Origin of the sequence: Lelliottia sp. RWM.1 (assembly GCF_016859735.1) — a bacterium.
Lineage (GTDB): Bacteria > Pseudomonadota > Gammaproteobacteria > Enterobacterales > Enterobacteriaceae > Enterobacter.
In genome coordinates this window covers 173,014-266,085 of the sequence record NZ_WLVC01000004.1, presented here as the reverse complement: position 1 = coordinate 266,085, position 93,072 = coordinate 173,014, and the positions used below count along the sequence as shown (strand labels likewise).

The following is a 93,072-nucleotide window of genomic DNA, read 5'->3' as shown; positions in this document are numbered from 1 at the left end:
GCTCATGATGTCCCTCTGGGATGCGCTCCGGATGAATATGATGATCTCATATCAGGAACTTGTTCGCACCTTCCCTAGGTGTCAATTCTGATGTGGGGTTGCTGGATGCGGCAGATATACTGACGCATCTTCCGGCGGTAGATTTTCGTCGTGTAGCGTTAACTGTTCCAGCTTTCTCTTAACAATTTTGCCGCGCGCCAGACCTGTTTTGGCGTCGTGGCTAAATGCAGACATCCACCCATTTCGCTGATGTCAGTTCGGCCATTCTTTCCGGCGAAATACGCACTGCACTGTGTATCCCGCCACCGGCAGGTAACACTTCTGAATACTGTTTTAACGATATATCACAGTACACTGCCAGCGGATTTTCCAGTCCGAAAGGGCATACCCCTCCAACCGGATGTCCGGTCACGATGACCACTTCATCGCTACTGAGCATGCGCGCCTTCGCGCCAAACGTGTCTTTCAATTTTTTGTTATCCAGACGAGCGTCCCCTTTTGCGACAACCAGAATCACTTCATTTTTAACTTTTAGCGATAACGTCTTGGCTATTTGACCTGGTTCAACGCGGTGAGCGGCAGCGGCCAAAGCAACAGTGGCTGTGCTTTGATTGAGCTCTATCACCTCAATATCCGGAGCGTTGTCGGCAAAAAATTGCTGTACAGACTGCAAACTCATTGTTTCCTCCTGACAAATATCCTGCGTAATCTGTCATAAGAAATTATGCTCTGTAAATATCTCTTAAGTAACAAATATCCCATATGGCCGATTTCTGGATCGCCTTCACATTCACGGAAACCGGTTACAGTAACCGGTTGCAGAAGCGTGAAAGGGAGATTAATACTGATGCTGTAACTTCCCCTGTATCCAATAATAAGAGCAAATTATGAAACCATTCCGTTTGAGCTGTACCGCTGGTACAAGAGCCAGCAAGGTTGTGAAGCTGATTTATGGAACAACGTGTGGCGTGAATACGCCCGATACAAACGTCTGACAGGAGATCTGCTATGTCTGCCAACCATGCTGCGTTTAATCTGATATTCCGCTTCGTTGAGAATTACGTAAGCCCGATTGCCGGGCGGATCTCCTCACAACGTCATGTTATGGCCATTCGTGACGGATTTATTTCCGCAATGCCGTTTATGATTGTGGGTTCGTTCTTGTTAGTGTTTGCTTACCCTCCATTTTCTCCAGATACGACCTGGGGGTTTGCCCGTGCCTGGCTGGATATGGCGAAGCAATTTGAAGGCCAAATTCTGACGCCTTTTGATATGACAATGGGCGTCATGTCCATCTACATCTGTGCGGCGATAGCCTATAACCTTGGCAAACACTACGTTAAGTCGCACCAGCTAGACCCTTTTATGTGTGCAATGTTGTCGCTGATGGCGTTTCTGCTGGTGGCTGCACCAAAAACTAAAGGTACATTGCCGGTAGACAGCCTGGGCGGCACAGGGATCTTTACCGCGATTTTGGTGGCAATCTACTGTGTTGAGATGATGCGTTTCCTGAAAGCACATAACATCGGTATTCGCCTGCCTGAACAGGTTCCGCCGATGATCAAGAACTCCTTTGATTTGTTGATTCCTGTGCTTGTGGTTGTGCTGACGCTGTATCCTCTGAGCCTGCTGATCCAGTCTCAGTTTGATATGCTGATCCCACAGGCCATTATGTCTATCTTTAAACCGCTGGTCTCTGCCGCTGACTCTTTACCGGCGATTCTGCTGGCGGTGTTGATTGGTCACTTGCTTTGGTTTGCGGGGATCCATGGCGCGGCGATTGTTTCCGGGATGCTGCAGATGTTCTGGCTGACCAATCTTGGGATGAACCAGACAGCGCTGGCACAAAGCGCGCCGCTTCCACATATCTTTATGGAAGCGTTCTGGACATTCTTTATTGTGATTGGGGGATCGGGTGCAACGATGGGGTTGGTGTTCTGCTATTTGCGTAGCCGCTCCGCGCACTTACGTTCGATTGGGCGTCTGAGCGTTGTACCGAGCATCTTTAATATTAACGAACCGGTGATTTTTGGCACGCCGATCGTCATGAACCCCGTATTCTTTATCCCATTCCTGTTGGCTCCTATGGTCAACGCTGTGCTGGCGTGGGCTGCCATGAAGCTGGATCTGATTGGACGTGTGATCTCTGTTGTCCCCTGGACGGCTCCTGCACCTGTCGGTGCTGCATGGGCGCTTGGGTGGGATTTCCGCGCAGCCGTACTGGTGGTGCTGTTGGCGCTGGTCTCCGCTATCATCTACTACCCATTCTTTAAAGTGTATGAGAAGCAGCTGTTAGCGCAGGAAGCAGAAGAGGCGCAACGTGCAGAAGAAGAGAGCCAGCAAGTCGCATAGACAAACGCAAAACGGCAACTCCAGGTTGCCGTCTTTTGTGTTTTTACCCTCTCCTGACGGAGAGGGTATCTGGCCGCCTGTGATTACTTCAGTGTACAGTCGCCACACTGCTGTACATCAGGAAGGCGATAACGCTGGCAGCAGGTGCGGCGAACCAGAAGCCCATCACGCGGTACAACGGTGCGGAAAAGTGGATTATCACGGCCATCCGAAAGCTGCTTTGTAAAAAAGCAGAACTGACGCAATGCATCAACCTTCTCATCACCTAGCAAGGGTTTCATTTCCGTTAAATACCAGTGAATTAAATACCCGGTATTACTCCAGATGAGTTTCCCGTTGATCTCTCCCGTCTCTTCCAGCGCATCGATAACCGGGGTGAGTGTGCGGGTGACTAACTGCTCCATACGTTCCTGAGCGGACAACGAAGGGGCAAGCCGGTCCTCATTAACGTCGATCCAGAAACAGGCTGCTCGCCCGGTTTCATGAAACTCGACATGAAAATACTCAGGTGAGAGATCCAGCATGACATCCTGGGTTAACAGTGCAACCATGATTGGGGGAACCATCAGGCCGATATACCACTGTGCCCAAAGAGACAGCAACGGTTTGTTTTCCCGTGGCAGAGTCGGTTGATTGCGATAGATATGGTCAGAATACACGGCCAGCAAGGACTGCCGTTCCGCTGGTTGACGCCACTGCGTCAGCGTCATGGCCTGATGTGGGTGTGGCTCATCCAGCTTGATAAAATCCAGCAGATGGGCGCGAGTGCTGGCAATGGTGCTACGTATCGCGTCTGCAAGTGTATTTTCCCCGGTGGAGAGACGGGCTCGCCAGAGTATTGGGTCAACGGCTTGTGCGGTACGAGTGGCCATAGTAATTGGGTGGAAATCTAAATGATAATGATTGCCAATCCTAGCTATAGCGCATGGCGATCGCAAGTCTTTTGTCCTGGAGGGCAAAGTGCTTGCTAAATGGTTTCCAGCTCTTCGCTCAACAGAATATTGTTGCGCCCCATATGTTTAGCTTCGTAGAGGGCTTTATCGGCTTTTTCCAGAGCAATCTCCACATCTTCTCCTTCAAAAATAGCGATACCAATGCTGATAGTGACATTGGTGGCGACACTTTCGTTGAACATATGCGGGATTTTCAGATCGTACACTTTCTGACGAATGCGTTCGGCTGTTTGGCGTGCATTCTCGAGGGAAATGTTGGTCAGAAGTACCATAAACTCTTCCCCGCCAAAGCGGGCGACGATATCTCGTGAACGCACCGCATCACGGATCGCGGCAGAGACGCGTATCAGGGCTTGATCGCCCATCATATGACCGTAGTGGTCGTTGTAGGCTTTAAAGTGGTCGATATCCAGCAAGAGAACAAAATGTTCCCCGGTGTCCGGAGCCGGAAGATTCTTTAAACGGCTTTGCAAGCCACGTCGATTATACAGACCCGTAAGAGGATCCATCATGCTGAGATCGGTGAGTGTTTCCCGTTCTTCAAGCAGTTGATATAGCAACTGCTGAGCGAAATGATCGTTGCGACGCTGTAGGACATGATGAATGCCAATAGCCACCATTGGCAACGCGAGAGAGTATGTCATTCGCAGCCACTCTTCGTGGTTACTTAACCACAGGCAGGTAATAAACGTTGGCAATGAATGCAGGGTAAACGCTTTGATGTTACTTGCGAAAGCCAGCGATCCTATAAAAAGAACACTTAATAGTGCCAACATCAAATAGGTCGCATGATTGTGCGTAATAAGCGAAAATTTATAGGCGATTTGCCAGGCCCATAAAAAACCAAAGAGTGTTGAAACAACAGGAATATTGATTTTTTTAGATGCGTATTTCCAGTGCCAAAACAGTAAACCTGCGCTCAGTGTGAAAATCACAAACAGGGGCACAGAGAGCAAGCGCACCGAATAGAGCGGATTTGTTACCGAGAACATTGCCGAGGTAGCGTTCAGAAATAAAAACAAACGTAAAGATAACTGATATTTCTTGTTGAGCAAAGACCGCCAGGATTGTGATGTCATATTAGTGCGTTTTTATTAAAATTTAATTAAAACAAACAAATAGGTGCTACTGGAAAATAGTGAGTGCAAAAAAATCGTATTGTTATTATCTGCGAAACATTATAGGTAGTTAACAGGTGAGCAATTTATCACCTTAGGCATTTCCTGTCATTATAGGAAAGGTAAAGGTCGATGAATTCTGATTATGGATGCTGACAAATGATAATTGTTATCATATGATATTGGTTATTATTATCGTATCCAGAGGGTAAACCATGTTGAGCAGGGCGCTGGGAAGTGGTTGGGGTGTGTTGCTGCCTGGGATGATCATCGGAGGGCTGATGTATGCCGATCTTTCCATCACCATCTGGAAAGTGATTATTGTGTCTGGATTGCTGATTACGTCTGCAATGATTTGGCACAAGCAATTGAGGCATTTCGTACTATTGCCGTCATGCGTTGCACTAATCAGTGGCATGCTGGTGATAATGATGAGTTTGAAATGATAGAAAATATCTGGGTGAACATCAGAAGAGAAATAAGATAATTGGTGCGAGGGGGGGGAATTGAACCCCCACGTCCGTAAGAACACTAACACCTGAAGCTAGCGCGTCTACCAATTCCGCCACCTTCGCACAGTCATCTTATTTTTTGATATCGCCTCGTTGGTGCGAGGGGGGGGACTTGAACCCCCACGTCCGTAAGAACACTAACACCTGAAGCTAGCGCGTCTACCAATTCCGCCACCTTCGCCCAGTGCGAGCAATATCAACATGGTTTTTGGTGCGAGGGGGGGGACTTGAACCCCCACGTCCGTAAGGACACTAACACCTGAAGCTAGCGCGTCTACCAATTCCGCCACCATCGCATACCATCGATACTGTAAAAGTATCGTAACCACGGAGGCGCATTCTAGATGTTTTCAGCTTTTCGTCAACAGAAAATTGTGTAGGGTGTTTTGATTGATGCAAAAATGGACATTTAAGTTACCCGGCAAGCAGAGTTGCTGCCGGGCAAGGAGGATTATTTTTTCGCCTGACGCGTCATCACGGTGCGATAGACTTTAAAGCGGCCCGTCTGCGCAATCACTTCATGGAAGCCAAAAGTTTCGTCCAGGATCTTCGGATACGGGAGGAAGGCGTTGGCAACGATACGCAGCTCACCACCGCTATTCAGATGACGCACCGCGCCACGAATCAGTGTTTGTGCTGCTTCAAGGCTGGTTTCCATCCCATCATGGAACGGTGGATTAGAGATGATCATGTCAAATCGACCGGTAATGTCGGAGAAGACATTGCTGGCATAGACATCACCTTCAATGCCGTTTGCGGCCAGCGTTGCACGGCTGGCTTCAACGGCCGGTGCGCTTACATCGCACAGTGATAAACGTACTTTGGGCGAATGGCTGGCGAGGACAACGGAAAGTACCCCCGCACCACAACCAACGTCCAGCACTTTACCTTTGGTATGCGGAGTCAGTGTAGAGAGCAACAACTGACTCCCGACATCCAGACCATCACGGCTAAAGACGCCCGGGAGGGTTTTAATGGTTAGGCCATCAAGCTGGTACTCACCCCAATATTTTTCCGCATCAAATGTCGTCTGTTTTTCCAGACGGCCATGATACAGGCCACAGCGACGGGCACTGTCGATTTTGTTCAGTGTGCAGTATTCGGCCAGAATTTGTTCGGCACTGCGAACGCCGCTGCGATTTTCACCGACAACGAAGATATCGCAACCAACCGGCAGCAAAGAGAGCAGGTTCATCAACTGGAACTGAGCCTCAGGTTTGTTCTTAGGCCAGTAGTAGATCAGTGTGTCACAATCTGCCACATCGTGTTGTTCAGCGACCAGACTAAAGCGAACACGTTCGCCCATCTGGCGGCTTAAAAGCTGCCAGTGGTGTAACTGTTGAGTATGTGCGCGGCTCTCAGCGCATTCGAAACGGGCAGGCAGGTCGTCCTGCATATCTCCGGCAAAAAAAATACGGCTTTGTTCGAAATCATCACTGTGACGCAGCAAGACTTCACTTGCCGGGGTAAATGCAGACATGAATTGTTCCTCGATAAACACTGGCGGCGATTATAGTAGTTTGATGGCGCAGATACGACAGGTTTGGTATATTTGCGCGCCTGACAGACAGGAGTTTTCACTATGACATCCCGACGAGAGTGGCAGTTGCAGCAACTGGGGATCACTCAGTGGGCCCTGCGCCGCCCGACGGCACTGCAGGGTGAAATTGCCATTTCCCTTCCTGAACATGTTCGCCTGGTGATAGTGGCTGATGAACCGCCAGCACCCGGAGAAGTAGTGATCAGCGATGTATTACGCGCGCTGGCGCTTACCCCTGATCAGGTCGTGTTGTTGACTCCGGATCGCGTGGCGATGTTGCCACATGGGAGTCGCTGTAATAGCTGGCGGCTTGGCGGAACGGAAGCGATCGCGCTAGAAGGTGGCCGCCTGGTGTCCCCGGCGCTTGACGAACTAAAGGAAAACCCTGTAGCGCGACGCGCGCTGTGGCAACAAATCTGCGAATATGAACACAATTTCTTCCCTCAAACCGTCTGATTTAACGCAGGCATTCGCTATTGAAAAGCGCGCCCATTCCTTTCCATGGAGCGAAAAAACGTTTGCCAGTAATCAAGGCGAGCGTTATCTGAACTATCGGTTGGATGTCGATAACACAATGGCAGCTTTCGCCATTACTCAGGTCGTTCTCGATGAAGCGACGCTGTTTAATATCGCTGTCGATCCTGCGTTTCAGCGCCGTGGGCTGGGTCGGGAACTGCTGGAGTTTTTAATTCGTGAGCTGGAAACACGTGATGTGTTTACGCTGTGGCTGGAGGTTCGGGCATCTAACGTTGCTGCCATCGCACTCTATGAAAGCTTAGGCTTTAACGAGGCAACGATTCGCCGAAATTACTACCCTACAGCGGAAGGTCGCGAAGATGCCATTATCATGGCCTTACCGATTGGATAACGAAAAAGGTTGTAACGATGAACTGGGACTGGATTTTCTTTGACGCTGACGAAACGCTGTTTACGTTTGATTCGTTTGGCGGTCTACAGCGGATGTTTCTGGACTATAGCATTACCTTTACCGCTGAGGATTTTCAGGACTATCAGGCGGTGAATAAGCCACTGTGGGTCGATTACCAGAATGGGGCTATCACCGCGTTACAACTGCAACATCAGCGTTTTGAAAGCTGGGCTGAACGTCTGAACGTGACGCCGGGTGCGCTGAATGACGCATTTCTTAATGCGATGGCTGAGATTTGCGCCCCGTTACCGGGCGCCGTTTCCCTGCTGGCATCGTTAAAAGGTAAAGCGAAGCTTGGGATCATCACCAATGGGTTTACTGCATTACAACAGATCCGCCTTGAGCGAACAGGACTGCGTGACCACTTTGATGCACTGGTGATTTCTGAACAAGTGGGTGTACCAAAACCCGATCCGCGTATTTTTGATTATGCACTGGAACAAGCGGGTCATCCTGATCGTGAGCGTGTGCTGATGGTGGGGGATACAGCGGAGTCGGATATCCTTGGCGGGAATAATTCAGGGTTAGCGACAGTGTGGCTAAATGCACACAACCGCGTATTGCCAGATGGTATTAAACCAACCTGGACCGTCTCATCATTGAACGAACTGGAGCAACTCCTGTGTAAACAATGATTGCCTGCCCCCTATTGATGGGTAAAATAGCCGCAATTTCGTATTCCATGATGCGTGGCCTGCTGCCGCGCTTATATAAGAAGATTTAATTATGACGTTGTCTCCTTATCTGCAAGAGGTGGCGAAACGCCGTACTTTTGCCATTATTTCTCACCCGGATGCCGGTAAAACGACCATTACCGAAAAGGTATTGCTGTTCGGACAGGCGATTCAAACGGCGGGAACGGTTAAAGGCCGTGGCTCCAGCCAGCATGCGAAATCTGACTGGATGGAGATGGAAAAGCAGCGTGGTATTTCGATCACCACGTCCGTAATGCAATTCCCGTATCACGACTGCCTGGTAAACCTGCTGGATACCCCAGGCCATGAAGACTTCTCCGAAGATACCTACCGTACTCTTACGGCGGTGGACTGCTGTCTGATGGTGATCGATGCCGCGAAAGGTGTAGAAGATCGTACCCGTAAGCTGATGGAAGTTACCCGTCTGCGTGATACGCCGATTCTGACCTTTATGAACAAACTTGACCGTGACATCCGTGATCCGATGGAAGTGATGGATGAAGTTGAAAGTGAGCTGAAAATCGCCTGTGCGCCGATTACCTGGCCGATTGGCTGCGGTAAGCTGTTCAAGGGCGTTTATCACCTCTATAAAGACGAAACCTATCTGTATCAGACGGGTCAGGGCCACACCATTCAGGAAGTGCGCATTGTTAAAGGTCTGGATAACCCGGATCTGGACAAGGCGGTGGGTGAAGAGCTGGCCGCGCAACTGCGCGACGAGCTGGAACTGGTGAAAGGGGCATCCCACGAGTTTGACAAAGATCTGTTCCTGGCCGGCGAAATCACACCTGTGTTCTTTGGTACTGCGTTGGGTAACTTTGGTGTCGACCATATGCTTGACGGCTTGATTGAGTGGGCCCCGCGTCCGATGCCGCGTAAAACCGACGCGCGTGAAGTGGAAGCACAGGAAGAAAAGTTCACCGGTTTTGTCTTCAAAATCCAGGCGAACATGGACCCGAAACACCGTGACCGTGTGGCATTTATGCGTGTCGTATCCGGTAAGTATGAAAAAGGGATGAAGCTGCGTCAGGTACGCACCGGTAAAGATGTTGTGATTTCCGATGCGCTGACCTTTATGGCAGGCGACCGTTCGCATGTTGAGGAAGCTTATCCGGGCGATATCATTGGCCTGCACAACCACGGTACGATCCAGATCGGTGATACTTTCACCCAGGGCGAGATGATGAAGTTCACCGGTATTCCGAACTTTGCTCCAGAACTCTTCCGCCGCATTCGCCTGCGCGATCCGTTGAAGCAGAAACAGCTCCTGAAGGGCCTGGTTCAGCTTTCTGAAGAAGGTGCGGTGCAGGTGTTCCGCCCGATAGCGAACAATGATCTCATCGTCGGTGCTGTGGGGGTACTGCAGTTTGATGTGGTGGTTGCGCGTCTTAAGAGTGAATACAACGTTGAAGCGATTTACGAATCGGTGAACGTTGCCACTGCGCGTTGGGTTGAATGTTCGGACGTCAAGAAATTCGAAGAATTTAAGCGTAAGAACGAAATCCAGTTGGCACTGGATGGTGGTGATAACCTGACCTATATCGCTCCAACAATGGTAAACCTGAATTTGACTCAGGAACGTTATCCTGACGTCCAGTTCCGTAAAACCCGCGAACACTAATCCCCTTTCAGAGCACGGCAATCGCCGTGCTCTTTGTAATTTCCTGCCTTATTAATCCCTTGCGGAATGTTCTTAAATCGCCCGACTTTTCTGTTGTTTGCTTATTTTTTAACCCATTCTGAATGCGGTGCTGTGATTGTGATCTATATTTAACACAGCGCTTAGCATCTTACGTGGATGAAATGGCTGTTCAATAATGCATGATCAACCTTTAATTCTGACGCTGTAATTAGATACAAGATTAATAACTAGTCTGAAAGGATGTTTGACGCCCAAATCATGGGCAAACTACAGGAACAACATCGATGAATATGACAAGACTGAAGATTTCAAAAACTCTGCTGGCAGTGACTTTAGGGAGCGTTCTGGTGAGCGGTTCCGCTTTGGCGGAAAGCAGCACAATGGACAAGGCCCAGTCTACAGCCAATAGCGCAGGGGAAAAAATCGATAGCTCTATGAATAAAGTCGGTAATTTCATGGATGACAGCTCTATCACAGCAAAAGTGAAAGCGGCTCTGGTGGATGATCAAAACATCAAGAGCACCGATATTTCCGTTAAAACCGACAAGAAAGTTGTCACTCTGAGCGGTTTTGTTGAAAGCCAGGCTCAGGCCGAACAAGCGGTCAGCGTGGCGAAAGGCGTTGAGGGTGTCACTTCAGTAAGCGACAAGCTGCATGTGCGCGACGCAAAAGACGCGTCAGTGAAAGGCTATGCAGGCGACGCCGCAACCACCAGTGAAATCAAAGCTAAACTATTAGCAGATGACACCGTGCCATCACGGAAGGTGAAAGTAGAAACCACGGATGGTGTGGTCCAGCTTTCCGGTACGGTTGATTCTCAGGCGCAGATTGAGCGTGCTGAAGCTATCGCCAAAGCCGTTGATGGTGTGAAGAGCGTCAAAAACGATCTGAAAGCGAAATAAGAACGACATCTGGAATCACGCAAGTGAGCATCTGGGCGCTCACATTAAGCGGTCGACATTAACTATGGTAAGGAGAGGCTTATGTTTCGTTGGGGCATTATATTTCTGGTTATCGCGTTAATTGCCGCCGCTCTGGGCTTTGGTGGTCTGGCAGGTACAGCAGCGGGTGCGGCGAAAATTGTCTTCGTCGTCGGTATTATCCTGTTCCTGGTCAGCCTGTTTACCGGACGTCGCCGTCCTTAGCAAAGCGTTAGCTGACATCAACAAATCGACAACAAAGCCAGTCCTTGTGACTGGCTTTTTCTGGTTTGGGCTTTGCGTAAGGTGTACGTTACTGTCTATTCACAGAACAAATAAAACAGGAAGGCAGTGGTGGGACAACGAATTCCCGTTACGCTCGGCAATATTACGCCGCTGGCGTTAAAGCCTTTTCGTCCAGGCCAGCTTGCACTGGTGTGTGAGGGCGGCGGGCAGAGAGGTATCTTCACCGCCGGTGTGCTGGACGAGTTCATGCGCGCGGAGTTCAACCCGTTCGACCTGTTTTTTGGTACGTCGGCAGGGGCGCAAAATCTTTCTGCTTATGTCTGTAACCAGCCAGGCTATGCCCGCAAAGTGATCATGCGCTATACCACCTCGAAGGAGTTTTTCAATCCTGTCAGGTTTGTGCGTGGCGGGAACCTTATCGATCTGGACTGGTTGTTAGATTCAACTTCGAGCCAGATGCCGCTGGCGATGGACACGGCATCGCGTCTGTTTGATACCGGAAAAGCATTCTGGATGTGCGCCAGCCGGGGTGATGATTATACGCCAGGCTATTTTTCGCCGCAGAAAGAGAACTGGCTCGATATTATTCGCGCGTCCAGTGCGATCCCAGGGTTCTACCGCACAGGGGCACTTCTTGACGGAGTGAGCTACCTTGATGGCGGTATTAGCGACGCAGTTCCTGTGCAGGAAGCCGCTCGCCGGGGAGCAAAAACGATTGTGGTGATCCGCACCGTGCCATCGCAGATGTATTATACCCCGCAGTGGTTTAAACGTATGGAACGCTGGCTGGGTGACAGCAGTTTGCAACCGCTTGTTGATATCGCTAAGCGCCATGAATCCAGCTACGGTGAGATGCAGCGTTTCATTGAAAAACCACCAGGCAAGCTGCGCATTTTAGAGATCTATCCGCCAAAACCACTTCTCAGCATGGCGCTGGGGAGCCGTTTACCTGCGCTTCGCGATGACTATAAAACAGGACGGCTGTGCGGACGATATTTTCTGGCAACGGTAGGTAAACTACTGGCTGAACGTCCGCCAATTCGGCGACATCAACGCATTATTACCCCGCCAGCGGTTACGGCGAATGATGTACTGACGACGCCGTTGGTTGATATTCCACAGGCCAACGACACCCATTTTGATAACGAGGATCTGGCGTGACTTACCGCTTTGTCGACACCCATTGCCATTTTGACTTTCCGCCTTTCACAGGCAATGAAGAGCAAAGCATTGAGCGAGCTGCAAATGCGGGCGTGCAGGCGATTATCGTACCGTCTATCGAAGCCGCTCATTTTGAGCGCGTGAGAGATCTTGCCGGGCGGCATAGTGCGCTGTATGCCGCGCTTGGTCTGCATCCGATCGTTATAGAACGGCATCTCGACGAACACATCGACAGGCTGGAAACGTTTTTGCAAACGCCTGACAAGAAGTGTGTTGCGATTGGCGAGATCGGCCTGGATCTTTACCGCGACAATCCGCACATTGAACGTCAGGAAACGATCCTGAATGCGCAACTCAGGCTGGCAAAGCGTTATGATTTGCCCGTGATCCTCCACTCCCGACGTACCCACGATAGGCTGGCCATGCACCTGAAACGCCATAACCTGCCGCGCACAGGTGTCGTGCATGGTTTCTCGGGCAGTCTGCAGCAGGCGCAGCGCTTTATTGCAATGGGTTATAAAATTGGCGTAGGCGGAACGATTACCTATCCGCGTGCCAGCAAGACGCGAGACGTCATGGCGCAACTGCCGCTTGCATCGCTGCTGCTGGAGACAGATGCACCAGATATGCCGCTGAATGGTTATCAGGGGCAACCGAATCGCCCGGAGCAGGCGGCACGTGTGTTTGCCACATTATGTGAATTGCGTCATGAACCGGCTGATGTGATTGCTAATGCGTTGCTGTGTAATACCGGTGGTCTGTTTGGTATCAGGCTATAGATAGAGTGCAGGGCGGATCACCGTGATCTGCTGTTTTTCCAGCGCCAGTGCCAGTGGCTCAACATCATCTGGTGTGGCGCTTCGCCATAATGCCGCTTCGCCGTAAACCCCATGAGCATGAAACGCGTTGATCCGTACAGGAATATCTCCCAGAGAGAGGATAAACGTGGTCAGTGGCTTCAGGTGCTCCAGATAATCACACCGTTCAGGGATAACCAGTAACCGCAGTTCTGTCAGACGGTTATGGTGCGCCAGCCAGCGAATACTTTGCTTAATCAGCGGGTTCTCTCGTCCGGTCAGGAAACGGTGATGCTCGTTACCCCAGGCCTTTAGGTCCAGCATTGCACCGTCAAAAACGGGGAGCAACTTTTGCCAGCCGGTTTCCCCCAACAAGCCGTTGCTGTCCACCAGACAGGTCAAATGCTTCAGGGCTGGATCGGTTTTGATCGCCGTAAACAGGGCGATCAGGAACGGCAGTTGGGTTGTTGCTTCACCACCACTGACGGTAATCCCTTCGATAAAAGGCGCGGTTTTGCGGATCTGCGCAAGGATATCCTCCACATTAAAAGTGTGTGCCATCGGCGTTGCCTGCTGCTGACAAAGGTGAAGGCAGGTATCGCACTGGTGGCAATCACTCTCCTGCCACCAGACGCGGCCAGCCTGAATATTCAGCGCGCCATGCGGGCAATGGGGCACACAGTCGCCACAGTCGTTGCAGCGTCCGATGGTCCACGGATTGTGGCAAGTTTTACAGCGCAGGTTACAGCCCTGCAGGAACAGGGCCAGACGACTGCCCGGCCCGTCCACACAGGAGAAGGGAATAATCTGACTAACTAAAGCGCATCTGCTGTTCATGACTAATCACCCGTGGTTGACGCTCCAGAATGCACGTATTGCGTGCGGCTTCTTCTCCGAGCCAGGTGGTATTGATACGTGATCCTGCATCGCGGTATTTCTCCAGATCCGACAGCCGCACCATATAGCCTGTGACGCGTACCAGATCGTTGCCCGCGACGTTGGCGGTGAATTCGCGCATGCCAGCGTTAAACGCGCCAAGACAGAGTTGAACGACCGCCTGCGGATTCCGTTTTACGGTCTCTTCCAGCGTCAGGATATCGCTAATGCCCGAGTGATAATGCTGGTGATGTGGCGCGACGGCCAGCAGATGGCTAACAGGATCGGGCTCATCACCGTAAGGGAGTCGGGCGCCTGGCGTTGTGCCACTATCGGAGCTGATCCCGGATTGGGCATGCAGCATGGCACGTTGTTTCCAGCCGTATTTCACTGGGGTATTTTCGACAAAAGTGGCGAGCTGAGCACTGATACGGTAGCCGAGGGCATTAGCATGCTCGTTTTTACCGTAACGTCCCTCAAGTCCCTCTTTCTCACACAAGACGTTGACTGCCTCTGCCAGGCCATACATACCGAACATAGGTACAAAACGATCGGCATCAATCAGCTCCTCTTTCACGAGAAAGCTATTCTCAAAGAAACCTGATTGCGTATAGAGAACGTCACAGCGGGCATCAATGATCGCGATTTGTTGCTGACAGTAGTGCGGCAACTGATGAGTGAAGAAGTCATCGAGAGATTCACTGTGCTCAGCAATGGTTTTCAGGTTGAGGCGTACCAGCGTGCTACCTCCACCCGCCAGCGGTAGGGAGTTGTAACAACTCACCACACCATAACGGCCTTTTGTGAAAATTTTATCATTCATCGGGCCATTAGAAATATGAGGTTTGCTGCATTCACAAATGTTTTTGGCCACTTCAAGCAGCAAGTCATCCGGTGTTAAATCAGGATCATAAATGAACGTGAGATTAGGTGCGACCTGCTTTAACTCTGCGTCGGCGCGTAAAATAGCCCGTGTGACAGGCGTATCCTTTGGGCCGATGTTGGCGTGCATAAAGGCATCAGGCAGTGTTCTGTCGAGATAACGCCAGAAACGTTTTATTCGAATATCGATCTCTTCTTGTGTTAGAATTCTAACATATGGTTGCAGGAGAATATCGAGATGTCCCAGGAACACCGGCATCGAGGTAACGGAAGGAACATGATGGTACAGGATGGTTAATAGCGAGAGGGCATCATCAAGATCCTTTGCGCCCTCCAGCTCCAGCCATTCTGAACCGTTTGCCAGAAACCGGGCGTAATCCGGCAGAACATAACGTGGTTTGAACGGCGCATGGCCTTCAAACATGTCGCAGATAAAACCTTCATCCAGCGCGGCCCTGGCCGCCTGAGGCAAGGCGGGATAGGGGAGATTATTCTCTGCCTCCAGAGCCAAAAAATGACGTTTTTGCTCAGGCGTCAGTACCGGGCTTGTCACAATTTGCTGGCAACGTTGTTGCAGGGCATCGGGTCTGAAGGTGGACATGTTCGCTTCCTTTATTGTTCTGCGGATGATGCGGCGATTGTAGGAATTCATCCCGGTGTGGCTTTTGATCCGACGCGGGTGATCGCTGCTTTAGCCAGCGGTTTCAGAATTAAAATTTGAAGTTGATCTCATTACAGCAATGCAAATTTGTACGAAGTTTTCATTAACTGTGATGAATATCGAAGTGTGAATGCGGGTGAATGTTAGAATACTCACAGACCCGCAAGGTGAAATTTTATACGGCGATGCCGTTGGAGAATGTTATGACCGATTTAACAGCAAGCAGCCTGCGTGCGTTGAAACTGATGGATCTGACCACCCTGAACGATGACGACACCAATGAGAAAGTCATCGCATTGTGCCATCAGGCGAAAACGCCAGTAGGTAACACTGCAGCCATCTGTATCTACCCGCGCTTCATCCCAATTGCACGTAAGACTTTGAACGAGCAGGGCACGCCAGATGTGCGTATCGCGACTGTGACGAACTTCCCGCACGGTAACGACGATATCGAAATTGCGCTGGCGGAAACCCGTGCGGCAATTGCTTACGGTGCTGACGAAGTTGATGTCGTGTTCCCATACCGCGCGCTGATTGCGGGCAACGAGCAGATCGGTTTCGATCTGGTGAAAGCATGCAAAGAGGCGTGTGCTGCGGCAAACGTGCTGCTGAAAGTGATCATCGAAACCGGCGAGCTGAAAGAAGAAGCGTTGATTCGTAAAGCGTCTGAAATCTCCATCAACGCGGGCGCAGATTTCATCAAAACCTCAACTGGTAAAGTGCCGGTCAACGCGACCCCTGAAAGCGCGCGTATCATGATGGAAGTGATCCGCGATATGGGCGTGTCTAAAACCGTTGGTTTCAAACCGGCTGGTGGTGTACGTACAGCCGAAGACGCGCAGCAATTCCTGGCCATTGCTGACGAACTGTTTGGTGCTGACTGGGCGGATTCCCGTCACTATCGCTTTGGCGCATCCAGCCTGCTGGCTAGCCTGCTGAAAGCGCTGGGTCACGGCGACGGCAAGAGCGCAAGCAGCTACTGATTCTTTTCCTGCGGCGGGTTCATCCGCCGCATTTAACCTGATTCCCGGGGGTTACCGTGTTTCTCGCACAAGAAATTATTCGTAAAAAACGTGATGGTCATGCATTAAGCGACGAAGAGATCCGCTTCTTTATCAACGGTATTCGTGATAACACCATCTCTGAAGGGCAGATTGCTGCTCTGGCGATGACCATTTTCTTCCACGATATGTCGATGCCTGAACGTGTATCGCTGACCATGGCGATGCGGGATTCCGGAACCGTTCTGGACTGGAAAAGCCTCAATCTTAATGGCCCAATTGTCGACAAACACTCTACAGGCGGTGTGGGTGATGTGACGTCGCTGATGCTTGGCCCAATGGTGGCAGCCTGCGGCGGTTACATTCCAATGATCTCCGGGCGTGGTTTGGGCCATACGGGCGGTACGCTCGATAAGCTGGAAGCTATCCCGGGCTTCGATATCTTCCCGGATGACAATCGCTTCCGCGAAATTATTAAAGATGTTGGTGTGGCGATTATCGGCCAGACCAGCTCTCTTGCTCCGGCTGACAAGCGCTTCTACGCGACGCGAGATATTACCGCGACGGTGGACTCCATCCCGCTGATTACGGCCTCTATTCTGGCGAAGAAACTGGCAGAAGGCCTGGATGCGCTGGTGATGGATGTGAAGGTCGGTAGCGGTGCATTTATGCCGACTTACGAACTCTCTGCTGCACTGGCTGAAGCGATCGTTGGCGTTTCCAACGGCGCTGGCGTGCGCACTACCGCCCTGCTCACTGACATGAACCAGGTGCTGGCATCCAGTGCGGGTAACGCGGTTGAAGTTCGCGAAGCCGTACAGTTCCTGACGGGCGAATATCGTAACCCGCGTCTGTTCGACGTCACGATGGCTCTGTGCGTAGAGATGTTGATCTCTGGCAAGCTGGCTAAAGACGATACTGAAGCTCGCGCGAAACTGCAGGCGGTTCTGGACAACGGCAAAGCGGCTGAGATCTTTGGTCGTATGGTTGCCGCGCAGAAAGGCCCGGCTGATTTTGTTGAGAATTACGCGAAATACCTGCCTGTTGCGACGCTGAGCAAAGCGGTTTACGCCGATACCGAAGGCTTTATTTCTGCAATGGATACCCGTGCGCTAGGCATGGCGGTTGTCTCGATGGGGGGCGGTCGCCGTCAGGCCTCTGACACCATTGATTACAGCGTTGGCTTTACCGATATGGTGCGCCTTGGTGACAGCGTTGATGGGCAACGTCCGCTGGCTGTGATCCACGCAAAAGATGAAAACAGCTGGCAGGAAGCGGCGAAGGCAGTAAAAGCGGCCATTCAACTTGACGACAGCGCACCGGAAACCACACCAACCGTCTATCGTCGTATCACCGAATAGCTGTATACTGATCTGATCACTATTTTTTGAAGCACTACGTACGGAGAAAAATTATGAAACGTGCATTTATTATGGTGCTGGACTCATTCGGCATCGGCGCAACAGAAGATGCTGAGCGCTTTGGTGACGTCGGTTCCGACACCATGGGTCACATCGCTGAAGCCTGTGCTAAAGGCGAAGCGGACAACGGCCGTAAGGGCCCGCTGAATCTGCCAAACCTGACCCGCCTGGGGCTGGTGAAAGCGCATGAAGGTTCTACCGGTAAAATTGCCGCCGGTATGGAGGGCAATGCTGAAGTCGTGGGCGCATATGCCTGGGCGCATGAGCTCTCCTCCGGTAAAGACACTCCGTCAGGTCACTGGGAAATCGCCGGTGTTCCAGTTCTGTTCGACTGGGGTTACTTCTCTGATTATGACAACAGCTTCCCGCAGGAACTGCTGGATAAGCTGGTTAAGCGTGCTAATCTGCCGGGCTATCTCGGTAACTGTCACTCTTCCGGTACGGTAATTCTGGATCAGCTCGGTGAAGAACATATGAAAACCGGTAAGCCGATTTTCTATACCTCTGCTGACTCTGTGTTCCAGATTGCCTGCCACGAAGAGACCTACGGTCTGGATAAACTTTACGAGCTGTGCGAAATCGCACGTGAAGAGCTGACTGAAGGTGGCTACAACATTGGTCGTGTTATTGCGCGTCCATTTATTGGCGATAAAGCAGGTAACTTCCAGCGTACCGGCAACCGTCACGATCTGGCCGTTGAGCCGCCAGCCCCAACAGTGCTGCAAAAACTGGTTGATGAGAAAGACGGGCACGTGGTTTCTGTAGGTAAAATTGCGGATATCTATGCTAACTGCGGTATTACCAAAAAAGTGAAAGCCACGGGTCTGGATGCGCTGTTTGATGCCACCATCAAAGAGATGAAAGAAGCGGGTGATAAGACCATTGTCTTCACTAACTTCGTGGACTTCGACTCCTCCTGGGGTCACCGCCGTGATGTCGCAGGTTATGCTGCCGGTCTGGAGTTGTTCGACCGTCGTCTGCCTGAGCTGATGGAGTTGGTGGGTGAAGATGACATTCTGATCCTGACTGCTGACCATGGTTGTGACCCAACCTGGACCGGTACTGACCATACCCGTGAGCACATTCCGGTTCTGGTGTACGGCCCGAAAGTAAAACCAGGTTCACTTGGCCACCGTGAAACCTTCGCGGATATCGGTCAGACGCTGGCGACGTACTTCGGCACGTCTCCAATGGACTACGGCAAGAATATGCTGTGATGACTTGGGCGGGAGATTCCCGCCCTTCGTACATTTAAAACTGAAAGGATATAACGATGGCAACCCCACACATTAATGCAGAAATGGGCGATTTCGCTGACGTAGTTTTGATGCCGGGCGACCCGCTGCGTGCGAAGCACATTGCAGAAACTTTCCTTGAAGACGTGCGTGAAGTGAACAATGTTCGCGGCATGCTGGGCTTCACCGGGACCTATAAAGGCCGCAAAATCTCCGTAATGGGTCACGGTATGGGTATTCCATCCTGCTCCATCTACACCAAAGAGCTGATCACTGATTTCGGCGTGAAGAAAATCATTCGCGTAGGCTCTTGCGGTGCGGTTCGTATGGACGTGAAACTGCGTGATGTGGTTATCGGTATGGGTGCATGCACCGATTCCAAAGTGAACCGTATGCGTTTCAAAGACCACGACTTCGCCGCGATTGCAGATTTTGGCATGGTGCGTAACGCGGTTGACGCGGCAAAAGCACTGGGCGTTGATGCACGTGTGGGCAACATCTTCTCTGCCGATCTGTTCTATACGCCAGATCCGAGCATGTTTGATGTGATGGATAAATACGGCATCCTGGGTGTGGAAATGGAAGCCGCAGGTATCTACGGTGTTGCTGCGGAGTTTGGTGCAAAAGCGCTGACCATCTGCACCGTGTCTGACCATATCCGTACTCACGAGCAAACGACGGCTGCTGAACGTCAGACGACCTTCAACGATATGATCAAAATCGCCCTGGAATCCGTTCTGCTGGGTGATAAAGAGTAAGATCGGTTGTGCCGGGTGGCGGTTTCGCTTAACCCGGCCTACGGTTGTGTAGGCCCGCTAAGCATCGCGCCAGCGGGCTTTTTTGTTAGCGAACAGCCAGAGCAATCCACGCCGACAGTTCCCGTAGCTCTTTTTCCTGTTCCGGGAAATCGCCGATCAATGCGTCGCACTCCTGCTGCAGCATATCTGCCCGGTACAAGCATCCCTGCAAACGTGCCGCCAGCGCTTCTAATGGCGCCGGATTCAGGCTATCCGTAAAGACCTGTGTACGGGTAATATGACCCTTCTCAACGTCAAAATGCAGCTCAACGCCACCCCAGGTGAAACGCTCGTCCAGCAGATGTGAAAATGCAGGCGCCTGGCCAAAATTCCATTCCCAACTGCTTTGACGGGCAAAGGTCTCGGCAAAATTAGGCAGATCCGGGGTGTTATCAGGTGAAATCACTTCCGCTTCTACGTGCTCGCCGTAATATTCAAAGAAAGCGTCGCGAATGGCATCGCAGATTTGTTCGTGGGTAATGCCCGGCAGCAGTTCGACAAGGTTCGCGACGCGACCCCGCACGGAGGTTATTCCTTTGGCCTGTAGCTTTTTCTTGTCGGGGTTAAGGTAATTCGCCAGCCTGCTGAGATCGGCATTCAGCAATAATGTGCCGTGATGGAAACCCCGATCTTTGGTTTCTCGATAAGCAGAGCCGGAGACTTTACGGTCACCTTCTGCAGTTTTGACCACCAGATCGTTACGACCAGAGGCTTCAGCTGTGACGCCAAGAGCGTTGAGTGCGTTGAGCACAATAGCGGTAGAGATGGTTTTATCATACTCCGGTTTCCCTGCCATAAAGGTGAAGCAGGTATTACCCAGATCGTGGAAAACTGCACCGCCGCCGCTGCTCCGGCGGGCAAGACGGACATTGTCCTCTTCCATGCGCCGCGTATTGCACTCTTTCCACGGGTTTTGCGCGCGGCCAATGACCACAGTATCTGCATTACGCCACAGGAACAGCACGCGCTGCGTGGCTGGCATTTGGCGGAAGATGCACTCTTCCACCGCGAGATTAAACCAGGGATCGTAAGAGTCAGAGATAAGCAGGCGTAACGTTGTCGTCATGGCAGATTTCCTTTTCCGAATCGTCCGCCTACTTTATCACTGATCCTTCTTCTCGCCCTCTTCCTCTTCGGGAATGGACTTGCTGGCAGTCAGCAGGAAGGGAGATTGCTGCCAGCGTGTGCGTTTACCTTGCAACAATGTACGAGCCAGCACGACACCGATCGCCAGCGAGAGCAGCAGCATCAGGCGGAGAATGTTGGTGGTGTTATCCACCTGTTTTGCTTCTGTGGGAAGGGTATGGGTGTCGAGTGTCAGGCGCAGATACCCCAACGGACCATTTTTCCCCTGAATGGGTTCGACGATTTGCTGGTTAAAGTAGCCCCCGGCTTTTTTGCCATCCAGCGCCAGCCTGTCACGCACGTCGACGTGCTCACCCGCGCGGGCTATCAGGTCACCTTCTTCGTCATAAACTCCGGCATCCAGGATACGGCTATTCTCCGTTAACTGGCGTAATATCTGGCTTATCCGTTTATCATCTGGTGTTTCAGTCCGCATTGCCGGGGCGACATTCAAGGTCACCTGACGTGCCAGAGTCCGCGCCAGCTCTTCAAGCTGCGGATTACGTTGTCGTTGATGATTCTGGCTAAACCAGGATGCCCCTTGCATAAGCGCTACCAATAGCGCGAGGCAGATCAGGACAATCACGGCACGATGAAGCCGGAATTTCAGTTTTGCGCGAGCCATATTCCACCTGCTGAAAATTTACGGCTTAATGTTGCCAGAAGTGATGGTTACAGGGTAGCCTCATGCGTTATTTTCCCTCTGGAACCTTCCGGCGCGAACGAATTTACAGGAGCTTCAATGCCGAACATTACCTGGTGCGATCTGCCTACAGATGTCTCTTTATGGCCAGGATTGCCGCTCTCATTAAGTGGTGATGAGGTAATGCCTCTGGATTACCATGCGGGTCGTAGCGGCTGGCTGCTGTACGGACGCGGTCTGGACAAGCAACGCCTGACGCAATATCAAACCAAACTGGGTGCTGCCATGGTGATTGTGGCTGCCTGGTGTGTGGAAGATTACCAGGTGATCCGCCTGGCTGGCTCTTTGACGCAGCGCGCGACGCGCCTGGCGCATGATGCCGGGTTGGATGTGGCGCCTCTTGGTAAAATTCCGCACCTGAAAACGCCGGGTCTGTTAGTAATGGACATGGACTCAACCGCCATTCAGATCGAATGCATTGATGAAATTGCTAAGCTTGTGGGCAGCGGCGAGATGGTAGCGGAAGTGACCGAACGCGCCATGCGTGGAGAGCTGGATTTTGCCGCCAGTCTGAGGCAACGTGTGGCGACCCTGAAAGGGGCGGATGCCAATATTCTGCGCCAGGTACGCGATGAGTTGCCGTTGATGCCAGGGCTGACACAACTGGTGCTTAAGCTGGAGACGCTGGGCTGGAAGGTGGCAATTGCGTCCGGCGGGTTCACCTTCTTTGCGGATTACCTGCGCGATAAGCTGCGGTTGACCACTGTGGTGGCGAATGAGCTTGAGATCATGGATGGCAAACTGACCGGCCACGTGATCGGCGATATCGTTGATGCGCAGTATAAAGCCAACACGCTGACGCGTCTGGCCGAAAAATATGAGATCCCGGTGGCGCAGACAGTTGCCATTGGTGACGGCGCAAACGATCTGCCGATGATCAAAATTGCCGGTCTTGGTATCGCCTATCATGCCAAGCCAAAAGTAAACGAAAAGACGGAAGTGACAATCCGTCATGCCGATCTGATGGGGGTGTTCTGCATCCTGTCGGGCAGCGTGAATCAGAAATAACGAGGTAAAACGTGGCGAAAGCTCCAAAACGCGCATTTGTCTGTAATGAATGTGGGGCGGATTACCCGCGCTGGCAGGGGCAGTGCAGCGCCTGCCATGCCTGGAATACCATCACCGAAGTGCGTGGTGTGGCCGCTTCGCCAACCGTTGCCCGCAACGAGCGCCTGAGTGGTTATGCAGGCAATGCAGGAGTTTCGAAAGTCCAGAAACTGTCTGACATCAGCCTGGAAGAACTGCCGCGTTTCTCTACCGGATTCAAAGAATTTGACCGCGTACTGGGCGGCGGCGTTGTGCCGGGAAGTGCGATTCTGATCGGGGGGAACCCTGGTGCGGGGAAATCCACCTTACTGCTGCAAACGTTGTGCAAACTCGCTGAGCAGATGAAGACCCTGTACGTCACGGGTGAAGAGTCATTGCAGCAGGTGGCGATGCGTGCCCACCGTCTGGGTTTGCCGACCGGTAACCTGAACATGTTGTCGGAAACCAGCATCGAGCAGATCTGCATGATTGCGGAAGAAGAGCAGCCGAAACTGATGGTGATCGACTCCATTCAGGTGATGCACATGGCGGATATACAGTCTTCTCCCGGCAGCGTGGCTCAGGTGCGTGAAACCGCCGCCTATCTGACCCGCTTTGCGAAAACGCGTGGCGTGGCGATTGTCATGGTCGGCCACGTCACCAAAGACGGCTCTCTGGCAGGCCCGAAAGTGCTTGAGCACTGTATCGACTGTTCTGTGATGCTCGACGGTGACGCCGATTCCCGTTTCCGCACCTTGCGCAGCCATAAAAACCGCTTTGGGGCGGTGAATGAACTGGGTGTGTTTGCTATGACTGAGCAAGGATTACGAGAAGTCAGTAACCCCTCGGCCATCTTCCTGAGTCGCGGTGATGAAGTCACCTCCGGTAGCTCGGTGATGGTGTTGTGGGAAGGGACGCGCCCGTTGCTGGTGGAGATCCAGGCGCTGGTGGATGTCTCAATGATGGGCAACCCGCGTCGTGTCGCGGTGGGTCTGGAACAGAACCGCCTGGCGATTCTGCTGGCGGTTTTACATCGTCATGGCGGATTGCAGATGGCGGATCAGGATGTGTTCGTCAACGTGGTTGGCGGCGTCAAGGTTTCTGAAACCAGTGCGGATTTAGCGTTGCTGTTGGCGATGGTCTCCAGCCTTCGCGACAGGCCGCTGCCGCAAGATCTGGTGGTTTTTGGTGAAGTCGGGCTTGCCGGGGAAATCCGTCCTGTGCCAAGCGGTCAGGAACGTATATCTGAAGCAGCAAAACATGGCTTCCGTCGTGCGATTGTTCCCGCAGCCAACGTACCGAAAAAAATTCCGGAAGGCATGCAAGTTTTTGGGGTGAAGAAACTCGCGGATGCGTTAAACGTCTTTGACGACTTATAATTACGTATTCGATTTTGCAGGAGGCACTATAACGTATGTCGTCATTTGACTATCTTAAGACCGCAATTCGCCAGAAAGGCTGCACCTTGCAGCAGGTGGCAGAGGCGAGCGGCATGACCAAAGGCTATTTAAGCCAGCTGCTGAATGCAAAAATCAAAAGCCCCAGCGCGCAAAAACTCGAAGCATTGCACCGTTTTCTGGGGCTTGAATTCCCGCGTATGCAAAAGAACATCGGCGTGGTGTTCGGTAAGTTTTATCCGCTGCATACTGGCCATATCTATTTGATTCAGCGCGCCTGTAGCCAGGTTGATGAGCTGCATATCATCATGGGCTATGACGAAAAGCGCGACCGCGAACTGTTCGAAGATAGCGCCATGTCACAGCAGCCAACGGTGTCTGACCGCCTGCGATGGTTGCTCCAGACGTTTAAGTATCAGAAAAATATCCGTATTCATGCTTTTAACGAAGAGGGGATGGAACCCTATCCACACGGCTGGGATGTGTGGAGCAATGGCGTTAAAGCTTTTATGGAAGAGAAGGGCATCGCCCCTAACTGGATCTACACCTCTGAAGAGTCTGATGCGCCACAGTTTCGCGAACATTTAGGAACAGAGACTGTACTGATTGATCCTAAACGTACCTTTATGAACATCAGCGGGGGGCAAATCCGCGAAAACCCGTTCCGCTATTGGGATTATATCCCGACGGAAGTGAAACCGTTCTTTGTGCGTACGGTGGCGATTCTGGGCGGAGAGTCGAGCGGTAAATCAACCCTGGTCAACAAGCTGGCGAATATTTTTAACACCACCAGTGCGTGGGAGTATGGGCGTGATTATGTCTTCTCCCATTTGGGGGGAGATGAGATGGCGCTCCAGTATTCGGATTACGACAAAATCGCACTTGGGCACGCGCAGTACATCGACTTTGCGGTCAAGTACGCTAATAAAGTGGCGTTTATCGATACTGACTTCGTCACCACCCAGGCGTTCTGTAAAAAATACGAAGGTCGCGAGCATCCGTTTGTGCAGGCGTTGATTGATGAATACCGTTTTGACCTGGTGATCCTGCTGGAAAATAACACCCCGTGGGTGGCCGATGGCATGCGTAGCCTTGGTAGTTCGGTGGACCGCAAAGAGTTTCAAACCATGCTGGTAGAGATGCTTCGCGAGAACAACGTGCCGTTCGTGCATGTTGAAGAGTCAGACTACGATTCCCGTTTCCTGCGCTGCGTAGAGCTGGTGAAGGAGATGATGGGGGAACAGGGGTAAATCCCCTTCACCCCAGCCCTATCCCCAAAGGGACGAGGGTGGAAAGACAGCTTTGTGTGATCCTCTCTCCATAGGGGAGAGAGGATCAGGTTGAGGGGAACAAACCAGTCAGAATTCAACCACCACTTTCCCGCGCATATGCCCATCCAGCACTTTTCGGTGCGCTTCGCTGATGCTTTCGACGCTCAATCCGTGCAGCGTTTCACTGAGCGAGCTTTCCACCGCACCGTTATCTACCAGCTTCGCTACCGCATCTAAGATCTCGCCCTGACGAGCCATATCCGCTGTCTGATACATGCTGCGGGTGTACATAAATTCCCAGTGCAGTGTGGCTGATTTAGATTTCAGTTTATTTTGATCCAGAGGATGTTCGTTCTCGACGATGGTGCAGATGTGTCCCTGTGGCGCAATCAGTTCACTGACTGCGTTCCAGTGGCCATCGGTGTCGTTCAGGATAAAAATATAATCCACAAATGTGATCCCTTGTTTTGCCAGTTCACCTTTCAGATCGTGATAATTCACCACCTGATCGGCTCCACGATCGCGACACCACTGGGCGGAGTCTTCACGTGATGCCGTGGCGATCACGGTCACGTTGCTGTTGTGCTTCGCGAATGGGATCGCAAGCGATCCCACGCCACCAGCGCCGCCGATGATCAACAGTGTTTTATCCGATCCCGCATCCTGAATATTTAATCGCTCAAACAAACCTTCCCATGCTGTCAGCGCAGTTAACGGCAGAGCCGCAGCAGATGCCCAGTCGAGGGTGTTTGGCTTGTGCCCAACAATACGGGCATCAATCAGCTGATGGGTTGTGTTACTGCCGGGACGAGTAATATCTCCCGCATACCACACCTCGTCGCCAGGTTTGAACTCGGTCACACCAGCACCAACGGCTTTCACGATGCCACTGGCATCCCAGCCCAGAATGCGGGGTTCTTTGAGGCCATTTTTGACAATACCGGCATGAATCTTCGTATCAACAGGGTTGATGGAGACGGCTTTCACCTCGACCAGCAGATCGTTCTCACCCGGCTCTGGCATTGGCAGTGACAACTCAATAAACGCGGAGGGATTTTGTGGGTTGATGGCAATTGCTTTAACAGACATGGGGAACTCCTCAATAGGATGCGTTGTAGTGAGGTTAGTCTATTCAGTGACCAGTGGCGTGATAAGATGGACAATCGAGAACGAAGTGTTCGCATAAGGTGAACAATCATGTTTAAACAGCTTCAGGATATGGCACTGTTCGCGCTGGTCGCAGAAATGGGCAGTTTCACGGCGGCCGCTCAGAAAGCCGGATTGCCGAAATCCAGCGTCAGCCAGCGTATCAGCCAGCTTGAGCAGCAGGTGGGGATCCGCCTGATTAACCGTACCACGCGTAAACTCAATCTGACGTTTGCCGGAGAGCACTATCTGGTGCATTGCCGGGAAATGCTGGCTGCCAGCGAGCGCGCGGAATATGCCATTCAGCGTCTGCGGGATAACCCCAGTGGCCGGCTACGCATTACCTGCCCCGCCGGGATCGGCTCAACGCTGCTGGCACATATGAATGCGGAATTTCAGCGGCGCTACCCGGATGTTTCGCTGGATGTCAGCATCTCTGATGATGTGGTTGATCTGGTGGAAGCCGGGTTCGACGTCGCACTACGGACAGGCAAGCCGCAGGACTCATCCCTGATTGGCCGCATGATAGGTGATTGCCCGCGCTTTTTGCTGGCATCGCCCGGGTATCTGGCAAACTTTGCGGATCTTGTCCATCCCCGCCAACTGGTTGAGCATCGCTGTATTAGTCATAAAGCATGGTCTGAATGGCTCTTACAGCGTGGAAGTGAAGACTATCGCTATCTGCCGGATAATACGCATGTTACCGACAACCTGGTCTATGCGAGGGAGAGTGCCATAGCGGGGGCAGGGATCACGCTCTTACCCGCTTTTTTGCTGGAAGATAAGATTGGGAAGGGCGCGCTGGTAGAGGTATTACCGGAGTGGAATGTGGCGGGGAACGAGTTGTGGTTGGTCTACCCGAGCCGCAAACTTAACTCGCCTGCGCTGATGAGCTATATCGACTTTGCGATGCAGTTTGATGAGGTGAAGCAGTTTTACGTGGGAGGATAGCGGTACAGCCTGATGCCCTCACCGGATGCTCTCCCGACGAAAGAGAAGAAAACATAAAAAAAACGGCAACTTTCGTTGCCGTTTGCTTTTACTTGGAAATACGTTTGTACTTGATACGTTTTGGCTCCAGTGCGTCAGCCCCAAGCGTACGTTTCTTATACTCTTCGTATTCGGTGAAGTTACCTTCGAAGAACTCCACTTTACCTTCATCCTGGTAATCCAGAATGTGGGTGGCGATACGGTCAAGGAACCAACGGTCGTGCGAGATAACCATTGCGCAACCTGGGAATTCCAGCATGGCGTTTTCCAGTGCCCGCAGGGTTTCGATATCCAGGTCGTTTGTTGGTTCATCGAGCAGCAGGACGTTACCGCCAACCTGCAGCAGTTTTGCCAGATGCAGACGACCACGTTCACCACCGGACAGTTCGCCTACGCGTTTGCCCTGATCAACACCTTTAAAGTTAAAGCGGCCAACGTAGGCACGGCTTGGCATTTCGGTGTTGCCGATACGCATGATGTCCAGACCGCCAGACACTTCTTCCCATACGGTTTTGCTGTTGTCCATCGCATCACGGAACTGGTCAACGGAGGCCAGTTTCACAGTTTCGCCCAGGGTAATAGTGCCACTATCAGGCTGCTCCTGGCCAGACATCATGCGGAACAGGGTCGATTTACCTGCGCCGTTAGGGCCGATAATCCCGACGATAGCGCCTTTCGGTACGGAGAAGCTCAGGTCGTCAATCAGCACGCGATCGCCATAGGATTTACACAGATTGCTGACTTCAACGACTTTATCGCCCAGACGAGCTCCAGGTGGAATAAACAGTTCGTTGGTTTCGTTACGTTTCTGGTATTCGGTGTTGTTCAGCTCTTCGAAGCGTGCCAGACGGGCTTTGCCCTTAGACTGACGGCCTTTTGCGCCCTGACGAACCCACTCCAGCTCTTTCTCGATAGATTTACGACGAGCCGCTTCCTGAGAAGCTTCCTGCGCCAGACGCTGATCTTTCTGCTCAAGCCAGGACGAGTAGTTACCTTCCCACGGAATACCTTCACCACGGTCCAGCTCCAGGATCCAGCCAGCCACGTTATCGAGGAAGTAACGGTCGTGGGTAATTGCCACAACGGTCCCTTCGAAATCGTGCAGGAAACGTTCCAGCCATGCCACTGATTCTGCATCCAGGTGGTTGGTTGGTTCATCGAGCAGCAGCATGTCTGGTTTTTCCAGCAGCAGACGGCACAGCGCGACGCGGCGGCGTTCACCACCGGAGAGTTTCTCGATTTTGGCATCCCAGTCAGGCAGGCGCAGGGCATCAGCTGCACGCTCCAGTTGCACGTTCAGGTTGTGACCGTCGTGCGCCTGGATGATCTCTTCAAATTTGCCTTGTTGCGCCGCGAGCTTGTCGAAGTCAGCATCAGGCTCGGCGTACTTCGCGTACACTTCATCCAGACCTTTCAGTGCGTTAACCACTTCAGAAACGGCTTCTTCAACGGATTCACGCACGGTATGTTCCGGGTTCAGCCTGGGTTCCTGCGGCAGGTAACCGATCTTGATACCGGGCTGCGGACGTGCTTCACCTTCGATGTCTGTATCGATGCCGGCCATGATGCGCAGCAGGGTGGACTTACCGGCACCGTTGAGACCCAGAACACCGATTTTTGCGCCCGGGAAGAAGCTCAGCGAGATATTTTTGAGAATATGACGTTTCGGCGGAACCACTTTGCCGACACGATGCATGGTATAAACGAATTGAGCCACGTTGGACTTCGCCTCTTTTATCGTGATGAGAATAGATAACAGCTGCGAAGTGTAGCCTTTTTCAGCGCCTAATCCCAGCCAGGAACACCGGGAGTGTTAAAACGCGCAAGAAAGGTAAAAAAGTGTCCACAACGTGGCGCGTTGAAGGATGCCTGGTTAGCATAAGTTAAGTAGACTTTGATGCGGCAAGACGCTGCAATTGACGAAAAAAAACAATGAGGAAGAGCTTGTGGAAAGAGCCAAACAGGTGGTCTGGCGTCTGCTGGCTGCCAGCGTATGTGTGCTGACGATAAGCCATGCGGCGCACGCCGATTCACTGGATGAACAACGTAACCGCTACGCGCAAATTAAGCAGGCGTGGGACAATAAGCAGATGGATACCGTTCAGGCACTGATGCCGACGTTAAAAGATTATCCTCTGTATCCGTATCTGGAATACCGCCAGATCACAGATGATCTGATGAATCAAACGACGATCGCTGTTAATCAATTTATTCAGGCCAACCCGACACTGCCGCCTGCGCGAACGCTGCAATCGCGTTTTGTGAACGAGCTGGCGCGCCGCGAAGACTGGCGTGGACTGCTGGCCTTCAGCCCGGAAAAACCCAATACCACCGAAGCACAGTGTAACTTTTACTACGCCAAATGGGCCACAGGGCAGCAAGAAGAGGCGTGGAGTGGCGCTAAAGACCTGTGGTTAACCGGGAAAAATCAGCCTAATGCCTGTGATTCGCTGTTCGGTGCATGGCGTGCCTCCGGCAAGCAAGATCCGCTGGCCTACCTGGAACGCATTCGGCTGGCGATGAAGGCCGGAAATACCCGGCTGGTAACGGCGCTGGCGGGGCAGATGCCGTCAGATTACCAAACCATCTCCTCTGCCATTATCCAGCTGGCAAATGATCCTAACTCTGTGCTGACTTTTGCACGTTCGGTTGCCGCAACTGATTTTTCGCGTCAGATGGCCGCAGTGGCCTTCACCAGTGTTGCGCGTGATGATGTGGAAAATGCACGGCTGATGATCCCACAATTGGTACAGGTACAGCAGCTTAACGAGGATCAGACTCAGGAACTGCGCGATATAGTGGCGTGGCGGCTGATGGGCACGGACGTGACCGACGAGCAGGCACGCTGGCGTGATGATGCGGTGATGCGTTCCAGTTCCACTTCGCTGGTAGAGCGCCGCGTACGTATGGCGCTGGGCAGCGGCGATCGTCGCGGGCTTAATACCTGGCTTGCGCGTCTTCCTATGGAAGCTAAAGAAAAAGATGAATGGCGCTACTGGCAGGCCGACCTGCTGCTGGAGCGTGGCCGTGATGACGAAGCTAAAGAGATCCTCCATTCACTGATGCAGCAGCGCGGGTTCTACCCAATGGCTGCCGCGCAGCGTCTGGGTGAAGAGTATACTTTCCGGATTGATAAAGCACCGGCCAACGCCAGCCCCGCATTGACACAAGGCCCGGAGATGGCGCGCGTTCGCGAGCTGATGTACTGGAATATGGATAACACCGCGCGTAGCGAGTGGGCCAATCTGGTCACCAGCCGTACTACGGATGAAAAAGCCCAGTTGGCGCGTTATGCCTTTGATAACCACTGGTGGGATCTAAGCGTGCAGGCGACGATCGCCGGGAAGTTGTGGGATCATCTCGAAGAACGTTTCCCGCTAGCCTATAAAGACCTTTTCGATCGCTATACCAGTGGCAAAGATATTCCGCAAAGCTATGCCATGGCGATTGCCCGTCAGGAGAGCGCCTGGAACCCGAAAGTTCGCTCTCCGGTAGGGGCCAGCGGCCTGATGCAGATCATGCCTGGCACAGCGACGCATACAGTGAAGATGTTCAATATTCCAGGGTACAGCAGTCCATCACAGTTGCTTGACCCGGATACCAATATCAACATTGGTACGAGCTACTTGCAGTATGTTTATCAGCAGTTTGGTAATAACCGCATCTTCTCCTCTGCGGCATACAATGCGGGTCCTGGACGTGTTCGTACCTGGCTCGGCAACAGTGCTGGACGTATTGATGCAGTGGCGTTTGTGGAGAGTATTCCCTTCTCCGAAACGCGCGGATATGTGAAGAACGTACTGGCTTATGACGCGTACTATCGCTACTTCATGGGGCAAAAGGATACCCTGATGAGCGATGCTGAGTGGCAGAGACGTTACTGATCGGCGTGGGTTGTGTTATGCTGTACTCGCTAAAGAGTACAACAGGCGGCATAACATGACCCAGCATTCCCCTTATTCATCGGCGATGGCCGAGCAACGCAATCAGGAGTGGCTTCGTTTCGTGGAGTTGCTCCGTCAGTCTTACGATCAGGATTTGCATCTACCTCTGTTGCAACTGATGCTCACGCCCGACGAGCGTGAAGCGTTGGGGACACGCGTTAGGATCATCGAAGAGTTATTGCGCGGTGAAATGAGCCAGCGCGAGCTGAAAAATGAGCTTGGCGCGGGTATTGCGACGATTACCCGCGGTTCAAACAGCCTGAAATCCGCCCCTGTCGAGTTACGTCAGTGGCTGGAATCGGTGTTGTTGGATATTCAGCGGTAAATCGCGTTATGGAACGGGCTTAAGGCCAGGATCACTGCCTGATGGTAGACGCTTGAGCGTGTCAGCGTACCGGCAGTAAAGACACCAATCGCGCCTTCTTTACGGCCAATCTCATCGATGCCGGTGTATTGTGACATCACCGGCCCGAGAGCTTCACCTTCACGCACTTTTTCCAGGATAACCTTCGGTAACGGCAGTGTAGCCGAACGAGCTTCGCCGCGCTGTTCACGGCTTTCAATGACCACCCAGCTAAATGTTGCGCCGTCGTCGATACCTGCTTCAATCGCAACCCAAAAATCGGCCTGAGGGCAAGCGGTCTTTGCATTCGCAACACGATTTCGTGCGCCAGCACGCGTTTCCTCGCTTCCAAACGGCTGTTCAGGAACGCCACTCTCGACGGCTATAGCGTCAATATGGCAGGATCCTTCGCCGAAGATCTCATCAAATGCCCTTAGAATTGCCTGAATTTTGGCAGGATTAGTGGTAGCTGAGACAACATGGTGCATAATTAAGCTCGATTCAAAAAAAACTCATCGCAGTATAACGGAAAAAAAGCATGTTACAGGTATACCTTGTTCGCCACGGTGAAACCCAGTGGAACGCCGAGCGACGTATTCAAGGCCAATCAGACAGTCCTCTCACCGAAAAGGGTGAGCAACAAGCATGGCAAGTGGCAGAGCGTGCCAGAACATTGGGGATCACTCACGTGATTTCCAGTGATTTAGGTCGTACACAGCAGACTGCGCGCATTATCGCTGATGCCTGTGGTTGCGATGTAGTGCTTGACCCACGCCTTCGCGAACTGGATATGGGCGTGCTGGAAAAACGCCACATCGATTCTTTGACGGAAAAGGAAGAAGGCTGGCGTCGTACGCTGGTAAACGGTACGGAAGACGGTCGTATTCCTGAAGGTGAGTCAATGCAGGAGCTGAGCGTGCGCGTTCATGCTGCGCTGGAAGAGTGCCTGAAGCTTCCGGCAGGAAGCCGTCCGTTGTTAGTCAGCCACGGTATTGCGCTGGGTTGTCTGGTCAGCACCATCCTGGGCCTTCCTGCGTATGCGGAGCGCCGTCTGCGTCTGCGTAACTGCTCTCTTTCCCGTATCGACTATCAGGAAAGCCAGTGGCTGGCGTCAGGATGGGTTGTGGAAATGGCAGGGGACATTTCGCATCTCGATGCCCCTGCGCTGGACGAACTGCAGCGTTAGCGGCGGACAGGGATTAAGAATTCCATCCGCAGATTGATTGGGCGTTCTTCCGGTTTAACGTCGCTTGCCGGATAGTAACGCTCAATGTCCTGACCTTTACGGCGGTTCAGCTTCAGCATTGGCATGCAGGTTCCGTATACGGTCAGGATAAACTCCTGAACACCGGTTCCCAGCCCTTCGTAGGTGAACATGACGTAATCGCCACCTTCCAGCACGACCGGTTTTGCCCCCTGGATATAGCCGTTGGCCATTTCCGGCGTTAACGCCGTGGTGTAGAACACCTCTTGTTCGTCGTCTTTTTCCTGGCTTGGATGCGTTTCATTCAGACCGTACAGCAACGGTGGGATGGCGGGCGCATGGCTCAGGAAATCGCGCCAGAACTGAACACGCATTTGGTGACGGAACTCGGAAATCTGCTCCAGAGAACAGGCATAACTTTGCGTCGTGCCGATCAGGTGGGTTTCAGGCAGCGTGATAATTTCATGTTTTGGCATCGCAAATTCACCGAGTCGCAGCGGCGGGCGCATACCAAATGAGCTCCAGTCTGGCGCACGGCGGTAGAGCGCTGGCGTCAATGAAAACTGTTTTTTAAAGGCTCGGGTGAAGGTTTGCTGTGAATCAAAACGGTATTGCAGAGCAATATCCAGAATCGGACGCGCAGTAAGCCGCAACGCAACTGCGGATTTCGAAAGGCGACGTGCGCGAATATAAGCACCGATAGCATGTCCAGTGACATCCTTGAACATCCTTTGTAAATGCCACTTGGAATAGCCTGCTTTTGCCGCCACATTATCCAGTGACAAAGGCTGGTCAAGATGACCTTCCAGCCAGGTAAGCAGGTCGCGAATAATTCCAGCCTGATCCATATACTATCCTCATCCTTAAAACAGCAGATACCTGATATCAGGTTAGCGGATAATAGCATTTTTTGATGTTTTAGCATTCGGTGTTTTTTTTGTGCATTAATGCTTTTTGCAGCACATTATGGACCTTTATTTTCTAATCCTGTGATCTTGCTACATTTTTGTCTAACGTGTTGAATAATCGCTCACTGTAATTTTAAAGAATGGTAACAATATGAAATACAAGACATTGATCTTCACCGCTCTGTTGCTGATGGTTGGCCGTATGGCACAGGCGGAACAAATCGGTTCCGTTGATACCGTGTTCAAAATGTTCGGCCCTGACCACAAGATTGTGGTCGAAGCGTTCGACGATCCTGATGTGAAAAACGTCACCTGCTACATCAGCCGCGCAAAAACGGGCGGTATCAAAGGTGGATTGGGGCTGGCTGAGGACACCTCCGACGCGGCGATTTCCTGTCAGCAGGTGGGGCCGGTTGAATTGAGTGACAAAATCAAAAACGGCAAAGCGCAGGGGGACGTGGTATTCCAGAAACGGACCTCGTTAGTGTTCAAGAAACTGCAGGTCGTGCGCTTCTATGATGCGACACGCAACACGCTCGCCTATCTGGCGTATTCCGACAAAGTGGTGGATGGCTCACCCAAAAATGCGCTCAGCGCCGTACCGATTATGCCGTGGCGCTAACTCAGGGATGAACCATGCAGCAACCGTTGATTTGGCTGGTTGAAGACGAAATCAGTATTGCGGAGACGCTTATCTACATGCTTCAACAGGAAGGTTTTGCGGTGAAGGCGTTTGAACGCGGCTTACCCGTACTGGAGGATGCGCGTCGGCAGATGCCTGCGCTGGCCATTCTGGATGTAGGACTGCCTGATATCAGCGGGTTTGAGCTGTGCCGTCAGTTGCTGGCGCAACATCCCTCACTGCCGGTGCTGTTCCTGACGGCTCGCAGTGATGAAGTGGATAAGCTGCTTGGTCTGGAAATCGGGGCTGATGATTATGTGGCGAAGCCTTTTTCCCCGCGCGAAGTCTGTGCGCGAGTGAGGACGATTTTACGGCGGATGCAGAAGTCAGCCGCGCCTTCGGATATCGTTCGTATCGGGGAGTTTGAGTTGAACGAACCCGCCGCCCGCATTAGCTGGTATGGGGAAGCGTTATCCCTCACGCGCTACGAGTTCCTGTTGCTCAAAACATTGCTGCTTGCACCGGGGCGCGTATTTTCACGTCAGCAGTTAATGGACAAAGTGTGGGGAGACGAAGGCGACAGCTTTGATCGGACGGTTGATACCCATATTAAAACCCTGCGCGCGAAACTGCGTGCGGTGAATAACGAACTCTCTCCCATCAGTACGCATCGCGGGATGGGATATAGCCTGGGGCTGTACTAATGCGCATTGGGATGCGGTTGCTATTGGGCTATTTCCTGATCGTGGCGATCGCCGCCTGGTTTGTGCTGTCGATCTTTGTTCAGGAGGTTAAACCCGGCGTACGCAGGGCAACAGAAGGGACATTGATCGACACTGCGACGTTGCTGGCGGAGGTTGGACGCGATGATTTGCTCTCCGGCGATCCGCTACACGGGCGTGTGGCACAGGCTTTTTCGCAACTCCATCAGCGGCCTTTTCGCGCCAATATCAGCGGCATCCATAAAGTGCGCAATGAGTACCACGTTTACATGACCGATGCACAGGGGCGGGTTGTATTTGATTCTGCGGGGCTTGCGGTAGGCGATGACTACTCTCGCTGGAACGATGTCTGGCTGACGTTGCGTGGGGAATACGGTGCGCGCAGTACCCAGCGCCACCCTGATGATCCGGAAAGCACAGTGATGTATGTTGCTGCGCCAATTGTGGACCAGGGCAAAATTATTGGTGTGCTATCGGTAGGGAAACCCAATAGCGCCATGGCGCCGGTTATCCACCGTAGTGAACGTCGCATTTTGTGGGCGGGTGGAGCACTGCTGGGGATTGCGTTACTGATTGGGCTGGTGGTGGCAGGGTGGATTAATCGCTCGATCAGCACGTTGTCTCGTTACGCGGATTCGGTAACCCATGACGCGCCTTTGCCGCTGCCGGATCCTGGCAGCAGTGAACTGCGGAAGCTGGCGCAGGCTCTGGAGAATATGCGTATTCGCCTGGAAGGGAAGAACTACATCGAACACTATGTTCATTCGCTGACTCACGAGCTGAAAAGCCCGCTTGCAGCCATTCGCGGGGCGGCAGAAATTCTGGCGGAGCAGCCGCCTCCTCAGGTAGCTGCGCGGTTTATCGATAACATACTGGTGCAAAATGCGCGTATGCAGTCGTTAGTGGAAAAGCTGCTTGCTCAGGCGCGGCTTGAGAATAGAGTGGATATCGTTCCCGTCACGCTGGATGTGGCGATGCTTTTTACGCGGCTTACCGATGCGCGATCTGCGATCTTGTCCGCCAAAAACATCATGCTGACCTGCCAGTCCGCGCAGTGCCATGTTACGGGGGATGTTGATCTGCTGGAACAAGCGCTGGGGAATTTGCTCGATAATGCGATTGACTTTACACCGCAAGGTGGCGCGATAGCGCTTGCTGCTCACGAGGAGAAACAGCGGGTAAGGCTCAGTGTAACCGACACGGGCAGTGGGATCCCGGATTATGCCCTTGCGCGTATTTTTGAGCGTTTTTACTCGCTTCCGCGTGATAACGGCCTGAAGAGCAGTGGGCTTGGGTTGGCCTTTGTGCAGGAAGTTGCGCGTCTGCACCAGGGCGAGATTACGTTGCAAAACAGGGATGAAGGCGGTGTGATAGCCACGCTGACACTTCACCGTCCCTTCACATAACTTCAAACTGACCCCACACTGCGGCGTTACGATCTCCTTATTACAAAGGAGACGTAAAGATGAAATCCCCCCTGTTCTGGAAAGTCAGCACCCTTTTAGGGTGCATCCTGCTCTTATTAATCCCGCTGTTTATGGTCAGTAATTTGATTTCGGAGCGGGTGAGCTACCGCAACGATGTTGAAAATACGCTTCGCCAAAGCACCAGTGGCCCACAACAGCTCGTTGGCCCGTTGATTGCCATTCCGGTAACGGAGATTTACTACAAGATTGAGGAAAAGAAAAAGGTTGAGTACAAACGGAGTTACCTCCATTTTCTGTTACCAGACACGTTACTTATTGAAGGTAATCAGCGTGTTGAATCACGAAGTATCGGGATTTACGACGGACAGATCTGGAATAACGAGCTGAGTATAAAAGCGCAGTTTACTACCGAAAAACTGGCGCAACTCAAAGGCGAAACGATAACCCTGGGACAACCCTTTATTACGGTAGGCGTGGGGGATGCGCGAGGAATTGGCGCGGTTAATGTGTCGAAGATCGGCGATGAGACTTTAGTCGTGGAGCCTGGCTCGGGAGTGTCAGGGCAATTGCCCGGTGTGCATATTCCGCTGACCAGCAAAGTGATGGCCTCGAAAACATTCGCCCTGGATATGACGCTCAATCTGGCGGGAACCGGCAGTTTCTCTGTGGTTCCGGTGGGCCGTAGCAGCGAACTTACTCTCAATAGTAACTGGCCACATCCGGGCTTTATGGGAGACTACCTGCCTGTTAAACACCAAATCAGTGCATCGGGTTTTCAGGCTCACTGGCAGAGTAGCTGGTTTGCCAACAATCTGGAAAGCCAGTTCAGTGATGGGGAAATACCGGAATGGCATGCGATCCCGGCATTTAGCGTGACGGTCGCGACGCCTGCCGACCAGTACCAACTGACTGACCGCGCAATTAAGTACGCGATTTTACTTATCACCCTGACCTTTATGGCCTTCTTTGTCTTTGAAACCTTAACCGGGCTGCGCCTTCATCCGATGCAGTATCTTCTGGTGGGCTTGTCGCTGGTGCTGTTTTATCTGGTGTTGCTGGCGTTGTCAGAGCATGTCGGATTCACAAAGGCCTGGATTACGGCCAGTCTCGTCGGGGTGTTGATGAATGGAGTCTATCTGCAGGCGGTATTAAAGAGCGGGAAGCGAAGCGGTATGTTTGTTCTGGCGCTACTGGGGCTGGACGTGGTGATGTGGTTCCTGCTCCGTTCCGAGGATAGCGCGTTACTGCTGGGCTCTGCGGTTCTGGCACTGGCCTTGTTTACGGTGATGTACCTGACCCGCCATTTTGACTGGTATTCACTTTCTCAGGCTAAACGTGCGGTTCCACCGACGGACGTGGATAATGATGCTATGCGGATTTGGAAATAAAAAAAACGGCGCAAAAGCGCCGTTTTTTAATGCGTTGAGGGGGGGGGATTATTCCTGCAGATCGCCGCAGAAACGATAGCCTTCACCATGAATAGTGGCGATGATTTCCGGCGTATCCGGCGTAGATTCGAAATGTTTACGAATACGACGAATGGTGACGTCCACGGTACGGTCGTGTGGCTTCAGCTCGCGACCGGTCATTTTCTTCAGCAGCTCTGCGCGGGACTGAATTTTGCCCGGATTTTCGCAGAAGTGCAGCATGGCGCGGAATTCACTGCGGGGCAGTTTGTACTGCTCACCGTTCGGGCTAATCAGCGACCGGCTATTGATATCAAGTTCCCAGCCGTTGAATTTGTAGCTGTCTACGCTACGACGCTCTTCGCTGACCGTGCCCAAATTCATGGTGCGGGACAGCAGGTTACGTGCACGAATGGTTAATTCGCGAGGATTAAACGGTTTGGTGATATAGTCATCCGCGCCGATTTCCAGACCAAGAATTTTATCAACTTCGTTATCACGGCCTGTCAGGAACATTAATGCGACGTTCGCCTGTTCACGCAGTTCGCGCGCCAGAAGAAGGCCGTTTTTCCCAGGCAAGTTGATGTCCATAATGACCAGGTTAATATCATTTTCAGAAAGGATCTGATGCATTTCTGCGCCATCGGTCGCTTCAAAGACATCGTAGCCTTCTGCTTCGAAAATGCTCTTTAACGTGTTGCGTGTTACCAACTCGTCTTCAACGATAAGAATGTGCGGGGTCTGCATGTTTGCTACCTAAATTGCCAACTAAATCGAAACAGGAAGTACAAAAGTCCCTGACCTGCCTGATGCATGTCGCAAATTAACATGACCGGCCTAACGTGACTAAAGTACGTAATTGCGTTCTTGATGCACTTTCCATCAACGTCAACAACATCATTAGCTTGGTCGTGGGTACTTTCCCTCTGGACCCGACAGTGTCAAAAACGGCTGTCATCCTAACCATTTTAACAGCAACATAACAGGCTAAGTGACACCGGACACCCAATAAAACTACGCTTCGTTGACATATATCAAGTTCAATTGTAGCACGTTAACAGTTTGATGAAATCATCGTATCTGAATGCTAGCCTTTGTCACAAATTTTCAATAAACCAACTAGTTGCGGATATTGATTGATAAACATTACGAATCCAATCGGGACTTGGCATTCATACGGGTATTATCATTATTAAACATAGGGATAAGCCGTATCTATTAACATTCTAACCGATTGTTCAGTCTCAAAATAGTTTAGCGTTTTTAATTTGTTATGAAACGCTATTTCGGTGATTGGTGTTGCAAATTTGTAAATTCGTGCTGCGTAATATGTTGATGGGTATCACACTTTTACGCGCTAACTGATTAAAAAGAGAGCATAAATGCATCTGTCGATAGTGCTGGTTGCACCAGCAAGAGCAGAAAATATAGGCGCTGCGGCGCGTGCCATGAAGACCATGGGTTTTACCGATTTACGTATCGTTGACAGCGTTGCGCACCTTGAACCTGCCACGCGCTGGGTGGCTCATGGTTCCGGTGATATTCTCGATAATATAACCACTTACCGTACGCTGGCTGAGGCGTTGCATGACATATCCTTTAGCGTCGCCACCACTGCGCGGAGCCGCGCAAAGTTTCATTACTATGCGACACCTCAGGAACTGGTTCCTCTGTTGACGGAGAAAAGCCAGTGGCTGACGAAGGCGGCACTGGTTTTTGGCCGTGAAGATTCGGGGCTGACCAACGAAGAGCTGGAGCTGGCCGATGTGCTGACTGGCGTACCGATGGTGGCGGATTACCCCTCTCTGAATTTAGGGCAGGCGGTGATGGTTTATTGCTATCAATTATCATCGCTAATGCAAATTGCTTCCCCTCAGGCGATCGCCACGGATGAAAACCAATTGTCAGCTTTGCGCACGCGTGCCCAAAGTTTGTTGTCGCAACTGGGCGTTGCCGACGATCAGAAAATGGCCGACTGGTTGCATCAACGTTTGGGGCGTCTTGAGCAGCGGGATACGGCAATGTTGCACCGATTACTGCACGATATTGAAAAAAAATTGACCGAGTAAAATGTTGTCATAAGTTTTCGATATGGAGAAACCCTCTAATAACGGAGGGTGAGTCTGGAGTTTTCGGATGAAAATAAATGTGCAAGCAGCGGGTCGTGAGAGTATCCCGAATTGTGATCAAATTAAAAATTTATTGACTTAAGATGCCTAATCCTTTAACCCTAAAAGAATACAGCACAGACAGATAATAATTACAGAGTACACAACATCCATGAAACGCATCAGCATCACCACCATTACAACAACCATCATCATTACCACAGGTAACGATGCGGGCTGACGCGTACAGGAAAAACAGAAAAAAGCCCGCACCTAAACAGTGCGGGCTTTTTTTTCGGCTAAAGATCATGAGGTAATACCATGCGAGTGTTGAAGTTCGGCGGTACATCAGTGGCAAATGCAGAACGTTTTCTGCGTGTTGCCGATATCCTGGAGAGCAACGCCAGGCAGGGGCAGGTGGCAACCGTGCTTTCTGCCCCTGCGAAAATCACCAACCATCTGGTGGCGATGATTGAGAAGACCATCGGTGGACAGGATGCACTCCCGAACATCAGCGACGCCGAGCGTATTTTCGCTGAGCTTCTGCAAGGGCTGGCTGATCTTCAGCCTGGTTTCCCGCTTGCACAACTGAAAACCGTTGTTGAGCATGAATTTGCACAGATCAAACACGTCCTGCATGGGATCAGCCTGTTGGGACAGTGCCCGGATAGCATCAATGCGGCGCTGATCTGTCGCGGTGAGAAACTTTCTATCGCTATCATGGCGGGCCTGCTGGAAGCGCGTGGTCATAACGTCACGGTGATCGACCCTGTAGAAAAACTGCTGGCGGTAGGCCATTACCTCGAATCGACCGTTGATATAGCCGAATCGACCCGTCGCATTGCCGCGAGCAAAATTCCGTCTGACCACATGATCCTGATGGCTGGGTTTACTGCTGGAAACGAGAAGGGTGAACTGGTAGTGCTGGGCCGTAACGGCTCTGATTACTCTGCTGCAGTGCTGGCGGCCTGTTTACGTGCAGATTGTTGTGAGATCTGGACTGACGTCGACGGCGTTTATACCTGTGACCCGCGCCAGGTTCCGGACGCAAGGTTGTTGAAGTCGATGTCATATCAGGAAGCGATGGAGCTCTCCTACTTCGGCGCTAAAGTTCTTCACCCTCGTACGATTTCCCCAATTGCTCAGTTCCAAATTCCTTGCCTGATTAAAAACACCGGTAACCCACAAGCGCCGGGTACGCTGATTGGCGCGAGCACTGATGAGGATGGACTGCCGGTCAAAGGTATTTCCAACCTGAACAACATGGCGATGTTTAGCGTATCGGGACCCGGCATGAAAGGCATGGTTGGCATGGCTGCACGAGTCTTCGCCGCGATGTCACGCAATGGTATTTCTGTCGTGTTGATCACCCAGTCCTCTTCCGAGTACAGCATCAGTTTCTGTGTTCCCCAGCTTGACTGCCTGCGTGCTCGCCGCGCGCTTGAAGAAGAGTTCTATCTGGAGCTGAAAGAAGAGCTGCTGGAGCCGCTCTCTATCCAGGAACGTCTGGCGATCATCTCCGTGGTCGGCGATGGCATGCGCACGTTGCGCGGGATCTCTGCCAAGTTCTTTGCCGCGTTGGCGCGCGCCAATATCAACATTGTCGCCATTGCACAGGGCTCGTCAGAGCGCTCTATCTCCGTTGTTGTTGATAACGAAGATGCGATGACAGGGGTCCGTGTCGTGCATCAGATGCTGTTCAACACCGACCAGGTGATTGAACTGTTCCTGGTGGGCGTGGGGGGCGTCGGAGGTGCGTTACTCGAACAGGTAAAGCGCCAGCAGGCATGGCTAAAGAAGAAACATATTGACCTGCGCGTGTGTGGTATCGCGAATTCAAAAGCGTTGCTGACCAATGTGCACGGTCTGAATCTGGAGAACTGGCAGGCGGAGATGGCAGAGGCGAAAGAGCCTTTCAATCTGGGGCGTCTGATCCGCCTGGTCAAAGAGTATCACCTGCTAAATCCGGTGATTGTCGATTGTACTTCCAACCAGGCGGTGGCGGATCAGTATGCTGACTTCCTGCGTGAAGGATTCCATGTGGTCACGCCAAACAAAAAGGCGAACACCTCGTCAATGGATTACTACCACCAGCTGCGCCTGGCCGCCAGTAAGTCCCGTCGCAAGTTCCTGTATGACACCAACGTCGGGGCGGGATTGCCGGTTATCGAAAACCTGCAAAACCTGCTGAATGCGGGAGACGAGTTGCTGCGTTTCTCCGGTATTCTGTCTGGCTCGCTGTCATTCATCTTCGGGAAGCTTGATGAAGGCATGAGTCTTTCTCAGGCAACGAACATTGCCCGTGAAATGGGCTTTACCGAACCCGATCCTCGTGATGATCTTTCTGGAATGGATGTGGCGCGTAAGCTTCTGATCCTGGCACGTGAGACCGGACGCGAACTGGAACTGTCTGATATCGTTATCGAACCTGTGCTTCCCGCAGGGTTCGACGACAGCGGTGACGTTAGTGCATTTATGGTCAATCTATCACAACTCGATGACGCATTTGCTGCGCGAGTGGCGAAAGCCCGTGATGAAGGCAAGGTATTGCGCTATGTTGGCAATATCGAAGACGACGGCGTTTGCCGCGTGAAGATCGCTGAAGTGGACGGGAACGATCCACTGTTCAAAGTCAAAAACGGCGAAAACGCCCTTGCGTTTTACAGCCACTATTATCAGCCATTACCGTTGGTCCTTCGCGGCTATGGCGCAGGGAACGATGTGACGGCTGCGGGTGTGTTTGCCGATCTGCTACGGACCCTGTCATGGAAGTTAGGAGTTTAACATGGTGAAAGTTTATGCCCCGGCTTCCAGCGCCAATATGAGCGTCGGATTTGATGTGCTGGGTGCGGCGGTGACGCCGGTCAATGGTTCGCTGCTGGGTGATACCGTTACGGTAGAAGCGGCAGACAGCTTTAGTCTGAATAACATTGGCCGCTTTGCCAGCAAACTGCCGGCAGAACCGCGCGAGAATATTGTGTATCAGTGCTGGGAGCGATTCTGTCAGGAGATCGGCAAAAATGTGCCCGTCGCCATGACGCTGGAAAAAAGTATGCCGATCGGCTCCGGGCTTGGCTCCAGTGCCTGTTCTGTGGTTGCTGCGCTGGTTGCCATGAATGAGCATTGCGGTAAGCCGCTTAACAACAACCGCCTGCTGGGATTAATGGGCGAGCTGGAAGGGCGGATTTCCGGCAGCATCCACTACGATAATGTGGCTCCGTGTTTCCTCGGCGGCATGCAGTTGATGATTGAAGAAAACGGCATCATCAGCCAGCAAGTTCCGGGATTTGATGAGTGGTTATGGGTGCTGGCGTATCCGGGCATTAAAGTGTCTACCGCCGAAGCCCGTGCGATTTTGCCTGCTCAGTACCGTCGTCAGGATTGTATTGCGCATGGCCGCCATCTGGCGGGCTTTATCCATGCCTGTTACACCCGTCAGCCACAGCTTGCAGCGAAATTAATGAAAGACGTTATTGCTGAGCCGTATCGCACGAAGCTGCTGCCAGGGTTCAACGAAGCGCGGCAAGCGTCACTGGATATTGGTGCGCAGGCGTGCGGGATTTCGGGTTCCGGCCCAACGCTGTTTGCATTATGCGATAAGCCTGACACCGCGCAGCGCGTGGCTGAGTGGCTCTCTAAACACTACCTGCAAAATCAGGAAGGCTTTGTTCATATTTGCCGTCTGGACACGGCTGGCGCACGAGTACTGGGATAAATAATGAAACTCTACAACCTTAAAGATCATAACGAGCAGGTCAACTTCGCGCAGGCAGTCACGCAGGGATTAGGTAAAAACCAGGGGCTGTTCTTCCCGCACGATCTGCCGGAATTTCAGCTGACGGAAATTGATGAGATGCTCAAGCTGGATTTCGTCACCCGCAGTGCGAAAATTCTCTCGGCGTTTATTGGCGATGAAATTCCACAGGCGCAGTTGGAAGAACGCGTGCGCGCGGCATTTGCGTTCCCGGCGCCGGTCAATCCGGTCGAGCCAGATGTGGGCTGCCTGGAGTTGTTCCACGGTCCAACACTGGCCTTTAAAGATTTTGGCGGCCGTTTTATGGCGCAAATGTTGACCCATATCAGCGGTGACAAACCTGTCACCATCCTGACGGCAACATCCGGTGATACCGGCGCAGCAGTGGCACACGCATTCTATGGTCTGAAAAACGTTCGTGTCGTGATCCTCTATCCGCAGGGAAAAATCAGCCCATTGCAGGAAAAACTGTTCTGTACTCTCGGCGGCAATATTGAAACTGTGGCGATCGATGGTGATTTCGATGCCTGCCAGGCGCTGGTTAAACAGGCCTTTGATGACGAAGAACTGAAAACTGCGCTGGGTCTGAACTCGGCAAACTCGATCAACATCAGTCGTCTTCTGGCGCAGATTTGTTACTACTTTGAAGCGGTTGCACAACTGCCACAGGAAGCCCGTAATCAACTGGTGATCTCTGTGCCAAGCGGCAACTTTGGCGACCTGACGGCAGGTTTACTGGCGAAATCTCTGGGTCTGCCAGTAAAACGCTTTATTGCTGCCACCAATGCTAACGACACCGTGCCACGTTTCCTGCAAGACGGGAAATGGGCGCCACACGCGACTCAGGCAACACTCTCTAACGCCATGGACGTGAGCCAGCCAAACAACTGGCCACGTGTGGAAGAGCTGTTCCGCCGTAAGGTCTGGCGTCTGGGCGATCTGGGTTATGCAGCTGTGACGGATGAAACCACTAAAGCGACGATGCGTGAACTTAAAGCGGTGGGCTACACTTCTGAACCACACGCGGCGATTGCTTACCGCGCTCTGCGCGACCAACTGAATCCAGGTGAATATGGTCTGTTCCTCGGAACGGCGCATCCAGCGAAGTTTAAAGAAAGTGTGGATGAGATCCTGGGTGAATCGCTGCCGCTGCCAAAAGAGCTGGCAGACCGCGCTGATCTGCCGCTGCTGTCTCACAATCTGCCTGCGGATTTTTCGGCACTGCGTAAATTGATGATGACCAACGCGTAATTTTTTTCGCCCGGTGAGTGACGCGCCACCGGGTATCAAGCAGCATCAATAACAGGCCGGGTCAGGCATCTTTGCCACCCGGCCTTTTTATGGAGAAATTAAGGAGAGATTGAGCAGGAATAAAGTAGAAATTCCCAATAAATGCGGTCACTTAGAGATTAGGATTGCAGAGAATAACATCCCCGATTCCCCTCACGTAATCTCCTTACATCGGCCCACGTTGGGCAAGATTAATAAGGAGTAACCTATGTCTACATTGAAACCTGCTCTGCTGGCACTTTCGCTGATGCTGGTCGCTCCCATGGCGGTACAGGCTGCAGAAATCACACTTGTCCCTGCGGTAAAACTACAGATAGGCGATCAGGATAATCGTGGGCATTACTGGGATGGTGGCCACTGGCGCGACCATGACTGGTGGAAATCACATTATGAATGGCGCGACAACCGCTGGCATCCGCATGATGAACATCGTGGTCATGATGACCGCCATGACGACCATCGTGATGATCATCGTCCTGGCCCGGACTGGAAACACCATTAATCTTTTCCCCCGCCAGGCGGCGGGGGAAATGTATTACTGCTCGTGACGCTTAAACACCAGTTCACCTTTCCCTGACGTTTCCTCGTCAAAGAAATATCCTTCGCTGTTAAACCCGGTTAACTGTTCTGGCTTCGTCAGGCGGTTTTGAATGATGTAGCGGCTCATCAGCCCACGCGCTTTCTTGGCGTAGAAACTGATCACTTTAAACTTACCGTTTTTCTCGTCCAGGAATACCGGCTTGATGATCTCTGCATTCAGCTTTTTCGGTTTCACGGATTTGTAGTACTCGTCAGAGGCCAGATTGATCACGATGTTATCGCCCTGAGCCTGCAGCGCTGCATTCAGCTTATCGGTAATGGTCTCGCCCCAGAAATGGTAGAGGTCTTTGCCTTTTGCATTTTCCAGACGGATGCCCATTTCCAGGCGATAAGGTTGCATCAGATCCAGTGGGCGCAGGACGCCATACAGGCCGGATAGCATGCGCAGATGTTGCTGAGCAAAATCGAAGTCGGCTTCGCTAAACTCTTCCGCCTGAAGGCCGGTATAAACGTCGCCTTTAAAGGCCAGAAGTGCCTGACGAGCGTTCGACGGCGTGAAGTTGGGCTGCCAGTCGTGAAAACGGGTGGCGTTAAGATCCGCCAGTTTATCGCTGATGCTCATCAAAGAGGCGATTTGTGGCGCGGAGAGTTTACGTGCCTCGTGGATCAACTGTTGCGAATAGTCCAGCAGTTCTGGCTGGGTATAACGATCGGTTGCGAGCGGGCTCTGGTAATCGAGCGTTTTTGCAGGTGAAATCAGAATCAGCATATCCAGTCCTTGCAGGAAATTTAGAGCGACTTTAGCAAAAAAACGCATTGAATAGATCGATGGCTGTTATTGCCGTGGCAAATCATCCCAGGCACCAGGCGCAATTTGCGACTCAATTTCAGGGTAACGTGACGCATCAAAGACAGGTTGTACGCCAAGCTTACGCTGGCGAAGATAATCCCGGGCAATAAGCGTCACGACCGGAGAGAGCAATAAAATTGCCGTCAGATTAGTGATTGCCATCAGCGCCATAATGACATCTGCCAGTTGCCAGACGAGTGGCAAGCTGAGCAACGACCCTGCCATGACCATCAGGATCACCCCAAGACGCAATACCCATTGGGTTCTTCGTGAATCGAGACGCAGGAAGATGAGATTGTTTTCGGCGTAAATGTAGTTTGCCACTATTGAACTAAAGGCAAACAGGATAACGATAAGCGAGACGAAGCCTGCTCCCCACCCCCCGGCCAGATTGACCAACGCTTGCTGAACCAGCTGGATCCCGGCGGTTCCAGATGCGTGTGGAAGTGGGCCTGCAAGAAGCACAATCATGGCGCTGGCGGAGCAAATCACGATGGTATCTGTAAAGACACCAATCATCTGAACGATGCCTTGCGCGGCCGGGTGAGGGGGCCACGATGCGGCTGCAGCGGCTGCATTTGGCGTTGATCCCATTCCTGCCTCGTTAGAGAACATTCCGCGCTGAAAGCCGGCGGTCAACGCCTGACTGATGGTATAGCCTAGTGCGCCAGACGCAGCTTCTCGCCAGCCAAAGGCACTTTGAAAAATCGTCGCAATTACATCGGGCAACTGATCGATATGCATGACGGTGACAAACAGTCCGGCCGCTACCCACAGAAGCGCCATTGCCGGAACCATCCACTGCATCAAACGTGCTACACCTTTGATGCCTGTTGTCATGGTTAACAGCGTGAATGCCGCGAGTACAGCTCCGGTAAGCCACTCCGGGCAACTGAATGCATAGCGCAACGCATGAGCGACAGAATTCGCCTGTACGGTGTTGAAAATGAGGCCGTAAGCCAGGAGCAAAAAGAGCGAGAAGAGAATGCCCATCCAGCGCATTCCCAGGCCTCGGGACATGTACCACGCCGGTCCACCTCGAAACTGGCCGTTTTTATCCTGCTCTTTGTAGAGTTGAGCCAGTGAGCATTCGGCGAAGGAGGTAGCCATACCGATTATTGCCGTGACCCACATCCAGAAAACAGCGCCTGGGCCGCCAGCACTAATGGCTAATGCCACCCCCGCCAGGTTGCCGCTGCCGACGCGCGCAGCAAGGCTGGTGCAGAGTGCCTGGAATGAGGTGAGTCCGCCAGGCTGTGGACTGACGCTGTTTTTCAGACTTTTGCTAAACTGGCGAATATAACGAAACTGAATAAAACCGCTGCGAAGCGTGAACCATATACCTGCTCCCAGTAGCAGATATATCATGATCGAACCCCAGAGGATTTCGTTGATAAATGAGAGGAAATCAGGCATTAACGTCCCTCTTGTTGATGCCAAAGTGAATATGTAAGCGCTACCACTGATTGACCATGCTGTTACTTAGCAGGCTGTTAATATTCTGAGTTTATCATACTATGGCTAAGCGCACTGTCTGCGGTTGCGCTACCCCTCTGTCGTGTTATCATCAGAGCAGACCGGTTACATCCCCCTAACAAGTAAACCTGTCATTTTTCCGCTGCTGGCAAGCTGTCGGTCGCGTGAATTATCCAGGGCACGTTAAAAGAGAAACACTATCATGACGGATAAATTGACCTCCCTTCGTCAGTTCACCACTGTCGTAGCTGACACCGGAGATATCGCGGCAATGAAGTTGTATCAGCCGCAGGATGCCACAACTAACCCTTCTCTGATCCTTAACGCCGCGCAGATCCCTGAGTATCGTAAACTGATCGACGACGCAGTGACCTGGGCGAAAGCGCAGAGCAACGATCGCGCGCAGCAGGTTGTGGATGCAACTGACAAACTGGCTGTAAACATCGGTCTGGAAATCCTGAAACTGGTTCCGGGTCGTATTTCTACTGAAGTTGATGCGCGTCTGTCCTACGACACCGAAGCGTCAATCGCGAAAGCCAAACACCTGATCAAACTGTACAACGATGCTGGTATCAGCAACGATCGTATCCTGATCAAGCTGGCTTCAACCTGGCAGGGTATCCGCGCAGCAGAGCAGCTGGAAAAAGAAGGTATCAACTGTAACCTGACGCTGCTGTTCTCCTTCGCTCAGGCGCGTGCATGTGCAGAAGCAGGTGTTTACCTGATTTCTCCGTTCGTGGGCCGTATTCTGGACTGGTACAAAGCCAACACCGACAAGAAAGAGTACGCAGCATCTGAAGATCCAGGCGTTGTTTCTGTTACTGAGATCTACGAGTACTACAAACAGCACGGCTATGAAACTGTCGTGATGGGCGCAAGCTTCCGTAACGTTGGCGAAATCATCGAGCTGGCTGGCTGTGATCGTCTGACCATCGCACCTGCACTGCTGAAAGAGCTGGCAGAAAGCGAAGGTGCGCTGGAGCGTAAACTGTCCTATACCGGTGAAGTGAAAGCGCGCCCAGAGCGCATCACGGAATCCGAGTTCCTGTGGCAGCACAACCAGGATCCAATGGCGGTAGATAAACTGGCGGACGGTATCCGTAAGTTTGCTGTTGACCAGGAAAAACTGGAAAAAATGATCGGCGACCTGCTGTAATCATTGCGCGTGACCGGGGTCCCGGTCACGCTACTTCTTAAGTACCCTGTCTGATTTTCCCCTCTGCGTGTATCATTCCTCATCATCTGTATTGGTTGAATGGAATGGATATGAATACCTTACGCATCGGCTTAGTTTCGATTTCTGACCGCGCCTCCAGCGGTGTTTATCAGGATAAAGGCATCCCCGCACTTCAGGAGTGGCTGGGTAACGTGCTGACGACACCTTTTGAAATCCAGACCCGATTGATTCCTGATGAGCAGGCGATCATCGAGCAGACGCTGTGCGAGCTGGTGGATGAAATGAGTTGCCATCTTGTCCTCACTACCGGGGGAACAGGGCCTGCACGCCGCGATGTCACACCGGATGCCACGCTGGCGATTGCCGATCGTGAAATGCCTGGCTTTGGCGAGCAGATGCGCCAGATCAGTCTGCACTTTGTCCCGACCGCTATTTTGTCCCGTCAGGTTGGCGTGATCCGCAAACAGGCGTTGATCCTTAACCTGCCAGGCCAGCCTAAATCGATTAAAGAGACGCTGGAAGGGGTAAAAGCAGAAGATGGTCGCGTGGTTGTGCCAGGAATTTTTGCAAGTGTACCGTATTGTATACAGTTGCTGGAGGGCCCCTATGTGGAAACTGACCCACAGATCGTAGCAGCTTTTCGTCCTAAAAGCGCACGTCGCGAGACAATCTCCTGAAGTTAACAAATATGTGACATTAGCTACAGCCGCGGTAGCGTGTGGATTGATTTACGGTATAGTAATTTTTTCTTTACGATTTCTGTAAAAATAAATCCACAACGCTGATAACAATGGTTCGCTATGTCACATTACACCCGACCTCTGAATCGTCAGGACTATAAAACGCTCACGCTTGCGGCACTTGGCGGCGCGCTGGAGTTTTACGATTTCATCATCTTTGTTTTCTTCGCTGCCGTCGTGGGAGAGTTGTTCTTCCCGGCGGATATTCCAGAGTGGCTGCGTCAGGTACAGACATTCGGTATTTTTGCCGCTGGCTATCTTGCTCGCCCTCTGGGCGGGATTGTGATGGCTCACTTTGGCGATTTGGTTGGGCGTAAGAAAATGTTTACCCTCAGCATATTACTGATGGCCGTCCCCACGCTGGCGATTGGCCTGCTGCCAACCTATGCCACGATGGGCATCATTGCTCCCTTATTATTGCTGTTGATGCGTATCCTTCAGGGTGCGGCGATTGGCGGTGAAGTGCCTGGTGCCTGGGTGTTTGTCGCCGAGCATGTACCCGCGCGCCGCATCGGCATTGCCTGCGGAACATTAACGGCGGGCCTGACGGTCGGTATCCTGCTTGGATCTGTTGTTGCCACGATTATCAATACCAGCATGACGCCACAGGCTGTTCATGACGGGGGCTGGCGCATTCCCTTCCTGCTGGGGGGCGTGTTCGGTCTGGTTGCTATGTATCTGCGTCGTTGGTTGCAGGAAACGCCTATTTTCCTGGAGATGCAGCAGCGTAAAGCGCTGGCGCAGGAGCTACCGGTAAAATCAGTGGTGGTACATCATAAAAAAGCTGTGGTGGTATCGATGCTGCTTACCTGGTTGCTGTCGGCGGGTATCGTGGTGGTTATTTTGATGTCACCCGTCTGGTTGCAAAAACAGTATGGCTTCGCCCCGGCAGTAACGCTTCAGGCAAACAGTATTGCCACTATCATGCTCTGCGTTGGTTGTCTGACGGCCGGTGTTGCAGTGGATCGCATTGGCGCAAGCCTGACGTTTATCGTCGGTAGCGTGTTGCTGGCGGTATCAAGCTGGGCGTTCTACCATCTTGCAGGGAGCCATCCTGAACAGCTGTTCCTGCTCTATGGCGTGGTGGGATTGTGTGTCGGGGTCGTTGGCGCAGTGCCTTATGTGATGGTGCGGGCGTTTCCCCCAGAGGTGCGCTTTACCGGGATTTCGTTCTCTTACAACGTCTCCTATGCCATTTTCGGTGGCTTAACGCCGATTGCCGTTACCCTGTTAATGGGCGTTTCGCCTATGGCTCCCGCCTGGTATGTACTGGCACTGTCACTGATGGGACTGGCATTAGGCGTCTGGCTGCGTCAAAAACCGCTGGAAGCCCCTGTGTTTGCTCGTTAAGCCTGTTGCCGCCCCCTTGACGCCCGTTTACCGAGAACAAAGCAGACCATCGGCAGGGGAAGCGTCACGATAAGCAGCATCCACAGCAGGGTATACACGGCATCGACGCCATCATTTTGCAGATTGGTGTAGAGCTTTACGGGTATGCCCTGCGGAAAGTAAGCAAAGATCATGACGATGCCAAATTCGCCCACAGCGCGCACCCATGCCAGTGTAACGGCTGATGCAAGCCCAGGCATGGCCAGAGGAAGCGTCAGAAAACGGAAGCGGTTCCAGCCTGATGCCCCCAGCGTCTGACCAGCTTCGAGGATAGCCCTGGGGACGGTGGCAAAAGCCGAGCGGGCCACCACGATAAAGTAAGGTAATGCTCCATAGACCTGTGCCAGCACAAACGCCGCCGGGTTGTTGACGAGCGTTGTACCCAGCAATGAAAGCCACTGACCGACCAGACCATACGGACCAAAGGCCGACACCAGTAAAATACCCATTGCCAGTGGTGGCGTTAGCAGGGGGATCATCACCAGCAGTTCGCCTATTATCCGTTTTCGTCCGGTTGCCTGAGAGAGCCACCAGGCAGCCGGTACGCCGATCGTTATGATGATCCCAAGCGCCAGAAGACCGAGCCCCATCGAAACGACAATGGCGTGATCATCCCGCCAGGCAAGCTGCAGATGATGCCACGGCGTAACGCTCAACAGCGTAATGAACGGGATGCTCAGCAGCAGGATCGCGGGCAGTGACAACCACCCCGCGACCCAGCCCGGACGTCTTAGCGGGCGTATAAACTGTCTCCTTTCGGACCCGCGTAGCCGTACTCTTTAAACAGCTTCTGACCTTCAGCGCTTTGCATGAAGGAGACGAATTTTTTGCCTTGCGCCACACCGTTAGGTGCATTTTTCAGTACCGCGGCGTAGAACACCATCGGCTGGGTGTGAAGTACCTGGTCTTTACCCTGGCCGTCGTTTATGGTGAAGCTAACGGTGTCATACCACTGTTTCGCCATCGTCGGGTTGCTCAGGTTGATCTCATCCGGCAACGCGACATACGGCAGATGAGCCGAGCGCACTTCGCTCTCATACCCTGCCGCTGCATCCACCTGGCCACTTTCCAGGCGTGCCAGCAGGCCACCTTCCTGATGAGTCTGCGCCGGGTTTTGCAGTGAACCTAAAATCTTGTCGGCGATACCAGGCATCTTGTAGTACTTCTCAGCCAGAAGAAGGGTGAAGACGATATTCTGCCCCTTCGGATCAACATACGGATCAGTACGGCCGAAGGAGATATCTTTTTGTGCCAGCAGATTCAGCCATGAGCCGTCTTTCTTCTGGCTGGCTTCCTCAAACTGCGCGGCGTGTTTGCCTTTCGGGCTATACGCCACCACCATGCTGGTGCTGGCTACTGGTACGGCGTCATCAATCAGCCCCGCATCTTTGAGGATCTGCATAGGTCCCGGAGTGATAGAGACAAAAACGTCGGCCTCATGTTTATGGCTTGCCAGCAGGCGTGCCATCCCGTACGCGCCTTGCCCCTGACCCTGATAATCACCACTTTCCGTTTTTACGAATGCCGGGCCCAGACCTTGATCCATCACTTTACCCATCGATCCGGCATAGGTGACCCGAATGTCTTTCGCCAGCGCTACAGATGTACATTGCAGCAGCGCAACCGCTGCCAGGGCATACTTCATTTTTCCATTAGCCATGAAATTATCTCGTTATGTATTATTTTATACATCGAGTTTCCTGGAAAGACACAGAGATAACAAGGTATTCAGAAGGGCTGTTGACCTGAGGTTGAAAGAAAGCGCCATCCGGGGATGGCGTTTGACGATCAGTGGGAAGGGGTATAGCTCAGAATGATGTTGTCATCCGGAATGTGGGTAAAGTTTTTGATAATGGCGTGGTAATCCGCCAGAGGATCAACATCGTTAAACAACGTCGGGTAGAAGATTTTACTCAATGTTTCAATGGCGACGATGTTGTACGGGTTGTTGTAGAAGTGGTGATACAACGCCCCGGTGTGGCCTTCGGCAACGGCCGGGATGTTGGCAACACCCTGGCGTGCCACTAAGGCGTTGAACGCGGCAGTAACATCAGCCGCCGGAACGTTATAGCCAAACGGGATAATCGCCGTGCCTTTGCCCGGGCGTTTAGAGCCGGTCATTAGGTAGTAATCGGGGTTCAGGGAGATAATTTTTTCTACCGACACATTACCGGTTGCCCCTGGCAGCAACTGCGAGCCAATGTTTGTACCGCCAGCGGCTTCGACCAGCCCGCCCCAACCGTTGCGTGCGTGGGTAAAGCAGCAGCCATTATCCAGCCCACCGACACCGGCAATCGGTTCGATAAAGACCAGGGGTTTCTTCGTTGCTGACGCCAGACGCTGGTGGATTTTATCCAGTCGCTGTTGATAGAAATCGATATAGGCCTGAGCGCGATCGGTCTGGCCCATGACTTTACCCAGTAAGGCGATACTTGGCAGGGTGTTTTCGACCGGATGCAATTCGTAATCAACGAACACCACCGGAATATGCAGCGCGTCGAGTTTTGCCAGCACGCCGCTTTGCACCAGCGAAGGTTTAGCACGAAGCTGAGCGATCATCAGGTCTGGCTGGCGAGAGATCACCGTTTCGAGATCCACATTTCCCTGATCGGAAAACTTCATGTCGAGGATCTTCTCCGCTTCCGGCCACTGGCGCTTCAGAACGTTCCAGGTTTCGGTATCCTGCTTTTTCGGCAGGTTGTTCCACGCCACCACTTTCGCGAACGGATTATCTCGCTCAAGCAATGCCAGGGCGAAAATGTCCCGCCCGTCCTGCAAAATGATGCGTTGCGGTTCGTGTTGAATCGTCACTTCGCGGTTATCCCGGTCTTTTACCGTGACCGGCCAGTTTTGTGCCTGGGCGATAAAAGGTGAAAGGAGTAATGCCAGGCCACCCGCGGCCGCGATGATTTTTTTTAGCGTCATGTTTTCCCCGTCTTCTTTTTTCTTATGGTGTTAACCCGTCGACCACCACGTGTGGTAGCCCACGGGAACAGTATTCCACCCGGCCATCGACGCCATATACAGTCGCCAGATTCGCAGGGGTAACAACCTCTCCCGGAATGCCGCTGGCAATCAGTTCGCCGCTTTTTAGCATCAGGGCATATTGTGCATGGCGCAACGCAATGTTGATGTCGTGGATCACCACCACGGTGACGATGTTACGCAACCGCGTTTCACGGGCGACGATATCCATCACGTGAAACTGGTAGTTGAGGTCGAGCGCACTTAACGGTTCATCGAGCAACAGCAGGTCCGGCTGGCGGATGAGCGACTGAGCAAGGCCAATCAGCTGTTTTTGTCCGCCGGAAAGCTGGTCAAGGAAGCTCATCGCCAGATGGGCTACGCCCAGTTTGTCGAGGATGGCGTAGGCTTCCTGTTCGGCGTTATGGCCGGAATCATTACCGCTGGCACGTCGAGCGACAATCACTGACTCCAGCGCATGCAGATGCACGCCCTGGGGTAAGGATTGCGGCAGATAAACCACTTTTTGCGCCCGTTTCGCCGAGGGCAACGTCATCAGATCGTCGCCATTCAGCAGCAGTTGTCCCTGGGCGGGGTTTAAATCTGCAAGTGCGCGCAAAAGGGTTGATTTCCCGGAGCCGTTCGGCCCAAGCAGAGCCGTGATTTGTCCGCGAGGAAGCAATGGCGTATTTAGTCCGGCAATGATCTTTTTCTTGCGATAACCAGTGTGCAGGTCGTGTACGCGAAGGCCGTCGGTCATATGTTCCCCCGGTTACGAATAATGATACTGAGGAAGAACGGGACCCCCACCAGCGAAGTCACAATACCGACGGGAATAATGACGCCGGGCACGATATTTTTGGAAAATACGGATGCCAGGGAGAGCACCAGCGCGCCGATCAGCATACTGCCAGGCAGATAAAAACGATGGTCCTCGCCAAACATCATGCGTGAGATATGCGGCGCAACCAGGCCGATAAAGCCAACGGGGCCGACGAAGGCAACCGTTAGCGCGGAAATAATGCTGATGCGTAACAATGTGGTCAGGCGCAGTTTCTTCACGTTAATGCCAAAACTCACCGCACGATCTTCGCCCAGGCGTAGTGCCGTCAGCTTCCAGGCGTTTTTCAACGACAGTGGCACGATAATCACCAACGCGACGGCCAGGATCGCGAGTTTATCCCATGAGGCTCTAGCCAGGCTGCCCATGGTCCAGAAGACCAGCCCTTGCAGGGTATCTTCACTGGCGACAAACTGCAGAATGGAAATCAGGGCGTTAAAGGTAAATACCAGTGCGATGCCAAAGAGCACCACGCCAGAGGTTGCCACGCGCGTCCAGCGGCTGATGCCATCAAGAATAAAACAGGCCAGCAGTGCGAAAACAAAAGCGTTCGCGGGAATAAACCACTTATCAGCAATACCCGGAATGCCTAAGCCCAGCACAATGGCCAGTGCTGCACCGAAAGATGCCGCAGAAGACACACCAAGCGTAAAGGGGCTGGCAAGTGGGTTATTCAGGATGGTTTGCATTTCTGCCCCGGCCAGTCCTAGCGCCATACCGACGGCGACAGCCATCAACGCAAAGGGCAGGCGTAAATCCCAGACAATCACACGTGTTCCTGCATCTGCACCTGCAGCATTAACCAGGGTGTGCCAGAGCGTGGAAACGGAGATTCCGGACGGACCGAGTGTGAAATCCAGGATTAAGGAGCAGACAATACAGAGCAGAAGTATGCCTGCCAGTATGAAGCGTCTGATCAGGATCTTACGGTAATGCGATGCGATGGTGGTCTCGCCAGATTGTTCACTGGCGGCAAGGCTGGAATTCATCAGATAACCTTATGCAACACGAGAGAATCGTTTTATCCCTTTAACGTTCCTGTTCGGGTGCTGCCTGATATCCAATATCCGGGATGCGCCAGGCAACACTATTCTCAATGATAATGCTTATCAATTAAATGTCGTGATTATTCTAATTCCGTTTAGTAATCGTTTCTGTTTAGTACGAAAATTAATCTTTCTTCGTGTATTCCAGCTGTCTGCAGGTCATATAAGCCCCTGTTACACACAGCGTCACCGGGACCAGAAAACTGTGGTCCATCCGGGTAAACTCCATCATCAGCGTAATCGCCGTCACCGGCATTTGCATGGATGCTGACAAAAAGCCAGCCGCGCCAGTCAGGGCAAAGCCGGCCATGTCGCTGCCGGGGAAGAATCGACCAATAAGGATAAACAGCAGAGATCCCAACAGAGCGCCAAGCGTCAGTCCTGGTGTCAACAACCCCCCTTCGGCCCCCCCGCGGAGTACCGCCCAAATGACAAAGACCTTGATACATAAGATTGCCAGTGCGAGCTGCAAGGTGACATCTCCGTCGAGTGTCAATTGCGTTGGACCTTTACCATTTCCGGGTAACTGCGGAAACCATATTGAGAGTGCACCGAGAACCACGAAGGCTATCAGACTGAAAACTGGCATTTGCCAGTTGTTACGCACTTTACTGCGCGCACGCTGCGTGAGGCGACGGAAAAGAAATGCTGCCGTACCAAACAGAGGGCCAGACAGCGCGCCCCAGAAAACCAGTGAAGTGGCCGCGATTTCACTGGTGAAGCGATACTGGTGCTCGTTGCCCAGTCCCAGCGTCGCAACCCAGGCGGCCAGTGCAGAGGTGACCAGTGCCGCAATAGCGGTTTCCCAACTGAAGCTCACCAGCAATACCTCGAGGGTAAAGACCGCGCCTGCCAGCGGCACATTGTACACCGCAGCAAGACCTGCACCTGCCCCACAGGCGATCATCAACCGGAGGTCGGTTGTCGTAAGATGCAACTGACGGGCGACACCGCCTGCAAACAACGCACCGACTTCACGCGGGGCAACTTCCCGGCCAAGTGGGGAGCCCATCGCCACGGTGATGATTTGCAGTAGCGCATGAATCATTGTGGTGATGCCTGGCATTGGGGTATCCGGGTTTTTAACGGCAGCGCTAATGCTGACACGTTTTTTGCCATATCGGCCAAGTAGCCACCACCCACAACCGGCAACAATACCGGCGGCTACGATAGCAAGAAAGCGTCGTTGTGCGCTGGCATCAGTCACGCCCTCCAGAAAGGTTTGAGGACTAAGCACTGTGCTCTGGCTGTAGCCATAAACAAGATGCTGAATTTCATGAAGCAGGAGCGCAAGAAGCATGCCGCCAAGACCGGCTAATACACCGGTGAGAAGAAGGGCCGTCCAGCGCCGGAGCCAGTTAGTGCAGGTTAAAGAGGTCATCATGGTCAATGTGTTGTGATGGAAAGCGGTAGCACCATCATTTCACAAAGTGGGTTAACGGGATATCAATCGACAGGATTGGAGCAGGGAAGATTTCGTGCCCGTGAACCGGGCACGAAAGCGTTGATTAGTGAGATTCACCAATCGGCAGAATGGTGCGACCAAACTGCTCGTTCAGTACTTCACCCATTGCCAGGTAGATTGCGCTTGCGCCACAGACCAGACCAATCCAGCCAGCAACGTGAACGATGCCCTCGTTATCCACCAGATGACCAATCGCCAGCAGGGCGAAAAGAACGGTCAGGCTCAGGAAAACGAACTGCAGTGCACGGTTAGCTTTCAGGGTTCCGAAGAACATGAACAGGGTGAAGACGCCCCACAGGCCCAGGTAGACACCCAGGAAGTGCGCGTTAGCGGCATCAGCCAGACCCATTTTTGGCATCAGCAGGATCGCAACCAGGGTCAGCCAGAAAGAACCGTAAGAGGTAAAGGCGGTTAGGCCAAAGGTATTGCCTTTCTTATATTCCAGCAGGCCCGCGAAGATTTGCGCGATACCGCCGTAGAAAATGCCCATCGCCAGGATAATGCCATCCATCGGGAACATCCCGATATTGTGCAGGTTCAGCAGGATAGTGGTCATGCCAAAACCCATCAGGCCCAGCGGAGCCGGATTAGCCAACTTAGTGTTGCCCATAAGTCCTCAAAAAATCATCATTAATATGGTGAAATGGTTAATCCCACGCCAATTCTCCCAGGCGGGGCGCGGCATCATAATTGGAGCAAATGGCGGCGTCTATGATCTAATCAGGGTGAAATTAAAAAAATTTTTATCCTTCCCCCTTGATGGATGCCGTTACGACCCCATCTTGTAGTCAACCGCAGTGTGTGGACCTGAAAAAAATCAAATCTGGGCAGTTGAAAAAGCACGTTCTGCCCTTATTACAGGTACACAACCACATGTTGATCGAATTTTTAGTGGAGACGTTTAGATGGGTAAAATTATTGGTATCGACCTGGGTACTACCAACTCTTGTGTAGCGATTATGGACGGCACTACTGCACGTGTGCTGGAGAACGCCGAGGGCGATCGCACCACGCCTTCTATCATTGCTTATACCCAGGATGGTGAAACTCTGGTTGGTCAGCCGGCTAAACGTCAGGCAGTGACAAACCCGCAAAACACCCTGTTTGCGATTAAACGCCTGATTGGTCGCCGCTTCCAGGACGAAGAAGTGCAGCGTGATGAAGCCATCATGCCGTACAAAATCATCGGTGCTGACAACGGTGATGCATGGATTGATGTAAAAGGTCAGAAACTTGCACCACCGCAGATCTCAGCTGAAGTGCTGAAGAAAATGAAGAAAACGGCTGAAGATTACCTGGGCGAACCAGTAACTGAAGCCGTTATCACCGTACCGGCATACTTCAACGATGCGCAGCGTCAGGCAACCAAAGATGCCGGCCGTATTGCGGGTCTGGAAGTCAAACGTATCATCAACGAACCAACCGCTGCTGCACTGGCTTACGGTCTGGATAAAGAAGTTGGCAACCGTACTATCGCGGTTTACGACCTGGGTGGTGGTACTTTCGATATCTCTATTATCGAAATCGATGAAGTTGACGGCGAGAAAACCTTTGAAGTTCTGGCTACCAACGGTGATACCCACCTGGGTGGCGAAGACTTCGATAGCCGTATGATCAACTACCTCGTTGATGAGTTTAAGAAAGATCAGGGCATTGACCTGCGTAACGATCCGCTGGCTATGCAGCGCCTGAAAGAAGCCGCTGAGAAAGCGAAGATCGAGCTGTCTTCCGCTCAGCAGACCGACGTAAACCTGCCGTACATTACTGCAGATGCGAGCGGTCCAAAACACATGAACATCAAAGTGACGCGTGCGAAACTGGAAAGCCTGGTTGAAGACCTGGTAAACCGTTCCATCGAGCCACTGAAAGTTGCACTGCAGGATGCTGGCCTGTCCGTATCGGACATCCAGGACGTTATCCTGGTCGGTGGTCAGACACGTATGCCAATGGTTCAGAAGAAAGTTGCTGAATTCTTTGGTAAAGAGCCACGTAAAGACGTTAACCCAGATGAAGCTGTTGCGATTGGTGCAGCTGTTCAGGGGGGTGTATTGACGGGTGATGTTAAAGACGTACTGCTGCTGGACGTTACCCCGCTGTCTCTGGGTATCGAAACCATGGGCGGTGTGATGACTGCACTCATCAACAAAAACACCACTATCCCAACCAAGCACAGCCAGGTGTTCTCTACCGCTGAAGACAACCAGTCTGCGGTAACCATCCATGTGCTGCAGGGTGAACGTAAACGTGCTGCAGATAACAAAGATTTGGGTCAGTTCAACCTCGATGGTATCAGCCCAGCACCACGCGGCATGCCGCAAATCGAAGTGACCTTCGATATCGATGCTGACGGCATTCTGCACGTTTCCGCGAAAGACAAAAACAGCGGTAAAGAGCAGAAAATCACCATCAAGGCATCTTCTGGTCTGAACGAAGATGAAATCGAAAAAATGGTTCGCGAAGCGGAAGCAAACGCTGAGTCTGACCGTAAATTCGAAGAGCTGGTGCAGACCCGCAACCAGGGTGACCACTTGCTGCACAGCACCCGTAAGCAGGTTGAAGAAGCAGGCGATAAACTGCCAGCTGACGACAAAGCGGCGATCGAGACTGCACTGAGCGCGCTGGAATCTTCTCTGAAAGGCGAAGATAAAGCGGATATCGAAGCGAAGATGCAGGAACTGGCGCAGGCTTCTCAGAAGCTGATGGAAATTGCTCAGCAGCAGCACGCACAACAGCAGGCTGGCGCTGACGCTTCCGCGAACAATGCGAAAGACGACGATGTTGTCGACGCTGAGTTCGAAGAAGTGAAAGATAAAAAATAATCGCCCTGATGCAGGGTAATTAATCGGCACGGGCGTAGGAGATTTCTCCACGCCCGTGCTCGCATGTTAAGGGGCTTAAAAAAACCAATGGCGAAGCAAGACTATTACGAGATTTTAGGCGTTCCGAAAACTGCGGAAGAGCGTGAAATCAAAAAGGCGTATAAGCGCCTGGCCATGAAATTCCACCCGGACCGTAACCAGGGGGACAAAGAGGCCGAAGCCAAATTTAAAGAGATCAAAGAAGCTTACGAAATCCTGACTGACGCACAGAAACGTGCAGCCTACGACCAGTACGGTCACGCGGCCTTTGAACAAGGCGGCATGGGAGGCGGTGGATTTGGTGGCGGCGGTTTTGGCGGCGGCGCAGATTTTGGCGATATCTTTGGCGATGTGTTCGGCGATATCTTCGGCGGCGGTCGTGGACGTCAGCGAGCAGCTCGTGGTGCGGATCTGCGTTACAACATGGATCTGTCTCTTGAAGAAGCGGTACGGGGCGTGACCAAAGAGATCCGCATTCCGACGCTGGAAGAGTGTGATATCTGTCATGGCAGCGGCGCGAAAGCAGGAACGCAACCACAGACCTGTCCAACCTGTCACGGTTCAGGCCAGGTGCAGATGCGTCAGGGCTTCTTTGCAGTACAGCAGGCCTGTCCGCACTGTCATGGTCGCGGTACGCTGATTAAAGACCCATGCACTAAGTGTCATGGTCATGGTCGCGTTGAGAAAACCAAAACCTTGTCCGTTAAAATCCCGGCGGGTGTCGATACGGGCGACCGTATCCGTCTGACAGGCGAAGGCGAAGCGGGTGAGCATGGCGCACCAGCAGGCGATCTGTACGTTCAGGTTCAGGTGAAGCAGCATCCAATCTTCGAGCGCGAAGGCAATAACCTGTACTGTGAAGTGCCAATTAACTTTGCGATGGCAGCGCTTGGCGGTGAAATCGAAGTACCGACACTGGATGGACGCGTCAAACTGAAAGTACCGGGCGAAACGCAGACGGGAAAACTGTTCCGCATGCGCGGCAAAGGTGTGAAATCAGTCCGCGGTGGAGCGCAAGGCGACTTGCTGTGCCGCGTTGTGGTTGAAACGCCTGTGGGCCTGAATGAGAAACAAAAACAACTGTTGAAGGATTTGCAGGATAGCTTTGGTGGCCCAACGGGTGAAAAAAATAGCCCGCGCTCCAAAAGCTTCTTTGATGGCGTGAAAAAATTCTTTGATGATTTGACCCGCTAATCAACCTCTGAAAGATGTGAATTTCTCAAAGCCCGGAAGCGATTCCGGGCTTTTTCTTGTACGTGATAATAGTTCGGTAAAATCGAGCATATAGTCAATATTAATCTGTTTTTACCGACTGGTTTGGCTTGGTAATATGGTTTTATCGAGGTATTGTCGTTAAAGAGAGAATAAAAAGTGAAACTTCTACATCAATTCTTCCGCAATGAAGCATCCGGCGGCATCATTTTAATTATTGCTGCTGTGACGGCGATGGTGTTGGCCAACCTGGGTGCAACACGCGACTTGTACCACGCATTTCTGGAAACCCCTGTTGAACTTCGGGTCGGTATTCTGGAAATCAATAAAAACATGCTGCTGTGGATCAATGATGCGTTAATGGCTGTGTTCTTCCTGTTGGTGGGGCTGGAAGTCAAACGTGAGCTGGTTCAGGGATCGCTTGCCAGCCGTCAGCGCGCCGCATTTCCGGTGATTGCGGCAATCGGCGGAATGGTTGTTCCGGCACTTCTTTTCCTGGCCTTTAACTATCAGGACCCGGTTGCCCGCCACGGTTGGGCTATCCCGGCGGCAACGGACATTGCCTTTGCTCTCGGTGTCCTGGCGTTACTGGGAAATCGTGTCCCGGTAGCGTTGAAAATTTTCCTGATGGCGCTGGCGATCATTGATGACCTCGGGGCAATCGTCATTATCGCGTTGTTCTACACCAGCGAACTGTCGATATTGTCATTAAGCGTTGCTGCTGCTGCGATTGTTGTGTTGGCGCTGTTGAATATCTGCAATGTTCGCCGCATTGGTATTTATGTCCTCGTGGGGATCATCCTGTGGACTGCCGTGTTGAAATCGGGCGTGCATGCGACCCTGGCGGGTGTCATTGTGGGCTTCTTCGTGCCACTTAAGGCTCAGGAGGGGAAATCTCCTGCCAAACAGCTTGAGCATGTGCTCCATCCCTGGGTTGCCTTCATGATCCTGCCGCTGTTTGCCTTTGCTAACGCGGGTGTTTCGCTGGATGGAGTGACGCTGGAAGGCCTGACCTCAATGCTGCCGTTAGGTATTGCTGCGGGTCTGCTTATTGGTAAGCCATTGGGTATTGGCCTTTTCTGCTGGCTGGCGCTTAAACTTAAACTCGCTTCATTGCCTCAGGGAACAACCTGCAAGCAGATTATGGCGGTAGGCGTGTTGTGCGGCATCGGATTTACCATGTCGATTTTCATCTCGACGCTGGCATTTGGCGCTCATGCGCCTGAGCTTATCGTGTGGGCTAAACTCGGTATCTTAATCGGGTCATTACTGGCGGCAGTGATTGGTTTTACGTTGCTGAAGATGAAATTGCCGGGACACCCAGGTCAGGCATAACGGAGACCGGGAGAGGGGAGCACCTTCTCCCGGCATACAATCAGGGAGTGAAGGGACGATGTCTCATTTAAATTACAACCATCTGTACTACTTCTGGCATGTCTATAAAGAAGGGTCGGTCGTCGGTGCTGCAGAAGCCCTCTACCTGACGCCACAGACCATTACCGGGCAGATAAAAGCCCTGGAAGAGCGCCTGCAAGGGAAGCTATTTAAGCGTAAAGGCCGCGGTATTGAGCCGAGCGAGTTGGGAGAACTGGTGTTCCGTTATGCGGATAAGATGTTTACCCTCAGCCAGGAGATGCTCGATATTGTGAATTATCGCAAAGAGTCGAATTTGCTCTTTGATGTGGGCGTGGCCGATGCGTTATCAAAACGTCTGGTGAGCGGGGTGCTGGATGCGGCTGTCGTGGAGGATGAACAGATCCATCTGCGCTGCTTTGAATCCACGCATGAGATGCTGCTGGAGCAATTGAGTCAACACAAGCTGGATATGATTATTTCGGATTGTCCGATTGATTCCACCCAGCAGGAAGGATTGTTCTCGGTGAAGATTGGTGAATGCGGCGTGAGTTTCTGGTGTATTAATCCGCCACCGGAAAAACCCTTCCCGGCTTGCCTTGAGGAGCGTCGTTTGCTGGTTCCCGGAAGGCGTTCCATGCTTGGCCGTAAGCTGCTGAACTGGTTTAACTCCCAGGGGCTTAAGGTTGAGATCCTCGGTGAGTTTGATGATGCTGCGCTGATGAAAGCGTTTGGCGAAGCGCATAACGCCATCTTCGTTGCGCCAACGCTTTATGCGCACGATCTCTACTCGGATAACAAAATTACGGAGATTGGCAGGGTGGATAACGTGATGGAAGAGTACCACGCGATCTTTGCCGAAAGGATGATCCAGCACCCGGCAGTACAGCGTATCTGCAACCGTGATTATTCGGCGCTCTTTACGCCCCCGGCAATGTAAGGCAATAAAAAAACCCGCGTTAAGCGGGTTCATTTAAACAAGCAACAACAAGTGGCGATTAAGCCAGTTTGTTGATCTGCGCGGTCAAGTTTGCTTTATGACGCGCTGCTTTGTTTTTGTGGATCAGACCTTTAGCAGCCTGACGATCCACGATTGGTTGCATTTCGTTAAATGCATTCTGTGCAGCAGCTTTGTCGCCAGCTTCGATTGCTGCGTATACTTTCTTGATGAAAGTACGCATCATAGAGCGACGGCTTGCATTGTGCTTACGAGCCTTTTCAGACTGGATGGCACGTTTCTTAGCTGATTTGATATTAGCCAAGGTCCAACTCCCAAATATGATCTATGTGGACAATTCAAAGGCCGAGGAATATGCCCTCTATACCTTCTTTTGTCAATGGATTTGTGCAAATAAGCGCCGTTGTATGGCGACGCTACGTTACGTAGTGATGGCGCAGGATTCTACCAGCTTGTCTCTCGTGAATACAGCTTTTCGGCAGAAAAATCGTCGTCCAGCGGCAGTTTTTTTCTCTCTGAAAGGTCAGCATGATGAAATCATTACGGCTTTCTGTTTTGCGGGAACAATCGCCGGTTAACCTTAACCGCTGTACAAGGTATACTCTGGCGATTTTCACTGTTTTGAGCCAGTCATGAAGCTGATACGCGGCATACATAATCTCAGTAACGCCCCTCATGGGTGCGTGCTGACTATTGGTAATTTCGACGGCGTGCATCGTGGGCATCAGGCGCTGTTGCAGGGATTGCGTAAAGAAGGGCAGGCCCGTGGTCTGCCCGTCGTAGTAATGATATTCGAGCCACAGCCGCTGGAGCTGTTTGCGGGCGATAAATCGCCCGCACGCCTGACTCGCCTGCGTGAGAAATTGCGCTATCTGGCGGAGTGCGGTGTGGACTACGTACTCTGTGTACGTTTCGACCGTCGCTTTGCCGCGCTGACAGCACAAAATTTTGTTGGCGACCTGTTGGTCAAGCAGCTTGGCGTGCAGTTTCTCGCTGTGGGCGATGATTTCCGCTTTGGCGCTGGTCGTCAGGGCGATTTCTTGTTATTACAGAAGGCTGGTCTGGAGTACGGTTTTGACGTCACCAGTGCGATGACGTTCTGTGAAGGCGGCGTTCGTGTCAGCAGCACGGCGGTTCGCCAGGCGCTGGCAGATGATGAACTGGAAACGGCAGAAAATCTGCTGGGGCATCCATTCACCATTTCAGGCCGTGTAGTACACGGTGATGCGCTGGGCCGTACGATAGGTTTCCCGACGGCGAATATACCGCTACGTCGTCAGGTATCCCCGGTTAAAGGGGTCTATGCGGTAGAAGTGACCGGACTGGGCGATACGCCATTCTTCGGTGTCGCCAATATTGGCACACGTCCAACCGTTGCCGGTGTGCGACAGCAGCTGGAAGTCCATCTGCTGGATGTTGTAATGGACCTCTATGGTCGCCATATAGATGTAATCCTGCGTAAAAAAATACGCAATGAGCAGCGATTTGGTTCGCTGGATGAACTTAAAGCACAAATCGCGCGAGATGAATTAACCGCCCGCGAGTTTTTTGGGCTATCAAACCCGGCTTAAATGCCTACGTGATAAATACGGAACCGAGAATCTGATGAGTGACTATAAATCAACCCTGAATTTGCCGGAAACAGGGTTCCCGATGCGCGGCGATCTCGCCAAGCGCGAACCGGGAATGCTGGCGCGTTGGACCGATGATGACCTGTACGGCATCATTCGTGCAGCCAAAAAAGGCAAAAAAACCTTCATTCTGCATGATGGCCCTCCATATGCGAATGGCAGCATTCATATTGGTCACTCTGTAAACAAGATTCTGAAAGACATTATCGTGAAGTCCAAAGGACTCACGGGTTTTGACTCGCCTTATGTTCCAGGCTGGGACTGCCACGGTCTGCCAATTGAGCTGAAAGTGGAACAGGAATTCGGTAAGCCGGGTGAGAAATTCACCGCAGCGGAATTCCGCGCAAAATGCCGCGAATACGCTGCAAACCAGGTTGATGGTCAGCGTAAAGACTTTATCCGTCTTGGCGTACTGGGCGACTGGTCACATCCGTACCTGACCATGGACTTCAAAACCGAAGCCAACATCATCCGTGCGCTGGGCAAAATCATCGGTAACGGCCACCTGCACAAAGGCGCGAAGCCAGTGCACTGGTGTGTAGATTGCCGTTCTGCACTGGCAGAAGCGGAAGTTGAGTATTACGACAAAACGTCACCATCCATTGATGTGGCTTTCCAGGCCGTTGACCAGGATGCCGTAAAAGCCAAATTTGGCGTGTCATCTGTAAACGGCCCAATCTCTCTGGTTATCTGGACGACCACTCCGTGGACACTGCCAGCAAACCGAGCGATCTCCCTGTCTGGTGAATTTGAATATGCGCTGGTACAGGTTGAAGGTCAGGCGGTTATCCTGGCGAAAGATCTGGTCGAAAGCGTACTGAAGCGCGCACATATCAGCGAATACAGCATTCTGGGTACTGTGAATGGCGCTGAGCTGGAGCTGATGCGCTTCAAACACCCGTTCCTGGACTTCGATGTCCCGGCAATCCTGGGTGACCACGTTACGCTGGAAGCCGGTACAGGCGCAGTCCATACCGCAGGCGGTCACGGTCCTGACGACTACAATATCAGCCTGAAATACGGTCTGGAAATCGCCAACCCGGTTGGTCCTGACGGCTCTTACCTGCCAGGAACATACCCGTCTCTGGATGGCATTAACGTCTTCAAAGCAAACGACATCATCGTCGACATGCTGCGTACCAGTGGCGCGTTGCTGCACGTTGAGAAGATGCAACACAGCTATCCGTGCTGCTGGCGTCACAAGTCGCCAATCATCTTCCGTGCAACGCCGCAGTGGTTCGTAAGCATGGATCAGAAAGGCCTGCGCGAGCAGTCTCTGAAAGAGATCAAAGGCGTACAGTGGATCCCGGACTGGGGCCAGGCGCGTATCGAATCCATGGTGGCAAACCGTCCTGACTGGTGTATCTCCCGTCAGCGTACCTGGGGTGTGCCGATGTCTCTGTTTGTCCATAAAGAGACACAGGAGCTGCATCCGCGTACCCTGGAATTGATGGAAGAAGTGGCGAAGCGCGTTGAAGTTGACGGCATTCAGGCATGGTGGGATCTCGACTCCCGCGACATCCTGGGTGCAGATGCGGATAACTACGAGAAAGTGCCAGATACCCTGGACGTATGGTTCGATTCAGGATCAACCCACTCCTCAGTGGTTGATGTGCGTCCAGAGTTTAGCGGCCATGCGGCAGATATGTATCTGGAAGGTTCTGACCAACACCGTGGCTGGTTTATGTCATCTCTGATGATCTCTACCGCGATGAAGGGCAAAGCGCCATATCGCCAGGTACTGACTCACGGTTTCACCGTGGATGGTCAGGGCCGTAAAATGTCCAAGTCCATCGGTAACACCGTCTCTTCTCAGGATGTGATGAACAAACTCGGCGCGGATATCCTGCGTCTGTGGGTGGCATCGACTGACTATACCGGCGAAATGGCCGTGTCGGATGAGATCCTGAAACGTGCTGCCGACAGTTATCGTCGTATCCGTAACACCGCGCGCTTCTTGCTGGCAAACCTGAATGGGTTTGACCCAGTAAAAGACATGGTACAGCCGGAAGAGATGGTGGTGCTGGATCGCTGGGCTGTAGGCTGCGCGAAAGCGGCTCAGGACGATATCCTGAAAGCCTATGAATCTTACGATTTCCACGAAGTGGTACAGCGCCTGATGCGCTTCTGCTCCATTGAGATGGGCTCGTTCTACCTCGACATCATCAAAGACCGCCAGTACACCGCGAAAGCGGACAGCGTAGCCCGTCGTAGCTGCCAGACTGCGCTGTTCCACATTGCAGAAGCACTGGTACGCTGGATGGCGCCTATCATGTCCTTCACTGCGGATGAAATCTGGGGCTACTTGCCAGGCGATCGTGAGAAATATGTCTTCACGGGCGAATGGTACGAAGGTCTGTTTGATCTCTCTGGCACTGAAACCATGAACGATGCGTTCTGGGATGAGCTGCTGAAAGTTCGTGGTGAAGTGAATAAGGTCATCGAGCAGGCTCGTGCTGACAAGAAAGTCGGCGGCTCTCTGGAAGCGGCAGTGACGCTGTATGCAGAACCTGAGCTGGCGACGAAACTGACAGCGCTGGGTGATGAATTACGATTTGTCCTGTTGACCTCTGGTGCAAAAGTTGCGGATTATGCCGACGCTTCTGCAGATGCACAGCAGAGCGAGTTGCTCAAAGGGCTGAAAATTGCTCTGAGCAAAGCCGACGGTGAGAAATGCCCGCGTTGCTGGCATTACACAACGGATGTCGGTCAGGTGGCGGAACACGCAGAAATCTGCGGACGCTGTGTGAGCAACGTCGCCGGAGACGGCGAGAAACGTAAGTTTGCCTGATGAGTAAATCTCTCTGTTCAACAGGACTGCGCTGGCTGTGGCTGGTGGTGGTAGTGCTGATTATTGATTTGGGCAGCAAGTATCTGATCCTCCAGAATTTCGCTCTGGGGGAGACAGTGCCGCTGTTCCCGTCTCTTAACCTGCACTATGCCCGTAACTACGGTGCGGCATTCAGCTTCCTTGCTGACAGCGGTGGCTGGCAGCGCTGGTTCTTCGCCGGTATCGCGCTCGGTATCTGCGTTGTACTGTCGGTGCTGATGTACCGTTCGAAGGCGACGCAAAAACTGAATAACATTGCTTATGCTCTGATCATCGGTGGTGCATTAGGCAACCTGTTTGATCGTCTGTGGCATGGTTTTGTTGTCGATATGATCGACTTCTATGTCGGCGACTGGCACTTTGCAACCTTTAACCTGGCCGATAGCGCAATATGTATCGGTGCGGCGTTAATTGTGCTGGAAGGCTTCTTGCCGAACGCAGCTGCGAAAAAACAGGCGTAATCTCTCCCACCCGGTGTGCATTATGCCGCCGGGTTAAAACAACTGGACGATGTGCATGTCTAAATCCATACAGAGCAATAGCGCAGTACTGGTTCACTTCACGTTGAAACTGGATGATGGCTCAACCGCGGAATCCACACGCAACAACGGTAAACCGGCCCTGTTTCGTCTTGGTGATACTTCCCTGTCTGAAGGTCTGGAACAACAGCTTCTGGGTCTGAAAGAGGGAGAGAAAAAGGCGTTTTCGCTGGAGCCGGATGCGGCATTTGGCGTGCCAAGCCCGGATCTGATCCAGTATTTCTCTCGCCGTGAATTTATGGATGCGGGCGAGCCGGAAATCGGCGCAATTATGCTCTTTACCGCAATGGATGGCAGCGAAATGCCTGGCGTGATCCGCGAGATCAACGGCGATTCAATCACCGTCGATTTCAACCATCCGCTAGCCGGGCGTACCGTCCATTTTGATGTCGACGTGCTGGAGATTGACCCAGCGCTGGAGGATGTGAATGCAGATCCTGTTGGCTAACCCGCGCGGCTTCTGCGCCGGTGTAGACCGCGCTATCAGCATTGTTGAAAATGCGCTGGAAATATACGGCGCACCTATCTATGTTCGACACGAAGTGGTGCATAACCGCTATGTGGTTGACAGCCTGCGCGAGCGCGGGGCGATTTTTATTGAGCAGATCAGCGAAGTGCCAGATGGGGCGATCCTGATTTTCTCTGCACACGGCGTATCTCAGGCTGTACGTAACGAAGCCAAAAGCCGCGATCTGACGGTGTTTGACGCGACCTGCCCGTTAGTGACCAAAGTCCATATGGAAGTGGCGCGCGCCAGTCGCCGTGGTGAAGAGTCTATTCTGATTGGTCATGCAGGCCATCCGGAAGTGGAAGGAACCATGGGCCAGTACAGCAACCCGGAAGGGGGGATGTACCTGGTGGAATCTCCGGATGATGTCTTTTCACTGAATGTGAAAAATGAAGCTCGTCTGTCGTTTATGACTCAGACAACGCTTTCAGTGGACGATACGTCTGATGTGATCGACGCATTGCGCAGTCGTTTCCCGAAGATTGTTGGGCCGCGTAAAGACGATATCTGCTATGCCACGACCAACCGTCAGGAAGCCGTGCGTGCGCTGGCCGAGCAGGCTGATGTCGTGCTGGTTGTCGGTTCTAAAAACTCCTCCAACTCCAACCGACTGGCTGAACTGGCACAGCGGATGGGCAAAGCTGCTTTTTTGATTGATGACGCGACGGATATTCAGGAAACATGGGTCAAAAATGCGGGCTGTGTAGGCGTAACGGCAGGGGCATCCGCACCTGACATTCTGGTGCAGAACGTGATTTCTCGTCTGCAAGAGCTAGGGGGCGGTGAGGCGATACCGCTTGAAGGCCGCGAAGAAAATATCGTCTTCGAAGTGCCAAAAGAACTGCGTATTGACGCCCGTGAAGTCGAATAATCCCTTTTCAGATAAAAGGCCAGCACCTCATGTGCTGGCCTTTTTTTTAGCCATTACTTTATCGTGAAGACGAAATCATGTCTTTTTCTGATATTTAAGTCAGTTTCACGTTAAATTCTAATTATCGGTGTTTTCAGTTGGCGGCCTAGACGAAGGCTGGGTAATCTGAAAACGGTTTACATCATTTTAACGTAAGAGAATAACTATGCATGATGCACAGATCCGTGTCGCAATTGCTGGCGCGGGTGGACGTATGGGCCGACAGCTGATTCAGGCGGCGCTACAGATGGATGGTGTGGCGCTTGGCGCTGCGCTGGAGCGCGAAGGTTCATCTCTGCTAGGAACGGATGCGGGTGAATTAGCAGGGGCTGGCAAAACCGGTGTCACCGTTCAAAGCAGCCTGGATACAGTAAAAGATGATTTCGATGTGTTCATCGATTTTACTCGCCCTGAAGGGACGCTGAATCATCTGGCATTTTGCCGTCAGCACGGTAAAGGGATGGTCATTGGCACAACAGGTTTTGACGATGCCGGTAAGCAGGCAATCCTGGAAGCGTCACAGCATGTTGCTATCGTCTTTGCAGCAAACTTCAGTGTGGGCGTGAATGTGATGCTCAAACTGCTGGAGAAAGCGGCGAAGGTCATGGGTGATTATACCGACATCGAGATTGTCGAAGCGCACCACCGCTATAAAGTCGATGCGCCATCAGGTACAGCATTGGCGATGGGGGAAGCGATTGCTCATGCACTGAATAAAGATTTAAAAGAGTGTGCGGTTTATACCCGTGAAGGTTACACCGGTGAGCGCGTACCCGGTACGATTGGCTTTGCCACTGTTCGTGCGGGCGATATCGTCGGTGAACATACTGCGATGTTCGCCGACATTGGCGAACGTGTAGAGATTACGCACAAAGCATCAAGCCGTATGACCTTTGCCAATGGTGCGGTACGTTCTGCTTTGTGGCTAAAAGGCAAGAAAGATGGTCTTTTTGATATGCGAGATGTGCTTGATCTCAACAATTTGTAAGATTTATTACCCATCGTGATGTGGTTATTGCAGTCGTAATGCATTGATTGCATAGGGCAATATTTTATTGCCCTTTTATTTTTCATGTTTAACTGAATTAATTAAACATAACTCTTGAAAATAAACGTTATCTTGTGTTTTTGTGTTGATGTTTTGTAAATTTTGACCATCTGGTCTACTTTTTACTGTCTTCTCTCTTTATTTTCCATTAAACGTGCCACGCAAGCGTTTTCCGATGTGATTTACTTGATCTTTTTGTCGGTTAATCGGCTTAACACGCGCCAGCTTCCCAAAAGAACAAACAAAATATCCGTTTTGAGTTGACTTTCACCGACTAAATCCCCAGAATGCCGCCGTTTGCCGAAAATCCACTGGCAACAAATTTGCATTGATTCATGACATGGTTGTGAATTAATATGCAGATAAAGTGAGTGAATATTCTCTGGAGGGTGTTTTGATTAAGTCAGCGCTATTGGTTCTGGAAGACGGAACCCAGTTTATCGGTCGGGCCATAGGGGCAACAGGTTCGGCGGTTGGGGAAGTCGTTTTCAATACTTCAATGACCGGTTATCAAGAAATCCTCACTGATCCTTCCTATTCCCGCCAAATCGTCACCCTTACTTATCCCCATATCGGCAATGTCGGCACTAACGCCGCTGATGAAGAGTCCTCTCAGGTACATGCGCAAGGTCTGATTATTCGCGACCTGCCGCTGATTGCCAGCAACTACCGCAATACCGAAGATCTTTCTTCTTACCTGAAGCGCCATAACATCGTGGCGATTGCTGATATCGATACCCGTAAGCTGACGCGTTTGCTGCGTGAGAAGGGTGCACAAAACGGTTGCATCATCGCGGGTGATAACCTGGATGCGGCCCTGGCGCAGGAAAAAGCAAAAGCTTTCCCTGGTCTGAACGGCATGGACCTCGCGAAAGAGGTCACCACCGCGGAAGCCTACAGCTGGACACAAGGTAGCTGGACGCTGGAAGGTGAGCTGCCGGAAGCGAAAAAAGAGAGCGAATTGCCTTTCCATGTTGTGGCATACGATTTCGGCGCGAAACGTAACATTCTGCGCATGCTGGTTGATCGCGGCTGCCGCCTGACAGTGGTTCCGGCGAAAACCTCTGCTGAAGAAGTGCTGAAGATGAATCCGGACGGTATCTTCCTCTCCAACGGCCCTGGTGACCCGGCGCCATGTGATTACGCAATCAACGCGATTACCTCCTTCCTCGAAACGGATGTTCCGGTCTTCGGCATCTGTCTTGGCCACCAGTTGCTGGCGCTGGCGAGCGGAGCTAACACCGTAAAAATGAAGTTTGGTCACCACGGTGGCAACCATCCGGTAAAAGATATCGATAATAATACCGTGATGATCACCGCCCAGAACCACGGCTTCGCCGTCGATGAGGCATCTATGCCTGCTAACCTGCGCGTGACACACAAATCGCTGTTCGATGGCACTCTGCAGGGCATCCATCGTACCGACAAGCCTGCATTCAGTTTCCAGGGTCACCCGGAAGCGAGCCCAGGCCCGCACGATGCCGCACCGCTGTTCGATCACTTCATCGAACTTATTGAGCAATACCGTAAGACCGCTAAATAATCAGGAGCCGAGAAGAAAATGCCAAAACGTACAGATATAAAAAGCATCCTGATCCTTGGCGCTGGCCCGATTGTTATCGGTCAGGCCTGTGAATTTGACTACTCCGGCGCGCAGGCCTGTAAAGCCCTGCGTGAAGAGGGTTACCGCGTTATCCTGGTCAACTCTAACCCGGCAACCATCATGACCGACCCGGAAATGGCTGATGCAACTTACATCGAGCCGATTCACTGGGAAGTCGTACGTAAAATCATCGAGAAAGAGCGTCCGGACGCGGTTCTGCCAACCATGGGCGGCCAGACTGCGCTGAACTGTGCGTTGGAACTGGAACGTCAGGGCGTGCTGGAAGAGTTCGGCGTCACCATGATCGGCGCAACCGCCGATGCGATTGACAAAGCAGAAGACCGCCGCCGTTTCGATGTGGCAATGAAAAAAATCGGTCTCGACACAGCACGTTCCGGTATCGCACATACCATGGAAGAAGCGCTGGCTGTGGCGGCTGACGTGGGCTATCCGTGCATCATCCGTCCGTCCTTTACCATGGGCGGCACGGGCGGCGGTATCGCGTACAACCGCGAAGAGTTCGAAGAAATTTGCGAACGTGGCCTGGATCTTTCCCCAACCAAAGAGCTACTGATTGATGAGTCGCTGATTGGCTGGAAAGAGTACGAGATGGAAGTGGTGCGTGATAAAAACGACAACTGCATCATCGTCTGCTCTATCGAAAACTTTGATGCGATGGGTATCCACACGGGTGACTCCATCACGGTTGCACCAGCCCAGACACTGACCGATAAAGAATATCAAATCATGCGTAACGCCTCGATGGCGGTGCTGCGTGAAATTGGCGTGGAAACTGGCGGGTCAAACGTTCAGTTCTCAGTGAACCCGAAAAATGGCCGTCTGATTGTTATCGAGATGAACCCGCGTGTATCACGTTCTTCCGCGCTGGCATCCAAAGCAACAGGCTTCCCGATTGCTAAAGTCGCGGCGAAACTGGCTGTGGGTTACACCCTCGACGAGTTGATGAACGATATCACCGGTGGCCGTACTCCGGCATCGTTTGAACCGTCTATCGACTACGTTGTGACTAAAATTCCGCGCTTCAACTTCGAGAAATTCGCGGGCGCGAATGACCGCCTGACCACCCAGATGAAATCGGTGGGTGAAGTGATGGCGATTGGCCGCACGCAGCAGGAATCCCTGCAAAAAGCACTACGCGGCCTGGAAGTGGGCGCAACCGGCTTTGACCCGAAAGTCAGCCTGGATGACCCGGAAGCGCTGACGAAAATTCGCCGTGAGCTGAAAGATGCAGGCGCTGAGCGTATCTGGTACATCGCCGATGCCTTCCGTGCAGGCCTGTCTGTAGATGGCGTATTCAACCTGACCAACATTGACCGCTGGTTCCTGGTGCAGATTGAAGAGCTGGTTCGTCTCGAAGAGAGCGTGGCTGAGATGGGCATCAACGGCCTTGATGCCGATTTCCTGCGCGTGCTCAAGCGCAAGGGCTTTGCTGATGCGCGTCTGGCGAAACTGGCTGGTGTTCGCGAAGCGGAAATCCGCAAACTGCGTGACCAGTACAACCTGCATCCTGTGTACAAACGCGTGGATACCTGCGCCGCAGAATTTGCGACTGACACTGCATACATGTACTCCACGTATGAGGATGAGTGCGAAGCGAACCCATCCGTTGACCGCGATAAAATTATGGTACTCGGCGGCGGTCCAAACCGTATCGGCCAGGGTATTGAGTTCGACTACTGTTGTGTACACGCCTCGCTGGCGCTGCGTGAAGACGGTTACGAGACCATCATGGTGAACTGTAACCCGGAAACCGTCTCAACCGACTACGACACCTCTGACCGCCTGTACTTTGAGCCGGTAACGCTGGAAGATGTGCTGGAAATCGTGCGTATCGAGAAGCCAAAAGGCGTTATCGTGCAGTACGGTGGCCAGACCCCGCTGAAACTGGCGCGTGCGCTGGAAGCGGCAGGTGTTCCGGTTATCGGCACAAGCCCGGATGCCATTGACCGTGCAGAAGACCGCGAGCGTTTCCAGCAGGCGGTTGACCGTCTGAAACTGAAACAACCGGCAAACGCCACTGTCACCGCGATTGAACAGGCCGTTGATCGGGCCAAAGAGATTGGTTACCCGCTGGTGGTTCGTCCATCCTACGTGCTGGGTGGCCGCGCGATGGAAATCGTTTATGACGAAGCTGACCTGCGTCGCTACTTCCAGACCGCGGTAAGCGTATCCAACGACGCACCAGTCCTGCTCGACCGTTTCCTCGACGATGCGGTTGAAGTGGATGTGGATGCGATTTGCGACGGCGAAATGGTGTTGATTGGCGGCATCATGGAGCACATTGAGCAGGCCGGTGTTCACTCCGGTGACTCAGCCTGTTCTCTGCCAGCGTACACCCTGAGCCAGGAGATCCAGGACGTCATGCGCCAGCAGGTGCAGAAACTGGCCTTCGAGCTACAGGTTCGCGGCCTGATGAACGTGCAGTTCGCGGTGAAAGATAACGAAGTCTACCTGATTGAAGTGAACCCGCGTGCGGCGCGTACCGTACCGTTCGTCTCCAAAGCGACGGGTGTGCCGCTGGCAAAAGTGGCTGCTCGCGTAATGGCAGGCCAGACGCTGGCTCAGCAGGGTGTCACTAAAGAGATCATTCCACCGTATTACTCGGTGAAAGAAGTTGTGCTTCCGTTCAATAAATTCCCTGGCGTTGACCCGCTGTTAGGGCCAGAAATGCGCTCGACCGGGGAAGTGATGGGTGTGGGCCGTACATTCGCCGAAGCGTTCGCAAAAGCGCAACTGGGCAGCAGCTCTACCATGAAAAAACAGGGGCGCGCGCTGCTCTCTGTGCGCGAAGGTGATAAAGAGCGTGTGGTTGACCTGGCCGCTAAACTGCTGAAACAGGGCTTCGAGCTGGATGCGACTCACGGAACGGCGATTGTTCTGGGTGAAGCAGGCATTAACCCGCGTCTGGTGAATAAGGTGCATGAAGGTCGTCCGCACATTCAGGACCGTATCAAGAATGGCGAATACACCTACATCATCAATACCACGGCAGGTCGTCAGGCGATTGAAGACTCCAAACTGATTCGCCGCAGCGCACTGCAGTACAAAGTGCACTACGACACCACCCTGAACGGCGGTTTTGCAACAGCCATGGCGCTGAATGCGGATGCGACCGAGAAGGTGACTTCAGTACAGGAAATGCACGCGCAAATTAACAAGTAAGCCAAAATGCCCGGCAGCATCTCGTCTGCCGGGTATTATCCCCACTTCAGAACCTTCTGGTTTCCCCTCCCGGCTCAATTAGCTAACCTAAAATGGTTAGGACGATAATGACATTCAACTGAGAGCAGGGAAAAACACCATGCAAAATAAACAACTGATCGCATCAATTTTGACCGCAGCAGCGCTGTTTACCGTTGCAGGCTGTTCATCTAATCAGGCTGTTAAAACGACTGACGGCAGAACCATTGTGACTGACGGTAAGCCGCAGGTGGATGATGATACGGGCCTGGTATCCTACAAAAATGCCGAGACGGGTAAAACCGAGCAGATTAACCGTGACCAGGTTAAATCCATGGGTGAGCTGGATAACTAAGTTCTGCCAGTGGCCCCGTGAATGGGGCCAGCAATACAACCTACAGCAGATCCTGATTGATTTTGACGATGATCTTGCGCAGCGGTGCACCTGCATCAAGCGCACACATTGGGCGGTGTAGTTCGCCGGGGAAGAGGATCGCCAGCTCCTCCGGATGAAGGTGAATCAACGTTTCACTGCTGATGTGTTCACAAAAGCCGATATCATGCGCATCATTAAATGGACCGTCCGGGGTGATGCTAAGCCCCTTATTCCCCGCCCCAATAATCTCTTCACCTTTCAGAACAATATGAATATCTATGTACTGCCGATGATACTCTGGACGCTGTTCTGCCAACGATTTTGTCTGGCCTTCGACCACAGAGAAAAAGAGATTATCGCCTTCCACCGTATATTTCCCTGCGGGTAGTGTATGCGGATCTTGCGCGATAACCGCGTGAAGCGCTTTACGGATAGCCCGCGGATACGAGGTGTTTTTAGCGGCTGCGGTTAAGGTATCGATAATCATGCCAGTATCTCCCTGGGATGTGTCTGTTCGAGTAGCGTTAATGCGTTTGTCACGATCTGCGCCACGTTCGGCGCGACATCGACGGCGATAATATCCGGTTCGCTTTCATCAGGAGCTTCTAGTGCGGCAAACTGACTGCGTAACAACGCTTCTGGCATAAAATGCCCTTTACGCTGTTGCATACGCCCGAGGATGCAGTCGTAATCCCCCGTCAGCCAAAGAAAGCGCACATTATCACTCCCCTTGCGCAGTTGGTCGCGGTAACGTTTTTTTAGCGCCGAGCAGACCAGCACGCCGGATTCATTCTTTTGCTCCAGGCTAAACATGACGTCCGCAATCCGCTCCAGCCAGGGGCTGCGATCCTGGTCATTAAGCGGCTGACTCGCCGCCATTTTGATAATATTCTGCCGTGGGTGAAGATCATCTCCATCGATAAACTTTGCCCCCAGTTGCTGGGCAAGGGCTTGCCCGACTGTCGTCTTTCCCGTACCCGATACGCCCATCAGAATAATGCATTGTCCCGCCATAATGCCTCCCGACTCAGACGGCAACCAGCATGCCGCCATCGACAAACAGCAGATGCCCGTTAACGAAATCAGATGCCTTTGAGGACAAGAACACCGCAGCTCCCATCAGTTCCTGAGGATCACCCCAGCGCGCCGCCGGTGTACGTTTGCAGAGCCAGTCGGTAAAGGCTTTGTCGTCGACCAGCGTTTGCGTCATCGCTGTTTTGAAGTAACCGGGGGCAATGCCGTTGACCTGGATGTTATGGCGAGCCAGCTCGACGCACATGCCGCGGGTGAGCATTTTGACTGCCCCTTTAGCTGCCGCATACGGCGTAATGGTGTCGCGCCCCAGTTCACTTTGCATGGAGCAGATATTGACTATTTTTCCCTGTCGGCGAGTGACCATACGTTTAGCCACAGCCTGAGAAACCAGGAATACGGCGGTCTGGTTAACGGAAATAACGTCATTCCACTCCTGGACCGGAAATTCGGTAAAAGGATGACGACGTTGAATGCCCGCGTTATTAAATAACACATCAATTGCGCCAATCTCTTTTTCAATCTGGCTAATGGCATTTTCTACGGAATCTGCGTCGGTGACATTAAATACCGCCGGATAAGCCGTTGCGCCTTCATCGCGTAATTTCATGACGGCATCATTAGCCCGGGTTTCAGAAATATCATTAATAATAATTTCCGCACCGTATTGCGCCAGACCCTGAGCCATGACAAAACCAATACCTTGCCCTGCGCCCGTAATTAAAATGCGTTTACCTTGTAAGCTGAAAAGATCTTTCATCTTGATATCCTGATTAACGGCTGAATAGAGATAACGTCGTGTGTTCTATCTCACGGATTTTCACCTGGTAAAACTGTGATGAAGATCACTTCAAATCGTGTTACGAAAAGGGGTTACGCTAAACGTGAAGCGGGGCGGGAAATGCCACCCTGTGTAGGGGTTTTGCCCAGGTTGCGCGATTCTCTTTTCCCCCTGTGGCAGGCATAATGGCCTGATGTGGCGGCGGTAATTGACGGGTTGGTTGATGAAAGTACAACGTATTACGCTTAATGATATTGCAGAGCTGGCTGGCGTAACGAAAATGACCGTCAGTCGCTATTTACGTACTCCCGATAAAGTGAAGCCCGATACAGCGGAACGTATTGCCAGCGTGATTGCAGAGATTGGCTATGAGCCGGACCCGGATAATCCGGCCATGAGCAGTACCGTTGTTCCACGTATTGGCGTATTAATTCCTTCCTTTCATAACCAAATTTTTGCCGATCTGTTAGCGGGTATCGAATCGGTTACCGCTGCACACGGTTATCAGACGCTGGTGGTGAATTATGACTATGACCGCCAGCGTGAAGAGGAGCAGATTGCTGCAGTGCTGGCGTTTAACGTCAAAGGCTTGCTCTTAACCGAGTCTGTGCACACCCTACGGGCAGAAAAATATCTCAATGCGGCAAAAATCCCTGTTGCTGAAGTCATGGGGTTGTCTGATAACCCTGGGCGCATCAACGTGGGGTTTGATAATTTCAATGCGGGCCTGGATATGACCAATATGCTGCTGGCAAGCGGTAAGCGGCATATTGTCTACTTTGGTTCGATGTCGGATGTCCGCGATGAGCAGCGTTATGCCGGGTATTGCCAGGCGATGGAGCGTGCCGGGCTGGCGGTGGGGCGTATTGCGCCCAATAAGGTTTCGTCAGTGTCCATCGGGACAGGCATGATGACCCTGGCGCGCCAGATGTATGCCAGTATGGACGGTATTCTGTGTACCAACGATGACCTTGCTGTCGGCGTGTTACAGGAGTGTCTGGCATCGGGTATCCGCGTACCGGAGGAGATGGCGATTGCCGGTTTTCATGGCCTGGAGATCGGCCAGATTGTCTCCCCCCGTCTGGCGAGCGTTTTGACACCGCGTGCGGAGATGGGCAAGGTGGCAACCGAGATCCTGATAAAGAAAATCAAAGGGCTGCCAACGATTGAAAAAGTCGATCTGCACTACCGCCTGTCGATGGGGGAAACCATCTAAATTGTCTTACCGATCACGGACGGTGTAACAGCCGTTTTTAACACGATTCAGCGTGACGGAGATCGCAAAAAACCCTACAAAAAACCCGTTTGATAGTGTCATCAGTCTTAACGAAACTTCAAACAGGTGATCCCATGACTACTGCTATTTCCCGCGCTGTTCTTTTAGTGGCCCCCGTTATCGATAGCCTGCAGACGCAGCTGGCGAGCGAGTTCCCACTGCTGCGCCTGTACGAACAGGACGATCCCATCGCATTCCTGCGTGAGCAAGGTGAGAACATTGCCGCCGTCGTGACGCGTGGGGATGTGGGCGTACAAAACAGCGTGCTGGAGCTGCTGCCGCATGCGGGGCTGGTGGCTATCTTTGGCGTTGGTACTGATGCCGTGGATCTGGACTATGTCCGCTCCCGGAATATCGCGGTCACGATTACATCCGGTGTCTTAACCAACGATGTAGCCGATCTGGCGATGGGGCTTCTGCTGGCTGGTGCTCGCCAGCTATGCCAGGGCGATCGTTTCGTGCGGGAAGGGCGCTGGCTCAGTGGTGGCCTGCCGCTGGCTACGCAGGTGAGCGGAAAACGGATTGGTCTGCTGGGCATGGGCAACATTGGTCAGGCAATTGCCCGCCGTGCTTGCGGTTTTGATATGCAGGTGCTGTATCACGACCGCAAACCCGCGCCAGAACTGGGTTATCAATGGTGTGCTGACCTGCATACGCTGGCCCATGAAAGTGATTTTCTGGTGGTTGCCGCATCTGGCGGTGATGCTAACCGGGGTCTGATCGACGCTTCAGTATTTAACGTGATGCCGAGGCATGCCTGGATTATCAACATCGCCAGAGGTTCTTTGATTGATGAACCGGCATTAATTCGGGCGTTACAAAACGGTGTTATCGCCGGTGCGGGTCTGGATGTTTTCGACGATGAGCCGAATGTTCCTGCGGAGTTGATGGCGCTCGAGAATGTCGTGCTGCAACCACATGTCGCCAGTGCGACCCATGAAACACGGCAACGAATGAGCGACGTGGTCTATGCCAACGTTGCCGCTTATTTTGCAGGCGCGGTATTACCCAACGCGATTAATTAATTCTTCACGTTTTATCTCTGTACCTGGTTCTTATGTAATCACAACAATAACCTCTGCATAGAGAGTGCAAAATATGAACGAGAACATTCCCAGCACCCGCTGGTTGCGTATTATTACGCCGGTCTTGATCGCCTGTATTATTTCTTTTATGGACCGGGTTAATATTAGTTTCGCGTTACCTGGCGGTATGGAAGAAGATTTAGGTATTACCAGTCAGATGGCTGGTGTTGCCAGTGGTATATTTTTTATTGGTTATTTATTTCTGCAAATACCGGGTGGACGTATTGCCGTTAATGGCAGCGGGAAACGTTTTATTGCCTGGTCCCTGATGGCGTGGGCGGTGGTATCCGTAGCAACAGGTTTTGTGACCCATGAATACCAACTGTTGGTTTTGCGCTTTATTCTCGGTGTCTCTGAAGGGGGGATGTTACCCGTCGTTCTGACGATGGTCAGCAACTGGTTCCCTGAAAAAGAGTTAGGGCGTGCCAATGCCTTTGTAATGATGTTTGCTCCTCTTGGCGGGATGCTGACAGCCCCGGTTTCCGGGGCCATTATCGCCTCGCTCGACTGGCGCTGGCTGTTTATCATCGAAGGCTTGTTGTCACTGGTGGTGCTGGCCGTGTGGTGGTTCATGATAAGCGATCGCCCGGAAGAGGCCCGCTGGTTACCGGCGGCTGAACGTGACTATCTGGTGAAAACCCTCGCGGCAGAGCGGGCCGCAAAACTGGCAGAAGCCCCCGTGAGTAACGCGCCCGTTAAAGATGTCTTCCGCAATGCCGGGCTGATGAAGCTGGTGATCCTTAACTTCTTCTACCAGACTGGCGATTACGGTTACACGCTGTGGCTGCCGACGATCCTTAAGGGGCTGACGGGTGGAAATATGGCGAGCGTGGGCTTCCTGGCGGTACTGCCTTTTGTGGCGACGCTTGCGGGGATCTACGTGATTTCTCTGTTCAGCGATCGCAGCGGTAAGCGCAGACTGTGGGTTCGTTTTTCACTGTACTGTTTTGCTGCTGCGCTGATTGCTTCCGTCGTGTTGCGCGAACATGTGGTGGCGGCGTACATCGCACTGGTGATCTGCGGATTCTTCCTGAAGGCGGCAACCAGTCCCTTCTGGTCAATGCCGGGTCGAATTGCTGCGCCAGAAGTGGCGGGGAGCGCCCGTGGGGTGATTAACGGTCTGGGGAACCTCGGGGGTTTTTGTGGCCCGTACCTGGTGGGGGTGATGATTTATCTTTATGGTCAAAATGTCGCAGTATGTGCGCTGGCGGGATCGCTGCTCATTGCCGGAACCATGACCTTCCTGCTGCCGAAAAAATGCGACCTGAGTGTAACCCCTGATGATGAACTCGTCAGTAAGCAGCCTCGTCGCGCGTAACTCCCGGATACATAAATAACAGTTATCATTGTAAGCGGTTCAATTAACTGTCTACACTCTGCTGATTGCAATACGCGTGAAGACAGGCTACTCAATGATTCTGATAATTTATGCGCATCCTTATCCGCATCACTCGCATGCGAATAAACGGATGCTGGAACAGGCAGGGACGCTCGACGGCGTGGAGATCCGCTCCCTTTATCAACTTTACCCCGATTTTAATATCGACATCGCCGCCGAACAGGCGGCGCTGGCACGTGCTGACCTGATTATCTGGCAGCACCCGATGCAGTGGTACAGCACACCTCCTTTACTCAAGCTCTGGATCGACAAGGTCTTTTCCCACGGTTGGGCGTACGGCCATAACGGTAACGCACTGAAGGGGAAAAGCCTGATGTGGGCCGTGACCACCGGAGGTGGCGAAAGTCACTTTGATATCGGTTCGTTCCCAGGTTTTGAGGTACTGGCACAGCCGTTACAGGCAACTGCACTCTATTGTGGACTGACCTGGCTTCCTCCTTTTGCGATGCACTGCACCTTTGTCTGCGACGATGAGACGTTGCAGGCGCAGGCTCGTCACTACAAACAACGCTTACTTGAGTGGCAGGAGGCGCACAATGGATAGCCATACGCTGATACAGGCACTGATTTACCTGGGGGCGGCAGCGCTGATTGTTCCCGTGGCCGTTCGGCTGGGACTGGGGTCTGTGCTCGGTTATCTGATTGCGGGTTGTGTCATTGGCCCCTGGGGTTTTCGCCTGGTCACTGATGCCGAGTCAATTTTGCATTTTGCGGAAATCGGCGTGGTGCTAATGCTGTTTGTGATTGGCCTGGAGCTTGATCCGCAACGGTTGTGGAAACTGCGGGCGTCGGTATTTGGGGGGGGCGCACTACAGATGGTGGCCTGCGGCCTGTTACTGGGCGGGTTCTGTATCCTGCTGGGCATGGAGTGGAAAGTCGCGGAGCTGATTGGGATGACCCTGGCGCTCTCGTCCACGGCGATTGCCATGCAGGCGATGAATGAACGTAACCTGACGGTATCCCAGATGGGACGTAGCGCGTTTTCCGTGCTGTTGTTCCAGGATATTGCCGCCATCCCGCTGGTGGCGATGATCCCGCTTCTTGCAGCTAGCGGCGCATCAACCACGCTGGGTACATTTGCGTTGTCGGCGTTAAAAGTAGCGGGTGCACTGGCGCTGGTTATTTTGTTAGGCCGCTACGTTACACGTCCTCTGCTGCGTTTTGTGGCTCGATCTGGCCTGCGGGAAGTGTTCAGTGCCGTAGCACTGTTCCTGGTGTTTGGTTTCGGTTTATTGCTGGAAGAAGCTGGGTTGTCGATGGCGATGGGGGCGTTCCTCGCGGGGGTGTTACTGGCAAGCTCCGAATACCGTCATGCACTGGAAAGCGATATTGAGCCCTTCAAGGGACTGCTGTTGGGGCTGTTTTTCATCGGCGTGGGTATGTCCATCGATTTTGGCACGCTGATGACGCATCCACTGCGGATCATTATTCTGCTGGTGGGCTTCCTGGTCATTAAAATGGGGATACTGTGGCTCATTGCCCGTCCCTTGAATGTTCCCAACAAACAGCGTCGCTGGTTTGCTGTTTTGCTGGGGCAAGGAAGTGAATTTGCTTTCGTGGTATTTGGTGCAGCGCAGATGGCAAACGTGCTCGATCCTGAATGGGCAAAAGCGTTAACACTGGCGGTGGCTTTGTCGATGGCGGTAACGCCGGTTTTGCTGGTGGTACTGACGCGTCTGGAGAAATCCGGCAGCGAACAAGAACGCGAAGCGGATGAAATTGATGAAGAGCAGCCGCGCGTAATTATTGCCGGGTTTGGTCGTTTTGGGCAGATCACCGGACGTTTACTGCTGTCGAGCGGCGTGAAAATGGTGATCCTCGATCACGATCCTGACCATGTTGATACCTTGCGGAAATTCGATATGAAAGTCTTCTACGGTGATGCGACCCGTGTTGATTTACTGGAATCCGCAGGTGCGGCGAAAGCGGAAGTGCTGATTAATGCGATCGATGATCCACAAACCAGTCTGCAACTGGTGGAACTGGTGAAAGAGCATTTCCCGAATCTGGCGATCATTTCTCGTGCCCGCGATGTCGATCACTACATTAAATTGCGTCAGGCCGGCGTTGAGACACCGGAACGTGAAACGTTTGAAGGTGCGCTTAAGTCGGGACGTCTGGCGCTGGAAAGTCTTGGATTAGGTGCATATGAGGCCCGCGAGCGTGCGGACTGGTTCCGTCGCTTCAACACCGAAATGGTGGAAGAGATGGTGGAGATGGCGGAAAGCACAGCGTCAGAACGTGCGGCGGTGTTTAAACGCACCAGTGCGATGTTGACGGAAATTATTAACGAGGATCGTAACCATCTGTCGCTTGTCCAGCGACACGGCTGGCAAGGCACTGAAGAGGGAAAACATACGGGCAATCCGCAGGATGAACCAGAGAGTAAACCTAATGCGTGAAGTGGAGTTGCCAGCAATTTTAAAAAATTTCCCGTTCTTTACTCTGGCTGTAGTCGACGAAAGATTATGCTTTCCGTATAGTGGCGGCAATTTTTTGCATCCGGGAATTTTTCAATGATCAGTCTGATTGCAGCGCTGGCGGTAGACCGCGTCATCGGTATGGAAAACGCCATGCCGTGGAACCTGCCTGCCGATCTCGCATGGTTTAAACGTACAACGTTAAACAAGCCGGTAGTGATGGGCCGCCTGACCTGGGAGTCGATTGGTCGTCCATTGCCGGGTCGTAAGAATATCGTTATCAGTAGCAAGCCCGGTACTGACGATCGTGTCGAGTGGGTAACATCCGTGGAAGAGGCGATTGCAGCCTGCGGTAATGCCGAGGAGATCATGGTTATCGGTGGTGGTCGTGTGTACGAGCAGTTCCTGCCGAAAGCGCAGAAGCTGTATCTGACGCATATTGATGCGGAAGTGGAAGGGGACACCCATTTCCCGGATTACGATCCGGACGAGTGGGAATCCGTGTTCAGTGAATTCCATGATGCGGATGAGCAGAACTCACACAGCTACTGCTTCGAGATTCTGGAGCGCCGTTAAGTCATTAGCCTCCCCCGACGGGGGAGGCTAAAAAGTATCAGGAGGCGACCGCCTCATTTTCCCCTAAGTCCAGTTGCCGGTTCGACGGCTGCACAAAGTAGGTTTTATCTTCCCAGCGTAAGCAGGTGAGCTCTCCGCCCCAGCAGCACCCGGTATCCAGTCCATAAATCCCTTCAGGCGTGCCTTTCCCTTCAAGCGATGCCCAGTGACCAAACACCACGCTGTATTCATTTGTTACCGGGCCAGGAATAGCGAACCACGGTTTTAGCGGGGAAGGGGCATTATCTGGTGTATCTTTGCAGTACATATCCAGCTGACCGTTCGGGAAGCAATAGCGCATGCGGGTAAATGCATTAGTGATAAAGCGCAAACGGGCAAGACCGCTTAACTCCTCACTCCAGTTGTTCGGCATATCGCCGTACATGGCATCGAGGAAGAACGGATAGGAGTCGCTTGCCAGAACCGCTTCAACGTCACGCGCACAGGCTTTTGCCGTTTCGAGATCCCACTGTGGGGTGATCCCGGCGTGAGCCATCACCAGTTTTTTCTCTTCATCAATTTGCAGCAATGGCTGGCGACGGAGCCAGTTGAGCAGCTCATCGGCGTCCGGCGCTTCCAGTAACGGTGAAATACGATCTTTGGGTTTATTACGGCTGATCCCCGCAAAGACGGCCAGCAGATGCAGATCATGATTGCCGAGAACAAGGCGCACGCAGTCGCCCAGTGATTTTACGTAGCGCAGGACGTCAAGAGAGCCAGGGCCGCGCGCAACCAGGTCGCCCGTCAGCCACAGCGTATCTTGCCCAGGTGTAAAATCGACCTGTTTTAACAACGCGATCAGTTCATCGTAGCAACCGTGAACGTCGCCAATGAGATATGTAGACATTGTATTAGTGAATGAGTGTTGGGACGGCGAGACGGAACACAGGAATGGCAATGCGGAAGGCATTACCATCGACGTCGACCATTTCATAATGGCCTTGCATGGTTCCCAGCGGTGTTTCTATCACTGCACCGCTGGTGTACTGATACTCTTCGCCAGGAGCGATGTGGGGTTGTTCACCCACGACACCTTCACCCTGGACTTCGATTTCACGGCCATTGCCATTAGTGATAAGCCAGTATCGCCCGAGCAACTGCACAGGCATCCGCCCCAGATTGCGTATGGTTACGGTGTAAGCAAATACAAAACGTTCTTCATCCGGTGTGGATTGCGATTCGATATAGATGCTTTGCACATGAACACAGACGCGGGGCGAATCATACATGACTTAACTCTCCTTCGGCGGCGCGTTGTCGCTAACGTAATTCGCCAACTGACAGTATTGCGCGACGGAAATGTTTTCTGCACGCATGGCCGGATCGATACCCAGTTCCGTTAATACCTCGACGGTAAACAAGTTACCGAGGCTGTTGCGGATGGTTTTACGACGTTGGTTAAATGCCTCCGTCGTGATACGGCTCAGTACGCGCAAATCTTTAACCGGATGCGGCATCGTGGCGTGCGGCACCAGGCGAACAACGGCTGAATCTACTTTTGGTGCTGGTGTAAAGGCGGTTGGTGGTACTTCAAGCACAGGGATAATCTGGCAGTAGTACTGCGCCATAACACTCAGTCGACCATACGCTTTACTGTTCGGTCCGGCAACCAGTCGGTTGACGACCTCTTTTTGCAACATGAAATGCATGTCGGCAATGGCATCAGTATAGCTAAACAGATGGAACATAAGCGGCGTAGAGATGTTGTAAGGCAGATTACCAAAGACGCGCAGTGGTTTACCCAGCTTTTCAGACAGCTCGCTAAAGTTCATTGTCATGGCATCTTGCTGATAAATCGTCAGCTTTGGCCCCAAAAATGGATGCGTTTGCAGGCGAGCGGCCAGATCGCGATCCAGTTCGATAACCGTTAATTCGTCGAGGCGTTCACCGACAGGTTCGGTCAGTGCCGCAAGTCCTGGGCCGATTTCAACCATAGCCTGGCCTTTTTGCGGATTGATAGCCGAGACGATACTTTCGATCACAAACTGATCGTTGAGGAAGTTTTGCCCGAAGCGTTTGCGGGCTAAGTGGCCCTGATGGACTCGATTAGTCATTGCGTATTAGTGATCATTTTGATGGCGAGATTAAGCGCCGTAATAAAACTGCCGACATCTGCTTTTCCCTGACCCGCCAAATCCAGCGCAGTACCATGGTCAACAGACGTTCGAATAAAAGGTAGACCGAGAGTGATATTCACCCCCCGGCCAAAGCCCTGGTATTTTAGCACGGGCAGGCCCTGATCGTGGTACATCGCGAGCACGGCGTCGGCATTATCCAGATACTTGGGCTGAAAAAGGGTATCGGCAGGCAGCGGCCCGCTGAGATCCATCCCTTTCGCGCGCATTTCATCCAGCACTGGAATGATGGTATCGATCTCTTCCGTGCCCATGTGCCCGCCTTCTCCAGCATGTGGGTTCAGGCCACATACCAAAACATGCGGCTGTTCGATACCGAATTTGGTTTGCAGATCGTGATGCAAAATCGTGATGATCTCACGCAGAAGTGCGGGAGTAATGGCATCCGGAATCGCTTTGATCGGCAGATGGGTAGTGACCAGCGCGACGCGCATTTCTTCGGTCGCCAGCATCATCACCACTTTTGGACTCTGCGAACGCTCTTCGAAGAATTCAGTGTGGCCGGTAAAGGGAATACCCGCCTCGTTAATCACACCTTTATGCACTGGTCCGGTAATCAATGCGGCAAACTCGCCCTTCAGACAACCATCACACGCGCGCGCGAGCGTCTCGACGACGTAATGACCGTTTTCTGTGCTGAGTTGGCCGGGTATAACGGGTGACCGCAACGGTACGGAAAGAAGGGTTAACGAGCCAGCCTGCTGTGGCACAGGCGGTTGGCCTTCAACGTAGGGCAGAAGCGTTAAAGGCAGACCGAGCAATGTTGCCCGGTCTTGTAACAGTGTTGCGTCTGCGCAGACGACCAGTTCGACAGGCCAGCTACGCTGGGCGAGCTGGACGACGAGGTCCGGACCAATCCCGGCGGGTTCGCCGGGAGTGATGACAACACGATGTTGTTTCATCAGTTGCTCAATATTTTCACGTAAGCGCTGGCGCGTTGTTCCTGCATCCAGGTGGCTGCTTCTTCAGAGAACTTACGGTTAAACAGCATACGGTAAGCTCTGTCTTTTTGCGCCGCGTCGGTTTTATCCACGTTGCGGGTATCCAGCAGTTCAATCAAGTGCCAGCCAAACGTGGAATGCACAGGAGCGCTCATCTGACCCTTATTCAGTTTCATCAGCGCATCACGGAAAGCAGGATCGTAAATATCTGACGCTGCCCAACCAAGGTCACCGCCCTGGTTAGCTGAGCCGGGATCCTGAGAGAACTCTTTTGCTGCATTCGCAAAGGAGGTTTTACCGCTCTTGATGTCAGCTGCAATCTGCTCCAGCTTCACACGAGCCTGGTCGTCAGTCATGATCGGAGATGGCTTCAGAAGGATATGACGTGCGTGAACTTCCGTTACGGAGATGCTCTGACTCTGACCACGCAGGTCATTCACTTTCAGAATGTGGAAACCCACGCCTGAACGAATAGGACCCACGATATCGCCTTTCTTCGCCGTGCTCAGCGCCTGGGCAAAGATTGAAGGGAGTTCCTGAATACGACCCCAGCCCATCTGGCCGCCTTTCAGCGCCTGCTGGTCGGCAGAGTAGGTGATCGCCAGTTTACCGAAGTCGCCGCCATTACGAGCCTGCTCAACGATTGAACGCGCCTGGCTTTCTGCTTCAGCGGCTTGATCGGATGTTGGGTTTTCTGGCAGTGGGATCAGAATGTGGCTCAGGTTCAGCTCGGTGCTGGCATCATTTTGATTGCCAACCTGTTTCGCCAGGGCATCAACTTCCTGTGGCAGGATGGTGACACGGCGACGAACTTCATTGTTACGCACTTCTGAAATCAGCATTTCCTTGCGGATCTGGCTACGATACGTTGGGTAGCTGATGCCATCATAGGCCAGGCGGCTACGCATCTGGTCCATGCTCATGTTGTTCTGTTTGGCAATGTTAGCAATCGCCTGATCGAGTTGCTCGTCAGTGACCTTTACGCCCATTTTCTGCCCCATCTGGAGGACAATCTGATCCATGATCAGACGTTCCAGGATTTGGTGGCGCAGCGTTGCGTCATCTGGAAGTTGTTGACCTGCCTGGCCCGAGTTGAGCTTCACAGATTTCATCAAGCCATCAACGTCACTTTCAAGCACTACGCCGTTGTTAACCACAGCGGCGACTTTATCGACAACCTGGGGGGCCGCGAAGCTGGTGTTCGCAACGATGGCGATACCGAGCAGCAGCGTTTTCCAGTTCTTCATACTTTTTCCATTTCAATTAACCGCAAAGCGGATTACGTTGCAAATCAACTACATCACAAAGAAGTACGGTACGGCAGAATGTTCGAGCGTAGCATTTGCTGCGTGCCCAGACCATAGTTGGAGCTCAGGCCACGTAATTCGATATTAAAGCCGATGACGTTATCGTATTTGCTCTGATTGTTGTTGGTATTCCAGCCGTTAAGTTTGCGTTCGTAACCTACACGCAGCGCATAGCAGCAGGAGTTATATTGCAGACCTAACATCTGGTCGGCTGACTTATTGGTGTTGGTGTCAAAGTAGTACGCGCCCACAATCGACCAGCGATCGGCGACAGGCCAGCTTGCCGCACCACCCACCTGCGAGATACCTTCTTTGTATTGCTCTGCAGTGTATTGGGGTAATGTTGCCTGAATGTATTCCGGGCTGGCATAACGATAAGTCAACTGTACCATCCGGTCTTCATCACGACGATACTCAATTGCCGCACTGCTTGTCGCAACATTATTCAGACGCGTATCGTATTGCAGACCACCGCGTAAACCCCAACGGTCAGTCATGCGCCAGTAGGTATCACCCGCCCATACCAGTGAGCCTGTTTTGTTGTCTTTCTCCCAGTTGATGTTGTCATCACCGGTGCGAGACTCGGTGAAATAGTAGATTTGACCAACAGAAACGTTAAAACGTTCAACGGCTGCATCATCATAAACACGAGATGTAACACCCGAGGTCAACTGGTTGGCTGATGCGATACGGTCAAGACCGCCATATGCACGGTCGCGGAACAGACCGCTATAGTCAGACTGCAGTAAAGAAGAGTCGTAGTTGTTGATGTTACTTTGATCACGATACGGCACGTACAGGTACTGCATACGAGGTTCGAGCGTCTGAGTATATCCGTCCGCTACGGTCATATCGCGTTCGAAAATCAGCTTACCGTCCATCTTGAATTGCGGCAGCGTACGGTTGACCGACTCTTCAAGATTAGCGTTATTGCTGGTGTTGTAATCATCAATATTTTTCTGCTGATAGTGAGTCGCCATCAGCTTAGCTTCGGTGTTCAGACTTGCCCAGTCGTTCGCCCACGGAAGATCAATGGTCGGTTCAAGGTGGACGCGTGTCGCTTCCGGCATACTTGAACTCGTATTGATGAAGTGCACCGCCTGAGCGTAAACGTGGGTATCGAACGGACCGACATCATTCTGATACCAGTTAACGTCTAACTGTGGTTCAGCACCGTATGTACTGCTCGTCTGGTTACTAAAGACCTGGAACTCTTTGGTAGAGACCGTCGCGTTAAAGTTCTCCAGAGCATAACCGACGCTGAATTTCTGCGTGGCATAGCCATCGGTACTCGAACCGTATTTCGAATCGAAGTCGTTAAAGTAGCTTGAGTCGCTGACTTTGGTGTAGTCGACATTGAAACGCCACACCTGGTCCATCACCCCGTCATGACGCCAGTAGAACATCCAACGGTGGCGGTTGTCGCCAGACGGATTATTCACGTCGTCCTGGTAGACTTTATCTGAAGGCAGATAGTCAAACTCCATCAGACCAATACCCGCCTGGGTCAGATAGCGGTATTCGTTTTGCCACTGTATGTTGCCGCGCTTGTGGATATAGTGCGGCGTAATGGTGGCATCCATGTTCGGCGCAATGTTCCAGTAATACGGCAGATAGAACTCAAAATAGTTCGAGGTGCTGTATTTGGCATTGGGGATCAGGAAGCCTGAACGGCGCTTGTCACCTACCGGCAACTGCAGGTATGGGCTATAGAAAACGGGGACGGGGCCGAGTTTGAAACGCGCGTTCCAAATCTCCGCAACCTGCTCTTCGCGATCGTGGATGACTTCGCTACCCACTACACTCCAGGTATTCGAGCCTGGCAGACAGGAGGTGAAAGAGCCATTTTCCAGGATCGTATAGCGGTTTTCTCCGCGCTGTTTCATCAAGTCTGCCTGACCACGGCCCTGACGTCCTACCATCTGGTAGTCACCTTCCCAGACGTTAGTATCTTTGGTATTCAGGTTGGACCAGGCTTTCGGACCTTTCAGGATGACCTGATTGTCGTCGTAGTGCACATTACCCAGCGCATCCACCGTTCGAACCGGTTCGGCCGCACCTTCCGGCTGCTTCTGGTGTAACTGCACTTCATCTGCCAGCAAACGGCTGTTGCCCTGATTAATATCCACATTGCCCGTGAACGTGGCGTTGTCAGGATACGTGCCTTTTGAGCTGTCAGCATTAATTGTTACCGGCAAGTTATTCGTATCACCCGTCACCAATGGGCGATTATAACTTGGGACGCCAAGCATACACTGCGAGGCGAGATCGGCTGCCAGTCCCTGATGGCTATACAGGGCTGTGCCAATCATGGTGGCCAGGAGGGTGGGGATACGTTTTTTCATACGTTGTATTTAGTGTTCCGTCATCAGTGGCTACGGCTTACAAACGCTCAGAGACTATCTTACTCATTAGCGCAGTGCCAGCGTTAATCCTGCCCGTTTGCGCACCAGAGTGTTAGGCTCGCTATCGAATGACGGGTATGATAATGCAAATTATAGGCGATGTCCCTCAATTGACCGTGGCTCGACCACTGTAATGATGGCGTGATGTCGAACCGGGAACCTGACTATTTGGGGAGTATATGCAGTATTGGGGTAAAATAATCGGTGTTGCGTTCGCATTAATGATGGGCGCTGGGTTCTGGGGAATCGTGCTGGGCCTCATTATTGGCCATATGTTTGACAAGGCGCGCAGCCGTAAAATGGCCTGGTTTGCCAACCAGCGCGAGCGTCAGTCGCTCTTTTTTGCCACCACGTTTGAAGTGATGGGGCATCTCACTAAATCGAAAGGGCGTGTGACCGAAGCCGATATCCAGATTGCCAGCGTCTTCATGGATCGTATGAATCTGCACGGGGAGTCTCGTGTAGCGGCGCAAAATGCGTTTCGCATTGGTAAAGCGGACAATTATCCACTGCGTGAAAAAATGCGTCAGTTCCGCAGCATCTGCTTTGGCCGTTTTGATTTAATTCGGATGTTTCTGGAGATCCAAATCCAGGCGGCATTCGCTGATGGCTCCCTGCACCCTAATGAGCGTGATGTTTTATATGTGATCGCTGAAGAGCTGGGTATCTCCCGAATGCAGTTCGATCAGTTCCTGCGCATGATGCAGGGGGGCGCGCAGTTTGGTGGCGGGTATCAGCAACAGCAGTCTTCTGGTGGTGGCTGGCAGCAGGCGCAGCGTGGCCCAACGCTGGAAGATGCCTGCAATGTGCTGGGCGTGAAGCCAACAGACGAGGCAACGACGATCAAACGAGCCTACCGTAAGCTGATGAGCGAGCACCATCCGGACAAACTGGTGGCGAAAGGCTTGCCGCCAGAGATGATGGAAATGGCGAAGCAGAAAGCTCAGGAAATTCAGAAAGCCTACGAGCTGATAAAAGAGCAGAAAGGTTTTAGATAAGCAGGGCCGCGTAAGCGGCCCTTTGTTTTTGTGATTTAGC

Annotated in this window: 88 protein-coding genes, 3 tRNA genes, 2 pseudogenes and 1 other annotated feature (1 of these 94 only partly in view); of the genes and pseudogenes, 57 read left to right on the top strand and 36 right to left on the bottom strand. The window is 52.4% G+C overall.

Going from position 1 to position 93,072, the window contains the following annotated elements; all coding sequences use genetic code 11:
• Positions 1 to 74: 74 nt before the first annotated feature.
• A pseudogene (locus GF617_RS27055) lies at positions 75 to 182 on the top strand (bgl operon transcriptional regulator BglJ); the annotation flags it as partial.
• A gap of 38 nt (positions 183 to 220) precedes the next feature.
• Here GF617_RS27055 and GF617_RS05810 read toward each other — a convergent pair.
• Positions 221 to 679 carry a YbaK/EbsC family protein gene (locus GF617_RS05810; RefSeq protein WP_181622140.1) on the bottom strand — a complete coding sequence of 153 codons (459 nt, stop codon included), beginning with the start codon at positions 677 to 679 and terminating at the stop codon, positions 221 to 223.
• Positions 680 to 1,008: 329 nt separating this feature from the next.
• Here GF617_RS05810 and GF617_RS05805 point away from each other — a divergent pair, with 329 nt between their 5' ends.
• Positions 1,009 to 2,352: a PTS sugar transporter subunit IIC gene (locus tag GF617_RS05805; protein ID WP_181622141.1), complete on the top strand. Its 1,344-nt coding sequence runs from the start codon at positions 1,009 to 1,011 to the stop codon at positions 2,350 to 2,352.
• Positions 2,353 to 2,435: 83 nt separating this feature from the next.
• Here GF617_RS05805 and fhuF read toward each other — a convergent pair whose 3' ends face one another.
• Together fhuF and GF617_RS05795 are read right to left on the bottom strand one after the other, a co-directional pair.
• Positions 2,436 to 3,224, bottom strand: a complete 789-nt coding sequence (fhuF, locus tag GF617_RS05800; protein WP_203451276.1) for a siderophore-iron reductase FhuF — start codon at positions 3,222 to 3,224, stop codon at positions 2,436 to 2,438.
• Positions 3,225 to 3,319: 95 nt separating this feature from the next.
• Positions 3,320 to 4,384, bottom strand: coding sequence for a GGDEF domain-containing protein (locus GF617_RS05795; protein ID WP_203451275.1), 1,065 nt, complete (start codon positions 4,382 to 4,384; stop codon positions 3,320 to 3,322).
• A 254-nt stretch (positions 4,385 to 4,638) separates the two neighbouring features.
• Here GF617_RS05795 and GF617_RS05790 point away from each other — a divergent pair, with 254 nt between their 5' ends.
• Complete coding sequence (locus tag GF617_RS05790) at positions 4,639 to 4,869, top strand: DUF1435 domain-containing protein (RefSeq protein ID WP_181622144.1); 231 nt, start codon at positions 4,639 to 4,641, stop codon at positions 4,867 to 4,869.
• Positions 4,870 to 4,911: 42 nt separating this feature from the next.
• Here the strand turns inward: GF617_RS05790 and GF617_RS05785 are convergent.
• The 4 genes from GF617_RS05785 to rsmC all read right to left on the bottom strand — a co-directional run bounded on the left by GF617_RS05785 (position 4,912) and on the right by rsmC (position 6,415).
• Positions 4,912 to 4,998: transfer RNA gene (locus GF617_RS05785), tRNA-Leu, on the bottom strand.
• 31 nt (positions 4,999 to 5,029) lie between these two features.
• Positions 5,030 to 5,116 (bottom strand) — tRNA-Leu (locus tag GF617_RS05780).
• Between the two features lie 28 nt (positions 5,117 to 5,144).
• Positions 5,145 to 5,231: transfer RNA gene (locus GF617_RS05775), tRNA-Leu, on the bottom strand.
• A gap of 155 nt (positions 5,232 to 5,386) precedes the next feature.
• On the bottom strand, positions 5,387 to 6,415 hold the full coding sequence (gene rsmC / locus GF617_RS05770) for a 16S rRNA (guanine(1207)-N(2))-methyltransferase RsmC (protein WP_181622145.1): 1,029 nt from the start codon (positions 6,413 to 6,415) through the stop codon (positions 5,387 to 5,389).
• A 102-nt stretch (positions 6,416 to 6,517) separates the two neighbouring features.
• Here rsmC and GF617_RS05765 point away from each other — a divergent pair, with 102 nt between their 5' ends.
• The 8 genes from GF617_RS05765 to GF617_RS05730 all read left to right on the top strand — a co-directional run bounded on the left by GF617_RS05765 (position 6,518) and on the right by GF617_RS05730 (position 12,846).
• Positions 6,518 to 6,931, top strand: coding sequence for a DNA polymerase III subunit psi (locus GF617_RS05765; RefSeq protein WP_181622146.1), 414 nt, complete (start codon positions 6,518 to 6,520; stop codon positions 6,929 to 6,931).
• Positions 6,900 to 7,343: a ribosomal protein S18-alanine N-acetyltransferase gene (gene rimI, locus GF617_RS05760; RefSeq protein ID WP_181622147.1), complete on the top strand. Its 444-nt coding sequence runs from the start codon at positions 6,900 to 6,902 to the stop codon at positions 7,341 to 7,343. Before GF617_RS05765 ends, rimI begins: the two co-directional genes overlap by 32 nt.
• 17 nt (positions 7,344 to 7,360) lie before the next feature.
• Positions 7,361 to 8,038, top strand: a complete 678-nt coding sequence (gene yjjG / locus GF617_RS05755) for a pyrimidine 5'-nucleotidase (RefSeq protein ID WP_181622148.1) — start codon at positions 7,361 to 7,363, stop codon at positions 8,036 to 8,038.
• Positions 8,039 to 8,129: 91 nt separating this feature from the next.
• A complete protein-coding gene (prfC, locus tag GF617_RS05750; protein ID WP_181622149.1) occupies positions 8,130 to 9,719 on the top strand; it encodes a peptide chain release factor 3 in 1,590 nt (529 codons plus the stop codon).
• Positions 9,720 to 10,024: 305 nt separating this feature from the next.
• Entirely contained in the window at positions 10,025 to 10,642 is a 618-nt protein-coding gene (osmY, locus tag GF617_RS05745) for a molecular chaperone OsmY (protein ID WP_181622150.1), read from the top strand.
• 81 nt (positions 10,643 to 10,723) lie between these two features.
• Complete coding sequence (locus tag GF617_RS05740; protein ID WP_002887716.1) at positions 10,724 to 10,885, top strand: DUF1328 domain-containing protein; 162 nt, start codon at positions 10,724 to 10,726, stop codon at positions 10,883 to 10,885.
• A gap of 129 nt (positions 10,886 to 11,014) precedes the next feature.
• Positions 11,015 to 12,067 carry a patatin family protein gene (locus GF617_RS05735; protein ID WP_203451274.1) on the top strand — a complete coding sequence of 351 codons (1,053 nt, stop codon included), beginning with the start codon at positions 11,015 to 11,017 and terminating at the stop codon, positions 12,065 to 12,067.
• Positions 12,064 to 12,846 (top strand): TatD family hydrolase, encoded by a 783-nt coding sequence (locus GF617_RS05730; RefSeq protein WP_203451273.1) that lies wholly within the window; start codon positions 12,064 to 12,066, stop codon positions 12,844 to 12,846. The genes GF617_RS05735 and GF617_RS05730 overlap by 4 nt, the downstream gene beginning before the upstream one ends.
• On the opposite strand, the gene GF617_RS05725 is transcribed toward GF617_RS05730, so the two are convergent.
• Positions 12,841 to 13,701: a YjjW family glycine radical enzyme activase gene (locus GF617_RS05725; RefSeq protein ID WP_181622153.1), complete on the bottom strand. Its 861-nt coding sequence runs from the start codon at positions 13,699 to 13,701 to the stop codon at positions 12,841 to 12,843. The two genes, GF617_RS05730 and GF617_RS05725, sit on opposite strands and share 6 nt — an antisense overlap.
• On the bottom strand, positions 13,676 to 15,223 hold the full coding sequence (locus tag GF617_RS05720) for a YjjI family glycine radical enzyme (RefSeq protein ID WP_203451272.1): 1,548 nt from the start codon (positions 15,221 to 15,223) through the stop codon (positions 13,676 to 13,678). The genes GF617_RS05725 and GF617_RS05720 overlap by 26 nt, the downstream gene beginning before the upstream one ends.
• A 263-nt stretch (positions 15,224 to 15,486) precedes the next feature.
• Here GF617_RS05720 and deoC point away from each other — a divergent pair, with 263 nt between their 5' ends.
• Genes deoC through deoD form a run of 4 tightly spaced genes read left to right on the top strand, consistent with a single transcriptional unit; the run spans position 15,487 to position 19,698 of the window.
• Complete coding sequence (deoC, locus tag GF617_RS05715) at positions 15,487 to 16,266, top strand: deoxyribose-phosphate aldolase (RefSeq protein WP_203451271.1); 780 nt, start codon at positions 15,487 to 15,489, stop codon at positions 16,264 to 16,266.
• Between the two features lie 56 nt (positions 16,267 to 16,322).
• Positions 16,323 to 17,645 (top strand): thymidine phosphorylase, encoded by a 1,323-nt coding sequence (deoA, locus tag GF617_RS05710; RefSeq protein WP_203451270.1) that lies wholly within the window; start codon positions 16,323 to 16,325, stop codon positions 17,643 to 17,645.
• Positions 17,646 to 17,698: 53 nt separating this feature from the next.
• The gene (gene deoB / locus GF617_RS05705) at positions 17,699 to 18,922 is read left to right on the top strand and encodes a phosphopentomutase (RefSeq protein WP_203451269.1); all 1,224 of its coding nucleotides are present in this window, start codon (positions 17,699 to 17,701) and stop codon (positions 18,920 to 18,922) included.
• Between the two features lie 56 nt (positions 18,923 to 18,978).
• Positions 18,979 to 19,698 carry a purine-nucleoside phosphorylase gene (gene deoD / locus GF617_RS05700; RefSeq protein ID WP_181622157.1) on the top strand — a complete coding sequence of 240 codons (720 nt, stop codon included), beginning with the start codon at positions 18,979 to 18,981 and terminating at the stop codon, positions 19,696 to 19,698.
• 85 nt (positions 19,699 to 19,783) lie between these two features.
• On the opposite strand, the gene lplA is transcribed toward deoD, so the two are convergent.
• Positions 19,784 to 20,803, bottom strand: a complete 1,020-nt coding sequence (lplA, locus tag GF617_RS05695) for a lipoate--protein ligase LplA (RefSeq protein ID WP_181622158.1) — start codon at positions 20,801 to 20,803, stop codon at positions 19,784 to 19,786.
• 36 nt (positions 20,804 to 20,839) lie between these two features.
• Positions 20,840 to 21,487 (bottom strand): YtjB family periplasmic protein, encoded by a 648-nt coding sequence (locus tag GF617_RS05690; RefSeq protein ID WP_203451268.1) that lies wholly within the window; start codon positions 21,485 to 21,487, stop codon positions 20,840 to 20,842.
• A 117-nt stretch (positions 21,488 to 21,604) separates the two neighbouring features.
• On the opposite strand from GF617_RS05690, the gene serB reads away from it, so the two are divergent.
• From serB to nadR, 3 genes are read left to right on the top strand one after another with little or no spacing between them, the layout of a single operon-like run.
• On the top strand, positions 21,605 to 22,573 hold the full coding sequence (serB, locus tag GF617_RS05685; RefSeq protein WP_203451267.1) for a phosphoserine phosphatase: 969 nt from the start codon (positions 21,605 to 21,607) through the stop codon (positions 22,571 to 22,573).
• A gap of 11 nt (positions 22,574 to 22,584) precedes the next feature.
• A complete protein-coding gene (gene radA, locus GF617_RS05680) occupies positions 22,585 to 23,970 on the top strand; it encodes a DNA repair protein RadA (protein ID WP_203451266.1) in 1,386 nt (461 codons plus the stop codon).
• A 35-nt stretch (positions 23,971 to 24,005) separates the two neighbouring features.
• Positions 24,006 to 25,238: a multifunctional transcriptional regulator/nicotinamide-nucleotide adenylyltransferase/ribosylnicotinamide kinase NadR gene (nadR, locus tag GF617_RS05675; protein ID WP_181622162.1), complete on the top strand. Its 1,233-nt coding sequence runs from the start codon at positions 24,006 to 24,008 to the stop codon at positions 25,236 to 25,238.
• Between the two features lie 108 nt (positions 25,239 to 25,346).
• Here the strand turns inward: nadR and GF617_RS05670 are convergent, their stop codons facing one another.
• Positions 25,347 to 26,348, bottom strand: a complete 1,002-nt coding sequence (locus tag GF617_RS05670) for a zinc-binding alcohol dehydrogenase family protein (RefSeq protein ID WP_203451265.1) — start codon at positions 26,346 to 26,348, stop codon at positions 25,347 to 25,349.
• A gap of 108 nt (positions 26,349 to 26,456) precedes the next feature.
• On the opposite strand from GF617_RS05670, the gene GF617_RS05665 reads away from it, so the two are divergent.
• Positions 26,457 to 27,356: a LysR family transcriptional regulator gene (locus tag GF617_RS05665; RefSeq protein WP_181622164.1), complete on the top strand. Its 900-nt coding sequence runs from the start codon at positions 26,457 to 26,459 to the stop codon at positions 27,354 to 27,356.
• An 88-nt stretch (positions 27,357 to 27,444) separates the two neighbouring features.
• On the opposite strand, the gene ettA is transcribed toward GF617_RS05665, so the two are convergent.
• The gene (gene ettA, locus GF617_RS05660; protein WP_181622165.1) at positions 27,445 to 29,112 is read right to left on the bottom strand and encodes an energy-dependent translational throttle protein EttA; all 1,668 of its coding nucleotides are present in this window, start codon (positions 29,110 to 29,112) and stop codon (positions 27,445 to 27,447) included.
• 229 nt (positions 29,113 to 29,341) lie between these two features.
• Between ettA and sltY the strand changes: the two genes are divergently transcribed.
• Together sltY and trpR are read left to right on the top strand one after the other, a co-directional pair.
• A complete protein-coding gene (sltY, locus tag GF617_RS05655; RefSeq protein ID WP_203451264.1) occupies positions 29,342 to 31,279 on the top strand; it encodes a murein transglycosylase in 1,938 nt (645 codons plus the stop codon).
• Between the two features lie 55 nt (positions 31,280 to 31,334).
• A complete protein-coding gene (gene trpR / locus GF617_RS05650; protein WP_181622167.1) occupies positions 31,335 to 31,664 on the top strand; it encodes a trp operon repressor in 330 nt (109 codons plus the stop codon).
• Here trpR and yjjX read toward each other — a convergent pair.
• A complete protein-coding gene (gene yjjX, locus GF617_RS05645; protein ID WP_181622168.1) occupies positions 31,655 to 32,170 on the bottom strand; it encodes an inosine/xanthosine triphosphatase in 516 nt (171 codons plus the stop codon). The two genes, trpR and yjjX, sit on opposite strands and share 10 nt — an antisense overlap.
• 50 nt (positions 32,171 to 32,220) lie before the next feature.
• Between yjjX and gpmB the strand changes: the two genes are divergently transcribed.
• Positions 32,221 to 32,868 carry a 2,3-diphosphoglycerate-dependent phosphoglycerate mutase GpmB gene (gpmB, locus tag GF617_RS05640; protein WP_181622169.1) on the top strand — a complete coding sequence of 216 codons (648 nt, stop codon included), beginning with the start codon at positions 32,221 to 32,223 and terminating at the stop codon, positions 32,866 to 32,868.
• Here the strand turns inward: gpmB and robA are convergent.
• Positions 32,865 to 33,734, bottom strand: coding sequence for an MDR efflux pump AcrAB transcriptional activator RobA (gene robA, locus GF617_RS05635; protein ID WP_181622170.1), 870 nt, complete (start codon positions 33,732 to 33,734; stop codon positions 32,865 to 32,867). The two genes, gpmB and robA, sit on opposite strands and share 4 nt — an antisense overlap.
• A gap of 211 nt (positions 33,735 to 33,945) precedes the next feature.
• On the opposite strand from robA, the gene creA reads away from it, so the two are divergent.
• From creA to creD, 4 genes are read left to right on the top strand one after another with little or no spacing between them, the layout of a single operon-like run.
• Entirely contained in the window at positions 33,946 to 34,416 is a 471-nt protein-coding gene (gene creA, locus GF617_RS05630) for a protein CreA (RefSeq protein WP_181622171.1), read from the top strand.
• A gap of 14 nt (positions 34,417 to 34,430) precedes the next feature.
• Positions 34,431 to 35,120: a two-component system response regulator CreB gene (gene creB / locus GF617_RS05625; RefSeq protein ID WP_181622172.1), complete on the top strand. Its 690-nt coding sequence runs from the start codon at positions 34,431 to 34,433 to the stop codon at positions 35,118 to 35,120.
• On the top strand, positions 35,120 to 36,544 hold the full coding sequence (gene creC, locus GF617_RS05620; RefSeq protein ID WP_181622173.1) for a two-component system sensor histidine kinase CreC: 1,425 nt from the start codon (positions 35,120 to 35,122) through the stop codon (positions 36,542 to 36,544). Before creB ends, creC begins: the two co-directional genes overlap by 1 nt.
• A 59-nt stretch (positions 36,545 to 36,603) precedes the next feature.
• Positions 36,604 to 37,953 carry a cell envelope integrity protein CreD gene (gene creD, locus GF617_RS05615; protein ID WP_203451263.1) on the top strand — a complete coding sequence of 450 codons (1,350 nt, stop codon included), beginning with the start codon at positions 36,604 to 36,606 and terminating at the stop codon, positions 37,951 to 37,953.
• 48 nt (positions 37,954 to 38,001) lie between these two features.
• Here the strand turns inward: creD and arcA are convergent, their stop codons facing one another.
• Positions 38,002 to 38,718 carry a two-component system response regulator ArcA gene (gene arcA, locus GF617_RS05610; protein ID WP_003856501.1) on the bottom strand — a complete coding sequence of 239 codons (717 nt, stop codon included), beginning with the start codon at positions 38,716 to 38,718 and terminating at the stop codon, positions 38,002 to 38,004.
• 95 nt (positions 38,719 to 38,813) lie between these two features.
• On the opposite strand from arcA, the gene yjjY reads away from it, so the two are divergent.
• The 7 genes from yjjY (at position 38,814) to GF617_RS05575 (ending at position 45,625) form a co-directional block, all read left to right on the top strand.
• Entirely contained in the window at positions 38,814 to 38,954 is a 141-nt protein-coding gene (gene yjjY / locus GF617_RS05605; RefSeq protein WP_001541509.1) for a protein YjjY, read from the top strand.
• A 399-nt stretch (positions 38,955 to 39,353) separates the two neighbouring features.
• Positions 39,354 to 40,040 (top strand): tRNA/rRNA methyltransferase, encoded by a 687-nt coding sequence (locus tag GF617_RS05600; protein ID WP_181622175.1) that lies wholly within the window; start codon positions 39,354 to 39,356, stop codon positions 40,038 to 40,040.
• 211 nt (positions 40,041 to 40,251) lie between these two features.
• The gene (gene thrL, locus GF617_RS05595) at positions 40,252 to 40,320 is read left to right on the top strand and encodes a thr operon leader peptide (protein ID WP_015572623.1); all 69 of its coding nucleotides are present in this window, start codon (positions 40,252 to 40,254) and stop codon (positions 40,318 to 40,320) included.
• Positions 40,259 to 40,376: a sequence feature (Thr leader region), on the top strand. (Overlaps the previous gene by 62 nt.)
• A 24-nt stretch (positions 40,377 to 40,400) precedes the next feature.
• The gene (thrA, locus tag GF617_RS05590; protein ID WP_203451262.1) at positions 40,401 to 42,863 is read left to right on the top strand and encodes a bifunctional aspartate kinase/homoserine dehydrogenase I; all 2,463 of its coding nucleotides are present in this window, start codon (positions 40,401 to 40,403) and stop codon (positions 42,861 to 42,863) included.
• 1 nt (position 42,864) lies between these two features.
• On the top strand, positions 42,865 to 43,794 hold the full coding sequence (thrB, locus tag GF617_RS05585; protein WP_181622177.1) for a homoserine kinase: 930 nt from the start codon (positions 42,865 to 42,867) through the stop codon (positions 43,792 to 43,794).
• Positions 43,795 to 43,797: 3 nt separating this feature from the next.
• Positions 43,798 to 45,084: a threonine synthase gene (gene thrC, locus GF617_RS05580; protein ID WP_203451261.1), complete on the top strand. Its 1,287-nt coding sequence runs from the start codon at positions 43,798 to 43,800 to the stop codon at positions 45,082 to 45,084.
• A 247-nt stretch (positions 45,085 to 45,331) separates the two neighbouring features.
• On the top strand, positions 45,332 to 45,625 hold the full coding sequence (locus GF617_RS05575; RefSeq protein WP_181622179.1) for a DUF2502 domain-containing protein: 294 nt from the start codon (positions 45,332 to 45,334) through the stop codon (positions 45,623 to 45,625).
• 33 nt (positions 45,626 to 45,658) lie between these two features.
• Here the strand turns inward: GF617_RS05575 and yaaA are convergent, their stop codons facing one another.
• A complete protein-coding gene (gene yaaA, locus GF617_RS05570; RefSeq protein WP_181622180.1) occupies positions 45,659 to 46,432 on the bottom strand; it encodes a peroxide stress protein YaaA in 774 nt (257 codons plus the stop codon).
• 66 nt (positions 46,433 to 46,498) lie between these two features.
• Positions 46,499 to 47,929: a sodium:alanine symporter family protein gene (locus GF617_RS05565; RefSeq protein WP_203451260.1), complete on the bottom strand. Its 1,431-nt coding sequence runs from the start codon at positions 47,927 to 47,929 to the stop codon at positions 46,499 to 46,501.
• 262 nt (positions 47,930 to 48,191) lie between these two features.
• Between GF617_RS05565 and tal the strand changes: the two genes are divergently transcribed.
• From tal to GF617_RS05550, 3 genes are all read left to right on the top strand, one after another.
• Positions 48,192 to 49,145: a transaldolase gene (tal, locus tag GF617_RS05560; RefSeq protein WP_181622182.1), complete on the top strand. Its 954-nt coding sequence runs from the start codon at positions 48,192 to 48,194 to the stop codon at positions 49,143 to 49,145.
• Between the two features lie 110 nt (positions 49,146 to 49,255).
• On the top strand, positions 49,256 to 49,843 hold the full coding sequence (gene mog / locus GF617_RS05555; protein ID WP_181622183.1) for a molybdopterin adenylyltransferase: 588 nt from the start codon (positions 49,256 to 49,258) through the stop codon (positions 49,841 to 49,843).
• 123 nt (positions 49,844 to 49,966) lie between these two features.
• Entirely contained in the window at positions 49,967 to 51,256 is a 1,290-nt protein-coding gene (locus GF617_RS05550) for an MFS transporter (protein WP_181622184.1), read from the top strand.
• On the opposite strand, the gene GF617_RS05545 is transcribed toward GF617_RS05550, so the two are convergent.
• The 7 genes from GF617_RS05545 to satP all read right to left on the bottom strand — a co-directional run bounded on the left by GF617_RS05545 (position 51,253) and on the right by satP (position 58,221).
• The gene (locus tag GF617_RS05545; RefSeq protein ID WP_239006334.1) at positions 51,253 to 51,999 is read right to left on the bottom strand and encodes a molybdenum ABC transporter permease; all 747 of its coding nucleotides are present in this window, start codon (positions 51,997 to 51,999) and stop codon (positions 51,253 to 51,255) included. The two genes, GF617_RS05550 and GF617_RS05545, sit on opposite strands and share 4 nt — an antisense overlap.
• 26 nt (positions 52,000 to 52,025) lie before the next feature.
• Positions 52,026 to 52,940: an extracellular solute-binding protein gene (locus tag GF617_RS05540; RefSeq protein ID WP_203451279.1), complete on the bottom strand. Its 915-nt coding sequence runs from the start codon at positions 52,938 to 52,940 to the stop codon at positions 52,026 to 52,028.
• Between the two features lie 143 nt (positions 52,941 to 53,083).
• The gene (locus GF617_RS05535) at positions 53,084 to 54,220 is read right to left on the bottom strand and encodes an ABC transporter substrate-binding protein (RefSeq protein WP_181622185.1); all 1,137 of its coding nucleotides are present in this window, start codon (positions 54,218 to 54,220) and stop codon (positions 53,084 to 53,086) included.
• 22 nt (positions 54,221 to 54,242) lie between these two features.
• Positions 54,243 to 55,019 (bottom strand): ABC transporter ATP-binding protein, encoded by a 777-nt coding sequence (locus GF617_RS05530; protein ID WP_181622186.1) that lies wholly within the window; start codon positions 55,017 to 55,019, stop codon positions 54,243 to 54,245.
• Positions 55,016 to 56,089 (bottom strand): iron ABC transporter permease, encoded by a 1,074-nt coding sequence (locus GF617_RS05525; protein WP_181622187.1) that lies wholly within the window; start codon positions 56,087 to 56,089, stop codon positions 55,016 to 55,018. Before GF617_RS05525 ends, GF617_RS05530 begins: the two co-directional genes overlap by 4 nt.
• A gap of 181 nt (positions 56,090 to 56,270) precedes the next feature.
• On the bottom strand, positions 56,271 to 57,530 hold the full coding sequence (locus GF617_RS05520) for a chloride channel protein (RefSeq protein ID WP_203451259.1): 1,260 nt from the start codon (positions 57,528 to 57,530) through the stop codon (positions 56,271 to 56,273).
• Positions 57,531 to 57,654: 124 nt separating this feature from the next.
• Positions 57,655 to 58,221, bottom strand: coding sequence for an acetate uptake transporter (gene satP / locus GF617_RS05515; RefSeq protein ID WP_181622189.1), 567 nt, complete (start codon positions 58,219 to 58,221; stop codon positions 57,655 to 57,657).
• Positions 58,222 to 58,516: 295 nt separating this feature from the next.
• On the opposite strand from satP, the gene dnaK reads away from it, so the two are divergent.
• The 4 genes from dnaK (at position 58,517) to nhaR (ending at position 63,974) form a co-directional block, all read left to right on the top strand.
• Positions 58,517 to 60,430 carry a molecular chaperone DnaK gene (gene dnaK / locus GF617_RS05510; protein ID WP_181622190.1) on the top strand — a complete coding sequence of 638 codons (1,914 nt, stop codon included), beginning with the start codon at positions 58,517 to 58,519 and terminating at the stop codon, positions 60,428 to 60,430.
• An 87-nt stretch (positions 60,431 to 60,517) separates the two neighbouring features.
• Positions 60,518 to 61,663, top strand: coding sequence for a molecular chaperone DnaJ (dnaJ, locus tag GF617_RS05505; RefSeq protein ID WP_181622191.1), 1,146 nt, complete (start codon positions 60,518 to 60,520; stop codon positions 61,661 to 61,663).
• Positions 61,664 to 61,840: 177 nt separating this feature from the next.
• Entirely contained in the window at positions 61,841 to 63,016 is a 1,176-nt protein-coding gene (nhaA, locus tag GF617_RS05500; protein WP_203451258.1) for a Na+/H+ antiporter NhaA, read from the top strand.
• 58 nt (positions 63,017 to 63,074) lie between these two features.
• Positions 63,075 to 63,974 carry a transcriptional activator NhaR gene (nhaR, locus tag GF617_RS05495; RefSeq protein ID WP_203451257.1) on the top strand — a complete coding sequence of 300 codons (900 nt, stop codon included), beginning with the start codon at positions 63,075 to 63,077 and terminating at the stop codon, positions 63,972 to 63,974.
• A gap of 58 nt (positions 63,975 to 64,032) precedes the next feature.
• Here nhaR and rpsT read toward each other — a convergent pair whose 3' ends face one another.
• Positions 64,033 to 64,296, bottom strand: coding sequence for a 30S ribosomal protein S20 (gene rpsT, locus GF617_RS05490; protein ID WP_008502037.1), 264 nt, complete (start codon positions 64,294 to 64,296; stop codon positions 64,033 to 64,035).
• 99 nt (positions 64,297 to 64,395) lie between these two features.
• Between rpsT and GF617_RS05485 the strand changes: the two are divergent.
• The 10 genes and pseudogenes from GF617_RS05485 to GF617_RS05440 all read left to right on the top strand — a co-directional run bounded on the left by GF617_RS05485 (position 64,396) and on the right by GF617_RS05440 (position 76,617).
• A pseudogene (locus GF617_RS05485) lies at positions 64,396 to 64,617 on the top strand (DUF2575 domain-containing protein).
• A 7-nt stretch (positions 64,618 to 64,624) separates the two neighbouring features.
• Positions 64,625 to 65,563 (top strand): bifunctional riboflavin kinase/FAD synthetase, encoded by a 939-nt coding sequence (gene ribF, locus GF617_RS05480; RefSeq protein WP_203451256.1) that lies wholly within the window; start codon positions 64,625 to 64,627, stop codon positions 65,561 to 65,563.
• Positions 65,564 to 65,597: 34 nt separating this feature from the next.
• Complete coding sequence (gene ileS, locus GF617_RS05475) at positions 65,598 to 68,414, top strand: isoleucine--tRNA ligase (protein ID WP_203451255.1); 2,817 nt, start codon at positions 65,598 to 65,600, stop codon at positions 68,412 to 68,414.
• Positions 68,414 to 68,914, top strand: coding sequence for a signal peptidase II (lspA, locus tag GF617_RS05470; RefSeq protein WP_181622197.1), 501 nt, complete (start codon positions 68,414 to 68,416; stop codon positions 68,912 to 68,914). Before ileS ends, lspA begins: the two co-directional genes overlap by 1 nt.
• A 55-nt stretch (positions 68,915 to 68,969) precedes the next feature.
• Complete coding sequence (fkpB, locus tag GF617_RS05465; RefSeq protein WP_181622198.1) at positions 68,970 to 69,440, top strand: FKBP-type peptidyl-prolyl cis-trans isomerase; 471 nt, start codon at positions 68,970 to 68,972, stop codon at positions 69,438 to 69,440.
• Positions 69,421 to 70,371, top strand: coding sequence for a 4-hydroxy-3-methylbut-2-enyl diphosphate reductase (gene ispH, locus GF617_RS05460; protein WP_181622199.1), 951 nt, complete (start codon positions 69,421 to 69,423; stop codon positions 70,369 to 70,371). The genes fkpB and ispH overlap by 20 nt, the downstream gene beginning before the upstream one ends.
• 205 nt (positions 70,372 to 70,576) lie before the next feature.
• Positions 70,577 to 71,398, top strand: a complete 822-nt coding sequence (gene dapB / locus GF617_RS05455; RefSeq protein WP_203451254.1) for a 4-hydroxy-tetrahydrodipicolinate reductase — start codon at positions 70,577 to 70,579, stop codon at positions 71,396 to 71,398.
• 454 nt (positions 71,399 to 71,852) lie between these two features.
• Positions 71,853 to 73,001, top strand: a complete 1,149-nt coding sequence (gene carA / locus GF617_RS05450) for a glutamine-hydrolyzing carbamoyl-phosphate synthase small subunit (RefSeq protein ID WP_181622201.1) — start codon at positions 71,853 to 71,855, stop codon at positions 72,999 to 73,001.
• A gap of 18 nt (positions 73,002 to 73,019) precedes the next feature.
• The gene (gene carB / locus GF617_RS05445; protein WP_181622202.1) at positions 73,020 to 76,244 is read left to right on the top strand and encodes a carbamoyl-phosphate synthase large subunit; all 3,225 of its coding nucleotides are present in this window, start codon (positions 73,020 to 73,022) and stop codon (positions 76,242 to 76,244) included.
• Positions 76,245 to 76,383: 139 nt separating this feature from the next.
• Positions 76,384 to 76,617: a YgdI/YgdR family lipoprotein gene (locus GF617_RS05440; RefSeq protein WP_181622203.1), complete on the top strand. Its 234-nt coding sequence runs from the start codon at positions 76,384 to 76,386 to the stop codon at positions 76,615 to 76,617.
• 40 nt (positions 76,618 to 76,657) lie between these two features.
• On the opposite strand, the gene GF617_RS05435 is transcribed toward GF617_RS05440, so the two are convergent.
• Genes GF617_RS05435 through idnO form a run of 3 tightly spaced genes read right to left on the bottom strand, consistent with a single transcriptional unit; the run spans position 76,658 to position 78,430 of the window.
• Positions 76,658 to 77,125 (bottom strand): YhcH/YjgK/YiaL family protein, encoded by a 468-nt coding sequence (locus GF617_RS05435; RefSeq protein ID WP_203451253.1) that lies wholly within the window; start codon positions 77,123 to 77,125, stop codon positions 76,658 to 76,660.
• Positions 77,122 to 77,652, bottom strand: a complete 531-nt coding sequence (locus GF617_RS05430; protein WP_203451252.1) for a gluconokinase — start codon at positions 77,650 to 77,652, stop codon at positions 77,122 to 77,124. The genes GF617_RS05435 and GF617_RS05430 overlap by 4 nt, the downstream gene beginning before the upstream one ends.
• A 13-nt stretch (positions 77,653 to 77,665) precedes the next feature.
• On the bottom strand, positions 77,666 to 78,430 hold the full coding sequence (idnO, locus tag GF617_RS05425; RefSeq protein ID WP_181622206.1) for a gluconate 5-dehydrogenase: 765 nt from the start codon (positions 78,428 to 78,430) through the stop codon (positions 77,666 to 77,668).
• A 244-nt stretch (positions 78,431 to 78,674) separates the two neighbouring features.
• Between idnO and GF617_RS05420 the strand changes: the two genes are divergently transcribed.
• From GF617_RS05420 to folA, 6 genes are all read left to right on the top strand, one after another.
• Entirely contained in the window at positions 78,675 to 79,667 is a 993-nt protein-coding gene (locus tag GF617_RS05420) for a LacI family DNA-binding transcriptional regulator (RefSeq protein ID WP_181622207.1), read from the top strand.
• Positions 79,668 to 79,801: 134 nt separating this feature from the next.
• On the top strand, positions 79,802 to 80,752 hold the full coding sequence (locus GF617_RS05415) for a 2-hydroxyacid dehydrogenase (protein ID WP_181622208.1): 951 nt from the start codon (positions 79,802 to 79,804) through the stop codon (positions 80,750 to 80,752).
• A gap of 73 nt (positions 80,753 to 80,825) precedes the next feature.
• Positions 80,826 to 82,130, top strand: coding sequence for an MFS transporter (locus GF617_RS05410; RefSeq protein WP_203451251.1), 1,305 nt, complete (start codon positions 80,826 to 80,828; stop codon positions 82,128 to 82,130).
• A 94-nt stretch (positions 82,131 to 82,224) separates the two neighbouring features.
• Positions 82,225 to 82,755 (top strand): glutathione-regulated potassium-efflux system oxidoreductase KefF, encoded by a 531-nt coding sequence (gene kefF, locus GF617_RS05405; protein WP_203451250.1) that lies wholly within the window; start codon positions 82,225 to 82,227, stop codon positions 82,753 to 82,755.
• A complete protein-coding gene (gene kefC, locus GF617_RS05400; RefSeq protein ID WP_203451249.1) occupies positions 82,748 to 84,613 on the top strand; it encodes a glutathione-regulated potassium-efflux system protein KefC in 1,866 nt (621 codons plus the stop codon). Before kefF ends, kefC begins: the two co-directional genes overlap by 8 nt.
• A 114-nt stretch (positions 84,614 to 84,727) precedes the next feature.
• On the top strand, positions 84,728 to 85,207 hold the full coding sequence (gene folA / locus GF617_RS05395) for a type 3 dihydrofolate reductase (RefSeq protein ID WP_181622212.1): 480 nt from the start codon (positions 84,728 to 84,730) through the stop codon (positions 85,205 to 85,207).
• A gap of 37 nt (positions 85,208 to 85,244) precedes the next feature.
• Here the strand turns inward: folA and apaH are convergent, their stop codons facing one another.
• From apaH to lptD, 6 genes are read right to left on the bottom strand one after another with little or no spacing between them, the layout of a single operon-like run.
• The gene (gene apaH / locus GF617_RS05390) at positions 85,245 to 86,093 is read right to left on the bottom strand and encodes a bis(5'-nucleosyl)-tetraphosphatase (symmetrical) ApaH (protein WP_181622213.1); all 849 of its coding nucleotides are present in this window, start codon (positions 86,091 to 86,093) and stop codon (positions 85,245 to 85,247) included.
• 4 nt (positions 86,094 to 86,097) lie between these two features.
• Positions 86,098 to 86,475 carry a Co2+/Mg2+ efflux protein ApaG gene (apaG, locus tag GF617_RS05385; RefSeq protein ID WP_181622214.1) on the bottom strand — a complete coding sequence of 126 codons (378 nt, stop codon included), beginning with the start codon at positions 86,473 to 86,475 and terminating at the stop codon, positions 86,098 to 86,100.
• Between the two features lie 3 nt (positions 86,476 to 86,478).
• Positions 86,479 to 87,300: a 16S rRNA (adenine(1518)-N(6)/adenine(1519)-N(6))-dimethyltransferase RsmA gene (gene rsmA, locus GF617_RS05380; protein WP_181622215.1), complete on the bottom strand. Its 822-nt coding sequence runs from the start codon at positions 87,298 to 87,300 to the stop codon at positions 86,479 to 86,481.
• On the bottom strand, positions 87,297 to 88,283 hold the full coding sequence (gene pdxA, locus GF617_RS05375) for a 4-hydroxythreonine-4-phosphate dehydrogenase PdxA (protein WP_375289601.1): 987 nt from the start codon (positions 88,281 to 88,283) through the stop codon (positions 87,297 to 87,299). Before pdxA ends, rsmA begins: the two co-directional genes overlap by 4 nt.
• Positions 88,283 to 89,569 (bottom strand): peptidylprolyl isomerase SurA, encoded by a 1,287-nt coding sequence (surA, locus tag GF617_RS05370; protein WP_181622216.1) that lies wholly within the window; start codon positions 89,567 to 89,569, stop codon positions 88,283 to 88,285. The genes pdxA and surA overlap by 1 nt, the downstream gene beginning before the upstream one ends.
• Positions 89,570 to 89,622: 53 nt before the next feature.
• A complete protein-coding gene (lptD, locus tag GF617_RS05365) occupies positions 89,623 to 91,974 on the bottom strand; it encodes an LPS assembly protein LptD (RefSeq protein WP_181622217.1) in 2,352 nt (783 codons plus the stop codon).
• 239 nt (positions 91,975 to 92,213) lie between these two features.
• Between lptD and djlA the strand changes: the two genes are divergently transcribed.
• Positions 92,214 to 93,032 carry a co-chaperone DjlA gene (gene djlA, locus GF617_RS05360; RefSeq protein WP_181622218.1) on the top strand — a complete coding sequence of 273 codons (819 nt, stop codon included), beginning with the start codon at positions 92,214 to 92,216 and terminating at the stop codon, positions 93,030 to 93,032.
• Positions 93,033 to 93,067: 35 nt separating this feature from the next.
• Here djlA and GF617_RS05355 read toward each other — a convergent pair whose 3' ends face one another.
• Positions 93,068 to 93,072, bottom strand: the 3' end of a protein-coding gene (locus GF617_RS05355; protein WP_203451248.1) for a S6 family peptidase. Its footprint extends 3,721 nt past the window's final position; the window shows 5 of its 3,726 coding nt (coding positions 3,722–3,726); the start codon falls outside the window, past its right edge; the stop codon is at positions 93,068 to 93,070.

Excerpts from the sequence above, each read along its gene's own strand:
- GF617_RS05810 (WP_181622140.1), bottom strand. The coding sequence starts at position 679 with ATGAGTTTGCAGTCTGTACAGCAATTTTTTGCCGACAACGCTCCGGAT.
- GF617_RS05805 (WP_181622141.1), top strand. The coding sequence starts at position 1,009 with ATGTCTGCCAACCATGCTGCGTTTAATCTGATATTCCGCTTCGTTGAG.
- fhuF (WP_203451276.1), bottom strand. The coding sequence starts at position 3,224 with ATGGCCACTCGTACCGCACAAGCCGTTGACCCAATACTCTGGCGAGCC.
- GF617_RS05795 (WP_203451275.1), bottom strand. The coding sequence starts at position 4,384 with ATGACATCACAATCCTGGCGGTCTTTGCTCAACAAGAAATATCAGTTA.
- GF617_RS05790 (WP_181622144.1), top strand. The coding sequence starts at position 4,639 with ATGTTGAGCAGGGCGCTGGGAAGTGGTTGGGGTGTGTTGCTGCCTGGG.
- rsmC (WP_181622145.1), bottom strand. The coding sequence starts at position 6,415 with ATGTCTGCATTTACCCCGGCAAGTGAAGTCTTGCTGCGTCACAGTGAT.
- GF617_RS05765 (WP_181622146.1), top strand. The coding sequence starts at position 6,518 with ATGACATCCCGACGAGAGTGGCAGTTGCAGCAACTGGGGATCACTCAG.
- rimI (WP_181622147.1), top strand. The coding sequence starts at position 6,900 with ATGAACACAATTTCTTCCCTCAAACCGTCTGATTTAACGCAGGCATTC.
- yjjG (WP_181622148.1), top strand. The coding sequence starts at position 7,361 with ATGAACTGGGACTGGATTTTCTTTGACGCTGACGAAACGCTGTTTACG.
- prfC (WP_181622149.1), top strand. The coding sequence starts at position 8,130 with ATGACGTTGTCTCCTTATCTGCAAGAGGTGGCGAAACGCCGTACTTTT.
- osmY (WP_181622150.1), top strand. The coding sequence starts at position 10,025 with ATGAATATGACAAGACTGAAGATTTCAAAAACTCTGCTGGCAGTGACT.
- GF617_RS05740 (WP_002887716.1), top strand. The coding sequence starts at position 10,724 with ATGTTTCGTTGGGGCATTATATTTCTGGTTATCGCGTTAATTGCCGCC.
- GF617_RS05725 (WP_181622153.1), bottom strand. The coding sequence starts at position 13,701 with ATGAACAGCAGATGCGCTTTAGTTAGTCAGATTATTCCCTTCTCCTGT.
- GF617_RS05720 (WP_203451272.1), bottom strand. The coding sequence starts at position 15,223 with ATGTCCACCTTCAGACCCGATGCCCTGCAACAACGTTGCCAGCAAATT.
- deoC (WP_203451271.1), top strand. The coding sequence starts at position 15,487 with ATGACCGATTTAACAGCAAGCAGCCTGCGTGCGTTGAAACTGATGGAT.
- deoB (WP_203451269.1), top strand. The coding sequence starts at position 17,699 with ATGAAACGTGCATTTATTATGGTGCTGGACTCATTCGGCATCGGCGCA.
- deoD (WP_181622157.1), top strand. The coding sequence starts at position 18,979 with ATGGCAACCCCACACATTAATGCAGAAATGGGCGATTTCGCTGACGTA.
- lplA (WP_181622158.1), bottom strand. The coding sequence starts at position 20,803 with ATGACGACAACGTTACGCCTGCTTATCTCTGACTCTTACGATCCCTGG.
- GF617_RS05690 (WP_203451268.1), bottom strand. The coding sequence starts at position 21,487 with ATGGCTCGCGCAAAACTGAAATTCCGGCTTCATCGTGCCGTGATTGTC.
- serB (WP_203451267.1), top strand. The coding sequence starts at position 21,605 with ATGCCGAACATTACCTGGTGCGATCTGCCTACAGATGTCTCTTTATGG.
- nadR (WP_181622162.1), top strand. The coding sequence starts at position 24,006 with ATGTCGTCATTTGACTATCTTAAGACCGCAATTCGCCAGAAAGGCTGC.
- GF617_RS05670 (WP_203451265.1), bottom strand. The coding sequence starts at position 26,348 with ATGTCTGTTAAAGCAATTGCCATCAACCCACAAAATCCCTCCGCGTTT.
- GF617_RS05665 (WP_181622164.1), top strand. The coding sequence starts at position 26,457 with ATGTTTAAACAGCTTCAGGATATGGCACTGTTCGCGCTGGTCGCAGAA.
- trpR (WP_181622167.1), top strand. The coding sequence starts at position 31,335 with ATGACCCAGCATTCCCCTTATTCATCGGCGATGGCCGAGCAACGCAAT.
- yjjX (WP_181622168.1), bottom strand. The coding sequence starts at position 32,170 with ATGCACCATGTTGTCTCAGCTACCACTAATCCTGCCAAAATTCAGGCA.
- gpmB (WP_181622169.1), top strand. The coding sequence starts at position 32,221 with ATGTTACAGGTATACCTTGTTCGCCACGGTGAAACCCAGTGGAACGCC.
- robA (WP_181622170.1), bottom strand. The coding sequence starts at position 33,734 with ATGGATCAGGCTGGAATTATTCGCGACCTGCTTACCTGGCTGGAAGGT.
- creA (WP_181622171.1), top strand. The coding sequence starts at position 33,946 with ATGAAATACAAGACATTGATCTTCACCGCTCTGTTGCTGATGGTTGGC.
- creB (WP_181622172.1), top strand. The coding sequence starts at position 34,431 with ATGCAGCAACCGTTGATTTGGCTGGTTGAAGACGAAATCAGTATTGCG.
- creC (WP_181622173.1), top strand. The coding sequence starts at position 35,120 with ATGCGCATTGGGATGCGGTTGCTATTGGGCTATTTCCTGATCGTGGCG.
- creD (WP_203451263.1), top strand. The coding sequence starts at position 36,604 with ATGAAATCCCCCCTGTTCTGGAAAGTCAGCACCCTTTTAGGGTGCATC.
- arcA (WP_003856501.1), bottom strand. The coding sequence starts at position 38,718 with ATGCAGACCCCGCACATTCTTATCGTTGAAGACGAGTTGGTAACACGC.
- GF617_RS05600 (WP_181622175.1), top strand. The coding sequence starts at position 39,354 with ATGCATCTGTCGATAGTGCTGGTTGCACCAGCAAGAGCAGAAAATATA.
- thrA (WP_203451262.1), top strand. The coding sequence starts at position 40,401 with ATGCGAGTGTTGAAGTTCGGCGGTACATCAGTGGCAAATGCAGAACGT.
- thrB (WP_181622177.1), top strand. The coding sequence starts at position 42,865 with ATGGTGAAAGTTTATGCCCCGGCTTCCAGCGCCAATATGAGCGTCGGA.
- thrC (WP_203451261.1), top strand. The coding sequence starts at position 43,798 with ATGAAACTCTACAACCTTAAAGATCATAACGAGCAGGTCAACTTCGCG.
- GF617_RS05575 (WP_181622179.1), top strand. The coding sequence starts at position 45,332 with ATGTCTACATTGAAACCTGCTCTGCTGGCACTTTCGCTGATGCTGGTC.
- yaaA (WP_181622180.1), bottom strand. The coding sequence starts at position 46,432 with ATGCTGATTCTGATTTCACCTGCAAAAACGCTCGATTACCAGAGCCCG.
- GF617_RS05565 (WP_203451260.1), bottom strand. The coding sequence starts at position 47,929 with ATGCCTGATTTCCTCTCATTTATCAACGAAATCCTCTGGGGTTCGATC.
- tal (WP_181622182.1), top strand. The coding sequence starts at position 48,192 with ATGACGGATAAATTGACCTCCCTTCGTCAGTTCACCACTGTCGTAGCT.
- mog (WP_181622183.1), top strand. The coding sequence starts at position 49,256 with ATGAATACCTTACGCATCGGCTTAGTTTCGATTTCTGACCGCGCCTCC.
- GF617_RS05550 (WP_181622184.1), top strand. The coding sequence starts at position 49,967 with ATGTCACATTACACCCGACCTCTGAATCGTCAGGACTATAAAACGCTC.
- GF617_RS05540 (WP_203451279.1), bottom strand. The coding sequence starts at position 52,940 with ATGAAGTATGCCCTGGCAGCGGTTGCGCTGCTGCAATGTACATCTGTA.
- GF617_RS05535 (WP_181622185.1), bottom strand. The coding sequence starts at position 54,220 with ATGACGCTAAAAAAAATCATCGCGGCCGCGGGTGGCCTGGCATTACTC.
- GF617_RS05530 (WP_181622186.1), bottom strand. The coding sequence starts at position 55,019 with ATGACCGACGGCCTTCGCGTACACGACCTGCACACTGGTTATCGCAAG.
- GF617_RS05525 (WP_181622187.1), bottom strand. The coding sequence starts at position 56,089 with ATGAATTCCAGCCTTGCCGCCAGTGAACAATCTGGCGAGACCACCATC.
- GF617_RS05520 (WP_203451259.1), bottom strand. The coding sequence starts at position 57,530 with ATGATGACCTCTTTAACCTGCACTAACTGGCTCCGGCGCTGGACGGCC.
- satP (WP_181622189.1), bottom strand. The coding sequence starts at position 58,221 with ATGGGCAACACTAAGTTGGCTAATCCGGCTCCGCTGGGCCTGATGGGT.
- dnaK (WP_181622190.1), top strand. The coding sequence starts at position 58,517 with ATGGGTAAAATTATTGGTATCGACCTGGGTACTACCAACTCTTGTGTA.
- dnaJ (WP_181622191.1), top strand. The coding sequence starts at position 60,518 with ATGGCGAAGCAAGACTATTACGAGATTTTAGGCGTTCCGAAAACTGCG.
- nhaR (WP_203451257.1), top strand. The coding sequence starts at position 63,075 with ATGTCTCATTTAAATTACAACCATCTGTACTACTTCTGGCATGTCTAT.
- ribF (WP_203451256.1), top strand. The coding sequence starts at position 64,625 with ATGAAGCTGATACGCGGCATACATAATCTCAGTAACGCCCCTCATGGG.
- ileS (WP_203451255.1), top strand. The coding sequence starts at position 65,598 with ATGAGTGACTATAAATCAACCCTGAATTTGCCGGAAACAGGGTTCCCG.
- lspA (WP_181622197.1), top strand. The coding sequence starts at position 68,414 with ATGAGTAAATCTCTCTGTTCAACAGGACTGCGCTGGCTGTGGCTGGTG.
- fkpB (WP_181622198.1), top strand. The coding sequence starts at position 68,970 with ATGTCTAAATCCATACAGAGCAATAGCGCAGTACTGGTTCACTTCACG.
- ispH (WP_181622199.1), top strand. The coding sequence starts at position 69,421 with ATGCAGATCCTGTTGGCTAACCCGCGCGGCTTCTGCGCCGGTGTAGAC.
- dapB (WP_203451254.1), top strand. The coding sequence starts at position 70,577 with ATGCATGATGCACAGATCCGTGTCGCAATTGCTGGCGCGGGTGGACGT.
- carB (WP_181622202.1), top strand. The coding sequence starts at position 73,020 with ATGCCAAAACGTACAGATATAAAAAGCATCCTGATCCTTGGCGCTGGC.
- GF617_RS05440 (WP_181622203.1), top strand. The coding sequence starts at position 76,384 with ATGCAAAATAAACAACTGATCGCATCAATTTTGACCGCAGCAGCGCTG.
- GF617_RS05435 (WP_203451253.1), bottom strand. The coding sequence starts at position 77,125 with ATGATTATCGATACCTTAACCGCAGCCGCTAAAAACACCTCGTATCCG.
- GF617_RS05430 (WP_203451252.1), bottom strand. The coding sequence starts at position 77,652 with ATGGCGGGACAATGCATTATTCTGATGGGCGTATCGGGTACGGGAAAG.
- idnO (WP_181622206.1), bottom strand. The coding sequence starts at position 78,430 with ATGAAAGATCTTTTCAGCTTACAAGGTAAACGCATTTTAATTACGGGC.
- GF617_RS05420 (WP_181622207.1), top strand. The coding sequence starts at position 78,675 with ATGAAAGTACAACGTATTACGCTTAATGATATTGCAGAGCTGGCTGGC.
- GF617_RS05415 (WP_181622208.1), top strand. The coding sequence starts at position 79,802 with ATGACTACTGCTATTTCCCGCGCTGTTCTTTTAGTGGCCCCCGTTATC.
- GF617_RS05410 (WP_203451251.1), top strand. The coding sequence starts at position 80,826 with ATGAACGAGAACATTCCCAGCACCCGCTGGTTGCGTATTATTACGCCG.
- kefF (WP_203451250.1), top strand. The coding sequence starts at position 82,225 with ATGATTCTGATAATTTATGCGCATCCTTATCCGCATCACTCGCATGCG.
- kefC (WP_203451249.1), top strand. The coding sequence starts at position 82,748 with ATGGATAGCCATACGCTGATACAGGCACTGATTTACCTGGGGGCGGCA.
- folA (WP_181622212.1), top strand. The coding sequence starts at position 84,728 with ATGATCAGTCTGATTGCAGCGCTGGCGGTAGACCGCGTCATCGGTATG.
- apaH (WP_181622213.1), bottom strand. The coding sequence starts at position 86,093 with ATGTCTACATATCTCATTGGCGACGTTCACGGTTGCTACGATGAACTG.
- apaG (WP_181622214.1), bottom strand. The coding sequence starts at position 86,475 with ATGTATGATTCGCCCCGCGTCTGTGTTCATGTGCAAAGCATCTATATC.
- rsmA (WP_181622215.1), bottom strand. The coding sequence starts at position 87,300 with ATGACTAATCGAGTCCATCAGGGCCACTTAGCCCGCAAACGCTTCGGG.
- pdxA (WP_375289601.1), bottom strand. The coding sequence starts at position 88,283 with ATGAAACAACATCGTGTTGTCATCACTCCCGGCGAACCCGCCGGGATT.
- surA (WP_181622216.1), bottom strand. The coding sequence starts at position 89,569 with ATGAAGAACTGGAAAACGCTGCTGCTCGGTATCGCCATCGTTGCGAAC.
- lptD (WP_181622217.1), bottom strand. The coding sequence starts at position 91,974 with ATGAAAAAACGTATCCCCACCCTCCTGGCCACCATGATTGGCACAGCC.
- djlA (WP_181622218.1), top strand. The coding sequence starts at position 92,214 with ATGCAGTATTGGGGTAAAATAATCGGTGTTGCGTTCGCATTAATGATG.